A 109,386-nucleotide genomic window follows, 5' to 3' on the forward strand; every position below is an offset into this window, starting at 1 on the left:
TGCCCGGATGGCTCGAAGCGGATGATCCGATGGAACCCGAGCCTCGCAGCTCACATAGGAAAAAAGCCCTTCCGTCCCATCATCTCCACCGCGCATCTCATCCTCCAATCTCTCCGGCGGAATCGAATCACGGACTGGCCCCAGACGAAAGAGTTTTTCCGCAGCCTGCTAAAGCGCGTCGCGATCCTTCGGATTCCCTCCATGCCCACTTTCGGGAGACATGCTTTAGGACGCGCCCCTCAGGCGAGTCGCCTGATGCGGCCGCTTGCCAGGCGAAACACTCCGTCGGTTCCTCCCTGTCGCTCGAAGTCGGTCTGGATTTCGTCCCACGTGCCGAGATAGGCCCCGCACTCGGCGCAATGGATCGGCGTTGAGGATTGGACATTCCTGGGGATGTTCAACCGGATCGTCCCGCAGTGCGGGCATTCCAGACGGTGATCGAGATACTCACCTTTCGCGGCATAATGGCCGCCTCTTCCGTCGCTCATCGAAGCTCCACTTCCCTAGGTTGGGCGAAAGCGTGATGGGCTCTTCCGGCGCGCGCTTGCCTTTGCTCTGTGCGGCGACTGCTCGAACTTACACCTTCGGCGGAATTACGCGCTAACATATGATTGGGCGAGCGATCCCGCTTGGTCGCAGGCAGGCGTCAAATATTTGCGCGACCTGTCCTGACTGGGCGGGTGCCGACCAGGGATGCCTGTCAACCCCGCAGCTTCCTCGCCTCCCGCTCGAGCGTCTTGCGGTCGTTGCCGTGTTCGCTGATCAGCTCGCGAACCTGCTCAGGAGTGATCCGGTGCTGCTTCGCGAAGTAGCGGACCTCGTACTCCTCGTCGGCTGAAACGCGGTCGCGGTCTCGAAAGTCGCGTTTGGTCCTGTCGTCCGTCATGGCTGTTCCTCCTGGTCAGATTGAACAGCGACAAAGCCGGAATGTTCCAAGCAGCTTTTTAGCAATACCTAATGGAGCATCTGGCCAACCACCCGGTTCGGTGCCGCGGCGCGGCGTCGAGAGGAGCAGCGGCTCCGGCGCGGCGAGCTCGGGGTCCGAATCAACACAATGAAATGCCCTTTTATCGAAGACACGCTTGGCCAGAAGCTGGAGACGCGGACCGGCCTTTCCGTGCACTGTCTCACCTGCAAGCGAACCGCGATGCTCGACGTCGCGGAGCTGGTGCGCCGTCTCGGTCCGACCATTCCTGCATGCCCTATGCGCTCGTGAAAGTGTTCTACTGCCGCGAGTGCCGAGCTGCCGGCCGGGAAGATCGCGACCTGCAATTCACAAATCACGCAGTCTCGGAGGAGAAGCAGTACTGGGTTCGCGAGATAAGGATCGCCAGCACGAGGCGCTGACTATGAAGCAGCGTTAACCGGGGCCGCCTGCGGCCGCCGCCAGACCAAAGTGATTGCCCTGAAAGTTTCATTTGCTCGTCTGCGGCGGCACCTCGCCCGGCTTGATGATCGGCATTTCGCTGCCGGTCGGCGGCGGGGTCGTCGCGTTCTGGTCGCCAGTCGGCGGCGGCTTCAGCACGCCGCCGCAATCGCCGAGCTTTTTCGACAACTCGTCCGCGGCGGCCTCCTGCTTTTGCTTTTGCTGCTGGTCGTTAGCGTCGGGCTTGACCTGACAGTTCTGCGTCAGTTGATCCTTCGGTTGAGCGGCGGTCTGCGCCGCCGCCGGCACGGCCGGGATCAGAGCGATGGCCACTATGAGAAGCGCTTTCTTCATGGGATCCTCCTGATGGTCAGTAGCCCCCGATGATCGGCAGGATCTCGCCGGTGATGTAACTTGAGCATTGCGGCGAGGCCAGGAACACATAGGCCGGCGCGATCTCCTCCGGCTGGGCGGGCCGCTTCATCGGCGTCTTGGCGCCGAACTGCGAAACGTCCTCCGCCTGCTTTTCCGACGGATTGAGCGGCGTCCAGACCGGACCGGGAGCCACCGCATTGACGCGGATGCCCTTGGCGATGAGATTGCCGGAGAGCGCTCGGGTGAAGGCGTGGATGCCGCCCTTGGTCATCGAGTAGTCGACCAGTTCCTTCGAGCCTTCGATGCCGGTGACCGAACCGGTGTTGATTATCGCCGAGCCCGGTTTCATCTGCGGCACGGCTTCCTGCGCCATGTGGAAATAGCCGTAGAGATTGGTCTTCAGCGTGGTGTCGAAATGCTTTTCGGTGAGATCGGAGAAATCGGCCGAGTGAACCTGGAAGGCCGCGTTGTTGACGAGCACGTCGAGCCTTCCGAACGTCTTGACCGTCTCGGCCACCGCCTTGCGGCAGAAAGCGCGCTTGGCGACGTCGCCGCGCAGGGTGATGCAGCGCCTGCCCTCGGCCTCGACCGCCTGCGTCGTCGCCTTGGCGTCGCGGTCCTCGCTGAGATAGACGATGGCCACATCGGCGCCTTCGCGCGCGAACAGCACGGCGACCGCGCGGCCGATGCCAGAGTCGCCGCCGGTGATCAGCGCGACCTTGTCCTTGAGCTTGCCTGACCCTTGCCAGAACGGCGCGTCATAGAGCGGCGCCGGCTCGATCGCCCATTCCTCGCCGGGCTTGGGATGATGCTGCTTCGGGAAAGGCGGCACCGGGTAGCGGCGCGCGCCGGCCTGCATCGCGCCAGAGGCTTTCGGCTTCGGCTTGCCGCGATCGGTGGCATCGACCTGGCGCTGGATGCTGCGCTGCCTGCGCGCGGTCTTGGCGGTGTCAGGTTTCTCCCCGGTGACTGATTTCTCCCTGGCGACTGATTTCTGGGCTGCGTTTGATTTCGTTCGGCTGCTGGTCGGCATGATGGTCTCCTTTCAGGGGACAACGCATGTCGTCGCAAAAGGTTGGCCGCGGTTCGTCGCCCCTGCCGAGATGCCCGGCATACATCAAAGTTAAATGCGGCTGACCGATCCGGGGTGCTAACCCTTCGTCATTGGGGGGACTCTCGAGGAGGAGTCCCAATGGACGTTCGAACTTTCATCGGCAGCCTGTCGGCCGCTTTGTCGCGCCGGCGCCCCGCCGCGCCGCCAATCCCGGTGAGGGTGATCCGCGCTTCGCTCGCCGACGTGCCGCTCAGGCCGCGCCCGCGGCCGCCGCACCGGCCGGCGCCGCCCATCCGGCCCGCGAGCAACATGTAACCCGAGGCTTGTCGTGCTGACCGACCGGCCGGATGCAACCGACCGGCGACATCATCGTTTAGGCCCATCCCAATCTTGTGGTGCATCATGAAATCCTTGCCTATCAACAGCCCTCTTCTCATCCTCGCCGCCGCCATGATCGCCGCGGCGCCCTTTGTCGGCCTTGCCTGGCGCACGCGCGAATGGCTCGGGTGGTGAGGACCACTCGATGAGCCGTTTCCTCCCCCTCACCATCCGCTTCATCAGCGGCGGCACGATGGTGGTCACCACGGTTGCCGAGGCCAAGAAGGCGCTTGCCGGCACATGGAAGAACAAGGAAGCGCCGGCATATCTCGAAGCAGTCCGGCTGGTGGATGACGCGATCGCGGGCACCTGCCGGCCGGCCGTCGCCTTTGCCGCCTTCAAGAAGGCCGCCGCGCAGCAGGGTCTGCTGAGGTCGGCCGCGCCGAGCGCCGCGCTGACCATGCTGGACGAGCTGTGGTCGCGCTCCAAGGTTCCGCGGAGCTAGAAGGCCGGTCCGTCCCGCCCGGTCTATCTCGGCTCGTGCGCCATGCTGAGATAGGTCGGATCGAATTCGGCGATCGTGACCAGCCGCTCCCAGTCAAGGATCGTGATCATATGGCCGGTCCAGCTGATCACGTTCTGGCGGCGCAGCGTGCCGATCACCCTGTTCATATGGACGACGGACAAGCCCAGCACGTCGGCGAGCTGGGCCTGCGACAGCGGCAGGTGGAAGCTCATGTCGCGGGTCTTCTTCACCACCTGAAGCCTGACGAACAGCTCGCAGATCAGATGCGCGAGATGGGAAAGCTTGGAGCGGCGCCCCATGGCCACGATCCATTCGCGATGGATGGCGCCGTCGACCAGCGTGTCCAGCCAGAGCAATCGGGTGAGATGCGGCGCCTGCTCGGTGATCGTCTTCAGCTTGCCGTGCTCGGCGGCCACCACATGGCAGGGCGACAACGCGATGATGCCGTGATCCATCGTCTTCAGCAGGAACGCATGCAGGTCCACGAAATCGCCTGCGACCTGCAGCGAGGTGAACTGGCGACCCCCGTCCTCCAGCACCTTGTAACGGGCAGCGAGGCCGTCGATGATCAGCGTGCTGTAGGTCGGCCTGGTTCCTTCGGCAACGATATCCTCTCCCACGCCGAAATATTTCTCGATCGACAAGGTCGAGGTGAGCAACGCTTTCTCTTCGTCCGAGAGGGCATCGTGCTGGCCGAGATTGAGATAAAGCGATTCCAGCATCCGCCGTCCTCTGTTCGCCACTGCTAACGCTGCAGGCCGATGCTGGTTGCGAGCGATCCCGCACCACGAGGCCGGCGCATCGCAGATTCTGCCTCCGGATCAGGTGTTTGGAACCATGATCGCGTCCGCGAATTGAACGTCGGAACGGGGACTCAACGTGCCGATGCAACGCTTCTATTTCGACCTGTATAACGCCGAGCACAGCCAGGAAGACACTGAGGGACAGCTCTTCGCCAGCCGTGAGCGCGCCGGCATGGAGGCATTGCGCATCCTGCACGACGTCGCCCGCGACGAGATGCCGGCCGGCCGGCATCTGACCATCAAGGTCAAGGTGCTCGACGAAAAGCGTAACCAGATTTTCGAAGCGTCGCTGACGCTGGATTCGGCCTGGACCTGAGGCAGCCGGCGCCGGTCGAGATACCGGAGGCAAGCAATGTTCGACGATTTCGACAGCCGTGAGATCGACACCGGTGAGGCCAGGATCTTCGTTCGCCGCGCCGGCGCCGGTCCCGGCCTGCTCCTGCTGCACGGCTTTCCGCAGACGCATGCGATGTGGCGCGCGGTGGCGCCAAGCCTGGCGCGGGATTTCACTGTCGTCTGCGCCGATTTGCGCGGCTATGGGCAAAGCTCCTGCCCGCCATCGGCCGCCGATCATGCGCCCTATGCCAAGCGCGCCATGGCCGCCGACATGGTGGTGCTGATGGAGAAATTGGGTTTCAGGCGCTTCATGGTCGCCGGTCACGATCGCGGCGGGCGTGTCGCCTACCGGCTGGCGCTCGATCATCCGGACCGCGTCGAGAAGCTCGCCGTGCTCGACATCATCCCCACCGCCGATGCGTGGGACCGCGCCGATGCAAGGCTGGCGCTGGGCTACTGGCCATGGTCGTTGCTGGCGCAACCCGAGCCGCTGCCGGAGACGATGCTTGCGGCCGCCGCCGATGCCATCGTCGACAATGCGCTTTCCGGCTGGGGATCGTCGCCCGACGCGTTCCCGCCCGGGGTGCGGCAACTCTATGTCGAGGCGCTGCGCGACCCGGCGCACATCCATGCCATTTGCGAAGAATATCGCGCGGCGGCGTCCCTCGACCGCGACCATGACCATGCCGACAGGAAGGCCGGCCGGCGCATCGCCTGCCCGCTGCTGGCGCTATGGAGCGAGCATGGGGCGCTGGCCGAATGGTACGTCGAGGAAGGCGGCCCGGAGGCGCAGTGGCGGAACTGGGCGGACGACGTCAGCGGCGGCGCCTTGCCCGGCGGTCACTTCTTCCCGGAGGCGTCGCCGATCGAAACCGCAGCCACGCTCGACGCGTTCTTCTCCGGAAGATAGCAACGCGCCTTGCGGAGGTTGGCACGGGCGAGCCGGACGCCTGACCGGACGGCTCACGCAAGCATCAGGTAAAGCAACGGCGCGGCCGTCAGGCCGATCGCCATTATGATCAGCGTCACATGGCCGAGACGCTCGGCACGTCTTGCGATGTCAGCGATCTGATCGTCGTCGTTGATGGCATCGAGAAACGAAAGATCGGCAAGGGCGGCTTGGTTGTTGTCATTGGCAGGGAGGCTTTCGGCGTCCTGCCGGGCGGGCTTTGCAGAGATATAGGTCAAAACGTCGTCTCGCTCCGGGGCCGGCTTCGCGGCCTTCTTGTTGGTGGATATTGGTGCCCGCCTCATGGCGCGGGGGGCGATCGACGGGCACCAGGACGGCCGGCGATGAACGGGGATTCTCGTCGGCCGCTCACCAATTCGCAGAAAGCCCATTGGTTGCACAAGCCAGCCCAATGCGCCCACCGGGTCGGACTTCAGTCGGGCGCAGTCACGAAATATTTCGGCTGGAACATCGGTTGTCGGCGCTTGTTCACCTTATTCAAGGATGTCGAACGCGTCCTTGATTTCACCCCTGAAGAAAAATCCGAACCAACGGAGAATTGGATATGCCCAATCAAGGCGGAACCCACGAACAGCACGTCAAGGCTGGCCAGGAGAGCCACAAGAACCGCGAGGATCAGCATCGCGGCGGCGGACAGCAGCAGGCCGAGGACCGCAACATGGGTCAGCGGAGCGCGGGCCAGCACAGGGGCGGCAGCGGCAACTTCGCCGAGGACCGTCAGCGCGCCTCGGAAGCAGGCCGGAAGGGCGGCCAGCGCTGAGTTCAAAATGGCGTCCGCGACCGCGGACGCCATTTCATTTGCCCCGCGAGATCAATGCCTGGATGGAACATCTTCCCCGTCCTCCAGTTGACCTTGGGACCGGCCGCCGCAACAGGCAGCCGTCGCCGCAGGATGTTCAACGGAGGCACCAATGTCCTTCCACACACTTCATCCCGAACGCGTCGACGAGACCCGCATGCAGGCCTATTCGACCTTCGGTCCGCTGCTGATCAATGCGTTGGCGCAAAAGCTGGCGCGCTGCCAGGGCATGCGCGAATTGGACAGGGTCGAACAGTCGCTGGTGCGCCTGATCGAGGAGACCGACGTGACCGCTTCGGATGCCGAGGCCATGAAGGAGTTCGCGGTCGAACTCGTTGTGTCGACGCTGCGCAACGCGCGTGAGCATCCCGACGCCAAGCAGGATCTGGAAGAGATCGACGGCCGCCGCACGGAAGGCCGCTCGGAGGACCCAGACACGCTGGAAGAGCAGTTGCAGTCGGGCCTCGAGGACAGTTTTCCGGCAAGCGACCCGCCGGCCGTGGTTTCCACCGCGATCACCGGCGGTTCCAAGGACATTGTCGGGACCGACGAGGTGCTGCGCCGCAAGAAGGAAGCACGCCGCAAGCAGTCGGAGGCGGCAGACTGATCAGCGAATATCAAAGGAGACCTGCGTGACCCAGGCAAAAGACAACATCCCGCATCGTCCCGGCGCTGCACAAGCTCCCTCCTCCGGCACGCTGCCGGTCAAGGGCGGCGACGATCCCGACGTGCGGTTCCTGGCGGAGAACACCGACCTGTCGCCGAAGCAGGCGCGCGAACTGATCCGCGAGCACGGACATGACCGCGACAAGCTGCTCAACATCGCACGAACCATGAAAGCCGAGGGCTGAGCGCTCTCAGAATCGCAAGCGAGGAAGACATGAGCAACACACCACGTCCGGGACGTCCCGGCACCTCCGATCAATGGCCGCGATGGGAAGGTCCGAAGGCCAACAAGCCGCGCGGCTACCTGCCGCCGAAGGACGATCCGGACGAGAACCGCGATGCCGCCGGCGAGAACAACAAGGACCCGCAGCGGTCGGACCTTGGCGACGTCGCCAAGAAGAAGGGCGATTAAGGGGGCTTGGCTTTCACTCAGCGCAACAAGGAGAAGAAACATGCCACGTGGCGACAAATCGAAATACACCGACAAGCAGGAACGCAAGGCCGACCACATCGCCGAAGGCTACGAGAAACGCGGCGTTTCCGAAAAGGAAGCCGAGCGGCGGGCCTGGGCGACCGTCAACAAAGACGATGGCGGCGGCAAGAAGGAAGGCGGATCGGGACGAGGCAAGCACACCGGCAATCCGGCCGCGCACAAGGGCGGCAGGACGGGCGGCAAGGCCTCCGGCGAGCGCTCCGCGGCGGACAGATCGGCTTCGGCGAAGAAGGCTGCCGCGACGCGCAAGCGGAACGAGAGCCACGCGCATCATTGAGCGCGAGATCTCCTTCTCCCCTTGTGGGAGAAGGAAGAATCCTACAGCGGCATCGCCGAGGTCTGCTTAATTATCTGGCTGGGCACGTCAGTCTTGACGTTCTGGACACCCTTGATGCGGCTCAGATGCTCTGACTGGAAGCGGCGGTACTCGTCGATGCCGGCGGCCACGATGCGCACCAGGGCGTCGCAGTCGCCCATCATCAGATAGCACTCCATCACTTCGGGAAACTTCGCCACCTCGGCGGCGAAATGCTCGATTGTGTCCTCGTCCTGCTGCTGCAGCCAGATGCGGGTGAAGAAGGTCTGGCCGCGGCCGATCTTGGCCGGGTTGAGCACCGCGACATAGCGGTCGATGACACCCGCCTCCTCCAGCAGCTTCACGCGGCGCAGGCAGGGCGACGGCGAGAGACCGACTTCCTTGGCAAGTTCGTTGTTTGCCATGCGCCCGTCGCGCTGCAGGGCGCGCAGGATGCGTCTGTCGATCTCATCGAGCTTCATGGTTCCAGATTCCAATTCTTCACCTGAATGCGCTATCCAATTCCAAATCTTGGCAGAGAGGGCGCATTTTCGCAACCCGATTGCCGCGCGTTTCGGCTATGGTCCGACAACAACCCCACAACCGACCGGGAGAACGGGTGGCCGCAAGGCCAGCCGAATGCAAAGCCATGAGCGTTTCCGAGATCACCCTCGCCGAGGGCAAGGCCGCCAACAGGCGCGGCGCCGAGTTCCGGCGCGGGCTTGCCGCTTCGACGCCGATGCTGCTCGGCATCATTCCCTACGCGCTGGTGCTCGGCGCGCAAGCCGCGCAGAAGGGTCTTTCCACCGCCGAGGTGCCGCTGATGACCGGCCTCAATTTCGCCGGCGGATCGGAATTCGCCGCGATCCAGCTCTGGACCTCGCCGCCGCAAATCCTCCTGATCGCCGCCATCACGCTTTTGGTCAACAGCCGGCATTTCCTGATGGGCGCGGCACTTGCGCCGTTCATCGGGCACCTGCCGAAGCGCCAGGTCTTTCCCGCGCTGTTCTTGATGTGCGACGAGAGCTGGGCGGTGGGCCTGGCGGATGCGCAGCGACGCGCCGCCGCCGGCATGCGGCCGGCCTTCAGCCTGCCTTTCTATCTGGCCGCCGGCTTGTCCGTCTACCTCGCCTGGGTGGCGTTCACGACTTGCGGCGCGGCGCTCGGTCCGGTGCTCGGCGACGTCGAAAAATACGGCTTCGCGATGGCCTTCCCAGCCGTCTTCCTGGTGCTGCTTCGCGGCATGTGGAAGGGCTTCGCGGCCGCCCGGCCCTGGCTGGTCAGCCTGGCGGTGGCGGCGCTCACCTACCTCGTCGTTCCCGGTGCCTGGTATGTGGCGGCCGGCGCGCTGTCCGGCCTGGTGGCCGCGTGGTTCCTGGCAGGCGAGACATGATCGATCCGATGACCGTGCTCGCCATCCTGGCGATGGCCGGCGTGACGTATCTCACCCGCATCGGCGGCTATGTGATGCTCAAGAACCGCGCGCTCAGCCCGCGCGCCACGGCGGTGATGGAAGCCGCGCCCGGCTGCGTGCTGATCTCGGTGATCGCGCCGGATTTCGTCTCAAGGAATCCGGCCGACCTTGCGGCTTTAGCCATCACCCTGCTTGCCGCGACAAGGCTGTCGATGCTGCCGACAGTGGTGATCGGGGTGGCCTCGGCGGGTGTGTTGCGGTGGCTGATGGGATAATGCGTCAGAGGCCGTAGAGCCCGAGATCGTCTGGCCGGCCTGAAGCGGCCTCGCCCTGCCCGCCCGCATGCTGCCTCAACGCGGCATCCAGCCTGTCGTTGTCGCCGCTTTGCGGACGGACGATCGCGTTGACGAGCGTATCGAGGGAAACGCCAAGCTGGTCCAGGCCAAGCTGCCTCTCGATCTTGGAGACCGCCGACGGCGATTGCCGTTTCAACGCCTCGACGGCATTCTTGATCGCCGAGCCGTAGGAAGACACGGAATCGTAGTCTGTCTGATCAACGGCGAATTCCTTGCCCGCCCGCTGCATCAGCCGGACCTTCGTCGCCGTGATGTTGAGGCTGTCGAGGCTGAACCTGGATGCCGAGGTCGCGGGCTCCGCCTGCGTGACCGGCGATGGCGCCGGGCTGGGGATGTGCACGGGAAGACCGTCGGCGGCCGGTCTGGCCATCGGCGGCAGGCGCAGCGGCTGCAGGATCACAAGCGCGGTGTTGAGTGTCGAAGACATTGCCGGGTCTCGCACGCGCCCGTCCGTCATGGACCGGACGCCGGACAGTCGAGCCAAGACGTCATGTCCTGGCCGAAGCGTTTCACAGGCAATAACCCGGTTGTCCTAAGAGTTCGATAGAACGATGGTTCACCTTTTAACGATGAACCGCGCTATCTCGTTTTGGCTCAACGCCGAAGCTCAGTCGTCGCCGCCGCCATCGCCGCCACCGCCACCACCGTCGCCGCCTCCATCGTGGCTGCCGCTGTCGCCGCCTCCGTCATGGCTGCCGCTGTCGCCGCCGCCATCCTGGCTGCCACCGTCCCCGCCGTCGTGATCGTCGCCCTGATCATCGGCCTCCTGGTCGCCTTCGTGCGAGCCGGAGGCGGCGCTGTCCCCGCCATGCCCGGCCTCGTCATCCTCGGCGGCCTCTTGGTCGTCGCCAACGCTGGACGTGTTGACCTCATCGTCATCATCGTCGGCCGTCGACGCCGCCGCCACCCCGCCGCCATTATCGGAGCCCGCATGGGATGGCTGCGTGGCGAAGATGCCGAGCAGGCCGATTGCGGTTGCCGCAAGCAAGGGAAGGGTTTTCATCCAGGCGCTCCGATTCGCGTTGTGCTCGGATCATCATCGTAGCGGATTACAGCGCCCTTAAATGAGTGATTTCAATTTTAGCAACTGCTTATTTTACAGCACTCAACCTGGCATGCGGCCGTTCCGATAAGATCGCGCCGCTAACGGCTCTTGCCACGATCGCCTCCAGCGGCTCCGGCCGGTGCAGGAAATAGCCCTGGCCATAGGCGACGCCCATGCCCATAAGGATTTCCAACCCGTTCTTTTCCTCGATCTTCTCTGCCACCACGGCGGCGCCCATCGAGCGGGCGATGCCGGTGATCGCCGAGACGATCTCGCGGTCGAAGCGGCTGTCGGCGATGTGCTCGACGAAAGAGCCGTCGATCTTGATGGCGTCGATGGGGAAGCGCCTGAGATATTCGAAGGAGCTCATGCCGGCGCCGAAATCGTCGAGGCTGACCCGGCAATGGCGCTCACGCGCGCGGCGCACGAATGCCTCGGCCGCGTCGAAATTGGTGACGGCGGCGGTTTCGGTGATCTCGAAGCCGACGGCCGACGGCGGCGCGCCGCTCTCGGCGATGGCCTCGTCGACGAAATCCCAGAGCTGCGGGTCGGAAAGGGTCTGTGCCGACAGGTTGAAGTCGAGCGCGATGGCGCCCGCGCGCATCGCCTCGCCGTGGCGCGTCAGCGCGGTACGGATGATCCAGCGGTCGAGCCGGGCGGCAAGGCCGAAGCGTTCGGCGACCGGCACGAAATCGCCGGGCGGGATCATCGTGCCGGTGCGGGCCTCGAGCCTGGCCAGCACCTCGACATGGCGGCTGTCCTCCCATGGCAGGCCGAGCCGGTGGATCTCCTGGCCGAACAGCTTCAGCCGGCCATCCTCCATCGCGTCGACCAGGTCGGCGGCGAGCCGCGCGGCGTTGAGCCCGCCGGCACCCGACGTCGTGTCGGGCGAGAACACGGCGAAGCGGTCGCGGCCGCCGGCCTTGGCGGCGTAGCAGGCGTCGTCAGCGCAGGCGAGCGCATCGGCCACGCTCATGTTGCGGTCGCGCACGAAGGCGATGCCGATGCTGGCGGCAAGCCTGCGCGAGGTGACCGCCGAGCCGAGGTCGGCATCGCGCACCGCGGCGAGCACGGCGCGGGCGATCCGCTCGGCACAAGCGTCATTGCAGTCCGGCACCATAAGCGCGAACTCATCGCCGCCGAGGCGCGCCGCATGCGCCGACGCCGGCAGGCTGGCGAGAATGCCGGCCGCGACGCTCTTCAGCGCCAGGTCGCCGGCGGCATGACCGGCATAGTCGTTGAGCGCCTTGAAGTAGTCGAGGTCGACATAAAATACAGCTAGCGGCAGGCGCTCGACCATGGCGATGTTTTCCGCGAGCAGCCGGTCGAAGGCCGCGCGGTTGAGCAACCCGGTCAGGGCGTCGTGACGCGCGGCGAAGGCGAGTCCCTCGGCGCGCAACTTCTCCTCGGTGATGTCGCGCACGGTGCCCAGTACCTGGCCGGCCGAGCCGACATCGGCGACAAAGCGCACCAGCGACTCGAGATGGCGGACCTCGCCGTCACGCCGGATGATGCGGTATTGCGAGGCCACGACATCGCTGGAGCCGGGCGCGATCTGATGGGCGCGCTCCGTGGCTTCCTTGTCGTCGGGATGAAGATAGGTGTGCCACAGCTCGGCCGACACCTCGTCCTTGTCGGCAACGAGGCCGAATATCTCGCGGCTGCGCGCGTCCCAATAGCTCTTCCTGGTGCCGATGTCGTGATGCCAAATCCCGGTGCCGCTGGCGGCGAGCGCCAGGCGGAAGCGGATGTTGACCTGTTCGAGCGCCGCCTCGGCCTCTTTCTGCCGGGTGATATCGGTCTGCACGCCCATCAGCCTGAGCGGCTTGCCGTCGGCGTCGTGCTCGACGATACCGCCGCGGTCGAGCACCCAGACCCAGCGGCCATCCTTGTGGCGCAGGCGCAGCTCCGTCTCGATCGAATCGACAATGCCCGCAATATGCCGGTCGCCGCTTTCCTGCGCGCGCTGGCGGTCGTCGGGATGGGTAAGCTTCAGCCAGAGATCGGAGGTGTTGGCGAGCTCGCCCTCCTCATAGCCCAGCATCTTCGACCAGGTCGGCGAATAGTAGCAATCGCCGGTCGACAGATTCCAGTCCCAGAGGCCGAGATGAGCGCGCTCAAGCGCCAGCGCCCAGAAATTGCCGTTGCGTCTGTTGTCGTCCGCCATTCTTTGTTCTTGCCGTCCCGTCCCCGGCAATACTGCATGAAAGCAGAGAAGAAAGGGTTACCGGGTTACAGCTAATCTCCCCCCTCGTGGGGGTTGAGGAGCGGTCCGCGCAGCGGACGGGAAGCCAATTGCTTGGCCTTCCGAGTGACGAAAGCCGGCAGGCCAGAGGGGGCGCGAAGGATCGCGGCGCTGCAGGATCAAGGTTCCTCGCCCCACGAATGTGGGGAGAGGTGGCTCGGCGAAGCCGAGACGGAGAGGGGAGCGCCTTACGAAGGCCCCTCTCCGTCCGCTTCGCGGATACCTCTCCCCGCCTCTGGCTGGCCCACTGCCAGCCTGCGTCTCACCACCGCAGCGTGATACCGCGCGCCGTGCAGCAGGGCTTCGTCGTTGAAATCATAGGCGGGGTTGTGCAGCGGCGCGGTGTCGCCATTGCCCATGAAGACGAAGCAGCCGGGCACGTGGGTCAGGAAGCGGGCGAAGTCCTCCGAGGCGGTCATCGGCTCAGCCGCGACGCGAACGGCGTCGGCGGCAGCGATGCCAACGGCATCGTCGGCCAGCGCGGTCCTAGCAGCCGCAAGGGCCTCGTCGACCAGCGGCGCGTCGTTGATCAAAGGCACGAACTCGCGCGTGTAAGTCACTTCAGCAGCGACATTATAAGCCTGCGCCGTACCCTCGGCGATGCGGCGCATCTCCTTTTCGATCGCGGCGCTCACCTCAGGCCGAAAACTGCGGCAGTCGCCCAGGATGCGCGCCAGCCCGGGCAGCGCGTTGCGGGTGCCGTCGGTGATGAGCTCGGTCACCGAGACGACGCCGATATCGGCGGGGCTCAGGCGCCGCGAGACGATGGTTTGCAGGTTGACGACCAGCGCGCAGGCGGCGACCAGCGTCTCCTGGCCGGCATGCGGCCGCGCCGCGTGGCCGCCGAGACCTTTGAGCACGATTTCGAAATTGTCCTCGGCCGACATCACCGGGCCGCTGCGGGTCTCGAAATGGCCGACGGGCAGGCCCGGCATGTTGTGCAGCCCGAAAATCTCCTCGAACGGGAAGCGCTCGAGCAGGCCGTCGTCCAGCATGGCCAGCGCGCCCCTGCCCCATTCCTCGGCCGGCTGGAAGATGAAGCGCACCGTGCCGTCGAAGCCGCCTTCGCCGGCGAGCAGTTTTGCCGCGCCGAGCAGCATCGAGGTATGGCCGTCATGGCCGCAAGCATGCATGGTGCCGGGCGTTTGCGAGCGCCAGGCTTGCGTGCCCTGCTCGCCGATGCGCAGCGCGTCCATGTCGGCGCGCAGCGCGATGGCGCGGTTGCCGCTGCCCCTGGTCAGCGTGCCGACGACGCCGGTGCCGCCGATGCCCTCGGCGACGTCCAGTCCGAACTCCCGCAACTTCCCGGCGACGAAAGCGGCGGTGCGCTTTTCCTCGAAGCCGAATTCGGGATGGGCGTGGAGATCGCGCCGCCACGCCGTCATCTCGCGATGAAGAGCTTCGAGGTCGAGTCTAGCCATCGTTCGACCAAAGCCTTTTTTAACGGAGAACCGGAAACTGCTCTCAGGCAGTTTGCAGGAACACCTCTTCGGGCGCCATCCCGACCAGCTCGGCAAAGCGCCCATGGTCGGTCGCGCCCTCCGAGTTGATGACGAGCACGCGCGAATGCCTGTCGAGGCCGAGCGCCTTGCGCATATGCCTGTCGCCCGCGGCGCGGACCAGCCCGGCGAGCCCTGCCCCGCCGCTCTCGCCGGAGACGATCGCGGGATCGCTGCCCAAGGGCCGCGCCAGCCGCTTCATCACCGCCACCGCATCCTTTTCCTCCACCGTCATGAAGGCATCGCCGACGCGCGCCAGCACGCGCCAGGCGACGAGCGAAGGCTCGGCGCATTCGAGCATAGTCATGACGGTCGGCTGCTGATGGGCGATCGTCACCGGACGGCCCGCCTCGGCCGACGCGTAGACGCAGGCCGAGCGCCGCGGCTCGACCACCACGGCCTTCGGCCGCCGCTCACCCAGCATAACCGCCATATGACCGGCGATCGCCGCCGCGAAGCCGCCGACGCCGGCTTGCAGGAAGACATGCGTGGGTGGCTCGGCCATGCGCCGCAGCGTCTCGCGAACGATCACCGTATAGCCCTGCATGACCAGTCCGGGGACGCGCTCATAGCCGAGCCAGGAGGTGTTGGAGACGATCTTCCAGCCGCGCTCGGCGCCGACGCGCGCGACCTCGCGCACCGCATGGTCATAGCCGCCCTCGACCTCGACGATCTCGGCGCCGAAGCGGGCGATGGCCGCGACACGCTCGCGGCTTACGCCGGCATGGACGAAGATCACCGAACGCGCGCCGACGAGGCTGGCGCCCTGCGCGACCGAGCGGCCATGATTGCCGTCGGTGGCGCAGACGAAGATCATGCCGGACGCGATCTGGCGCACCCGGGCGTCGTTTATCTCGCCGATATCGACGTCGCGGCCCAGCCACTTGCCGGCCTCCTCCAGCACCAGCCGCATGACGGCATAGGCACCGCCCAGCGCCTTGAAGGAGCCAAGGCCAAGACGCTGGCCTTCATCCTTGACATGAAGCGAGGCGATACCGAGCTCACCGGCCAGCGCCCGCAAGGCGAGCAGTGGTGTTTCGGCATGGTCGTCGCGCGCCTCGAGGTAACGCTCGGCCCGCGCGCCGCCCGCCATGCCGAGCGACTCGGCATCGGCGGCAACCAACGGCTGGTTGTGTTCGGGACGTTGGTTGAGCAGCAGCATGCTAGTCTTCCTGCAAGGCACTGAAACTCTGGCGGGCGCGATTCGGGCGCGATTCCGGACACTTTCATTGGCTAAGTGATTGAAGTTTGTTTCGATTGGATGTCGCCGAATGTTCGTTTCGGAGGGATCCGATAGCTAACTTGACTATTTTTGGGGGTATTTCGCCCCCGCGGCACAGTCTGGGCCACAACCATCTGCGTTCTTTCCGCGATCAATCGCCGCCAGCGGCGACGCGCAGGAGCCCGTTTCACCACGGCAGCCGCTTGCCGTCGCGGAAAAAGCCGCCGGTCGGGCCATTGTCCGGCAAGGTCGCGGCCCAGACGATGCCGGCAGCACCCTGCGCCACGGGGCGTCCGCCCGGGCCGCCCATGTCGGTCGCGACCCAGCCGGGGCAGATCGAATTGACGAGCACGCCCGAGCCGCGCAGCTCGGCCGCCAGGACGCGGGTCAGCGCGTGAGCGTCGCCTTGCTGGTCGAATAGGCCGGCGCGCCGGCGCCCATCGAAGCGAGCGAGCCGCCTTCCGACGAGACATTGACCAGCCGGCCATGGCCGGAAGCGCTGAGCAGCGGCGCAAAGGCGGCGGCGACGCGCCAGGCGCCGAAGACATTGGTCTCGAACGCGTCGCGGATCACCGCCCAGTCGGGCTTCAGCGCCCGCGCCGACGGGTCGTAATGGATCGCGGCGTTGTTGACCAGAACGTCGAGCCGGCCGAAGCGGCGCTCGACCTCTGCCGCGGCCTGCGCCGCCGCATCGGGCGCGGCGACATCGAGCGCGATGGCCTCGACCTTGCCGCCGATCTTCCTGGCCGCCGCCTCGCCCTTGGCGAGATCACGCACGCCGATCAGCACGGTGAAGCCGAGTTCGGCCAACTGCCTTGCCGTTTCCAGGCCGATGCCGCGATTGCCGCCAGTGACCAGCGCCACCTTGCCTGAATGATTTGCCTCAGCGGCCATTGCTTCTGCTCCTTCAATTTCCTCTTATCGACAGCAAAGATGGCATCGATCACGCCGACCGATTAGAGCGCCGAATTGGCACTCATTGCGCAATGCAGCTCATGAATGGGCGGTCTTTGTTTCTGGGCAATTCCGGACGGAAAACCGCTACGCACTTTTCCTGGAATTGCTCAAGGGCCGAATGGTCCTAACTCGGGTGGAGGACTCTGCTGGCCGGAGCGACAGCAGATTGGCGGGCGTTTTGGGCGATCTGACGGTACGCTCAATCGAAGCTGATCCAGATGTAGCCATCCTCCTCGCGGCACGGAAAGAGATGCAGCGGAGCCCGGTTCTTTGAAATATCGCCGAGAATCTCCATGCCGGCCGAAGTGCCGTCCTCATTGAGCGCCTCGCACCACCTTACGATTTCGCCTGTATCCAGATCGAATCCGCTGTGATGCCAGCGACACACCAGCGTGCCGTCCTCGCCGAAAGTGCTCGTGCGGCCTGCGTGGCCGTTGGCCCGCGAGGCAGTCTCGAAGAATGGCAACTTCAAATGCGGGCAGGCATTGTTGAAGGCATAGACGCGCCCGCCCCTGCGCAAAATCACGGCATAGAGCGCCTGGAACTCGATGACCTTGTGGTCGCCATCCTTCAGTTCGCTCGTGGCGACCGTCCGGTGCCAGGTCTTGCCGCCCAGTTGCATAGTCTCCTGCGCGCCTTTTTCGTTCAGCCGGCGCTCGGCTTCAACCTTCAGCTTCTTTATCTCGTACAGCGTAATTCGGTCGGAGGTACCGCGCAGACGCACTCGAATGAAATCGGATATTTCAACCTCACCCTTGACCTGTTCATAGAGCGTCTCGGTAATCAGGAGGCGGGTTCCGGCCTCCTTGTTGGCTGCTTCCACCCGGCTCGCCACATTGACCGCATCGCCGATAGCGGTCAGGCGCTCGTTGCCGGGTGATCCGACCGAGCCGATCACCGCTTCGCCCAGATGCAAACCGACGCGAATATCGAAGTCGATGCCGTACATGGAGGCAAAAAAGGGCTTCAGCCGATCGACCGTGGCAAGGGTCTGCAGGGCCGCATTGACCGCGCGCACCGGTGCGTCGTCCTGGCCCTGCACGCCGAATATCGCCATAAGCCCGTCGCCGACGAACTTGTCGATGTAGCCGTCGTTGAGCTCGATGACTTCAGCGACCTGAGTGAAATACCGATTGAGCAGATACATGACATCGTAGGGCGTCAACGTTTCGGAGAAGTGGGTGAACCCGGCCACGTCGCTGAAGAAAATGACGACCGACTTCAGCTCGCCCGCACTGGTGGACCTGTGCGGCAGCAGCTGACTGGTCATTCGCAGGTCGGTCTCGTCGAGTACGAGCCTGCGGAAGGTGATGTCGGAGTCAGGCCTGAGCTGGCATGCCAGGCGTACGTTGTTGCCAAGCCCCAAGCGCTCCACGAGCGCGCGCTCCGGCGCGGTGCGCTCCGGGCAGTGGTCCGCGCCGTCGAGAATCCAAATCCGGCAGGTCGAGCACTTGGCCTTGCCGCCGCAAGCGCAGGCGATCGGGACATCTGCCCGGCGAGCTGCTTCAAGGACAGATTCCCCGAGCGCCAATTTGATTGATATGTCGTCGGGCAGTGACAGCAACGTAGGCATCGGAACCGATCTTCCAGTACGAAGTGGCGCCAGACGCTGGTGTTAACAACAGGTCTGTCCGCCGGACACCGTTTTGGCCTCGTTCCGGCGACATTAGCCCAGCAACGGCTCGGACGCCATCGTCGAGTCCGATAGTCCGCCTGGGTCGGTCGAAAGGCGCGTTTCGCATCGGCTTTTGACCACCAGGCAGCCCCCGATCCACCGGTGGGGAAATGCCGGAAACAATCCGGAAACAAAATTCAACAATCCGGAAAAACTCGCGAAAAAACCCGCTGTCATAAACGGCACCGGAGCAGCCGAGCGATTGCGGCGCGCGACAAACAGACATCGATCTTAAACCAAGGATTGCCGACTATGAAAAAGACCCTTCTTTCCGCACTCGGCCTGGCCGTCGCGCTCGCTTTCGCGGTGCCGGCGCTCGGCACCACCGAAGCCAACGCCGCCGCGACGACCACCGCGACCACGACGACCACGACCGCTGCTCCGGCCGCGAAGCCGGCCGCCAAGGTCGTGCATCATAAGAAGCACAAGAAGCATCACGCCAAGAAGCATCACGTGGCGAAGCACCACAAGCACCACGTCAGGAAGCACCATGTGAAGAAGCATCACGTGAAGAAGCATCACGTGAAGAAGCACCACGTGAAGAAGCACCACATGAAGAAGCCCGCTGCAAAGAAGGCCGCATAAGCGCTGCCTCTGCTTCCACGCAATTCCGGACCGATTCCCACTTTCCCTGGAATTGCGACCACCTTCATGACCGGATGATCCCGGACCGCTTCCAAAGGGTTCAGGATCATCGCTTCCCGAAAACGCCGCCCTCCCTCCCGGGCGGCGTTTTTGTGTCACCTTCCAAGGGGCATGATCCTCCCGGCAACCGGTAACCCCTTTTCGTCAACGCGGTCCTTCGGTTCGGGATCACTTCTTCTGCGGATGGATCGTCTCGCCCCGCTTCAGCATCGCCACCAGATCGGCGATCTTCTTCTTGCGCCCCGCCTCGGTCTTCATGTTGTGGGTGCGGAAGGCGAGCGCGAAGCGGTTCTGCGCCGAGAGCTTCTCCAGCATCGCTTTCGCCTCAGGCTCGGCATCGATCGCGGCCTGCAGGTCGGGCGGAATGGTCATCTCCTTCGACCCGGCATAGGCGCGGTCCCAGCGGCCGTCCGCCTTGGCGGCCTCGATCTCGCGCAGCCCATGCTCGGTCATGCGACCTTCCCCGACCAGGCGCGCGACATTGTCGATGTTGATCTTGCTCCAGAGGCTCTTCCTGCCGCGCGGCGTGTAGCGCTGCAGGAAGCTCTTGTCGTCGAGCGACTTGCGCACCGCGTCGATCCAGCCGAAGCAGAGCACGACGTCGACCGCCTCCTTCGGCGTGATCGAGGCGAGCCCCGAGCCGACCTTGTGGATCTTGATCCAGACCTCGCTTTCGCGGTCGTGGTTGTCAGCCAGCCAGGCATAGAAACTGTGGGCATCAGGGAATTCCCGGACCTTGTCCGGATCGACCTTGATGGGAGCCATCATCACCTCGTTTTTCGTCCGCAAGCAGTGTGGACGATTCCTCGGCGATTGTAGCGAGAGCTGGTGCCAGTTTCTGTCAGCAAAGCGAGAGATAGCCTGGTCCGATGGATTCCTGATTTACGAATTGTAGCGCCAAGAAAAACTTCTCTTTTTCAAGGACTTGAAGAACTCCACACTTCTGTTGACTTCCACAGATGTGTGGAATACGCTATCTTTTATGAACGCAAGCGAATTCCGGCGCTGGCTCGCCAAGCAGGGATGTACTTTTGAAACCCACCGCGGTGGGAGCGGTCACCTGACTGTCCGTCTCAAAGACAAGGTCTCGCAACTGCCGATGCATGGCGGTGGTAAGGAGCTTGGAACGCGTCTGGTCGAGAAGATCAAGAAGGATCTGGGCCTGAAATAGAGGAGACTGTGTATGTGGTATGAACTCGCTCTCACGCCCGACGACAACGACACCTGGCTGGTTACGGCACCTCAATTCGACGAGGTGGTTTCGTATGGCGGCACAAAAGAGGAAGCCTGCCGCAATGGGCGAAATGCCCTTGAGGAGGCCATCGCCGCCCGAATTGCGCACGGGGATGATATCCCTTTCCCGCTCAAGGAAACCAAGGGCAAGGGATGGTTTGTGGAGGTCCCGGCGCTCGTCTTCCTGAAATCGGCTCTCTACATGGCCCTGAGGGAAAAAGGCTGGAGTCGGGCTGATCTGATGCGCGAGCTGAAATGCCAACGAGAGCATGTCGATCGGCTGTTTCGGCTCGACCACAATTCACGGCTCGACTCGCTCGAGGAGGCGTTCAAGGCGCTCGGCCATCCGCTGCGCTTTGACATGGACTTCCACAAGGCCGCCTGACTTTCCCGGCGAAAGCTGGGCGGCCGCCCGGTATCATCGGACCTTCCGATACCACTATCGGTTTCTTCCGTTTCCGCTACGCGCGCAGGCCTGCCACATGACCGTCCATGCAAAGGAAGGGCATGGACATGGAAAAGATTCTGATTGTCGGCGGCAGTTCGGGCATGGGGCTGGCGCTCGCCAGGCGCTGCCTCGAGGAAGGCGCGCACGTCATTATCGCCGGGCGTGGCGAAGCGAAGTTGAGCGCGGCGCGGGATGGGCTCGGCCGGCCGGGAGCGCTCGAAACGGCGGTGGTCGACGTCAGCCGCGAGGATGAGGTCGCGGCCCTGTTCGCGCGCACCGGCAGGCTCGATCATATCGTCAGCACGGCCGCGGCGATCGACGGCGCCTACCGGCTGTTGCCCGAGATCGAGCTTTCGGCCGCGCAGCGTGTGGTAGAAAGCAAGTTCTATGGCCCGCTGCTGCTCGCCAAGCACGGCGCGCCGAAACTGCCGCCGAGCGGCTCGCTAACCTTCGTTTCCGGCATTGCGGCCTATCGGCCTGCAGCGCGCGGCTCGGTGGTTGCGGCGGTCAACGCGGCGCTCGAAGGGCTGGTGCGGGCCTTGGCGGTCGAGCTGGCGCCGATCCGCGTCAACGCCGTCTCGCCCGGCTGGGTCGACACGCCGATCTGGGAGTTCGTCGCGGGCGAGAAGAAGGATGAGACGCTGGCCGCGATGGCGAAGCGCCTGCCGGCCGGGCGGGTCGGACGGCCCGAGGACATCGCCGACGCGATCCGCTTCCTGATCGGCAACGGTTTCACGACGGGAGAGACGCTGCATGTCGAGGGCGGGCACCGGCTGGTGTAACTTGCGCAAAACCCTCGCCTAGAGCGGTGAGCAGCGCCTTCAGCGCCGGGGGCTGGACGCGCCGTCGGCGCCAGGCCATCACAATGTCGGCCGAGCGGACCGGGCCGGGCCAGGCGAGCTCGGCCACCTCTGCGCGCTCGATCGCGGCGGCGACCGCCAGCCGCGGCACGAGGCCAAAGCCGGCGCCGGCCGCCACCAGCCCGGCAATCGCGTCGATACTGCCGGCTTCGGCGGCCAGCCTTGGCTTGCCAAGCCCCGCTTCGCCGAACGCTTTGTCGACCATGGCGCGGTAGACGCAGCCGGCCTCGGTGGCGACGAAATGCTTCTCGGCCAGCGTCGCCAGATCGACATCCACATGGTTGTCGCCGGGCGGGGCGATCAGCGCCAATGGCTCGTGCGCCACGACACGCCTGGCAAGGCGCGGATCGGATGCGCCGGTATCGAGCTCAGGCGGCCGCTCGAAGCAGAAGGCGACGTCGATCTCGCCGTCGCCCAGCCTGCGCAGCAACTCCCCGCTCCCGGCGATCCTGAGCTTGATGTCGATACCGGCGTGATCCGCGCGGAAAGCGGCGAGCCATGGAGCCAGCCTTGCCGAGGCAATCGTCTCCAGAGCGCCGATCGACAGGCTGCCGGCCGTCCCTGCCCTGGTGGCATCGACGGCGGCGCGCGCGTCATCGGCGAGAGCCAGCAGGTTCTCGGCATAGGGTTTCAGCGCCTCGCCCGCAGGCGTCAGGGTGAGCCCCTGCCGCGAGCGAGTGAACAGGCTGGCGCCAAGCTCGGCTTCCAGCCCCTGGATCTGGTCGCTGACGCTCGACTGGGCGAGATTGACCTCCTGCGCGGCGCGCGTGACGTTGCCCGTCCGCGCGACCGCCAGAAAGGTCTTCAGCAGCCTTGGATGCATCCGGCGCTACTGCAGCTGCGGCTTCTTCAGGAAGGAATTGCGGTCTGCGGATTTGACGCGCAGCCAGGTCTCGCGGCCGTCGCGCACGACGCGCAGCGGGATTTCCGCGCCGGCCGGGTTCTGCCAGAGTTTTCGGTAGAAATCGGCCAGACCGTCGACCTCGCCGTCGCGCACGTCGGAGATGATGTCGCCCTGGCGCAGGCCCGCCTTGGCGGCGGGACCGCCTTCGGCCACGCTCATCACCACCACCATGCCGTTCGACTCGGCCGAGAAGGCGCCGAGCCACGGGCGCGGCGCCTTTGCCGCCTGGCCGCGCTTGATGAGATCGTCGAGGATCGGCGTCAAAAGATCGATGGGCACGACCATGTTGATGTCGGCCACCTCGCCGGCGCGGCTCATCTGCAGGCGCAGCGAGCCGATGCCGAGCAGCTTGCCGTCGCGGTCGAACAGCGCCGCCCCGCCCCAGGACGGGTGCGCGGGCGTGATGAAGATCGCTTCGTCGATCAGATATTCCCAGTAGCCGGCGAACTCCTGCTTGGTGACGATGTGGGCGTCGACCTGCTGGCCGATGCCGTCGGCGAGCGTGACGGCGTCGCCGATATTGGCCTTCCTGGCGTTGCCGAACTGGACAGCCGGCAGATTGAGCGGCGACAGCGCCTGCACGAGGCCGAAACCGGTCTCCTGGTCATAGGCCAGCGCGTGCGCGGCCACCACGCGGCCGTCCTGGTCGGTCAGCCACACTTCCTCGGCCTCGGTGATGAGGTAGCCTATCGTGAGCACCAGGCCATTGTCGCGGATCACCACGCCGCTGCCCTCGCGGCGCGTGCCCAGCGCATTGGCGGTGAAAGCGTCGTCCGGAACCGTGGCGCGCACGGCAACGACGGAGCGCGAAATTTTCTCGATGGTCATCGATCCATCCTGCATTGCGGGTTTTTCTATTTCTATAAGTATGGCCAAGGGGCCGCGGCGCAAGGGTCTTCGTCCTTCTCCCCTTCTTGTGGGAGAAGGGAAGCCCCTGCGCACTGGCACAAGCGCTAGTTCAACGAAGGTTGAACTTTTTTCTTTGACGCCGGCAAACCCGCACCTAAATTTATCGCCATCAGCTGACGCGCTGCCCTCCCGAACCCGCAAGGCCCTTGCCCATGAACCAATATATCCCGCCGAAAGTCTGGACCTGGAACAAGCCGAATGGCGGCGAGTTCGCCTCGATCAACCGGCCGATCGCCGGCCCGACGCATGAGAAGGAGCTGCCGGTCGGCAAGCACCCGCTGCAGCTCTATTCGCTGGCCACGCCCAATGGCCAGAAAGTGACGATCATGCTGGAAGAGCTTCTGGCGCTCGGCCACAAGGGGGCGGAATACGATGCCTGGCTGATCAAGATCGGCAATGGAGATCAGTTCGGCTCGGGTTTCGTCAAGGTCAACCCGAATTCGAAGATCCCGGCGCTGATGGACCACAGCGAGCCGAAGCCGGTGCGGGTGTTCGAGTCCGGCTCGATCCTCACCTATCTCGCCGAAAAATTCGGCGAATTCCTGCCGACCGAGCGCGCGGCGCGCGCGGAGACGTTCTCCTGGCTGTTCTGGCAGATGGGCTCGGCACCCTATCTCGGCGGCGGCTTCGGCCATTTCTACGCCTACGCGCCGGAGAAGATCGAATACGCCATCGACCGTTTCGCCATGGAGACCAAGCGGCAGATGGATGTGCTCGACCGCCGTCTGGCGGAGAGCGAATATCTCGCCGGCCCCGACTACACGATCGCCGACATGGCGGTATGGCCCTGGTATGGCGGGCTCGCCAAGGGCCGCAGCTATAACGACGCCGCGCAGTTCCTCTCGGTGCATGAATACAAGAACGTGCAGCGCTGGGCCGACGCGATCGACGCGCGGCCGGCGGTGACGCGCGGCCGCATGGTCAACCGCATGTCCGGCGATCCGGCCTTCCAGCTGCGCGAGCGCCACGACGCCAGCGACTTCGAGACGAAGACGCAGGACAAGCTCGAAGCGGCGGAGTAACCGCGCCGACGCTCGTCATCCTCGGGCTTGACCCGAGGATCCATGCCGTGACGCGCGCCGAAGAGCGCAACGGAGCAGAATTCTTAACCGTTTCAACGCCTTAGCGTCACGGCATGGATCCTAGGGTCTGCGCGCGTCGCTTCGCTCCTTGCATCCGCCCTAGGATGACGAAGGCGAAGTGCCGCATTCCTTCACAACCGCCTCTGCTCTGCCGGGCATAAGAGGGAGAGGTTGGCTCTCCCCTGCTACCTCCCGTAAGTATACGTCACCGTCGCCTCGCCCAGCGCCGAGCTTTTCGCCGCCACCGAGACCATATCCGGCAACGGGTTCTCCGGTATGCGGAGCGTCTTTTCGCCCAACGCATAGAGCGTGAAGACATAGTGATGCTGGCCGCTGCCGGGCGGCGGGCATGGGCCGAAATAGCCGGCGCGGCCGACGCCGCCCTTGCCCAACACCGAGCCCTTCGGCATGCGCTTGCCGCCCTCGGCGCCGGCGCCTTCACCCAGGCCCTTGGCGCTGGCCGGAATATTCCAGGCCAGCCAGTGCCAGAAACCCTTGCCGCCATTGGCGTCGGTGTCGAACATGGTCAGCGCGTAGCTCTTGGTGCCGGCCGGCGGGTCCTTCCAGGCAAGCGCGATCGAAACGCTCTTTCCGCCGCAGCCGGCCTTGTCGCCGAGATATTTCGCATTCCATTTGCCGTCGGAGACCGACGGGCTGGAGATTTCAAACGCCTGCGCCTGCGCGGCGAAGGCGACGAAGGCAAGCATGGTCAAGCCAAAACGCAAGGTCATCTGATCCTCCCTGAACGCTACAGCCTAGCGGAAAAGCGGCCCGAAAAAGGGCAGACCGGCGCGCTGACCGCCGGGCAACGAAAAAAGCCCCGCCGGTGGAGGCCGTCGGGGCTCTTTCGTTCGGACCATGGAGGTGGGGCCCCAAGGTCGGGTCGATCCAGGGGGTGTTGGATCGGCCGCGACCCTAGCCGAGGAAGCGGCCGCGCGGACAATCACGCCTGCGCACTACCAATCACGCCTGCGCGAGGCGGCGGTGATGCCAAGCATGCGCCGGGCCCTACCCCCGCAGCAGCTTCGCCAGCCGCGGCACGCCTTCGTTCACCGCGCGGTCGTCGGCAAGCGTGAACGACATGCGGAGCGTGTTGCGGCCGGTGCCGTCGGCATAGAAGGCGTTGCCGGGCACGAAGGCGACGCGAGCCTCCTTGACCGACCTCGCCAGCAATTCGGTGGCGTCGGCGCTTTCCGGCAGCGTCAGCCAGACGAACATGCCGCCTTCCGGGCGGCTCCAGGAAATGCCGTCGGGCATGTTGGCCTCGAGCGCGCCGAGCAGCGCGTCGCGCCGCTTGCGGTAGGCGCCGATCAGCTTTTCCACCTGGGCGTCGAAGATGGTGTCGGCGACGCGGTGCATGACCATCTGGTTGATCGAGGGGCTGTGCAGGTCGGACGCCTGCTTCATCAGCACCAGCTTCTCCACGACATGGCGCGGCGCGCAAACCCAGCCGACGCGCATGCCGGGCGACAGGATCTTCGAGAACGACCCGCAATAGAGCGTGCGGGCCTTGTCGATGCCGCCGGAGCGGGCGCAGTCGAGCGCCAGGATGGGCGGCACGCCCTCCCCGTCATAGCGCAGCGCCCGATAAGCGGCGTCCTCGATGACGGCGATGTCGAGATCGGCGGCGAGGTCGAGCACCGCCTCGCGCTGCTTGACGTCCAGCGTGTTGCCGGTCGGATTGGCGAAGTCGGGCACCAGATAGGCAAACTTGACCTTGCCGCCATTCGCCGCCGCGGCGGCGCGATAGGCCTCCGGCGTCATGTTGCCGCCGGTGGTGTTCAGCCGGTCGTAGCGCGGCTCATAGGCGTTGAAGGCCTGCAGCGCGCCGAGATAGGTCGGCCAGGTGACCAGAGCGGTGTCGCCCGGCGATAGGAACAGCTTGCCGAGATAGTCGAGCGCCTGCTGCGAGCCTGAGGTGATGAAGATGTTGCCCTCGTCGCATTGAACGCCGAGCTTGCCCATTTGGGCCGCCAGCCATTTGCGCAGCGGCAGATAGCCCTCGCTGACCTGGTATTGCAGCGCGACCCCCGCCTCTTTGCCTCCCAGCACCGCCTGGTAGGCGTCGCCGATAGCCTGCGCGGGAAACAGCGACGGGTCCGGAATGCCACCAGCGAAGGAGATGATGTCAGGCTGGTCGAGCAGCTTCAGCAGCTCGCGGATTTCCGAGGCTTTCATCCGCGACGAGCGCGAGGCCAGAAGGTTCAACAAGGTCAAGGCGCACCTCCCGAAGTGCTTCTATTTAGGTCAGCTTGGTTGACCTATTATCAGGCCGCGCCTTTCGCGTGAATACACAAAACGGTCATGGCGCATCGTCGAGGCGACATTTGGCCTACAGATTTTCGCGGATGCCAATGGAAAGTTCGGCCATCGGCTCCCCGGCAGATGGCGGATTGTCGTTATATTAGAAAAAGTGCATATTATTGCAAGCCGGGGCGTGGCTCCGGTTGAACCGCCCGTTGGCTAGGCCGCCGGAGCGGTCCAAAGATCAGTCAAATGCCAGGAGAAAACAGGCACGTCCGTGCCGCCCTCATCATCGGGTGGCCGAGGCAGTGATATTTGGAGGAGAGTCCCATGAAGGTTACCATACTGGCGAGTTACGAACCCCATGCCGCCAAGGGACTGATGCAAGGATCGAACCGGGAAGTTGCAATCGCGGCGCTGTTTGAAAGTGTGGGCGGCAAGATGAACAGCCTGATGTTCACGCGCGGCCTCTATGACGTCATCGTCAATGGCGAGGTGCCGGACCAGATTGCCGGGATGGGGATGACGCTTGCCGTGCGGGCGAGCGGCTCGGTGAGCGATCTCGTCGTTCTGGAAGAGCTCGACATGAAGGCGGTGATCGCGGCCGCCAACAAGGCCGCCGGCGCCTACAAGCCGGCCGGCTGATGTCTCATCGAACGGAGAACGCCATGACCGCCTACAACGTAGTCCGCTTTCGCACCAAGCCAGGCAAGGAAAAGGCCTTCGTCGAGGCACACGAAAAGGTCTCGCTGAACGCCAAGGGCTTTCGCAAGGGCGCCCTTATCAAGACCGGCGAGCGCAGCTTCTGCATGGTCGGCGAATGGGATGACATGGACAGCCTCGCCGCGGCGCGGCCGATGATGATCGGCATTCTCGACACGTTCCGCGATATGCTCGAGGACCTGGGTGGCGATCTCGGCGTGACGGATCCGGTGTCCGGCACGGTCGTTGCGCAAATATAGGCTGAGGCGCCGCCTTCTGGCGCCGGCCGGGCCGCCTTGCGCGCCTGGCCGGTGTCATCGGCGCGAAGCTCGCGAGAAGCCGGCCGCGGCGGTGTGGCGCCGTTGCGTCGCCTCAGAACGGCAACCGAATCTCGTCATCCTGCGCGGCCTGCGGCCAGCCGATATCCTTCTTGATCTCGGTCGGCAGCTCGTTCAGCTCGCGCATCGTGCGGCGGCGCTTGCTGGCCTTGGCGAAGGCGGCGCGGATCCGGTTAAGGTTCTTGAACATGGAAAGCTCCCATAAGTCGGCGGCGCAAAGCCGGTGCCGCCTCTTCACCCGGCGCCGCTTTTGCGATGCGTCTGTAACCGGTGGATTGCGCGGAAACGGTGAAATGCTTCACGAAGCCGGAGCGACCTGAAACATATGCATGCAAACTGATTTGGGGAGGTCGAGCATACGGCCTGAGGGACAGGCGCGCGCCTGGTTGCGCTACGCGGCCAGCTTCCGGCCTCGAGCCACCTCCCTGCCACCCCGATAGACCGTGCGCTCCTTCGGCACTGCCACCACCGCTTCCGGGATATGCTCGGCCCGAACAGCGACAAAGTCGGCCTTGGCGCCGACCGCGATGCCATAGCCCTCCAGACCCAGCGCCTTGGCGCCGGCATGGCTCACCACGTCACAGGCGGCTTCCAGCTCCCAATCCTCGTAGAAGCCGGAGCGGTAGCCGATCATGTTGGCGCGGTTCAGCATGTCGCCGTCGCCATAGGGCCACCAGGAATCGCGGATGTTGTCGGACCCGGCGAAGACGGTGACGCCGGCCTTGCGCAGCGCCGCCACCGGCGGGAAGGCATGGTCGCCGGGCGCGTTGGTCATGACGGCGACGCCGGCGGCGGCGATCCTCTCGCCGGCCCTGGCCAGCGCTTCGGCGGAGATGTCGCCCAGCGCATAGGCGTGGCTGACGGCGACTTTTCCTTGCATGCCCGATGCCGAGGTGTGGGCGACGATCTCCTCGATCTCGAAGAGGCCGAGCGCGCCGCGGTCATGCAGGTGGATATCGATGCCGGCGGCGCGCTTTTCGGCAAGGCCGAAGACCACGTCGAGATGGGCCTTCACATCGCGGTCGAAGCTCGCCGGATCGAGCCCGCCGATCAGGTCGCAGCCGAGCTTCAGCGCTTCGTCGAGCAGCTCGGCCGTGCCGGGCGAGGACAGGATGCCGCTCTGCGGAAAGGCGACGAGCTGGATGTCGATCAGGTCGCGGTATCTCTCGCGCACGCCAAGGATCGTCTCGACATGCTTCAGCCCGACCGCGGCATCGACCATGACATGGCTGCGCATGGCGAGGCTGCCATGGCCGACGCAAAGCTCGAGCTGGTGTTTCGCGCGCTTCTCCATGGGTGCCGCCTGCTCGAGGTTGCGCATCTGGAAAGCAACCCGCTCGCGCACATCAAAACCGTTTGTGCAGGGAATATGCGGCCGCCAGCTATCGCCATAGAAGGAGGTATCGAGATGGACATGGCCCTCGACGAAGGCCGGCAGCACGAGCTGTCCGGCGAGGTCGACGGCGCCTGGCGGCGGCGATGCGGCATTGGCGGCCGGCGTGATGGCGCTGAAGCGCCCATTAACGACGGCGAGGTCGGCGACGGTGCCGTCGGCAAGCCTCGCATTGAGAAAACGAGTCTGATTCACGACGCATCCCATTGAAAGTGAACGCATCAGTGGTCGTCGCTTGGCTGGCCAAGGTCAATGCGGGATGAGATAGAAAGTGTTTCGCCATTGCCTTCTCCCGTTGTGGAGGAAGGCAAGTACAACGCCCGTTATATACCGCTTTCGCGGAAGTTTCAGCGGGCGGCAAATATGCGATGGTGAAGTTAGCGGTATGAGGCCGCCGTGGTCGACGCGGACGCCCAAGCACATCCCCAACAATGCGCCCCCAACGGACGCGTCGACCATGAAAAGAAGTGCTGACGGCGACCTTGCCCAGGGTCGCCGTTTTGCCTTTGGCCTTCCGGTCAGCCTTGGGTGCCGGTGTATTCGGCGATCAGCCCCTCATAGTCCTCGAAGGCAGGCAGCGCTTCGTAGCTGTGCACCGCCGATGTCGCCGCCCAGGGCAGTTTCTCGGCCGTCCAGGTCTCGATGAAGGGCGCGTACCAGGCATGGTCGTCGAGCATGGTCGGGCGCAGATTGACGAACCAGTCGATCCCTTCGGGCCGCGTGAACATCCAAGTCATGCAGTAGCCGCAGAAATAATGCTTCGAGGCGCCGTGCAGGCCGCCGATCACCGGCTCGCCTTTCGTAGGCGCTGGATGACATAAGCTGGCAGCCGGCGCAGTGGCAGGCCATGGTGAGCAGCGGTTTTGCCGAGATTTTCAGGCGCACGCGGCCGCAGCGGCAGCCTCCTTCGGCAGGAAGAGTGAGGGTGGGCAAGATGGACTCCTTGGGGTTCTCCCTTCTCCCCCTGTGGGAGAAGGAGAAGGGGCGCTCAGCCTTCCGTCAACTCCGCCGTCGTCGTCATCCGCGCGCCTTGCCCAGCGAAGGCTTCGTTGTGGCGGGCGATGATGGCGGGCGCTTTCTCCTCGAGCGAATCCAGCGTCGAATGCGCGTCGGAGACCACGGTGACGCCCAAGCCCTCGGCCAAGGCGCCCTTGACGGTTGCGGCGACGCAGAAATCGGTCTGGGCGCCGATCAGCACGACGTCCTTTGCGCCCTGCCCCGCCACCCATTCGGCGAGCTCGGGATTGGAGAAAGCGTTGCCCACGCTCTTGCCGAAGGTCGGCTCGTCGGCCGCCTGGCCGAGCAGCGGCCAGACCGGCCAGCCGGACGCGCCCGGCGCCAGCGGATCGCCTTCCGGTCCGTCATGGCGGATGAACGCCACCTTACGGCCGGAACGCCGCGCCCAGTCGATCAGCGCGCGCGAGCGCTCGGCGATGGCGTCGGCGTCATGGATCGGCGGATCGAAACGACCGTCGAACATGCCGGTCTGCAGGTCGATGACGATGAGCGGCGCGGCGGCGGAGGGAGCGGTATCTGGCATGGCGGCGAAGATAGCGTGGGTGGGGGATGGGTCAAGGACGAGGCAGGAGCCAGCAAGCAGCAACTCGCGCCAATCCATATGCAATTTTCGGTTGCATTTATAAACCATTGCAACTAACGTGACCAAAGGATCGGGGGATGACAATGGATGAACAATACACCGTGTTCCTAATCGGAGGGGGCACGGGAGGTGACGAGCAGGCGGTGTTCACGCCGCAGAATGTGGGGACTCGGTGCAGGCTCGCTTGCAGCTATCGCCACAAAGTCATCGTTGCCGAGGAAGGCGATTATTTCGAAGCCCTATGTCAAATCCGCAAGCAGCTGGAATTGGAAGGGATAGTGCCCTTTTGTTATGGCGCGAGCGCGAATGTTTTCCCTGAAGGCACCGTGACAGGAATGAGTCGTGGATTGGTGGTCTGCAAAGTGAAAACGGGGGAGCGTCCCAAGGAGAGCGACTTAGTCAATATATTTGACGAAGGTTATGATGTGATGCCGGTGTTCGTCTCCATGCAGCAGCAGTTTTGGGATTCGTGGCTCGCCTCCCTGCCCCGGTCGCAAGACCCGGAGATCGCGAACTCGACGGACGGTGCAGCCCGCTCCCTCTTGCAGTCTCTAACAGTTCGTTTTGCGAAGATGTTGAAATCGCTTTTCTAGGGTCAGGGGGAAGAGGGCCGCCTGGCTTTTACGACATCAGCGGCATCGGGCCCTTCAGCGCCTCGGCCAGCGCGTCGCGGAAGACCGCGATCGGGCGTGCCAGCCTGCCGGCCGGCGGGCGGTGCAGCAGCCAGCAGCGCACCTGCGGCTTGAAGCCGGGGCAGTCGACCACCTCGACCGCATCGCGCCATTGGCTGCTCGACAGCGCGCCGAGCGTGACGACGCCGATGCCGTGGCCGCGCGCCACCAGCGACATCCGTAGATCCGCGCCCTGCGCCTCGACGCCGACATGGAAAGGCAGCCGCGCCACCTCGAAGCGGTGGCGGATGAAGGCGCGAAAGCCGCAGCCGGTTTCGTTGAGCACCCAGGGGTAGCGCGCGAGATCGTTGAGCTCAGCCGGCTTGGGCACCCCGAGGCTTGGCGAGGCCACCAGAAGCACCGCCTGCACGCCGAGATCGTCGCCGACGAGTTCGGGCGGCGGCGCGACGCCCTCGGCAAGGCAGACGGCCACCGCGTCGATTTCGCTGTGCAGCACCTGCTCCACCAGGCGCGGCGAGAGGCTTGAGGTAATCCTCAGGGTCAGTTGCGGGAAGGCCGCGCGAAGACTGTCGAGCGGCTCGGACAGCGCGCTGGTCGACAGATAAGGCATGATGCCGAGGCGGAACTCGCCCCTCACCTCGCCCGCCGGCGAGACGCCCGCCTTGAGATCCTCCAGCGAACGCAGCACGCGGCGGCCGTGCTCATAGGCCTCGCGGCCGGATGCGGTGGGTTTGAGCGGCTTCGACTGGCGGTCGAGCAGGGGCGTCGCCAGCCGCTCCTCGAGATTCTGAACCCGACGCGTCACACCGGGCTGCGTGAGGTTGAGCCTGGCCGAAGCACCGACGATGGAGCCAGTTTCGACGACGGCGACGAAGGCTTCGAGGTCGTGAATGTTCATGCGTATCTCGCATAATCATTATTAGATCATTTGAATTGTAGCACTATGCTATCATGGAATAAAGTCCCCTCATGATATGCGCACAATGAAGGACTCGCAATGAGCGGATCAGACTGCACGCAAGCCACCACGGCGTTCGCCGCGCCGTCCACCGGCGCTCAAACCATCACCAGGGCGCAGACGCTGCTGTTCGCCGGCTCGGTCGGCATCATCATCACCAACATCTTCGCGCCGCAGACGCTGGTCGGGCTGATCGGACCGTCGATGGGGGCAGCGGCATCGGAAGGCGGCCTCGTCTCCATGGCCGCCCTGCTTGGCTATGCCGCCGGGCTGTTCTTCCTGGTGCCGCTCGCCGACCTCGTCGAGAATCGCGTGCTGGTGCTGCGCATGCTGGGCACTGCCGTGCTCGCCGCGGCGGTCGCCTCCGTCGCGCCATCCGCGGCTTCGCTGCTGCTGGTACTGTTTGCACTCGGCGCGGCGTCGTCCTGCATCCAGGTGCTGGTGCCGGTCGCGGCCTCGATGGCGCCGCCGGGAGAGGACGGCCGTGTCATCGGCGATGTCATGAGCGGGCTGATGATCGGCATTCTGTTGTCGCGCCCGCTGGCCAGCCTCGTCGCCGACGCCTTCGGCTGGCGCGCTTTTTATGGCATCGTCGCCGCGACGCTGGCGCTGCTCGCCATCTTGCTCGGCTTCGCCATGCCGAAGCGCCGGCCGTTGGCGCATGCGAGCTATACGGGGCTCATCGCCTCGCTGCTCGCGCTTCTGCGCGAAGAGCCGGTGCTGCGGCGGCGCGCCTTCACCGCCAGCCTGGCGATGGCCGGCTTCAGCGTGTTCTGGACGGCGGTGGCGCTGAGGCTTGCAGCACCGCCCTTCGATCTCGGCCAGAAGGGCATCGCGCTGTTCGCGCTGGTCGGCGCCGGGGGTGCGGCGGTGACGCCGCTGTTCGGCCGCGCCGGCGACCGCGGCTGGACGCGGCCGGCGACAGTCGCCTGCCATTTCGTGCTCATCGCCGCGCTCGCGCTCGCCGCCTTCGCCGGCGCCGCCAGAGCCGGCGGCGCATGGCTGCCGCTCATCCTGATGGGCGCAAGCGCGGTGCTGCTCGATATCGGCGTCATCGGCGACCAGACGCTCGGCCGCCGCGCGGTGAATCTCCTACAGCCCAAAGCGCGCGGCCGCATCAACGGGCTGTTCGTCGGCATCTTCTTCATCGGCGGCGCGATCGGCTCGCTGCTGGCCGGCCTTGCCTGGGCCTGGGGCGGCTGGAACGCGGTGTGCGGGGTTGGAGCGCTGTTCGGGGTGGCGGCGCTGGTTGTGGATTGGCTGGAGGAGCGGGTTGCTTCGTGAAGAAAGCGCCGGCGCCCGAGCGCTCAATCTCCCCCCTTGTGGGGGAGATGCCCGGCAGGGCGTGAAGGAACGAGGCGTTCCGCATATACCTCTTGCGAAGTTTCATCGGTACCGGCTTTGACTGAGACGCTGGCGGGACAGCGCCCCCCTCTGGCCTGCCGGCCATCTCCCCCACAAGGGGAGAGATCGGCAGCTTCGGCGCCTCAGCCAATCCCGCCCGTCACGACATGGGCCCCGCCAACACCCCCGTCCGGCGATCTCGCAACGGCCGTGACGATCGAGCCATAGGAACCGCGCCAGACACTGTGAAAGCCTTGATGAGTCGCGGCCGGGAGGATCACGCGACCAACAAGGCGGTTGGGGCCGCCTTCCATGGAAACCGGCTCCCCGTTGACGTGGACTTTCACCGCCGCTTCCGGCTCCGTCCTGCCTGCCTCGACCTCCAGCACGATAGCGATCTCGTCGGTGTCGCCGGAGCGCATCGTCGTGGCGCTGAGCGACAGCGCGAGCGGCGCACCGCCGGCATCACTCCTCACACCGCTGTCCGCCTCGAAAACATCATCGGCCAGCGCGGGCGTGCGCGGCGGGACGGTGCGGCGCTTGGTGGCGCGCTCATAGTCGCCGGCCATCATCAGCAGCGGCGTGTCGTCATAGGCCTTGCCGGCGAAGGTCAGGCCCACCGGCATGCCTATATCGGCCATGGTGCCCATCGGCACGGTCACCGTCGGGATGCCGAGATGGCGCCAGACGAGATTGCCGTTGGCGACCCAGGTGCCGTTGCGCCAGGCAAGCCTGGCGGAGGCCTCGTTGACGTCGGCATCGGCCGGCCCGACATCGGCGACCGCCGGCAGCACGACGGCGTCGAGGCGGTTGGCATCGAGCCAGTCCTCGAAGTCGATGCGACGCGTGGCCTCCAGGCCCTTCAGTCCGGCCTCCATGGTTGGGATATCTTCCAGTCGCGCCACGCCCCGCTTCGCCCGCTCGACATACCGCGCCAGATCGAAATCGGCCTCGCCGTAACGGTCGCGCAACGTGCCCGGGGGCTGCGGGAAGATCTTTGCGCCGTCGACCGAAGCAAGATCGGGGATGGCCGGATCGGCATTGGCGCGCAGGAAATCATCCCACGACCAGACGGACAGGTCCCAGATCTCGCGCTCGGCGAATTCCTCCGGCACCAGCCCGCGATCGACCATGGAGCGGGCGCCGGGACGATCGCGCTCGTAATTGGACACAACCGGGAAATCGACCTCGACCACTTCCGCGCCGAGCGTTTGCAGGTCGCGCGCCGCCTGCCGCCAGAGCTCCAGCACCGAGGCGCGCGTTTCGATCGGCCGGTCGGCGCCCTCGTCCTTGCCGATATACATTTTTGGCACGCCGAGCCGCTTGCCCTTGAGCGCGCCTTGCAGCGGAAGGGCGGTGTAGCTCGCCGGCCGCAGCGCCGAGGCTTTCGGGATATCCACCCAGGGCTGCACACGCCAGAAATCGCCGCGCGGATCGGCGTCATCGGCGACGATCACGTCGAGCAATTCCAGCATGTCGGCGATGCTGCGCGTATGCGGCACCACCACATCCATGGTCGGCACCAGCGGCCAGTTGCCGCGCACCGAAATCACGCCGCGCGAGGGCGTGTAGGCGCTGAGCGCATTGTTGGAGGCGGGAGCGCGTCCGGACGACCAGGTTTCCTCGCCAAGCCCGAAAGCGGCGAAGGATGCGGCGGTCGCCGTGCCCGAGCCGTTGGACGAACCGGAGGCGAAGGCGGCGGTGAGGAAATCCTTGTTGTAGGGGCTCTCGGCGCGGCCATAGACGCCGCGCTGCATGCCGCCATTGGCCATCGGCGGCATGTTGGTGAGGCCGATGAGCACCGCGCCGGCGGCGCGCAGCCGCGCGATGGTGAAGGCGTCCTCCGTGGCGACGAGATGCTCGAAGGCCGGCGAGCCTGCCGCGACCGTCAGGCCCTTCACCTTGTAGCTGTCCTTGGCGGTGTAGGGGATGCCGTCGAGCGGCCCGAGCGCCCTGCCCGAGCGCCGGCGCCGGTTGGACGCTTCCGCCTCCTCGAACATCTTTGGATTGAGGACGGGGACCGCGTTCAGCGCGATGCCGTGACGGTCGTAATGGGCGATGCGCCTGAGATAGGCGGCGACCAGCTCGACACTGGTGACGGTGCCGTCTTCAAGCGCGCCGCGCAGGTCGGCGATCGAGGCTTCTACGAGGTGGAGGGTGGGCATGATGGGCTCGGCTTACGTGGCGTCTCGGTACCATTGCCCTGCCGGATGTCTCCACCGCAAGAGGCTTGGAAAGAGGCTTGGACTTCATGGACACGTAGGAGGAATGGCGCCGCGGTCGAAGCTGCTGATCTCCCCCCTCGTGGGGGAGATGGCCGGCAGGCCAGAGGGGGGCGCGAAAGAACGCGGCATTGCGCATTGCCCCAATGAAACAGCGGTGGGTGTGACAGATGGCTGAATTGGGACGCCGGCGGGACAGCGCCCCCCTCTGCCCTGCCGGGCATCTCCCCCACAAGGGGGGAGATCGGCCATCATGCCGGCTTTTTTGCCAACCTGTAACGTCGCCCTCACTCCGGCGCCCCGGCAAACAGCACCTTGCCATCTCCTCCGCCGCCGGCCAATCGCGGATGATGCGACGGCGGTTACTTCAGTATAACGCTGTCCCCAGAAAACAGAACGGCCGGCCGGGGGCGCTTACTTGACAGAAATCGTTCATATGAGATTATCCGCCGTGATTTTCGAGGAGAGCAATCGCATGAAGAAGACTTACGAGAAGCCGGTTTTCGTCCGCAAGGGCAAGCTTTCAGCGATTGTGGCCGGTTCGCCTGTGCCAGGTTGACGGTGAAATCATCGCAGCTTTGAGCATGTGTCGGGATATCCTGATATGAAGAAGACTTACGAGAAGCCGGTTTTCGTCCGCAAGGGCAGGCTTTCGGCGATTGTGGCCGGTTCGCAGCCCGTCTGATCGGGATAGCCAAAGCCTGGCCTCAACGATCCCCGCCACGGCGGGGATTTTTGTTTTCTCACCCAAACTCCACCCAGACCGGCGCGTGGTCGCTGGGGTTTTCCCCTCCCCGCACCTCGCGGTCGATGCCCGCCGCCTTCAGCTTTCGCGCCAGCTTCTTCGACAGCAAGATGTGGTCAAGCCGCAATCCGGCATCGCGCGGCCAGCGGTTCCGGCGGTAGTCCCAGAAAGTGTAGAGCCTCTCTTCCCTTGGAAAAACCTTGCGCAGCGCGTCGGTCCAGCCCTGATCGATCAGCGCGGCGAAGGCGGCGCGGCTTTCGGGCTGCACCAGCGCGTTGTCGTCATAGGAGCGGGTCTCATAGATGTCGCGCGGCTCGGGCACGATGTTGAAGTCGCCGGCGAGCGCCACCGGCAGGCCGGTGTCGAGAAGCTCAGCGGCGTGCGCGGCGAAGCGTTCGTGCCAGGCGAGCTTGTAGTCGAATTTCGGGCCGGGCCGCGGGTTGCCGTTCGGTGCGTAGAGGCAGGCGATGACGACGCCGTCGACCGCCGCCTCGATGTAGCGGGCCTGGCGGTCGGCATCGTCGCCGGGCAGCGCGTCGCGCGTCAGCACCGGCTCGGCGCCCTTTGCTAGGATGGCCACGCCGTTCCAGGTCGGCTCGCCCTTCCACACAGCGCCATAGCCGGCCTTCGCGAGCCTCGTCTGCGGGAATTGGGTGTCGCGGGACTTCAGCTCCTGCAGGCAGACGACGTCGGGCTTCGCGCGCGCGAGCCAGGCGAGCAGGTTTTCGAGACGATTGTTGATGTTGTTGATGTTGAAGGTGGTGAGTTTCATTTGCGGATGCCGCCGCTTCGCGCTTCGTCATCCTCGGGCTTGACCCGAGGATCCATGCCGTGACCGTCGCCATGGAACGTGGCGGGGCAGAATTCTGAACCGGAGCAGAGCCTTAGCGTCATGGTATGGATCCTAGGGTCTGCGCGCGTCGCTTCGCTCTTTGCTTCGCCCTAGGATGACGAAGCCGAGGGCTGCGCGAATTTAGCCACTATCGTCTCCGCCACCATCTTCAAATGGTCCGCCGTCGAAAAACCCGAGATGGCCTTGCGCGGCTTGAGGTCGTGGTCGCCGTCCTCCAGCCAAACCACCTCTATCGCCGGCGACAGGCCGTAGGTGGCGACCTCGTCCTTTGTGCCGAACTCGTCGCGCGTGCCTTGGAAGATCAATGTCGGGGTCTTCAAGTCGAGGAGATGCTTCGTCCGCAACTGCTCCGGTTTGCCCGGCGGATGGAACGGGTAGCCGAGGCAGATCAGCCCCGCGATCTCACCCTTGGCGAACATCTCGTCGGCGACCATCGAGGCGACGCGGCCGCCCATCGACTTGCCGCCGATGATCAGCTTGCCGGTCACGCCCCTGGCGCGCAGATCGGCGATCGCCTTGATGTATTCCGGGTTGACGGTCTCCGCGCGTGGCGGCGGCTTGCGGTGGCCATAGCGGCGCGCCGCCATATAGTGGAATTCGAAACGCGCGACCTGGAAGCCGGCCGTGCTGAGCGCCTTGGCGGTGGCGGTCATCGAGGGCGAGTCCATCGACGCTCCGGCGCCGTGAGCCAGCAGGATGGTGACGGGAGCGGTGTCGAAGCCGTCGAAGAGGAAGTGGGTCGTCATGGGTCTGTTCTCGGCGCGGCGGCGAAGCTGCTGATCTCCCCCCTTGTGGGGGAGAGGGCCGGCAGGCCAGAGGGGGGCGCGAAGGAACGCGGACTTCGCTCCTTACAAAACGAAAATTCTAGAGGTCGCGGCAGCGAAAAGCTGTCAGGCCGGCGGGACAGCGCCCCCCTCCGTCCTGCCGGACATCTCCCCCACAAGGGGGGAGATTGGCTGTCGCGTCGGCCTTCGCCAATCATCGTCACCCTGCCGTGCGCGCCATATGCAAATCCACGAACTGGATGCCCTTCTGCGCAGTCCGCGCCCATTCGGACTCCGCGTCCAGTTCCAGATAGCGGACCCACAACCGGCGGGCCTCCATCAGATTACCCGCATCGAATTCCAGCCGGGCGAGGTTGAACACCGGATCGGCATAGGCCTTGTCGAGCGCGATCGCCTTTTGCAGATGGCGCCTTGCCGAAGCCACCTTGCCCTCATCGCTCATCAGCCCGGCGAGGTTGAACCAGGCTTCGACGAAGCCCGGGTCGAGTTTTATGGCGCGGGCATAGTCGTGCGCCGCTTCGGCGATCCGGCCGGCGCCGCGCAGGCAGTTGGCGCGGTTGAAGGCGGCAATCGCATCCTTCGGGTCGATCGCCAGGCAGCGCTGGTAGAGCGCTGCCGCGTCGTCGTGGCGCCCCTCCTCTTCCGCCATTTCCGCTTCGGCGAAGAGTTCTTCCAGCGTGTCGTCTTCCGGTGAGCCGAGGTCGAACAGCAGCTGGCCGTCGAGCTCGCTCGTTCCATCATCGAGATAGATCGCGTCCGGGCGGCCATGCTGCGATCCGAGATTGAGCGATTTTGCCGTGAGCGAGGCGACCGGGCCGGAGCGGTGCACCGAGCGCGCGATCGCGCCCCAGCTGGCGCCGCTGGCAATCAGCCCGGCATATTTCCTCGCCAGGATCAGGTCGCGAAAGGAATAGGGCTCGCCGTCATGCTCGAAGGCGTCGAACAGCGACAGCATGTCGAGGGCATCGCCCGCGAGCCGCGACTGGTCGATGAGCGATTGCCGGGAGAGCGACGAGGCGTCGGGCGCCTTCATCAGCCCGAGCAGGCGCAGGAAACCGTTCTCGCTGACCAGGGCGCGGCCGGCTTCGCGTTCGGCCTTGGCGCGGCGCCCGATCTCGGCATCGCCGGATTTCGCCTTGGCGAGAAGCGCGCGGCCGAACACCACATGGCTGGTGCGGCGGGTGACGCCGCGCCTCAGCTCCGCATGGCGGCGCTCGACCTCGCGCACGGCGAGCCGCAGCGGAAAGGCGGCCAGCGCGCCGACGACGCCGAAGACGGCGCCGGGAACGATCACCGGCCCTCCCGTCACTTCTTGCTCTTGCCGACGGCCTTCAACAGGTTCGCCTTCAGCGGGTTCTCAGGCGCGCCGCCGGCAGCCGCCTTCTTGGCAGGCTTGGCGGGCGCTTCCTCGGCCTTGCTCTTCGACTTGGCCGGGGGCTTGGCCTGCTGCGACAGGCTCGCCTTCAGCGCATCCATGAGGTTGATGACGTTGCCGCGCTCGGGCGCGGCCGCGATGATCGGCTTGTGGCCCTTGAGCTTCTCGCGGATCATCGCCATCAGCGCCACTTCGTAGCGATCCTCGTAGTTCTTCGGATCGAAGTGGGTTTCCTTCTGCTTGATCAGCGCCTGGGCCAGCTCGAGCATTTCCGGATCCGGCTTGCCGGCCGGGATGTTGCCGAAATATTCAGCCGTGCCGCGCACTTCGTTCGGATTCCTCAAGGTGCAGACGAACATGCCGTTCTCGCGCGCGCCGATCGTCACCACGCGCTCGCGGCTGGAAAGCACCAGCCGCGCAATCGCCAGCTTGCCGGATTTGCGCATGGCTTCGCGCAGCACCGCGAAGGTTTCCTCCGCCATGGCGCCGTCGGGCGCGAGATAATAGGGCGAGTCCTGGTAGATGACATCGACCTCGCCCTCGTCGACGAAGGCTTCGATGTTCATCGTGTGATTGGATTCGATCCTCACCGCGTCGAGATCGGCGTCGTCGATGATGATGTACTGCTTGTCCTCATACTCATAACCGCGCACCAGGTCCGAGCGCTCGACCAAGCCGAGCTCGGGATCGACCGGCTTCATGTTGATGCGGTTGTGCGTCTTCTTGTGCAGCTGATTGAACGAGATGCGCTCGCTCGCGCTGGTGGCCGGGTAAAGCCGGACCGGACAGCTGACGAGGCTGAGCTTGAGATAACCTTTCCAACTTGCCCTGGGCGCCATGATGAACTCCTACGCGGCCATGCACTGACACTATGTTGGAGCATGGTCTTGTCCAAAAACCGGTTCCCACTTTTTGGGACCATGCTCTTTTGCAGCGCTTCGTCCGTAGGACGATTGGCGCCTTGGAAATCCTACACCGACCCCTCATCCTACAACCGAATTCCTAGCGAAGTGTTCTTGAGGGTGGGTTGGAACGGAGGATAATTCAAATTGTAGGAAGCGTCGATGGAGGTGGATTCAGACGCTGGCGATTGGCTGAAGCCCCGAAGCTTCGTCATCCTAGGGTCTGCGCGCGTCGCTTCGCTCCTTGCTCCGCCCTAGAATGACGACGCCGAGAGGCTACCGCTCCTTCCCCAACATCGGCAGATCCCTCGCCGCCTCGTCGATCTCCGCCCAGGGATCGCCCGACGTCTCCAGCAGTCCCGGCAGCGAGGCGTAGTTCAGGTCTTCCGGCGCGTCGATCGTCTCGAGGTCCGTCCAGCTGACCGGCGTCGAGGCCGGGAGGTTGGTGCGGGCGCGCAGCGAATAGGGGGCGGCGGAGGTGTGACCTCTCGCGTTGCGGTGGAAGTCGATGAAGATGCGCTTCTTGCGGTTTTCCTTGCCCATCGTGGTCGTGAAAGTGTCGGGTGCGGTGTCAGCCAGCAAAGTCGAAATGGCGCTCGAAGCCTGGTGCAGTTTCTTCCAGTTCTGCTTGCGCGTCACAGGCACGGTGATGTGGATGCCCTTGCCGCCGGAGGTCTTCACGAAGGGCACCAGGCCGAGGCTCTCCAGCCCGCCCTTGATGTGGACCGCCGCCTCCACCACCTCGCGCCAGGAAATCCCGTCGCCCGGGTCGAGGTCGAAGACGATCTGGTCCGGCCTGTCGAGTTTTGTGCGGTGCGTGCCCCAGGTGTGGAACTCCACGACGCCGAATTGCGCCAGCGCCAGATAGCCCTTGGCGTCCTCGACCGAGAGATAGGTTTTCGTCTCGCCTTCAGAATTGATGCTCTCGAACACCGCCACCGAAGGCGGCATGCCGGTGAAGGCGTGGCGCTGGAAGAAGCAGTCCTGCGGTTTGCCGGTCGGGCAGCGCACCAGCGACACCGGGCGTCCGATGATATGCGGCAGCATGAAATCGCCGACCAATGCGTAATAGACGGCGATGTCGAGTTTTGTCGGCCCGGTCTTACCGAACAGCCGCCGCTCCGGATTGGTCACCCAGATGGTGGCGAGGTCGGATTCGGCGATCAGCCGCTTGCGCTTGACGGGTGCCGGCGTGGTCAGCCCGCCGACATCGCGCAACCCGCGAAAGACGCCGTGACGGATCGCATTGTCGGCGGTGCGGTTCGAATAGCGCACGCGCGCCGACAGCAGCGGCTTCACCCAGCGCATCTCGCGCAGGATCTCGCGCGGCACGCCTTCAGGCGGGCTGGCGCCGGCCGTCAGCCGCTCCAGCCTGGCAAGCAGCTCGGTCGCCATGTCGCGGTCGAAGCCGGTACCGACCTTGCCGCGATAATGAAGCTCGCCATTTTCGAACTCGGCCATGCCGAGCGCGGCCAGCCCTTCCGCCCGGTCGGAGACGGTGTAACCGGCGATGACGAAATCATCCGTCTTTTGCGCCTTCACCTTGGTCCAGCTCTTGGTGCGGCCGCTGATATACATGGCGTCGGCGCGCTTGGAGACGACGCCTTCGAGTCCCAGCTCCGAGGCCTGATCGTAAAGACCCTGCCCGTCGCCCTCGACATGGTCGCTGTACTGGATGGCGGCATTGGCGGCCTGGCCGGCGAGCAGCTCGGCAAGCAGCGCCTTACGCTTGATGAGCGGCGCCTTGCGCAGGTCCCAGCCGTCGAGATGCAAAAGGTCGAAGGCGTAGAAATGCAGTTTCGAACCGGCGCCTTCGGCCAGCGCGTCCTGCAGCAGCGCGAAGCGCGAGATGCCCTTGTCGTCGAGCACCATGATCTCGCCGTCGATGATCGCCTGGGCGACCGGCAGGCGCGAAAAGGCCTGCGGAAGATCGCCATAGCGCTTGGTCCAGTCGATGCCGCCACGGGTGATCAGCCGCACCTCGCCATCCACCACATGCCCCATGGTGCGGTAGCCGTCGAATTTTATTTCGTGCAGCCAAAGCTCGCCGGTGCGCTCCGCTGGATTATCGCCGCCCGGCGGTTTCGGCACCTGGGTGGCGAGCTGCGGCACGATGCGGCTGGGCGGGGCGGCCTTCACGGCGCCGGGCAGCGCGCCCGGTTTCAGCGAACCCGGCTTCGGCGGCAGGCGTTCCCGCTTCCTCGGCGGCGCCGCCAGTTCCTCGATGCGACGGCCGGACTTCACGCTCTCGGGGCGGGCTTCGAGAATGTCGAGCTTGGTGTCCGAAGCGAGATCACGCTCCTTGAACAGCAGCCAGTTCTTCTTGTTCTCGTCCTCGCCGGGCTTGGGCTTCAGCCTTGTCAGCATCCAGCCGCCATTGAGTTTTTGCCCGGCCAGCCGGAACTTGAAGGCGCCGCTGCGCAGGCTTTTGTCGACGTCCTCCATCGGCGCCCAGGTGCCGGCGTCCCAGACGATCATCGGCCCACCGCCATATTCCCCTTCGGGGATGACGCCCTCGAAGTCGATATATTCGATGGGATGATCCTCGGTCTCGACGGCGAGACGCTTGTCGGCGGGGTTGAGAGACGGCCCGCGCGGCACGGCCCAGCTCTTCAGCACGCCGCCGACTTCGAGGCGCAGGTCGTAATGGTCGGCGGTGGCGTGGTGCTTGTGCACGACGAAGCGGTTGGAGCCCTCGCTGGCGGTGCCGCCCGCGGGCTCGGGGGTGCGGGAGAATTCGCGCTTGGCGCGGTAGGGTTTGAGGTTGGCGGGCGGCATCGACTAGGTGCCGAAGGGTGGAATGGAAATCGGCGAAGGCCGAGTTCCTTCGCGCCCCCCTCTGTCCTGCCGGACATCTCCCCCACTTGGGGGGAGATTGGATGTCGCGCCGGTTTTCGCCAATCGCCCACGCTGGAGGAAAAGCGCCGGCGACAAAGCTGCTGATCTCCCCCCTTGTGGGGGAGATGGCCGGCAGGCCAGAGGGGGGCGCTGTCCCGCCAGCCTCTCAGTCATCATCCCCGAATGCTCAATCGTCAATCGCCGGCGTCAGTTCCAGCTCGGCCGGCGTCAGCCCCTGCCGGAGCTGGCTCAGCCGGAACTCGTCGACCCAATAGGCCTCGCCGTCGACCAGCACGCGGGCGCTGTAGGTGCCGCCGGAAAAGCGCTGCGCGGTGACATAGACCTTGTGGCGCTCGAGCGCGGACTTCACCGCTGCGCGGCGGGACTTTTCTCTGGCGACGGGACTGGCCATGGCCTCACTCGAACACGCTGCCGCCGAAGAATGCGGCTGCCATAAGCATGGCGGAGAGCGGAATGTGAGTCAATTTGCCGGGCGCAGGCCGCTACTCACCGCCCCGCCCGCAGCCGCCGCCAGCGCTGCATGACTTCCTGCGCGAGCTTGAACAGGCGCGGGTTGTCGCGCACGAAGGCGACGCCCCGGCCGCGGTACTTGATGGCTTCGCTCGCGGCCACGCCCTTCAGCGTGATGCCGTAGCAAAGCTCGGACAGGATCGACTTCACCGCGCCCATATGCTCCTTGTAGCTCTGGTTGCCGACCGACAGGTCGAAATAGTCGAAGCCCTGCCCGCGGCCCCAGCGGATCAGCTCGCCCATGATGCACAGGCCGGGCGAAACGTTGGGCACCGCGCCCTGGTCAATCGCGACCAGCAGCGCATGCAGGGTCCCCTGATGGACCGCCAGGTACTGGACCGCGACCATGACGTCGCCGGCGCGCAGGCCGAAGATGCGCACCGAACCGTCGGCCAGGCCGCGCTGAGCCGCCTTGCGGTAGAAATCGACGACCTGGGGCTGCGCCAGGAGATCGAACCGGCCCAGCTCGCGAAAACGGCTGAGCCGCATTTCGACCAGCTTGCCGAAGATGGAGTCCACCAAAGCCGGCGTATCGGCTTCCACCAGCGCCAGGCCGCCATTGCGGTCCAGCCGGCGCAGGTCCTTGTTGAGGGCCTTGACGAAGGATGGACGGCAGATGCGCTTGACGACTGTCTCGGCGTCGCCATCCATGGCGATGCCGTAGTGGGAATGGATGGAATCGCGTGCCGGCGAAAGCAGCGCCAGGGGATTGGCGACGCCGCCGATCTCTTTCGGGATGCCGGTGATGTGGATGCGGTCCGCCGGCGGCAGCACGGAAAGCACCGCCGCCCACGCGGCCTCCGCCGACTGCCTCGTCCAGGGCGCCGCATCGGCGAGCAAGGGTGCCGCATAGTCGCAGACCCCGCAGCTCAGCCACTCGATCACCCAATGGCCGAACGCGCGGCGCCGCATCAGCGGCACAAGCATGACCGGTTCGCCCGACGCGGCGTCCCGCAATTCGACGATGGCAAGTCCGGCTTTCGGGGGCATGAGCCGTTCGACGATCCCCTCGGCCCAGGCGAAATGCTGGTGGCCGGTGCACAGGCCGGTCGTCTCGAGGCGCAGCCAGAGCGGTTTGACGGCTTCGAGGCTGGTGTGCAGCCGCGCCGCGTAGGCGCCCCTGGCGGCGCCGGCGGGATGCAGCGCCGTCTCGTCGTCGGCCAAGCCGGTCGTCATCGCGGCCATCGGCATTGCCTGGCTTGCCACATCATTCTCCTATCGTCTCTGCACGGCGAGCGTCGCCGCGCGGCGCCACGCGCCGACCATGGTGGGGCGCTGCTCGTTGGGGTGCTTGAGGTTCCACATGCGGTTGGCCGCGAAATACCATGAGGCCACCAGCACGAAGGTCTCGGAAACCGCAGCACCCGCCAGCGACCATGTCGGCGGCGCTGCCGCCAGCAGGATCCCGATCGTCGCCAGCCCGACAATCGCGCCGGCCAGGGTGATGAAGGCGACGATGCGGAAGTCGCCGACGATCTCGAGGATCACGCGGGGCATCACATAGGCCATGATCGGCACATAGTTGGCGATGGCGAAGACCCCGATCAGTCCGACCGAGGCATGCTGCAGGGCCTGGGATTTGATCATCGGCAGGATGAACAGGATGCCGCCGCCATAGACGAGGCTGCCGACCCCCATGATGACGGCCCAGACCTTGGCCTGCGTCCACACGCGCTCGAACTCGCCGTTGCGCACCAGCTTCGCGAGTTCCGGCTGCGTCATGTTGGAGAAGGCAAGGCTGACGATGCGCAGCGGCGCGAACAGCACCAGCACGGCCGCCAGCGGCGCGTAGGCGGCCGGTCCGGCGATGCCCGCGACCAGCAGCGCCAGGCATTGCCCTTGGATGTTCGTGGTGGTGGCGCTGAACCCCGACCAGGAGAGCTGCCGCCACAGCTTTGCGTAGCGCCGCCAGGTCGGCGCGCGGAAGGAGACGCGCAGCCTGCGGCGCGCCAGCTTCACCAGCACGGCGATGCCGACCACATTGGCCGCGGCAAGCGCGAAGAAGGTGGCCTGCAGCGCATTCGCGAAGAACCAGATCGCCGCTCCCGCCAGCACTATGCCCGCGATCGTGAACATGGCGTCGCTGATGGAGACGATGAGCTGCATGCGACGCGCGAAAAATGCCGTACGCATGTGGCTGCGCAGCGACCAGGCGCCGACGAAGCAGGCGGCGCCGATGCCGCTCGGGTCGCCAAGCAGGCGCATCAGCAGCCCCGTGCCCAGCCCCATCAGCAGCGCCACCACAAGCGCAGCCGATCCGAAGGTCACGTCATGCGCGTCGACGCCGGCGCGGTTGGCGCTCTTGCTCATCCATATGCTGGCCGGCACGGCGGTGAGCGAACGGATATAGGACAGGCCGACGCCGCCCATCACCATGCCCAGCGCGAAGAGGCCGTAGCCTTCCGCCGACAAAAGATGCAACAGCGCGATGTTGAGGGCGAAATGGAAGCCGCTCTGCATCGCCTCGCCGCCGATCATCAGCATGAGGCGCCGCACCAGATGGGCCGGGAAGGTGAACTTCACGGGCTCGTCTCCGCCTCGCGGGCGACACGCGCCCGCCCCCGCCGCGGCGTCGTGGCCTTCAGCTTGTCGGCCACGATCGCCACGATCGCGGCGGCGGCGATATGCTCGCTGAAGAGCGTCTCGTAGCGCGCCCGACCGGCGGCGGCGAAGCCGCGCCAGAGCTCCGGCCGCTGGATGATCTCGCTGAGCTTGCCGGCAAGAGCCTTGGCATCGCCCGGCGGCACATGCCAGCCGGTCTCGCCGTCGGCCACCACTTCCACCAGCCCGCCGATCGCCGACACCAGCGGCGGCCTGCCCCAGCCCATCGCCTCGATGGCGACGCGGCCGAGCGATTCCGGGCGGCGCGACGGGACCGCCACGATGTCGGCCCAGCGATAGTGGTCTGTGGGGTCGGAGACGAAGGGCAGCACCTCGACATGCCTGGTCAGCCCCATGCGCCCGACCAGCTCGGCCAGCGCCTGCTCGCGCTCGACGCTTTCGAAGGCGCCGCCGACGAGGCGGACCTCGACGCGATCGCGCAACCCGGCGGGAAGCGAGGTGACCGCTTCGAGCAGCACCTCCTGCCCCTTGATGCGGTTGACGCGGCCAAGCAGCAGGATTTTCAGCGGGCGGCCGCCGTCATAGGTCACCGGCAGGGCGGCCAGCGGCCCGGCGACGCCGTTATAGACGACATGCGTGCGGCGCCCCCCGGCATCGACGGCCTGCGGATCGCCGAAAGTGGCGCGCGTGGCGCGCGAGTTGAAGATCAGGTCCGCACCGCTCCAGCGCATCAGGGCGACAAGCACCTTGCGCAATATGCCCTCGGGGATCTCGTGGATATGCAGCAGCGCCTTGCGCGGCAAAAGCCGCGCGGCAAGCGCATAATCGGCGATGATCGAGGTGTTGATATAGGTCAGGTCGCTGCCCCGCATGCGGCGCCAGGCGCGCCAGAGCGCCGCCGGCAGCCGCGCCATCTCGACGGTGGCGAGCCTGAGCATCGCCTGGCGCCTGAGCACCCAGAGCGGCTCGAACACGATGCGGCTGGCATGCGGCGCGAGGATATCGACGATCGGCCCCTCGCGCGGCAGCACGACCTCGATCTCGGCGGCCGGAAACGCGGCGCGCAGCGCAGCCACGCTCTCCGCGAAGCTGCGGTCCGAACCATAGAGCTCGTAGCCCTGATGAACACAGGCTATGCGCATTTCTATCTTTCCACCTTGCACCCCAGGGTCGCCTCAGCACCGGACCCTTCAAGCGCGGAAGGAACTTCATGCCAAATCCGCACGCCGCTCTACCCAGCGGTGGCCACTGCAGGCCTCGGGAGCAAGGATCGTGCCGGGTCGTGAATGCCCGGCTGCGACCCCAACAACCCAGCCGTGCCCCGTATCGACACAGATACGTCGCGAAAGTTGACCGATAATGAAGCAAGCCCCGCGTTCTGAAGAGAAATTTTACATCTTCATGCGAGTGTTCGTCCCGGGGGTACCCCTGGCACGGAAGTTGCTGGGCGGTCATTGACATAACGACAACCATGACCGGACCCGGGGATCCTTTTATTTTGAAACCGGAACGACCTTCCACCCCGATCGAAAAGCCTTCGATCCTGATCCTGGGCACGCGCGGCATTCCGGCTTCCCATGGCGGTTTCGAGACTTTCGCCGAGCGGCTGGCGCTTTTCCTGGCCGGACGCGGCTGGAAGGTCGGCGTCTATTGCCAGAAGGAAGTCGAGCGCGTCGGCCAAAGGGTGACGAGCGGCACCTGGCGCGGCATCGAGCTCATCACCATCGAGGTCGCCTCCAGGGGTCCGCGCGCGACGTTGGAATTCGACTGGCAATGCGTGCTCGACGCCGCGCGGCGGCCGGGCGTGTGCCTGGTGCTCGGCTATAACGGCGCGGTGTTCCTGACCTGGCTCAGGCTCATGCGGCGCAAGATCATCACCAATATGGACGGCATCGAGTGGCGGCGGCCGAAATGGGGGCCAGCGGCGCGCGCCTGGTTCTGGCTCAACGAATGGATCGGCGCCTGGCTCTCGCACCGTCTCGTCGCAGACCACCCGGCGATCGCCGATCACCTGGCGACAAGGCGGCCGCGCAGCGCCATCGCCACCATTGCCTATGGCGCCGACCCGGTGACCTCGGCGCCGGAGGAACCCGTTCGCGCGCTCGGGCTGGAGCCCGGCAAATATCTGGTCTCGATCGCGCGCATCGAGCCGGACAACAACATCCTGCCGATCATCGAAGCCTTCCGCCGCCGCGATCGCGGCGACATGAAGCTGGTGGTGCTGGGCACGCTCAACGACGGCATCCCGTATCACCGCGCGGTGCGCGAGGCGGCAGGCACCACGGTGATAATGCCGGGCGCGATCTATGACCAGGCGGTGGTGAAGGCGCTGCGCTACCATGCGCGCGCCTATATGCACGGCCACACGGTGGGCGGCACCAACCCCTCGCTGGTCGAGGCGCTGGCTGCCGGCAATATGGTGATCGCGCATGACAACCGTTACAACCGCTGGGTCGCCGGCGATGCGGCGATCTATTTCAACGACACCGACGACCTGAGCGCACGGATCGACGAGGCGCTGGCCGATGACGCGCTGGTGGCGCGCTGCAGCAAGGCGGCGCGGGCACGCGCCCGCGAGGCCTTCCGCTGGGAAGACGTGCTCGCCGCCTATGAGAAGGAAGCGCTGCGGCAGCTCGGCGCCGCCACGGCCGCGCCGGCGCAAGCCGACCGCGCCAAGCACGCATGACCGGGCACGCATGACCGGCTGGTCTCGCCGCCGGATCCTTGGGGCGGCGCTGGCCGCGGCGACGACGCCGCTGGCGGCAATGGCTCCGCCATCGATCGCACCGGCGAAAGCCGCGACCGGCGAATGGCCTTTCAGGCGCGGCGTCAACGCCTGGCCGTGGTTTGCGCTGACGCGCGAATTTCCAGCACCGCGCACCGACTATGACTGGCCGCCTTTCCAGTCGCAGCGGCCCGTGCCGACGCCGGCCGACCTTGCCCGGCTGCGCGCCAGCGGCCTCGACTTCATCCGCCTGCCTGTCGATCCGGGACCGTTCCTGGCCGCCGATGCGGGCCGGCGCGCCGACCTCATGGCGATGCTCAGTTCGGCGGTCGAAGCGGCTCTGGCCGCCGATCTCGGCGTCATCGTCAACGTCCAGGCCAATGGCGCAACCCATTACTGGAATCCCGACCGTATGGTTTCCAGCACCGACGCTCCGGAATTCGCCCGCTACCGCGCCTTCGTCGCCGATGTGGCCGGCATGCTCAAAGACATGGCGCCCGGCAGGGTCGCGCTGGAACCGGTGAACGAGCCGCCGCAGGACTGTTCCTCCGAGGCGTGGCCCAGGGTGCAGGCGGCGCTGCTCAACGCCGCGCGGGGCTCGGCGAAAGACCTGCCGATCGTCGTCACCGGCGGCTGCGGCTCGATGGTGCGGGGCCTCACCGCGCTCGACCCGGCGCCGCTGGCGGATTTCGAGCCGATCCTGTTCACCTTCCACTTCTACGAGCCCTATCTGTTCAGCCATCAGGGCGCGCCATGGATGCGCGAGCCGATCTACCGCGCGCTGAACAACGTGCCCTGGCCAGCCTCGGCCGGCACGTTGGAACAGACGCTGGCCTCGGTCAGGGCAAGGATGGCCGGGGATCCGGAGAGGTCCGACGAAGCCAAGAAGGCCGCCTATGCCGAGACCGAGAAGATGCTCAAAGTCTATTTCGACGCGCAGCCCGACCGCGGTTTCATCGACGGCTATCTCGCGCAGGTGAGCGACTGGGCGGACAGAAACGGCATCGCGCCCGGGCGCATCGTCATGGGCGAGTTCGGCGCGCTGCGCACCGACGCCCACTACACCGCCGCGCCCAATCCCGACCGCGCCCGCTACATCGCCGATGTGCGGCAGAGCGCCGAAGCCTCCGGCTTTCCCTGGGCGTTCTGGGACCTGTTCGACGGCATGGGCATGATGGACGACACGACCCGCGCGCTCAATCCCGCCATGGTCGAGGCGCTCGGACTGACGATGCCGCCAAACTGATTTGTTGAATCATCAAACCACGCTAAGGCTTTGGTTTGATGCGAGCGCCGGCGGGCGGGAAGCCGGTGCATTCTTGCGAAGTCAAGCCGGCGGCTCACAAATAAGGCGTGCCGGCCATCGCGGCTTTCAGGCCAGTCGCCCCCTTGTCGACGAGCGCCAAAAAAGCATCGTCCGCTTCCTTCCTGCTGCGCGTCTTACAAAAAGTGCGATGCGCTTCGAGGAAGGCGACCGTCCATGCCGCCAGCAGCAGGCTTGCCGCTAGACGGGCGTCGGGATCGGCGGCATCGCGCCCAACCGCTTCGGCCAGCGCCGCGGCGACCAGGTCGGCCAGGTCGTCGCGGATCGCCCGCGCCCGCGCCTTCAGGGTTTCGCTGCCGGCGACCGTCGGAACCAGGCGCTCGCTTCTGGCTGAAAACTCGACGACGGGACTTTTCTCCGCCACCAAACGGTGCGCGAGCCGGCAGAGCGCCTCCAGCGGCGCGACGCCGGCTGGGCGCTGCCGCACCGCTTCACGCAGCATCTCGCGCCCCTCCTCATCGCGGTCGAAGAACATGTCTTCCTTGCGCGGGAAGTGGTTGAACACCGTCATGCGCCCGACATCGGCGGCCTCGGCGATCTCGTCCACCGTCACGTGATCGAAGCCGCGCTCCATGAACAGGCGCGTGGCGGTGTCGGAGATGGCCTTGCGGGTGGCGAGGCGCTTGCGGGAGCGGCGGTCTGATGGTTCGGCCATGGCTTCTCCTAGCATGATTTCTGTACTCGGTACATATTCGTATTGAATCCGTGTCGCCAATGCGCGATATATGTACTCAGTACATATTAACACTCAGTACGCAGATGATTTGACGCCCGGCGCGATGCGATCCGCTCCGGCGAACAGACCTTTGCTCCCGGAGTTCACCCCATGAACAAACCTCTCATCGTCATCTTTGCCGCCATCTGCCTCGACGCCATCGGCATCGGCCTGGTCTTCCCCATCCTGCCGCGCCTCCTCGAGGAGGTAACGCACAGCCCCGACATCGTCGCCTATATCGGCGTCATGACGGCGCTCTACGCGGCCATGCAATTCCTCTTCGCGCCGGTGCTCGGCGCCCTGAGCGACAATCTGGGCCGCCGTCCGGTGCTGCTGATTTCGCTGGCGGGCGCCGCGATCAACTACCTCATCATGGCCTTCGCGCCGCAGCTCTGGATGCTGTTGATCGGCCGCGCCATCGCAGGGCTCACCAGCGCCAACATTTCCGTGGCGACGGCCTACATCACCGACATCACGCCGCAGGATAAGCGCGCCGGCCGCTTCGGCCTGTTCAGCGCCATGTTCGGCATCGGCTTCATCATCGGTCCGGTGCTGGGCGGCGTGCTTGGCGACCACTGGATCCGGCTGCCCTTCATCGCCGCCGCCCTGCTCAACGCCGCGAACCTGCTCCTGGCCGTCTTCGTCCTGCCGGAGTCGCGCCCGCCGGCCCGCGGGAAGATCGACCTCGCCGCGCTCAATCCGCTGCAGCCGCTCGGCTGGGTGTTTTCGATGAAAGGGCTGCTTCCCATCGTCCTCGTCTATTTCATCCTCTCCGGCGCCGGCGAGGCCTACGGCACCTGCTGGGCGCTCTGGGGCTTCGACACATTCGGGTGGAACGGCCTCTGGATCGGGCTTTCGCTCGGTGCGTTCGGACTTTGCCAGACGCTGGCACAGGCCTTCCTGCCCGGCCCGGCTGCCCGGCTGCTCGGCGAGCGCAAGGCCTTCGTCGCCGGCATCGCCTGCGCATGTGTCGCGCTCGCCGTCATGGCTTTCGCCAGCCAGGGCTGGATGGTGTTCGCCATCATGCCGGTCTTCGCGCTCTCCGGCATCGGCACGCCGGCCTTCCAGGCGCTGGCGACAAGGCAGGTCGACGCGGCGCGCCAGGGCCAGCTGCAGGGCGTGCTGGCCTCGGCGGTGAGCCTCGCCACCATCGTCGCGCCGCTTGCGTTCTCGACCCTGTACTTCGCCACGCGAAGAGAATGGCCCGGCGCCACTTGGCTGTCGGTGATCGCGATCAACCTGGTCGCGGTGCCGCTGGTGTTGCTTGGGACGCGGAGGCGTGAGGCGAGCGGGGTGGCTGTGGGTGCAAACCTCTCGCGGTCGTCATTCTAGGGCGGAGCCAGGAGCGAAGCGACGCGCGCAGACCCCATGCCGTAACATTGGCCGTAGAATGCAACGGTCCAGAACAGCGCCTGGCGATGGCGCTGGATAAGATCGCGACATGACAGGCTACGTCTACCTGACCGCAAGCCAGAAAGGCGGCACGATCTATATCGGTGTCACCAATGACCTTGCGCGGCGGATGCCCGAGCACAAGACAGGCCAAGGCTCCAGCTTCACCAGGCGTTATGGTGTGCAGCGTTTGGTCTGGTACGAGGAATACTTCGACATCGCCGATGCTATTCAGCGCGAGACATCGCTGAAGCGCTGGCCACGCCGATGGAAGGTCGAGCTGATCGAGAAGACCAATCCGGAATGGTCCGAGCTATTTCGCGGGATTGGCTGGTGAATATTCTGCGCCGCTGCGGTGCTCGTGCGTCACGGCATGGATTCTAGGGTCTGCGCGCGTCGCTTCGCTCCTTGCTCCGCCCTAGAATGACGAATGGAAAGGCTAACGGCTCCCGCCCTCGCCGGCCTGTACAGCGCCAAGGCGATCACCACGAATTTGGTCATCAGCGTTGTCTTTGACGCAAGGCTTTCCGAGGTGTTGATGATGAGAAGCCAACCCAGCATCGGCAGCCAGATGCCGGGATGGCAGCGGCGAGCCACCTCGTGCATGAACAGCGCGAAGCCGAAGAACATCAAAAGCGTGAAGAAGGCGCCCTGGTAGAGCGTCATGCGGATGATCGGATTCTCGATGCCCTGTTCGAGGCCGCTGATACGGCGGGTGCTCTCCAAAAGGTCGATGTCAGGGCCGACGATGATGTCGCGCAGTTCCAGCCGGCTGAACAGGTCGAACATCTGGACGCGCGCGTTGGCGCTGCCATTGTCGGAGACGAAGCGCTCGAGCAGCGCGTCGAAGAAGCCGTAATAGCCGGCGAGCATGATCGCCAGCGGCAGCAACGCCGCAAGCATGGTCACGAGCGCCGCGGCCAGGAGGTTGACACGCCCGGTCCTGAGCTGGGCGACGCCGCGGGTCAGCATATAGACGCTGCCGAGCAGGACCGTCAGCACCATCGCCGAGCGGCCGCCGAAGGCAACCAGCGCGCAGAACTGCAGGCCGACCAGCGCCAGCCTGAGCGGCGTCGACAGGGAACGCGCGCCGGACAGCAGCGACAGCACATAGATCAAGGTGACCGTGGCATTGGACAGCGGGTGTCCCTGCAGCGCCGTCGAGCGCGGGTCGTTGACGAACACCGCGCCGTCGAACCTGTAGGGGAATACCAGATGCTTGGCGCCGAACTCGAACAGCGCCAGCAGCGCGTTCACCGTCATCACGGCATGGATGACGAGTTGCAGCCGGGCAAAGGTCTTTTCGTCATCCTCGCTCAGCACCAGGACGAACAGCGCCGGCGCCACGAAGGTGTCGATCATGCCGGCCATGCCGGGGCGTTGCCTGACGATGACGACGAGGAGAAGCACCGTGGCGATCACCGCCAAAAGCGCGGTCGCCGGACGCCGGTTGGTGACGTTGACGACATAGCCGACGGGATTGCCGAAGGTGCAGGACCGCCAGGCAAACACCAGGACCACGAGATAGGTGGACGGATGGATCTTGGTCAGCGCGCTGCCTTGCAGGCCCTCGTAATTGTAGCCGAGCAGCCAAAGCATGCCGCCGGATACGGCAAACAGGAGAAGCACCGCCACGGTGATGCCAAGCCGGGTCAGCGTGTCGACGGGGACAGCGCGCCGGCCCGCAATGCCGTAACCCGAAGCCGGGACAGGCCGGGCGGAATCAGCCAGGACCGAGGCCATGTCAGGCGGCCTCGTCGACCAGCATGGCGCCGGTCGGCAGCCGCCCCATGACGGAGACCGCTTCCGAGGTCGAGGCGACGTCGCGCATCGGCGTCGCGTTCAGCCTGGCGACGAGCAGGATCTCGTCGGCCATGGCGACCAGCGGCAGGACGTTGAGGTCATCGGCCAGGGCGCCGCCGTCGACGACGACGAGCTCGAAGCTGCGATTGGCCTCGGCCAGCATGCGGTGGGCGAAATAGAGCGCCTGCGCTTCCTGGAACACCGCCGCTGGCCGGCCCCGGCCGATGAGCGCGACGGAACTGCCGGGCGCATAGCGGCTGACCGCGTCGAGCGGATATTCGCCGCGCAGCACGTCGAGCACGCCGGGCTGCGGGTCCTTCTGGCCCTTGCCGGCATTGATGTCGATGAACAGCACGCGTCGTCCCCGGGCCGCCGCCGCGTTGGCGAGCTGCCACGCGACCCTCGAGCGCTGCGCCTTGTCCTCGGGCGGCGACGCCACGAGTATCGAGGGCACCAGCGGCCAGTCGGGCGGACGCCTTGTGGTGGCGGCGATGCGCTGCAGCGCCAGTCCGGCCACGGCGTCGGTCTTTTGCGCCACGCCGCCCGCGCGGCCGAAGCGGCGGCGTCCCCTGCCCGGCAGCACGCCCAGCACCGGCGCCTCGATGGCCGACTGCATCTGGTTGGCGGAAAGCACGGTCGGGGAAAGGTATTCGGCGATCAGCGCCATGCCGATGCCCAGCGCCAGCCCTCCGAAGACGGCGCCGAACACGAGCAGCCCCTTCGGCGGCCAGCTCTTCTTCAGCGCCGGCATGGCCTGCGAGATGATGCGGGCATTGGTGCTGTCGACATTGGTCTGCTCGCGCGTTTCCTGGGCGCGCTGCAGGTAGTTGGCATAGACGGTGCGCACGGCGTCGAGGTCGCGCTGCAATTCGCGCAGGCGCACCGAGGCCTGGTCGGTATCGAGCGATTTCGACTTGAGCGCCTGCACCTTGGCCTGCAGCGCCTGCTGGTTGGCCAGGGACCGCTCATAGTCGGTCTCCGCGGCGGTGACGATGCGGCCGAGCTCGCGCTGGATCAGCACGCGCAGGTCGCGCAGCTGCTGCTGGGCGGCGATCATCGAGGGATGGCGCGGTCCGAGCCCGGTGCCGAGCTGGGCGATCTGGTCGACCAGCGCCGCTTCCTGTGCCCTGAGGCTCGAAATCGTCGAGGAGCGCGTGGCTTCCGAGGTCGCGTCCGGCGCTCCGCCCTGCCTGCGCAACTGATCGACCTGCGCCTTGAGCTGCTGGGTGCGCGCCTGCGCGGCGGTCAGCTCGGCATTGAGCCCGGTCAGTTCCTGGTCGCTCACCAGATTGCCCTGGGCCATCACCATGTTGTGCTGCGAGCGGTAGGCCTCGACAGCGTTCTCGGCCTGCTCGACGCGCTTGCGCTGTTCGTCGAGCCGCGCCGTGATCGCCTCGGAGGCCTTGGCCGCCTTGTCCCTGCGCGCGTCGGCCTGGTCGGCAAGGTAGGCGGTGGCGATGGCGTTGGCGAGGTCCGACGCCTTCTGCGCGGTCTTGGCGGTGATGATGATGTTGAGCACCAGCACCTTGTCGTCGCGCTTTACCGCGAGGACACGGCGCAGCGAATCCAGCGTGGTCGCCGTCCTGTCGCTGTCATTGTCGCCGAAGAGCATGCCCATCCAGCGGCCGAGAACACCCTGCCCGTTGAAATCCGGATCCTCGGTGAGGTTCTCCGCCTTGATCGCGCGCAGCAGGACGCCGTTCGACTGCGCGACGCTGACCTGGCTCTCGACCTGGGTGATGCCGCCGTCGGGCGAGATGCGGCTCGGATTGACGTCGTTGGTGACGACCTGGAGGTCCTCGGGATCGACGATGATCTGCGCCGTCGAGGAGTAGAGCGCCGGCGTCAGCAAGGTGTAGACGAGCGTCGCGGCGGTAAGCAGCGCGGTGACGGCAAGGATCAGGAAGCGGCGCCGCAGCAGGATGCGGCCGAGATCACCAAGCTCGACCGTGGCAGCCGCTGGCGCCGGTGCGGGCGCGTAATAGGCCGGCGCCGGCGCAACCGCCTCCGAAGCGTTCTGCTGAGGCACCATGAGCAGGGGTGGTTGCAAAGGTCGCTCCGACAACGCTCCATCGGCCGGCAAGACGAGAAATGCGGCGTTGGCCTAGCTATTCCCGGCAACGATTAAAACACTGTTAATTATGTTCATAAATTGAGGCTGTCCTGGCACGAAGTTTGCACCAACACAGTAGAAATCTGGTGCAGCTGAAATTGGAGACATCGTGCGCATGCGGCGGGAACTAGACCCGGCGGGCCTGCCTGAAGGTTCCGGAGGCGAGTCGCCCGGGGACTGGCCATGCGCCTGAGCCTGCGCCTCAACGGCGATCGCGTGCGCGCTTTCCATGTCGCGCTGGCCGAACGGCTGTCGCTGCTGCCCGGCGTCGAGCTTTGCGTCGACGCGCGTCCGGCGGCGGGCGGCGTGCCGCGCGCGGCCGAGGCGCTGTTCCAGCTTGAAACGCTTATCCACCGGCTGCCCGCCAATGGGACGGCCAGGCGTGTGCCAATTTCGACGCTCGCCGGCCATGCGAGGGCGTCCGCGCCGGCCGATCTCACCATCGACCTCGTCGGCGATGCCGAGCCGCAAGGCGGGCAGGTCTGGCGGCTCGCCTATGACGGCGTATGCGGCGAGGAAGCCCTGCTGGCGCTCATCCTTGCCGGCCGCACGCCGCTCGCCCGGCTCGAGCAAAACGGCGCGACCATCGCCGAAGCGCGGCTCGGCACCGAATATCACGGCGTCGCGCTGGCGTCCTTCCAGGACATGCTGGCGCGCGCAGCCAGCCTGATCGTGGCGGCGGTGGCCGGCGCCGCGCGCTCGCACCTGCCTGTGCTGCCGGAACCGCCATCCGGCGCGTCGCCTCCGCCCATGCCATCGGCCACGAAGCTCGGCGTGCGGGCCGCCAAGGCGACAGTGCGGCGCATCGTCCAGCAGATCTATCATCTGTGCTACAACGCCCCGCACTGGCGGGTCGGCTGGCGCGAGACCCAAGGCAGGGACCTTTACGATCTGCGCGCCCATCCGCAATCGGGCTGGCGCGACCTGGCCGATGACGGCAGCCGCTTCTACGCCGACCCCTTCCCTGTGCTTTACCGCGGCCAGGTGACGCTGTTCGTCGAGGATTATATCCATAGCGCCGGCAAGGCGATCCTGTCGGCGGTGGCTTTCGGGCCGAACGGACCGGCCGGCACCCCGAAGCCGGTGCTGGAACTGCCCTACCACCTCTCCTACCCCTTCGTGTTCGAGCGCGACGGCCAGATGTGGATGGTGCCGGAAAGCGGCGCCAACCGCAGCGTCGACCTCTACCGCGCCACCGCCTTCCCGGGCGGCTGGGTGAAGGAGGCGACGTTGGTCTCCGATATCGTCGCCAGCGACGCCACGCTTGTCGAGCATGGCGGACGTTGGTGGATGTTCGCCACGGTGCGTGACGGCGGCGGCGCCTTCTCGGACCAGCTGCATCTGTGGTCGGCGCCGGATTTCCGCGGGCCGTGGACGTCGCATCCGAAGAACCCGCTGCTGATCGACATCGCCTCGGCGCGGCCGGCGGGCCGCATGGTGAGCCGCGGCGACCAGCTTCTGCGTCCGGTGCAGGACTGCCGCAGGAGCTATGGCGCCGCGCTTGGCATCGCACGCGTCACACAGCTCGACGATAACGGCTTCGAACAGGTCGTCGAGACGATCCTCAACCCGGGCGCCGGCTGGGCCGGCCGCAAGCTGCATACGCTCAACGAAGCGGGCGGACTGGAATTCATAGATGGTTCGGCAATGGCACCGCGCTGGAAGACCCAGCGGCGGAAGAGCATGCCCACGGGCCGTGGAGACAAGCAATGAGCACCACCGAGAATCGCGAAACGCCCGCAGCCCCGCCCGGCCGGACCGAGGTGGAAGTGGCGATCGTCGGCGCCGGGCTGGCCGGAACCGTTCTGGCGACAACGCTCGCCAAAGCAGGCCGCAAGGTGGCGCTGATCGATCCGCATCGTGTCCACCATGACGAATTCCGGGCCGAGAAAACCCGCGCCGAACAGATGGGGCTGTTCGAGAAACTCGGGCTCGGGCCGGTTTTCAGGTCGATCTCCACGCCGATGACCGATCTCCATGTCTTCCGCTTCGGCCGATTGTTCGAGCGCAAGCAGACCTTTGAATACGCCTTTTCCTACACGCCGCTGGTCAACGGCCTGCGCGCGGCGCTGCCTCCAGAAGTGCCGCTGACGGTGGGCAAGGTCGCCGACGTGTCGACCGGGCCGGACCGGCAGCGCCTGGTGCTCACCGACGGCTCCGTCATCGATGCGCGACTGCTGGTGGTGGCCACCGGCTACAGCGAGGCAGTGCGGCGCGCCATCGGCGTCGAGCGCATCGAGGAATCCAAGGCGCATTCGCTGTCGATGGGATTCGATTTCGCGATCTCGCCGCAGGAATTCGGTCTGCAGTCCCTCACCTTCTACGCAAGGCGGATCGCCGATCGCATTGCCTTTCTTACCATCTTCCGGATCGGCGAGCGGCTGCGGGCGAACATGTTCGTCTATCGGACCGTCGCCGATCCGTGGGTGCGGGCGTTCCGCGAGAACCCGCAACAGATGCTGCTGGACCTGATGCCGGAGATTGCCCAGCGATGCGGCAATTTCGCCGTCGCCAGCGAGGTCGAGGTGCGGCAGGTCAGCCTGACGACGACACGGGGCCATCGTCGCGACGGCGTGGTCTTCATCGGCGATGCGTTCGCCACGACCTGCCCTGCGCAAGGCGACGGCATCCACCGGGTGCTCACCGATGTCGACTGCCTCGCCACGACGCATATCCCTGCCTGGCTCGAAACGCCCGGCATGGCGGCTGATAAGATCACCGCTTTCTACGACGATCCGGTCAAGGTCGCCGCCGATGAAAGAGCCATGCGCGCCAGCATCTATGCCAGGCGCATCACCACCGAGACGGGACTGGAATGGCGCCTGCGCCGCCTGCGCAACAACACCGCGCGGCGCCTGATGATCTTCGCCCGCCGGTTCCGGGAGGTGGGAAATCCGAGCGGCGCCGCACTTGGCGTAACAGGAGCTGCTTTCGACCACACCGACAAGGCGGCGCAGGAATTACACGCCGGGCCGCGCCTGGGAGCATAACCGTAAGCTTACGAATCCGTAAGTCGCGCGTCGCGGCGAAGCCCGTTTAGCTTCACGATTGAGCAGTGTCTCCTGCTCGGCGGGACAGCGTCGCATCAATGGCCCGCTGCCGCCCCTATCGGTTCGGCAGCGGGCTATCGGGTACACAGGATCGTTTCAGCCGCCCATGATATCCGCTTGAACGCCCCGAAAGAGCACCGACAGGATCCGCGCCTTCCGCGCACGGGGATTGGCCTCGCACCGCGCCTCGCCCTATCTTCGGATCGAGACAAGGACAACGACCATGACCAGCATCCGGGCGATGACGAGGAGCGATCTTGCCGACGTGTCGCGGCTTCTCGGCCAATCCTGGCGGCGGACCTACGCGCCGATCATGGGCGACGAGACCGTGGCCCGGCTTTCCGACGAGAAACATGCGCCGGAGAAGCTTGCGGAAGAACTGGAGGACGAGGACAAGATGTCCTTCGTCGCCGAACGCGCCGACGGCTCGATCGCCGGCTATGCGATGGCGGCGATGGACGCCAAAGGCGACGTCACGCTGGAGCGGCTGCATATCGAGCCACAGGCGTTCGGCAGCGGGCTTGCGGTCGACCTTTTGCATGCCGTGCTTGCCGCGCATGCCGGCATCCCCTCGATCGCGCTGGAGGTGATCGAGGGCAACGACCGCGCGATCGCCTTCTACCGCAAGCACGGCTTCGAGGTGGTCGAGCGCCGCGAAGCAGCGCACGGCGTCGGTGGGCATGCGTCGCTGATCATGCGGCGCATGCTGCCGATGGCTTAGAGGCTTTGTTTTTTGCCAGAATTCCAGGGCGGAAAACCCCTCACACTTTTCCTGGAATTGCTCTTGATCAGGCAGCGGCGTGCATGCGCAGCGCTTGCATAACGCTTGCCTCGAACGCGCCTGGCGCCCTGCCTGCCTCGGCCAGTTGCGCCGCATCCCAGCTCCGGCTCAGGCTGCCATCGGCCATTAGCACCGCGCGATTGCAAAGCGCCGGCACCGCCTCCACCACATGGGTCGAGACGATCACTGCGTGACGGCCGCTCGCGCAGAGCGCGGTGATCGCGCGTTTCACCTCCCAGGCGGCGACCGGATCGAGGCCGTTCAGCGTCTCGTCGAAAATCAGCAGCGGCGGCCGGCCGAGAAACGCAGCAACGATCGCGACCTTGGCTCGCGTGCCGAGCGAATATTCGGCGATCGGACGGTCCATCCAGCGGCCGAGTTCGAGCCGCTCCAGGAGGTCGCCGCCCGGCAGATCGGCACTTGGCAGGTCGTTTGGCGCGCAGCCGCGGATCGAGGCAACGAGCTCGATATATTGGCGTCCCGAAAGTGGCGCCGGCAACTCATGCGGCTCGATGGCGAGGCCGAAGCGGGCCTTGGCACGCTCCGGCGCGGCGGCGAGGTCAACGCCGTCGACCGTCACGCTGCCGCTGAGCAACGGGATCTGGCCGGTGATCGCCCTGATGAGCGTCGACTTGCCCGAACCGTTGGCGCCGAGCAGGCCGAGTATGTCGCCCCGGCGGAGCGAAAGATCAATGCCGCGTATCACAGCGCGCCCGCGATAGCCGGCGCTGAGCCCGCTGACGGCCAGGACTTCATCCATTGCGATACCTCTGTCGGGTTCGGTGCCACAGGAAGAACACCAGCGCAGCCAGGCCGATCAGCACGGTGCGGCCATATTCGAGCGTTTCATAGCCGGCATAGGCGAGCGCGCTGGCGAAGCTCAGCATGGCGACGAAGGGCGCGTTCAGGAAATAGGCGCCGAACACCGCATAGGCGCCGTTCAGCACCAGCAGCCAGAGCCCACCTGCCACCGGCACGGCCCATGCCGACGGCTCGGCCGCGAGCGCCGCGCCGGCTGGCAGCAGGAAGAAGGCGAGCGACAATTGCAGCGGCAGTTGCACCAGCCGCAGCCAAACGCGGGTGAAGCCGATGGGCGCCGTGCGCAGCACCGGCGAGCCGACCGGCTGGCAGCGCAGGCTGAGCATGAAGACGAGAATGCCGCCCGCCAGGCCCGCGACCGCCGCCGGCCCGGCCGTGCCGCTGGCAAGGCTTGCCCATGCGCCAAGGATGGCCGCGACCGCAAGCATGAGGCTGGCGGCGGCCAGCTTCCATGACGGCCGCAAATGGCCACCCGGCAGTTTCCAGGCCCAGCTCGAAAGCCAGCGCGGACGCGCTCGGTCGAGACGGCCGAGCCACGGCCTCCCGACCGGCGCCGCCTCGCCTGCCGCCTCATCCAGGAGAAGGCGTGGCCGCCGCAAGCGCCAGAGGGCGGCCGTGCCGAAGCCCAAGGCAAACAGGATCGCCGCGCCCAGGCCCCAGGCCACCGGCAACGGCTTGCCGATGACGGCGCAGGCGACGCCTGCCGAAACGACAACCAAGACGCCCAGCGGCGCGAAGATCGCCAGCGTCGCCCTGCCTGCCATGCGGCGGCGCTCTCCGGGTGTTAGCGGCAGCGCCTTGAGGAAGGATGCGAAAGCCCGTTGAAGACAAAGCGCGGACACCGCATTGCCCGCGAACACGCCGAGCGCCGCCAGCGCAAGCGGCAGGTCGAGGGACCACGGAAGCTGGTCGTGGCGCAGCCTCGCCGCTGCGGCATGCAGGGCAAGCACGATATCGGCGATCGCATAGGCCAGCAGCGCGCCGCCGCCGAGCCCGATCCAGGCGAGATCGCGGCGCCGCATCGCCCGCAGGCCGGCAACCAGCTCGCGCCGGAGCAGTATCAGGACAAGCCCGTCGTGCCGCATTGGTTGGTCATCTTCGTTCCGACACGGGAATAGGTCACGGCAATTGTGCCGCGAGTGGGGCGATGGCTCACCCGGCCGGCTTCGCGTTGACGTTCTTCATGGCTGCAAGCAGATAGTCCTGCACCGTTGCCTGAAGGTTGGTCGTGGCGGTGCGCACCGCGGCCATCGCCTGCCTGACCGCCGCCTCGTCGAAAGGCTGCGCCTGCTCGGCCGCCGCCAGGTCGGCGCGCGCCGCGCGCAGCTGCCGCAGGGCTTCGAATGTGCGGGCGCGGTTGTCGCGCATGACCGCGCGGAACTCCTTGCGCACCTCAGGCGAATAGGCGCCCGCGACCTCGGCCAGCAGCCCGCGCGCGGCGACCGCTTGGCGCAGGCCATGCGCGGCATAGCCGATGAAGAAGAAGTTTAGCGCCAGCGAAAGGGCAAGCACAACCAGTACCGCAGCCCAGATCCATGAACGACCGGTCATAGCGCGTCCCCCTCGCCCGCATCGCCCGCGATCGCCGGTCCGCCGTCATCGGGAAGCCTGGCGCCCGCGGCGAGCGCCAGAAGCTCGGAATCCTGGGACTGGTCCTGAAGGCGCGCAACCTGGTAACCGGCGATTGTCGCGGTGATAAGCAGGGCCGCGGCGCTAGCGGCGAGGCCAGTCGGCGCGACGAGAAAGCGCGGCAGCAGCGAAGGACGCGGCGCGCGGCGATCGATACGCGCCATCACCTTGCGCGCCAGCGCGCCGTCGTCGCCCTCGACCAGCGCGGCCTGCCGCACGAGCCTGTCGAGCGCGTCGTCGCTTTCACGTGCCATGAACGCGCGGGCCGGCTCTCTCAAGGGCGCCGGCCAGGCATCGATGTCGTCGCCGAAACGGCGCCGGTTCTTGTCGAATTCCTCGCGTGTCATGAGGACTTCCTTTCGCGGCTCCCGGCCGCATCTGCCAAATGATCCCTGAGCGCACGGCGACCGCGCACGAGCAACTGTTCGACCGAGCCCGCGCTGGCGCCCATCACCTCGGCGATCGCACCGATGTCAAGCTCGCCCACCGCCCGCAAAAGCAGCGCCATCCGCTGGCGCTCCGGCAGGCGCGACAGGCCATCGCGCACGATCGCCAGCTCCTGCCGCGCCGCCGTCGCGGTCTCGGCATTCGCTTCCGGCGCGGCCGGCTCCTCCGCGATGTCGTCCAGGCCGAAGAAATTGCGCAGCCCGCGGCGCCGGCGCTGGTCGATGCAGCGGTTGGCCGTGATTCGGTAGAGCCATGTCGAGGCGCGCGCCCTGCCGGGATCGAAGCGCGCGGCCTGTTTCCAGACGGTCACGAACACCTCCTGCACCACGTCCTCGGCATCGGCGGCATGGCCGAGATAGCGCGCGGCGAATGTGCGCAGCCCACGGCCGTGGCGGGCCATGAGCGTGGACAAAGCCGCCTGGCTGCCTCCGGCGATGCGGGCCAGAAGCTCCTCGTCGCCATCGGCGCCTTCATCCCGCACGGCGGCGGGCACCGATCGGCGAGCCTCCGGCGACGAGGGAGAAATCCGCGACGATCCGGCTCGGGAGAAAAGCGAATTCCGACGTCAAGTCCACCACCAGATGTCAGCGGCGCCAACGGCGAAAGCCGTGAACCGTGTTGCCGTTCGGGCCCGTGAAGCTGCCGACGGAACGGCCGCGAAACGGTCCGGCCGCGCTGTAACGCTGACCTGAAACGGTCTTGCCGTTCGGCCCGGTGGCAGAATAGCTCCTGGAGCAGCGGTCAACAACGCCGGCCTTGCAGGTTGAATTCGACGTGTAGGTGCCGCCGTTCGGCCCGGTCCGCGTGGTCGAGCCTGTGTAGATATTGCCGTCGCGGTCGATGCTGCGGCTCAGTTCGCCGCCATGCACCGTCTTGCGCGTCCACTCCTCGGCCGATGCCGGGGAAGCGGCCGACCAGACGACCATAGCGCCGAAGCAAAGCAGCGGAAGTTTGAGTCTTGAAAGCATAGTCATTTTCCTTTCTGGCAGGCAGGTTGGTCAATTGGCGTGAGCAGCCACGATCTTGCGGATGGCCGCGATCTCGTCGGCGGAGAGCCTGCCGTCGCCATTGCGGTCGGCGAGATCGAAGAGCGGCGTGCTTGCCTGGAACTCGTTCTCGGTGACCTTGCCGTCGCCGTTCCTGTCCATGCGCCGCCAGCGAGTGCCGAGGCGGGCCTCGGTTGCCTGGGCGCGGTCCTCGATGGCCTGGCGGGCGGTTTCGATCTCCTTCTCGTCAATGGCGCCGTCGCCATTGCGGTCGAGCCTCTTGAAGAGGCGTTCGCGGGCGGCGAGCATCTCGTCCTTCGAGATCGCGCCGTCGCCATTGGTGTCGAGGCGCTGCAGGATGCGCTGGCCGGGCATGTCCTGCGCCACGGCGGCGCAGACCGGAGCGAGCCCGAGAAGCAGGCCCGCAAGGATTGCTGAGCGTTTCATGGTTGGTCCTTTCGACTGTCACGTCGCGGGGGGCGACTGTCGGCCAATACGCAGCCCGGCCCGTGCTCCTACGCCCGGCGGCAAGAATTTTTCGCGGGCCGCCACGGCGTCGGGCGTCGCGAGCATCTCTGTCCCGAAAATTCGCGGGCGGCGCGTAGGAGCGGCCGAACTCCCGCGTAGGAGACGCTGCAAGGACGGTCCGCGGCGGGTCGTCGATTTCAGCGGAGACCCAGATGACCAAGATCGTGATCGCCCTCGCCGGGCTGCTTTTGTGCGGCTGCAGCGCGTTCGCCGCCGACACCGGCGCCCGGGAAGCGTTCCGGCGCATCGACACCAATGGCGACCGAAAGCTCGAATTCAGCGAGATCCAGGCAGCGCGGGCGCGGATGTTCGACCGGCTGGACGCCAACCACAACGGCGTGCTCGACCCCGAGGAGGTGCAGGCGGCCGTGGCGCAGGTTAAGGCGAAGCGCGACATCCAGGCCGCGCGTTTCGCAGGGCTGCAGGCCGAGGCGAGCCGCATGGACCGCAACGGCGACGGCAGGATCTCGCGCGACGAATTCACGGCCGCCATTCCCGACCGGCTGCTGCAGGCGGACACCGATGGCGACGGCGCGCTTTCGATTTCCGAATTGCGGGCGCTGAAGCGCCCGTGATCCCCAGGACACGAGACAAAGGAGAGAGAGATGAAATGGATATCGACGGCCTTATGCGGCCTGGTGCTCGGCGTATCGATGCTGGCCTCGCCGGCCGAAGCCGTCCCGATCATGCCCGCCCCGGGCCAGGCATTCGTGACCAGCCAGGCGACGCCCATCTGGTACCGGCGCGGCTTCTACGTCGTCGGCGGCGCCCACTACTACAACGGCTTCAGGGGCTATTGGCGCATGCGGCCCGGCTACCGCTACTACAATGGCTACTGGTTCCCGGCCGCCGCCTTCGCGGCCGGCGTGGCGGCCGCCACGGTCGCGCCACCCCCGCCCCCCGCGGCGCGCCTGGCGGCCGCCCATGTGCGCTGGTGCTATGACCGCTACCGCTCCTACCGCGCCTGGGACAACAGCTACCAGCCTTATGACGGTCCTCGCCAGCAGTGCTGGTCGCCGTATGGTTGAGCCGGGCGCGGCGTGGGCTGTGGATGCATGAAAAAGCGCGTCGCGCCGAAACAAGTTCGGGCGACGCGTTGAAGGCCTTTGTCCAAACGTCGGTGTGGGTGGTTCCGCCGGGTCCCCGTGGAGTCGGCGGAACCACCCGCCCGCCTTGTGTCCTTCCCAAGACGTGCCGACTATACGGCGCCGTCTCGCGGTTTCCTTGACCTGGATCAAGCGCCGCCGGCCCAGCGCTGGACGTGTCCTGTCCCCGCCCTATAATTTCGCGAGCGCTGATCTTTCCCGGGAGACAAGGACTTATGAGCCTCGGCAGACACAAACTCGGCAGCCAGGGGCTCGAAGTCTCGGCCATCGGCCTTGGCTGCATGGGCATGAGCCAGTCCTACGGCCCGGCCGACGAACAGGAATCGATCGCGACGATCCACCGGGCGATCGAGGTCGGCTGCACCTTTCTCGACACGGCCGAGGTCTATGGGCCTTTCGTCAACGAGGAATTGCTTGGACGCGCGCTGCAAGGCCGGCGCGACAAGGTGACGATCGCGACCAAGTTCGGCTTCCGCATCGTCGACGGCAAGCAGTCCGGCACCGACAGCCGGCCCGAACACATCCGCGAGGTGGTCGACGCTTCGCTGAAACGGCTCGCCACCGACCGCATCGACCTGCTTTACCAGCACCGCGTCGATCCCGCCGTGCCGATGGAGGATGTCGCCGGCACGGTCGGCGAGCTGGTGGCCGAGGGCAAGGTGCGCTTCTTCGGCCTGTCGGAAGCGGGCATTGCCAACATCCGCCGCGCCCATGCCGTGCATCCGGTTACGGCGCTGCAGAGCGAATATTCGCTGTGGGAGCGCAACCTCGAGCCCGAGATCATCCCTGCGCTGAAGGAGCTGGGCATCGGCCTGGTGCCGTTCGCGCCGCTCGGCCGCGGCTTCCTTGCCGGCGACGTCAAGCGCGCCGAAGACTATCCCGAAGGCGATTTCCGCCGCGGCGACCCGCGCTACCAGGGCGAGAATTTCGACTTGAATGTCGCCGCGGCAAGCACGGTGCGCGACATCGCCGACGCCAAGGGCGTGAAGCCTGGCCAGATCGCGATCGCCTGGCTGCTCGCCAAGGGGCCGGACTTCGGCATCGACATCGTGCCGATCCCCGGCACCAAGCGGCGGAGCTATCTGGAGGAAAATGTCGCGGCGGCGGACATCACGCTCGATGCGACCGAGATGCTGGGGCTCGACATGGCGCTGACGCCCGACAAGGTGTCCGGGCCAAGGTACAACGAGCGCACGATGTCGCTGGTGGACCGGTAGGGGCGGTTCTGAACGCCCCTACTTATTCTTGCAATCCGCCCTCGCCTCCATCGCTTTCCTCGCCTCGCCCTCGCTGGCGTATGTCTTCTTGTCGAGATCGACGACGAGCGTGCCATCCGGCTTCTTCGGCACGATCTCGCACTGCTTCGAGACCGCATCCCTGGCGACCCAATATTTCTCGGCTGCCATGGCGGGCAGGCTGACGATACCAGTGGCGAGGATTGCGATGGCGAGGGTGCGGACCATAGCGGACCTCCATGGCTCTGGTTGGAGCGCTGCGGCGGGCGCCGGATTGAGGCGACGCCGACATGCCGCTATTGGGAAACGCCCTGCCCGCCGCCGTGTTCCGGCGGCTCAGCCGCCCGAATGCGGATCGATGCTGTAGGGATGCACCGGATAGCCGGGCCCGATCGCCTCGCCTACCCTCTCCACCCAGGCTTCGACCGCCGGATAATCGGCGAACGAGAAGCCGCAATCCTCGGCGCGGTGGCCGTAGGCATAGACGGCGATGTCGGCGATGGTGAGCGTATCGCCGACCAGGAAAGGCGTGTTCCGAAGACTGCGCTCCAGTGCGCCAAGCGCCCGCGCGGCCGCCTCGCGCTTGCCGGCAACCAGCGCCTGGTTGCGCTCCAGCCGGCCGGTCAGCGTCCAGAAGCGCAACGAGCCGATGACCGGCTCGACGTAGTACTGCTCGAAGAACAGCCACTGCATCACCTTGGCGCGGGCAAGCCGGTCCGCCGGAAGATAGGGCGTACCCTCGGCGACAAGAGTGAGGATCGCGTTGGACTCGGCAATCGCCTGGCCATTCTCCACGGCAAGCACCGGAACGGCGCCCGCCGGGTTCAGCTTCAGGAAGGCCTCGGTGCGGCTCTCGCCCTCGAAGATCGAGACGATGCGGGTTTCGTAAGTGATGCCGAGTAGGCCGAGCAGGACGCGGACTTTCCAGGCGTTTTGCGACGGGAGATAATCGTAGAGCGTGAGCATGGCGCGGATCCCCTGGTGTAATGGGCATGGCTTCGCATGGGGTGGTGGGATGCGCCACCCGATTCAAGCATTCACGGCGCCAAAGGGGCGAAGGTCTGCGCGACGCACCGCCCAAAGTCAGCGCGAGGCACCCCCCTCTGGCCTGCCGGCCATCTCCCCCGCAAGGGGGGAGATCAGATGTCGCGCCGGCCTTCGCCGATCGCCAACGTAGGGAAGACGAGAGCCGGCGTGCGAGCGGCCAGCGCGGTCCCTGCGATTGTCAGCCCTTCGCCGCAATATCCCTCGCCACCGCCTGCGCCTCGATGCCGATCTCGCGCAGCAGGCCGGTGACGGGGTTGTGGAAGCCGACGAGATAGACGCCCAACTCGCTTGCCCGCGCGTTCACGCCGCTCTTGTCCGGCCTGAGCTCCGCCGGCAGGAAGGCGTCATAAGCAGGACGATAGCCTGTGGCGAAAATCGCAGCGTCGAATTTCTTCTCCACGCCATCGACAAATTTCACGCCGGCTCCGGCGAAGCTTGCGATGTCCGGCGCAATCCCGATCCTTCCCGCCTTGATCGCCGCCACCGTGCCGACATCGATCACCGGGATGCGGCCGGCATCGATGCCTTGCAGGATGCCTTGCTTTGGCCGCACGATGCCATATTTTTCGAGCCGGCCCAGTGCCAGGTCGAGAATCTTCGGGAACATCCAGTCATTGACCGACCGCGGCATTGTCCGGCTCGCGATGCCCACCATCTGGATGGGCACACCGAAGAGCTGGCGCGGCACGATGTGGACGCCCTTGCGCACCGAGATGGTCGGGCGGGCGCCGCTTTCGGCGAGATCGAGCGCGATCTCCGCGCCGGTATTGCCCATGCCGACGATCAGCACGTCCTTGCCAACATAGGGGGCCGCTTCGGTGTAGGCGGCGCTGTGCAGCACCTTGCCCTTGAAATCCTCGATACCCGGGAAATCCGGCATGATCGGCTGGGCGTTGTTGCCGGTGGCGACAACGATCCTGAGGGCGCTGAACAGCCCGGCATCGGTCTGCACCAGCAGGCGATCGCCCTCGCGGCGGATGGATTTGACCGTGACGCCGAAGCGCGGCTCAAGGCGGAAGCGCTCGGCATAGGCATCGAGATAGGCCACCACTTTTTCGCGCGGAACGTAGCGCGGATGGCTCTTCGGGAACGGCACGAAAGGCAGGGAGGAGAAGGATTTCACCGTGTGCAGATGCAGCCGCCGGTAATGCCGGCGCCAGGAGGGCGCAACCTCGCCGGCCTTTTCGAGGATCACGAAATCGACGCCCGCCTGTTTGAGGCAGGCCGCGACGGCGAGCCCGGCAGGGCCGGCGCCGACAATGACGACACTGGTCTCCAAACGCCTTTTTCCTCCCGCCAAAGCGGCAAAAGCTATGACGGGAGGGGTTGGAGGGGCAAGTAGGGAGAAGCACCTATGCTTGACAGCGTGGGGCGGAACGGAGCGCCGGCGCCTTATATTCCCCCCAGGCGGTTCGACCGAACGCGGAACTCTCGGGCCTCTTAGGGAACTGTTTCCAGTCCTCACGAGTTTTGTCGCCGGCGGATCGCGGGTGACTCATAGATTGAGGATGGTCATGCAACAGGTCGGCGAGTCCAACAGCCCAGTTCAGTCCCTCGATGAGATGGAGCAGCAAACCATCACGCGCATTGAGGAAGCTGAGGAACTCATAGAGGAGAACCGCCGACTCATAGAGCGGTCCCGAGAGATCCTTGCGAGCGCGGCAGAGCTGCCTGCAGCGGCGGGCAAGGCAAAGCAACCGGACTTGAAAGCTGCCCGTGCCAAGACTTTTACGGACAAGCCGTCTTCCGCTGCTCCGGCGTCAAAGCCAGGTTCGTGAATTGCAAATTCCGATCGTCGCGGCCGGCAGAGCGGCTTTCGTGGCAATAGATGATCTTCAGCAAATCCCAGTGAAGGCAGGGCTGATCCGGCCCGAAGGGGCCGGTCTGCGATTTTGCCGTGACACTCGATCGCAGACCGGTGTCCACTCCTGGGTAGAAATGGAACGGGCCCGATACTGACGCATCGCCACCAAGACCGCGATGTCAAATGTTAAAACCTGTAGCCGTGTTGCCCACCTGACTTGGTTGTAAAATCGGCCTGGAACATTTTAGCGAGATTGAATGTTCCAGACGTATGGACAGCCGACATGAACTCTCCGCAGAGCAGGTCAGACTCGCCCGGGCCCTTTTGAACTGGTCGCGGGTGCGACTTGCTGCCAAGGCCAACCTCAGCGAAGCAACGATCAGCGGAATCGAAAACGGCCTAAAGAACACCCGGCCCAGCAGTGTGCTTGCTGTGCGGCTGGCTTTAGAGGCTGGGGGAATTGTCTTTGCGCCGGACGGGCGCGCTTCAATAGTGGATCCGAAAGGCCAGATCACTGCCGACAACAGAACGTGGCGCCGACGGCTGGCGGACCGCTCCTTGACTCGCGACCGATCCGAGGGGCGATCCCAAATGAGAGCCGTGGCTCGAAAGAAAGACCCGCCGACCTAAGCCGACGGGTCATCTTCCCTCAAACTGCTGTGCGCCCCTTTCCCCGGATGGTCCGCCCGAAACCCAGGAAGCCCCGCACAAGCCTTTCCTAATGGAATTTCAGGTAAAGGACTGTAGCTTGGCGGCAACAGCTAGCGCGGCTCATGAGGCAACGACCGCGATGCCGCTTACGACATGTGTGAGCGGCCCAGAGGCAGCCGTGACAGCGAAACAAGCTCTTCCTCATCCTCGATGCCGGCCATGAAGTTCGCGAGGATCCGGGACGCCAGAGCCTCACGTTCTTCGGCAGTCTGCTCCTCATATTTCAGGCGGTCGAACACCCTTGCCAGGAACTCCAATTCTTGAGGCTCGAAAATTCCGGCGTCCTGTGCCTTCTGGCGGATTGGCATCGCAGTAACTCCACCTACTTTTCCCGAAAATCCTTCAGCGAGGCATGACGCAACGTCTCCTCGCCCTTGAGGAACTTCACCCGTCCGACCAGGCCCGGCTTCAGCCATTCCGCCTTCTGCTTTGCCAATCCCTTTGGAGGCGGAGCACCAGCTTTGCCCTGCACGCGATCCCAGAGAGCCTTTCGTTTGTCGGCTTTGAACGTCACGAAGGCGCCGCCCATATAGCGGCCCTCATGGGCCATCAGCACCATGGCAGGCTTCCCAGCCTCTCGCTGCACGCCGATGATGTCCATTTCGGCTTCGACGTAGCACTTGATTTTCCGCCAGTTCATGGTCGCGCCAGAGCGATAGACACTGTCGAGGCGCTTCGAAACGATGCCTTCCAGGTTTGTCTCGCACGCCAGGTGGTAAACGGCGTCGCCAGCACCAGGCAAGGCCTCTGAGAACTGGATGTGCCCGCCCGCCGGGATAAGCGCCTGCAGTACCTCCCTGCGGTCCTGGAGCGGCATATCAAGCAAATCATGGCCATTGAGGTTCAAGAGGTCGAAGGCAACGAGATAGAGATCCTGAGGCCGCCGCGTAATGGCCGAGCGAAGCGCATCGAAGTTGGACAGGCCCTTTTCGTTGAGCACAATCATCTCGCCTTCGATGATGAAGCTTTCGGCCCTCAGTCCTTCGGCTTCGTTGGCGATCGGCTTGTACTTCGCGGTCCAATCAATGCCTGACTTTGTGAAGATGCGAACGCCTTCATCATCCTTGATAAGCTGCGTTCTGTACCCGTCGAATTTGATCTCGTGCGACCAGCCCTCGCCTGCCGGCGGCTGGTCGACAAGCTCCGGCTCCATCGGCCTGATGAAAGAGAGACGCAACGCACAACCCCAACACAACGCAATTCAAGGCGCCAGCCGCTGCCTTGGTTCCGGAACATTTTAGCAAAATTGAATGTTTATTTGGCTATGAAGAACGATCCTGAATGCCGCGCCGCGCTGCGCATGATCCGAGCGACGATCGAGGAGCACTGCCCGCCGGGCGTGCTGATGAGCGAGGAGCAGGTGAACGGGCATTATGGCCCGTCGGTGCTCGACGAGGCCGAGGCATTGTCGGTTGCGATTGTTGCCACGGTCGAGCGGCTGAGCTTTGAGCCCCGAGAGATACCACCAGCACCAAGCATCAAAACTTAGCCAAAATACGCGGCTGGCTCAGTCAACCCTTGCTGGGGCCGGGGTAGCGCGCGTTCCTCAGAAGGTCGTCCGTTCGGATGAGCAGGCTTTTGTGGGCTATGTGGGTCTCTTGGACGGCTTCAAACACTTTTAGCAATTCTTCTGCTGTTTTGGTTTTAGAGCCATAGGCGCGGAGCCTCGCGACAACTTTGCGCTGGTGCTCGATGTGGCGCATACCGTTAACGATGTGCCGATCAACAGCCGCCAGTTCGGTTTCATCATCTGCCATGTTGCTAAACTAACGTGGGTTAATGCCAGCGCCAACCTCATATGATGGAGGATGAAGGCGGGGGCAAAGTTCGATTAAACGCCTTGGAGTTGGATGAAAACCTACCGGGTCGAAGAGATGGCTGGCGAGACGCCAGTATCCCATTACACCGTGATCGCAACCACGCCATGGGAGGCCGCGACGATAGGCACCAAGAGAGAGGTCAAGGCTCGCAGCGACGAACGTCTATGGGTTCGCGTCACCGAAGAGGGCAAGCAAGCGGTTTTCAGGTATACGTTCAAATAGCCCTCGCCGGACAAGCGGAACCAGCAATATTAAGGCGCGTTCTGCCCGATGACACTTGCGGATGACATCGCCATGTCGGCCCGGCACGTCCGGCTGGGAGAGCGTCATTTGACCCGCCAACACCAACTTATCGCTCAGCTTGATCATGACGGCCACTCGACCGTCGATGCCATCGAGTTCCTGCATCTGCTCGAAGAGGTGCAAATGCTGCACCGCGTGCATCTATCGCGGCTACAGCGTAAGGCCTGTGGAGAGAAATTTCAGGCTCCGGCGCCCAGCCGCGAATAACATTCTTGCCAGCGCCCAGGATGGCCCTCAAAGGCGCCGAATCTATTCGTGGGTTAAGTCGCAACCGCTGCGAAACAAAGCGATGGAGCGAACGTTGTTCTGCTGTTCAACAAGGCTAGCGGCATGCCCATTTTTCATTTCCACGTCGACAACGGCGAATTCACCCCCGATGACGAAGGCGTCGATCTCCCCGATCTCGATGCCGCGCGCCAGGAAGCAGTGCGCGCGGCCAGCGAGATGATAAACGACAGCAAGAGGTCTTTCTGGGAGCATATGACCCCTTGGATCATGAATGTCACGGATGATCGAAATCGGCTTCTGTTCACTCTCCAGTTCGCTGCAAAGGTGCCATCAGGAGAGGCCCTTTACATTCCGCGAGAGCGCGAAACAAAAAACCCGCCGGCCGAAGCCAGCGGGTGAGAGGTGGTTGGGCTCGGACCCGCCAGGACCGAGCGACCAATCATGTGCACAGGACGGGTCGAGGCCGCGCCCACAAATGTTAAAGGGGTCAGGGCAAGCCTGCCTGATATGGACGCTTAGTCCGGAACGCGGCGATACGGGAAATGATTTCGAATGTGGTCGTTGAAAAAGCGACCCTTGACGAATGCCGACCGGAAAGCTGCATAGGTCTCAGGCGGCACCCCCTCAAAATCGTAGCGCTTGCCGCTGGCCACGAACCACACAGAGAGGATCCTGCTGGTCGGATCGTACTCTGTTTTCTTGATCGAGGTGGATGGCAATGGCGCACCTTGCGAGTTTGCATTCGCAAACGCCGGGGCGCGGCCTTTGTTTCAGGGATGTGAACGCATACGCTTCCCGTGCGCGCTAGCTGCTATCGCCGCTTGATAAAGCTCCCTGCCCACAAGTTGCGTTTGGCAATGCGGGCTTCTTGCTCCTCGGCAAGGTATCGAGTGTCGGCTACCGCCAATCCGTGTTTCACCAGGTCCCGTCCGAGATCGATGCCTCCTACGAAGCAGACGCCGACGTCGTCGTTGTAACCGTCCTTGCCCTCGATGAGGCAGGATACATCGCCTGAGGCAATAAGATGTTGGATGTGGTCACGCGCATACTTGCCGCAGGGCCAGATCTTGTCAGCGGCATCAAAACACACCTGCGAAAGTTCGGGGGCATCAAAACCGAGCAATTGAATTCGTTTTTTGTCGTGCCACAGCGTGTCGCCGTCCTCAGCAGACCAATGCTCTGCCGCGGACACAGGGCCACAGGTGAGCAGGAAGGCAAGGGTGAGGATCAACCTACACATGGCCGTGCTAAACGCACCCCCCCTACGGGCAGTGGCACCGGTGCGTCGGCGAGTGTTCTAAGATAGGCGATCACGTTCAACCGATCGGCCTCATCAGGCACGCCGCGCCGATAAGGCGAAAGATACACCCGATAGGCGCTCGCTTCCAGCATATATTAGCGATGACTAATGAGTATGATGGCCTCGACGACACCCGCGCCCTAGTCTGCCGCGCGCGGCGCCTCGGGCTCGTCCTCCGGCGGTTCGAGGATCTCGATCAGTTTCGCCACGCGGGCGCCGGGCAGGGCGTGACCTTCATTCACCAGCGCCTCGTCGGCGCCGATCCAGGCGAAGGCCTCACGCAGCTCCTCGAGGCTTGCGCCAGTGAGCGCGATGTCGGCAATGACGGCCTCGTCGACCGGTCCAAGCACGGAAATGATCTCGTTGCGGGTCATCTTGTCCTCCCCCATCGGTTGGGATGATTGCCCGAGGAAACGGATGACGGGCGGAGCGGGTTCCGCCGCGGCGTCTATCCAGAGGAATCGATCGCCGACTGGCACAAACGGACTGGGATGTGGGTTGATTAGCCTAGGCTTCAGGGCGATGCGTAAGCGCAACCCAGCGCTCGATCTGCGTCACATCCACTCCTTCGCGCTGCGCGACCACCAGGGGATGGTCTGCATCATGCAGAAACACCCTGGGACGCTGATTGCTAGGTTGGAACACAACATTGGCATGGAGGTGCATCGAGCTTGGATACTCGGGAATGTCGTGCATCAGATAACCGAAGCAGAGGTCATCCCCATACTCGCCCGTGTCATATCCGTCCCGATAGACATTCCAGCTTCTTTCCGAGACCGACATCCAAACGCCGAAACAGAACTCTTCGGACAACTGAGGCACGGGCAAAGGAAGCAGGCAACGAATGAACCGGTCTGTTTGCCCCGTGGCGTAGGTCACAACACAAAAATCGTCGTTCTTGCGGAAGGTCGATCGAGCCACTTCGTCAAGCGCCTCCGGATTCACCGGCGCGCCGAAGGCCATGTCTGTGGGAAGCCCGGTATATTCCTGATCACAGCAGGCACATCGCCAACGATATGCCTCAGCGCTCACCTAAGCAGCGCTTGAGGCCCGCGCCTCGGCCAACGCCTTGAGGTCGGCCGGCTTCAGCTCGACGGATTCGCCGCAGCCGCAGGCCGAACTCTGGTTCGGATTCTTGAAGGTGAAGCCTGTGCGCAGCGTTGTCTGCTCGAAATCCATCTCGGTGCCGAACAGGAACAGTGCTGCCTCCGGCGCCACATAGACATGCGCGCCGTCACGCTCGATATGGTCGTCCTTGGGGTTCGGCTCGGTCACCAGATCCACGGTGTATTCCATGCCGGCGCAGCCGCCCTTCTTGATGCCGAGGCGGATGCCATGCGCGTTGTCGCGCGCAGCCACGATCTCGCGCACGCGGTCGGCGGCCTTGTCGGTCATCGTGATGACGGCGAAGCGTCCCATGTTTTTCCTTCTCCATTCCATGCAGGTTCAAGGCCTGCCGAATGATTCTCACCTAAAATGGTGAAGTTTTACCGCAGGCGCAAGTGCGCCAGCCTGTGCTTGCCTAGTACCACCCGACCGCGACCTGCGCCTCTTCCGACATCCGGTCGGGCGTCCATGGCGGATCGAACACCATGTTGACCTCGACGCCGGACACGCCTTCGACGGCGCCGACCGCGTTCTCGACCCATCCGGGCATTTCGCCCGCCACCGGGCAGCCCGGCGCGGTCAGCGTCATGTCGATCTTGACCGAACGGTCGTCCTCGATGTCGATCTTGTAGACGAGGCCGAGCTCATAGATGTCGGCGGGGATTTCCGGGTCGTAGACCGTCTTCAGCGCCGAGACGATGTCGTCGGTCAGCCGCGCCAGTTCGTCGGCGGGGATAGCCGAGGCCGAGACGATGCCGTTGCTGGCCGTTTCCGGAACAGTCTCTGCGGTCGCGCTCACATCGTCCATCATCATCACCCGAAGAACTTTCGCGCCTTTTCCAGCGCCTCGGCCAAAGCGTCGACTTCGGCCCTGGTATTATACATGCCGAACGACGCCCTGCATGTGGAGGTGACGCCGAAGCGTTTCAACAGCGGCTGGGCACAATGGGTGCCGGCACGGACCGCGACGCCCTGACGGTCGATCACCATCGACACGTCGTGCGCATGGATACCCTGCAATTCGAACGAGATGATGGCGCCCTTGCCGGGCGCGTCGCCGAAGATGCGCAGCGAGTTGATGGCCCTGAGCCGCTCATGCGCGTAGGTCTTGAGGTCGGCTTCATGCGCCGCGATGCGCTCGCGGCCGATCTTTTCCATATAGTCCAGCGCCGCGCCAAGCCCGATCGCCTGCACGATCGGCGGCGTGCCGGCCTCGAAACGGTGCGGCGGATCGTTGTAGGTGACGATTTCTTCCGTCACCTCCTCGATCATCTCGCCGCCGCCCATGAAGGGCCGCATCTCCTCCAGCCTGTCCTTCTTGCCGTAGAGCACGCCGATGCCCGACGGGCCGTAGACTTTGTGTCCGGTGAAGACGAAGAAATCGCAGTCGAGGTCCTGCACGTCGATCGGCATGTGCACGGCGCTCTGGCTGCCGTCGACGAGTACGGGAATTCCACGCGAATGCGCGATGCGCACGATCTCCTTGATCGGCGTCACCGTGCCCAAAGCATTCGACATCTGCGTGATGGCGACGAGCTTGGTACGCGCGGTCAGCCGCTTCTCGAATTCCTCGATATGGAAGGCGCCGAGATCGTCGACCGGCACCCAGACCAGCTTGGCGCCCTGCCGCTCGCGGATGAAATGCCACGGCACGATGTTGGAATGGTGCTCCATGATCGAAAGCACGATCTCGTCGCCCTCGCCGATACGCGGCATGCCCCAGCCATAGGCGACCGTATTGATCGCCGAGGTGGTGTTGGAGGTGAAGACGATATTGTCGGTGCTCGGCGCATTCAAAAACCGCTGCACCGACTTGCGCGCATTCTCATAGGCGTCGGTCGCGGCATTCGACAGGAAATGCAGGCCGCGATGGACGTTGGCGTATTCCTGGGAATAGGCGTGCTGGATCGTGTCGAGCACCACCCGCGGCTTTTGCGCCGAAGCGCCATTGTCGAGATAGACCAGCGGCTTGCCATAGACCTGGCGCGACAGGATCGGGAAGTCGCGGCGGATCGCCTCGACGTCATAGGGGGTGGTTTCGATCTTCTGGTCCATCACAAGCTCTTCCGAGGCAACGCCTCACTCCGTCCAGCACCCCTCATCCGTCTTGGCGCTCCGCGCCAATCCACCTTCTCCCGCAAGGGGAGAAGGTTAAGCGCTACCCGTGCGTCGAAAACCAGCCGTCGAGCCGCTCTTCGAGCGCTTCGACCAGCGCTTCGTCGTCCAGTTCCTCGATCACTTCGGCGACGAACGCCTTCACCAGAAGGCCCCGCGCGCTCTTCTCGTCGATGCCGCGCGCCATCAGGTAGAACAGATGGTCGTGGTCGATCTCGGTGACCGTCGCGCCATGGCCGCAGACCACGTCGTCGGCGAAGATTTCCAGCTCCGGCTTGGTCGAGAACTCGCCGTCATCCGACAGGAGCAGCGTGTTGCAGGCCATCTTGGCGTTGGTCTTCTGCGCGTATTGATGCACATTGATGCGGCCCTGGAAGACGCCGCGCGCCTTACCGGTCACCACGTTGCGGATCACTTCCGTCGACGTCGTATGCGGCACGGCGTGGTCGAGCACCATGGTGGTGTCGGTATGGGTGTCGCCGGCGAGAAGGTTGATGCCGCGCAATTTGAAGTCAGCGCCCTCGCCTGTCGTCCTGACGACGACCTCCTGGCGAACCAACTTGCCGCCGGCATTCATCACGAACAGCGTCAGCTTGGCGTCCTTGCCGATATGCGCCTTGAACTGGGCGAGATGCGTGGCCGTGTCCGGCTGCTCCTGCACGATCAGCCAGGTCACCTCGGCGCCGTCACCAACCACGAGCTGGCTGACCGAAGAGACGAGCGCCTCGTCGCCCACGCCCGTCTGGCGCTCGACGACAATCGCCTTTGCGCCGGCCCCGACACGCGCCAAGAGGCGCACATGCGACTGGCCGCCGGCCTGCAGGTTCTGCAATTCGATCGGCTTTTCCAGCTCTGCGCCGTCGGCGATATCGACGAAATAGCCGTCGGCAACAAAGGCCGTGTTCAGCGCGCCGATCGCGTCGTCATCGCCATAGGGATCGAGCCCCGGCGCGACGCTGCCGTCGGTCAGCTTCTCCGACAGGCGCTGGACGGTGACGCCTTCGATCTCCGGTAGTTTCGTCTGCGAAACTCCGTTCAGCACCGGAAGCACGGCCGACCCTTCAAGAACCGGCACAAGCGCCTTGACGACCGCGCCGGCCTCGAAAGCCGGCACCGAGGTCAGCAGCCGGCGCAGGTCCGTATAGTGCCAGGATTCGACGCGGCGCGTCGGCAGGCCGTGCTTGATCGCCTCGATCGCGTCGTCGCGCTTGACCATCACCGCGCCGTCGCCGGGCAGCAGCGACAGCCGCTCGCCGAAGGCGTCGATCAGCGCCGTCTCGGCCAATGTCCGCTGGGGCTGTGCGTGCATGTTCATGACTTTCGCCTCGACCGCTCCCATTTCACGCGGCTTCGCCGATCACGCCGGCATAGCCGTTGGCCTCGAGATCGAGCGCCAGCGACTTGTCGCCCGACTTGATGACCTGGCCCTTGTAGAGCACGTGCACCGAGTCCGGCACGATGTGCTCGAGCAGGCGCTGATAGTGGGTGATGACGACGATGGCGCGTTCCGGCGAACGCAGCGCGTTGACACCGTCGGACACGATCTTCAGCGCATCGATGTCGAGGCCGGAATCGGTCTCGTCGAGCACGCAGAGCTTCGGTTCCAAAAGCTTCATCTGCAGGATCTCGGCGCGCTTCTTCTCGCCGCCCGAGAAGCCGACATTGAGCGGCCGTTTCAACATGTTCATGTCCATGTTGAGCGAGGCCGCCGCTTCCTTCACGCGCTTGAGGAATTCCGGCACCTTGAGCGGCTCCTCGCCGCGCGCCTTGCGCTGCTCGTTCATCGCCACTTTCAGGAATTCCATCGTCGCCACGCCCGGTATCTCCATCGGATACTGGAAGGCGAGGAAGATGCCGGCGGTGGCGCGCTCGGCTGGATCCATTTCGAGGATCGACTGGCCGTTATAGAGGATGTCGCCCTCGGTCACCTCATAGTCCTCGCGGCCGGCGAGGATGTAGGACAGCGTCGACTTGCCCGAACCGTTCGGGCCCATGATGGCGGCGACCTCGCCGGCTTTCACCGTCAGGTTCAGGCCGCGGATGATCTCGGTGCCGTCATCAACGATGCGGGCATGAAGGTTCTTGATCTCAAGCATTTCTATTTCGTCCTATGCGTAGCCGTCTGCTCGGCTAAACTTGATTTAACAACTGCTTCAGGGTTTCCAGAAACCCGTGCCAAAAGCCAGCTGGCGAGTAGGCCGCGGCGAGCAAGGCAACGCCCACCGCGCCCAAATACAGCGCCAGTTCCAAACCCGCAGACCAACTGTCCATCCGATCTTGCAGATAGACATGCTTTTCCGCGGGTTCGCGCTTGGGCGACTTTGTCACCCCACACTCCCCTCGAGGCTGATGCCGATCAGCTTCTGCGCCTCGACCGCGAACTCCATCGGCAGCTGCTGGATGACATCCTTGACGAAGCCGTTGACGATCAGCGCGATCGCTTCCTCTTCCGGAATGCCGCGCTGCATGACGTAGAACTTCTGGTCCTCGGAGATTTTCGAGGTCGTCGCCTCGTGCTCGAACTTCGCCGTCGCGTTCTTGGCTTCCATGTAAGGCACGGTGTGCGCGCCGCACTGGTCGCCGATCAGAAGCGAGTCGCAATTGGTGAAGTTGCGCGCGTTGGCCGCCTTGCGATGCGCCGAGACCTGGCCGCGATAGGTGTTCTGCGAGAAGCCGGCGGCGATGCCCTTGGAGATGATGCGGCTCGACGTGTTCTTGCCGAGATGGATCATCTTGGTGCCGCTATCGACCTGCTGATAGCCGTTCGACACCGCGATCGAATAGAACTCGCCGCTGGAATCGTCGCCGCGCAGGATGCAGCTCGGATATTTCCAGGTGATCGCCGAGCCGGTCTCGACCTGCGTCCACGAGATCTTCGAGCGGTCACCGCGGCAATCGCCGCGCTTGGTGACGAAATTGTAGATGCCGCCCTTGCCCTCGGCGTCGCCCGGGTACCAGTTCTGCACCGTCGAATATTTGATCTCGGCATCGTCGAGCGCGATCAGCTCGACCACCGCGGCATGCAGCTGGTTCTCGTCGCGCTGCGGCGCGGTGCAGCCTTCGAGATAGGAGACGTAGGCCCCCTCCTCGGCGATGATCAGCGTGCGCTCGAACTGGCCGGTGTTCTTCTCGTTGATGCGGAAATAGGTGGACAGCTCCATCGGGCAGCGAACGCCCTTGGGCACGAAGACGAACGAGCCGTCGGTGAACACGGCCGAGTTCAGCGTCGCGTAGAAATTGTCCGAGGTCGGCACGACCGAGCCCAGATATTTCTGCACAAGTTCCGGATGCTCGCGGATCGCCTCCGAGATCGAGCAGAAGATGACGCCCGCCTTGGCGAGCTCTTCCTTGAAGGTGGTGACCACCGAGACGGAATCGAACACAGCGTCGACCGCGACGCGGCCGGACTTGTAGACGTTGTCGCCTATCTCCGCTTCCTCGTCCGCCACCGCGGGCTTCTGCACGCCGGCCAGGATTTCCTGCTCCTTGAGCGGAATGCCGAGCTTCTCGTAGACCTTGAGCAGTTCAGGGTCGACCTCGCTCAGCGACTTCGGGCCCGGCGTGCTCTTCGGCGCGGCGTAGTAGTGGATGTCCTGGAAGTCGATCTTCGGATAGTGGACGCGCGCCCAGGTCGGCTCTTCCAGCGTCAGCCAGCGGCGATAGGCCCCCAGACGCCATTCCAGCATCCAGTCCGGCTCATCCTTCTTGGCCGAGATGAAGCGAATGATGTCTTCGCTCAGGCCCTTGGGGGCCTTGTCCATCTCGATCTCTGTCTGGAATCCGTATTTATACTGGTCGACGTCGATCTTTCGGACTCGATCGATCGTCTCCTGCACAGCAGGCATAAGCGTTCTCCATCCACGCCGGGGTCAAGGCCCGGCAGTTTTCAAACTATGGCACCGCTGTAATCGCATCCCGGCAGGGGTGCGCAGCGGAGTAAGCTCCATATAGTGCGTGTCCGCCGGAAATTCACCCGGCCAGGACAAAACGCACCACTCTACCAGGCCGCAGGGCCTGAATTCATTTTTGCCGCCGTCAGGCGGCTTCTTCCTTGCCCGCCCGGCGCGCGACGATGCCCGCCAGCGCCGCCCGGAAGGCCTCTATCTCCTCGGCGCCGGTCGCGCGGCCGATCGAGACGCGCAAGGCGCCCAGGCTGTCGCCATGGCCCATGGCCTTCAGCACATGGCTTGGCCCGACCTTTCCCGACGAGCAGGCCGAGCCCGCCGACAGCGCGACGCCGGCAAGGTCGAATGCGATCTGCGCCGTTTCGGCCTTGACGCCGGGAATAGCGAAGAATGTCGTGTTGGCAAGCCTCTGAGCGCCATTTCCGAAGATTTCCGCGTCAGGCGCCAGTTCGGTCACGATGGCTTCGACCTCGTCACGTCGGCGCGCGATGGCGTGCATGTCGTCCAAGCCCGCAAGTGCTACCCGCGCGGCGGCGCCGAAACCGGCGATCCCGGCGACGTTCTCGGTACCGGCGCGGTGGCCCTTCTCCTGGCCGCCGCCATTGACCAGCGGCCGCGGCATCATCAGGTCGGACGCGGCGACGATCGCGCCGACGCCCTTGGGGCCGCCGATCTTGTGCGAGGACAGGATCAGATAATCGGCATAAGGAGCTGACATATCGAGCGGAATCCGCCCGGCGGCCTGCACGGCATCGACGACCAGCACCCCGCCGGCGGCCTTGACGATTTCGGCGATGCGCCCGACCGGCTGGACGATGCCTGTCTCGTTGTTGGCGGCGTGGATCGCCACCAGCGGCAGGCCTGCCGCCTTGTCATGCTGGGCGAGCGCGGCGGCAAGCGCCTCGAGATTGGCGATGCCGTTGCTGTCGACGCCGATCCTCGTCACCTGCGCCGGCGCGAAGCGCCCGCCATTCAGGATGCAGGGATGGTCGGCTGCCGAGACGTAGAGGTGGCTCATGCGGATGGCGCCGCGCCCCATCTGCCAGTCGGGCGTAAGCAGCGTCGAGGCGGCTTCGGTGGCGCCGGAGGTGAAGACGACATGCTCCGGCCTGGCATTGACCAGCCGCGCCACGTCGCGGCGCGCGTCCTCGACCAGCCGGCGCGCGGCGCGGCCCTCGGTGTGGACCGATGACGGGTTGGCGGCATCGAGCGCGGCGACCACCGCCGCGCGTGCTTCCGCAATGAGCGGCGCGCTGGCGTTGTAGTCGAGATAGGCGCGGGTTGCGGCCATTTTCGCTCAGTTCGTCCTTCCGCCGACTATCCCGCGAGGATAGCGCGTTATTTCCTTGAAATTGCAAGGCAAGCCGTCCTATTTACCCGGCTTGCGGCGCGGGCGGCCGAACCATCGGGTTTCGGCCTCCCAGTTTTGAACAATTCTAAACTAGCTTCTAGGAAGACGCTCGCCCTGCGTCAAGGCCACAGAGGGCATGGCCGCAGGAGAGCTGGGCCAGAAGAGTTCCAGGCAAGCGCCTTCGTATGCCACGTGGAGTATTTTATGCCTGAGGTCATTTTCGCCGGTCCGGCTGGTCGCCTGGAGGGACGCTATCAGCCCTCGAAGGAAAAGAGCGCCCCGATCGCCATCGTGCTGCACCCGCACCCGCAATTCGGCGGCACGATGAACAACAAGATCGTCTACGACCTCTTCTACATGTTCCAGAAGCGCGATTTCACCGTGCTGCGCTTCAATTTCCGCGGCATCGGCCGCAGCCAGGGCGAGTTCGACCACGGCACCGGCGAGTTGTCGGACGCTGCCGCCGCGCTTGACTGGGTGCAGTCGCTGCATCCGGATTCGAAAAGCTGCTGGGTCGCCGGCTATTCCTTCGGCTCCTGGATCGGCATGCAGCTTCTGATGCGCCGGCCCGAGATCGAGGGCTTCATCTCGGTCGCGCCGCAGCCCAACACCTATGATTTCTCGTTCCTGGCGCCCTGCCCGTCATCCGGCCTGATCATCCATGGCGATGCCGACAAGGTGGCGCCGCCCAAGGACGTGCAGGGCCTGGTCGACAAGCTGCACACGCAAAAGGGCATCACCATCACCCAGAAGACGCTGCCCGGCGCCAACCATTTCTTCGCGAATGACGCCGAGTTGCTGATCCATGAATGCGCCGATTATCTCGACAGGCGCCTCGCCGGCGAGCTCGCTGATCCGAGGCCGAAGCGCCTGCGCTAAGCACCGGAGAGTGCCGGCCGGGGCGCCTTAAGGAGTCTGGGCTCGGTCGGCACGGATCTCACCGCTCTCGACCCGGCCGACCCTCGACATCTTGCTTCTCGGCGCGCGGAACGGTGCCAGCCGGAATGTCCGCTTGCGCGCCGGCAATTTCGAGCTTGTCTGGCCAAAGATGAAACCGAGCCGGGCGAACACCAGCCCGGAGACCACCGAGAACGCCAGCCCGAGCCCGAAGCCCGCGACCGTGTCGCTGGGATAGTGCGCGCCGACGAAGACGCGTGTCGAGGCGATGCAGGCGGTGACCGCCAGCGCGACATACCAGCGCCGCGGGAACAAAAGCAGCAGGATGCCGAACACCGCGCCCATCGTCGTGGCATGGCCGGACGGAAAGCCGGCGAAGCGCGCATCCATGGCGAATGGATGCAGCGACAGCACACCGAAATCGTTGAAATAGAACGGCCGGGCCCGGCCGATGCCGTATTTCAACAGGTTGACCGCGATGCCGGACAGGCCGACGGCGCAAAGCACCAGGAAGGCGAAGCAGGTCCAGTTGTAGACCAGCATCCGGCCTTGCCGGGAAAGGCCGCGCCAATCCGTCAGGTTGGCGGCGATGAGGCAGAGCGCCGCCGGAATGAGGCACCAGCCGCCAAGGCCGAACTGCGTGAAGAAATCGGTGAAGCGCACGAAGCCGGGCGACCATTCGCCGCGCATTCCGCCCGCGGCGGCGTCGAGGCACAGGAATACCGCCACGGTGAGCAGCACCCAGGCCATGAGCCAGACGGCCCATGGAATTCTCGGATAGCGCGCGGGCCGCACGGCAAAGCGCCGCCTCACGATCGACATCGTGTCGCGGAAATTGCCGAGCGAGCGGCGGTAGAGGGCAAGGGGCGCTACGGACATGGCTTTGGCGCAAAGTCTATAGGGGCATTCGATGCCTGAGGCTATTCATCACGGCGCCATCCGGTAAAGCCCGAGCGCGAGCTTGTCTCCTGACGAATAGTTGATGCCGTCGATCTCGGTCAGGCGCTTGGCCGACTTGCCCTGGGCGGTCAGCACATCGGCAAGCCTCTGCTCGTCCTTGATCGGCGCCAGCCCAAGCGCGCAGCCCGGATCAGCCAACAGATGCCGCGCCACGCCCTCGACGTCGGTGAGCACGGTCTTGGTGCCGACCAGGAAGACCAGGCTGGGCTCCTGGAACTTTGCCGAGGCAAGCACGGTTGTGTCGCAAAGCCGGTTGGCGTCGACCGCCGCCTTGACCGCAGGACTCAGCCAGATCGGCTTCAGCGACGGCGCGATGACGCCGAACAGCAGGCTGAAGGTGATGCCCGCGCCGACCGCGATCGCGGCGATGCGCGCAAGCGACACCTGCAACTGCCTGGGGAAAGCGAGATAGCCGGTGACCAGGGCGGCGATCGCTGCCGGTATGCTCCACCAGGAGAAGGTCTTCGCCACATAAAGCGGCGCGCCGACGCAGACCACGGCGAGGCCGATCGCCACAACGGCAAGGCCGAAGGCGGTCGCCCACCACAGCCATGTCTGCCAGCGCTTCAGTGGCGCGTTGGCCTGGTCCGCCGGCAGAGTGAGCAGCCAGCCGATCAAAAGCGCCATGCCCGGATAGGCCGGCATGACGTAATGCGGCAGCTTGGTCGGGATCGCCTCGAAGACCAGCCAGAACGGAATGTACCAGGCCAGGCAGAAGCGCAGGCGCGGGTCGTCCCAGAACCGGTTGATCGCCTGCAGCCCGGCGCCGACTGCGATCAGCCCGAACGGCCACATGAACAGCGAATAGGTCAGCATGTAGAAGCCGGGCGGCAGGCCGTGCGACTCCTCGCCCTGCGCCACCTTGTTCAGCATGTCCTTGCCGACCGCTTCCTGGAAGAAGGCGCCGCCGCTCTTCCAGGTGATGAGGATGAGCCAAGGCAGCACGATGACAAGCACTATCGCCATGCCGCGCACCAGCTTCATCTTGGTGAGCCAGCGCCAGTCGCGGTCGAAGGCAAAGAGCGCCGCGGCCGTCAGCAGCGACAAGAGCGGGGAAACCGGTCCCTTGATCAGGATGCCCAGACCCTGCGCGATCCAGAATATCCAGGGCAGATGCCCGGGAACCGGTTCGTTGCGCTTGGCTGCCATATAAACCTGTGCCAGCGCGCCTTGTGCGATCACGCAGCAGGCGAGAAGCATGGCGTCGGTCTTGGCGTCGCGCCCCTCGAAGGCGGTGGCGAAGATCGCCGCCATCATCAGGCCGGCGGCGAGCCCGGCATTGGCGCCGAAAAGCTTTGTCCCGGTCCAGCCGATGCCGACGACCGCGATCGCGATGCCCAGCATCGAAACCAGGCGATAGACCCAGATCGGCGCCGCCGCCCCCTCGCCGCTCAGCGCCACCGCCGCCGATTGCAGCCAGTAGATGCCGATCGGCTTCTTGTAGCGTGTGACGTCCTGCAGGCGAATGTCGACATAGTCGCCGGTCTCGACCATCTGCTTGGTCGCCTGGACGAAGCGGGATTCGTCGCGGTCGACCGGCGGCACGCTGGCCAGGCCGCTGATGGTCATGACGATGCTGAACAGAAAGAGGAAGAGGTAGTTCCTGTTCATCGCGGGAGCTCGTCCGATCTGAAACTGCGGGATGGCCCCGTCGCGGCGCGTGCGCGCCTGTCTAGAGCATGATGCCGAAAAGTGCGAAGCGGCTTTCGGACGACATCATGCTCCATGTCTTTAGATTTGCGCGGCGCCTCATTACGCCAGCAAGATGGGTGAAGCAAGGATGCGTGGATGGCACGCGCCCGGTCGCAAAACGGGAAGCGACTCTTGCTGATCGCTGGTTTGCCAGTTGAAGCGCGATCGGACGCAAAACGGAAACCACTTTTGCTGATCGCTGGTTTGCCAATTGAAGCGCGATCGGACGCAAAACCGGAAACCACTTTTGCTGATCGCGCTTGGATGCTAAACGCGCGCCTTCATATCCAGCATGGCCAAGTGCCCGGCGACCTCCAGGAAGAAAACATGTCCGCGTTCAAATCCGATTTCCTGCGCATCATGAGCGAGCGCGGCTTCATCCACCAGATTTCGGACGAATCCGCCCTCGACCAGCTTTTCGCCAAGGAAACGGTGAGCGCCTATATCGGCTTCGACGCCACGGCGAAGAGCCTGCACGCCGGATCGCTGATCCAGATCATGATGCTGCACTGGCTGCAGGAGACCGGCCACCGGCCGATCGCACTGATGGGCGGCGGCACCTCGATGATCGGCGACCCGTCCTTCAAGGACGAAGCGCGCAAGCTGCTCACCCCGCAGGACATCGAGGACAATCTCGTCGGCATTCGCCGCAATTTCGCGCCTTACCTGAAGTTCGGCAGCGGCCCCGGTGACGCGGTCATGGTCAACAACGCCGACTGGTTGATGCAGATCAACTACGTCAACTTCCTGCGCGATGTCGGCCGGCATTTCTCCGTCAACCGCATGCTCGCCTTCGATTCCGTGAAGCTGAGGCTCGACCGCGAGCAGTCGCTGTCCTTCCTCGAATTCAACTACATGATCCTGCAGGCCTACGACTTCGTCGAGCTCTACAAGCGGGTCGGCTGCCGGCTGCAGATGGGCGGCTCGGACCAGTGGGGCAACATCGTCAACGGCATCGACCTCGGCCACCGCATGGAAGGTGTGCAGCTCTTCGCCATGACCACGCCGCTGCTCACCACCTCATCGGGCGCCAAGATGGGCAAGTCGGCCTCGGGCGCCGTCTGGCTCGACGGCGACATGCTCTCGCCTTACGAGTTCTGGCAGTACTGGCGCAATACCGAGGACGCCGATGTCGGCCGCTTCCTGAAGCTTTACACCACGCTGCCGCTGGACGAAGTGGCGCGGCTCGAAAAGCTCGGCGGCTCGGAGATCAACGAGGCAAAGAAGATCCTCGCCACCGAGATCACCGCCATGCTGCACGGCCGCGAGGCGGCCGAGACGGCAAGCGAAACGGCGCGCAAGACTTTCGAGGAAGGCGCGCTCGCCGACACGCTGCCCAGCGTCGAAGTCGCCAAATCGGATCTCGAAGCCGGGGTCGGCATCCTGGCGCTGTTCGTCACAGCCGGGCTGGCCGGCTCGAACGGCGAAGCGCGCCGCCATATCCAGGGTGGCGCGGTGCGCATCAACGACCAGCCCTTGACCGACGACCGGCGCATCGTCACGTCCCTGGACCTCGGCCCGGAAGGCGTCGTGAAGCTCTCGCTCGGCAAGAAGAAGCACGTGCTGGTGCGGCCGAGCTGATCATAGCGCCCTTCCTGGCCGCGATGATCGACGGAAACCGGTTCTGGTTTCCGGGGTGGCTGTTAGCGGTACTCGAAGATCGAGCGGAATATACCGGGCGCCACCACGGACAGCGGATTGACGTTGAGCGTCGGCTTGTTGGCGTTGCCGCGCAGCCGGTAGGTGACGCCGATCAGGCCACGGTCGCGACCGTTGCCGAGCAGCGGCCCGAACAGCGGCAATTCGCCGAAGATGCGGTTGAGACCATAGACCGGCATGAAGGTCCCGGTCATGTCCATGTTGTTGTTCTGATCGTAGAGCGTTCCCTGGAAGGTCGTGCCGATGCGCGGACCACGCAGCAGGCCGTTCGCCAGCCTCAGATAGCCGGAACCCTTGTCGATCTCGGCGAAGCCGCGCTCGAACTGCACCCTGGACGTGTCGATCTTGCCTTTGACGGCCTCGTTCAGACTGCGTGTATCGCCGGCCGGCGTGGTCGATACGATCGAGGCTAGCTTGGGCTCGTTGACGACATAGAAATTGCGGGCATCCACCTGCCCCCTCATCGGCCCGTCGGCGGTGCCGGAAAGCGACAGCGTGATCGCGCCGCCTTCCATATGCTCATAGACGTTGAGGAAACGCAGGATCGCGCCGGCATCGGCCGACTTCACCCTGAGCACCCGACCGCCCTCGCTGGTGGTGTTGCTGATCGAAATCGGTGCGCCCGAGCTTGCCGCGGCGGTGACGTTGAGCCCGTTCACGCGCGATCCGGCCGCGCTGTATTCGAGCTTCAGATCGGAAAGCACCTCGTCGTGGAAACCGGTCAGCGATGCCACATCGGCGCTCACCGAGATCCCGTCGCTGCCGGCGCCCTTGGTGGCGGTGTCGACATCGGAGGTAAACTGCTTGATCAGCGAGCGGGCGTCGAGCGATGCGCCGCTGACGTCGACAGCGTAGCTCTTGCCGGCGCGCTTGACCGAAACGGCAATGTCGTCGCCTCGATTCAACGCAACCTTGCTGAAGCGGGCCGCGGACAACGCGCCGTTGACCAGCGTCACATTGCCGTCGATCGAAAAGCTTTTTCCGTCGAGAGCGAAATCCGACAACGTGGTGGTGCTGCCGGACTTCGCCATGTTGAAAGCGACCTTGGCCGGAATGCCGGCACCCTTGCTCCAGCCCGCCCAGGGAATGTCGAGCCTGGCATTGGTCAGGTCCGCCGAGACCTGCTGGGCGCCCTCGCCGCTCTTGTCGATCGCCACCTTGATGGTTCCAGACAGCAGGTCCGACAGTCCAGGCATGCTGGCGTCACGCGTCTTGTCGTCGAGGATCAACGTGACCTTGCGGCTTCGCGCCGGCCCGTCGTCGGCGAGCGGTTCGACCAGATCGAGCTCGGCCGGAATGCCGTTGAGCTTGACCTCCGCCGAAATCACCGCCTGCTTTGGCCCCACTGTTATCGAGCCGTCCGCCTCGGTCACGGTTTGGTCTTCGAATGGCTTGGCTAACGACAGGTCCTGATAGTCGAGGGAAACCAGCCAATCCAGTTTCGAGGTGTCCATGCCCTTCGTCAGCGGAATGTCCGCCCTGACATGCCCGGTGACGGTGCCGGACAGGTCCTCGGGCGCCAGCCCGACATGGCGCATGGCATTGATCGGCTCATAGGAGGCAAGCTCGGCGATCGCGGGCGCCTCACCGGCGACGTCGATGTCGAGCCCGCCGACCACGATCGGTCGGTTCGCGTTCTTGATCGTCAGCGTGCCGCCGCTTGCCGCCACGGTGCGGCCGCTCGGCATATAGACGCTGCCCGATGAGAGGCTGATGTCGACATCGTTGCCGTGGAACGCGACGACGCCGACGGCATCGCGGACCGGCGGAATGCGTCCGGCGGTATCGAAACGCGAGCCGTCGATCTGGAAACGACCGAACACTTCGTCGCCGGTAAGCGGCACGCCGTTGCCCAGGCGCCCCGGCGCGACCTGGAACTGCAGGTTGGCGTCGGTCACCGTGCCGCCGAACAGGTTGCCCAACACCCAAAGCCGCGCGTTGCGGGCCGAAAACCATGGCCACAATTGCTTTACGTGCGAAACCGGCATGTCGTGAACGTTGAGCGACAGCGATATGCCCGGAGGGCCGTTGTCGATGAAGGCGACCGTGGCCGCGCCTAGCACTTCGCCCGGTCCGCCGGAACGCACACCGATCTGCTCGGCGATGAGCTTGCGGCTCTTCGGCTGATAGACGCCGGCGATGCGGGCGAGGAAACGAAGCGCCGGTTCAGGCGATTCCGAGGGTGCCAGTGTCGAGCCGTCGCTGGTGAGGTCGTAGCGGTATGCGGGCTCCTCTCCCGCGGCTGCCGGCTTCGGCCCGATCGACCCGGCAAAGTCGAAGCTGGAGCGGCCGTTCTTGATCAGCAGCCGGTCGACTGAGATCTTGTTCGAGCCGGTCACCAAAGTGGCGTCGGTATCGACATCGACAGGCAGCAGGCCGCGTTCGCCAAGATCGAGCACGGAACCGGTGAGCGAGAGCGAGGCCGCCAGCCGCGACGGACTGTCGCCCGACGCTTCCGAGCCCGAAAGCTTCAGCGCGATCGAACCCAGCCGGGCGCCATCGGTCGCGGGAGTAGCCTCGGTCGAGCCGCCCTCGCCGGAGTTGCCCGCGCCTTCTATCGCGATGTTGGCGTCCAGCGAGGCGATCCGCCTTGCCGTTGCATCGCGGGTCGCCGAGGCGGTTAAAGTCGCGTGCCGGCCGTCGACATTGGCATCGTAGGAGAACTGCATGCGCCCCGTACCGGTCTGCTCGACGGTTGCCGATGCGACGGTCACGCGCTTGACCAGTCCTGTGTCCGGCAGCTCGAACTCGACGTTGCGCAAATCGATCTGGCGCATCGAGTCCTCGCGCACGGCATCCAGCGCGTCATTGACGCTGGCGAACACCGCTGCCGACACTTTCTCCGGGTCGACAAGGCCGTCCTCGTTGCGCAGCGCCGCCGTCCAGTCGCCGCCGCCGGAAGGCATGGCGGCCACGACGATGTGGGCGTTGGAAAATCTGGCGCTGGTCAGCCGGACATCGCCCGAAAGCAGCGGCAAGAGGCGCATGCCGAAACGCACGCGCCCAATATCGGCCATCGGCTTGCCGTCGGCCGTCTTCAGGCTGACATCGTTCACCTGCAGGGCGACGAAGCTCGATCCGTCCAGCGTCAGCCGCGCCGCGCCGACGGTGACATTGACATCGACGCCTGCCAGCTTCTCGATGGCGATCTCCGCCTCGGCCCGGAGCCGTTCCGTGCCGATGCCCGAGGCTCCGAGCACATAGACGCCCGCCGCCACCAGAAGCACGAGCGCGCAAAGCCCGGCAAACACGCGGCCGAGGACACGGAAGCGCCGCCGCACCACCGCGCGGCCAAGCGGCGGCACGCTGCAAGCGGACGGGAGCTTCGCCAGGTCGGTGATCTCGTCACGCCTGAACCTGATCTTCTCGTGCTGCGGGTCTTCCTGATCCAAGCAATCTTCCGTTGTGACGAACTCGTCATGGACGAATCCCCGCCTCACGTTATAACGATGCTTTCCCGCGCGTAACCGCAAACAAGGGCATCGATATGGCTGATCTCGCGGTGGGCGACGCAGCGCCCCAATTCGATCTTCCGCGTGACGGCGGCGGCTCCCTCAGCCTCGCCGCGTTCCGGGGCAAGCCCGTTGTACTCTACTTCTACCCGCAGGACGACACCACAAGCTGCACCAACGAGGCGATCGGCTTTTCGCAGTTGAAGCCGGAATTCGAGAAGGCTGGCGCCGTGGTGATCGGGCTGTCCCCCGATAGCGTGAAGAAACACGACAAATTCAAGGCGAAGCACGACCTCACCGTCGATCTCGTCGCTGACGAGGAGCGCAAGGTGATCGAGGCCTACCATCTGTGGGTCGAAAAGACGATGTATGGGCGCAATTATATGGGTGTCGAGCGCGCCACCTTCCTGATCGGCAAGGACGGACGCATTGCCCGCGTCTGGCGTAAGGTTCGCGTCAAGGACCATGCCGAAGAGGTGCTCGAGGCCGTGCGCGCGCTCTGAGGCGCCGACGTCGCCACGCTGCAATCCGGTACCCGCGTTACGGGCAAAGGCAGCGCCCGGATCGGGCCGGCAAAACTTTGTTAACCCTAATAATGTGTAATCAGGCTTGTCGTTGGTCCCGTAACGAAAGCCTGGTCCCCGTGAAACCAACCGGTCAGTCAGCTGTCTTCGGCAGGCGCAAGGAACCGCACACGGTCATCATCGCCCGGGGCAACGAGATAAGGCACTTCACCATCCGGCCCTGGCTCGCCGCCTTCATCGGCTCGGCGCTGGCGGCGATTGCCATCGGTTATCTGCTCGCCACCTCCTACCTTGTGCTGCGCGATGATTTGATCGGCGCCACCACGGCGAGGCAGGCGCGCATGCAGCAGGCCTATGAAGACCGCATCTCGGCGTTGCGCGCCCAGGTCGACCGCATCACCAGCCGCCAGCTTCTCGACCAGCAGCTGATGGAAACCAAGGTCAGCGAGCTCTTGGCCAGGCAGACCCAGCTCAGCGAGCGCCACGGACGGCTCGGCCCGATCCTCGAGCGCGCCGAGAACGAGGTCGGCGACGCGCCCGCCAAACCCGATGAACACGCAGAGGTCACCGGCAGCCTCTCCCAGGCGCCGACCTATTCCGTCGCATCCTTGAGCGCCGGCGACACCAGGCCCTTCTCGCTCTGGTCGACACGGTCCGATCCGCTCGATGGCGAAACGGCCGCCGACCGCGCCGACAAGCTGTTCGTCTCGATCAACGCATCGCTGAAGGCCATCGAGAACCAGCAGCTCTCGCGCATCACCATGCTTGCCGACAATGCCTACAAGAACGCCGACGCGATCGCGCAGGCGCTGGAAGCGGCGGGGTTGCCGGTCGACAGCGAACTTAACAAGAGCGATGTCGGCGGCCCGCTGGTGCCGCTCGATCCATCGATGGCCTTCGACAGCAAGGTCAAGGAACTGGACGAGGCGCTCGACGCGCTTGACGGGGTCAAGAAAGAGGCGCGCAAGCTGCCGCTCGCCAACCCCGCCCCTGGCCATCCGGTGACCAGCCCGTTCGGCGTGCGCACCGACCCGATCCTGGGTAGCGCCGCCCTGCATACGGGCATGGATTTCAGGGCGCCGATCGGCATGCCGGCCAAGGTCACGGCCGCCGGCATCGTCACCAGGGCCGGCTGGGCTGGCGGTTACGGCCGCATGGTCGAGGTCGACCATGGCAACGGTTTTGCCACACGCTACGGACATCTGAGCGAGATCGACGTCACGGTTGGCCAGAAGCTTGCCGCCGGCGACGTCATCGGCAAGACCGGCAGCAGCGGCCGCTCGACCGGTCCGCACCTTCATTACGAGGTGCGCCACGACGGCGAGGCGGTCGACCCGCTGCGCTTCCTGACCGTCGGCAAGAAGGTGGCGCAATATCTTTGACCGGTCGATCCAAAGCCGGCGCCCGCGAGCTCGCTAAGCGCTTGGATTCTCCTGCCCGGCCAGGTACATCGTTGCCGCCGACACCAGGGTAAGGACGCCGTTCTTCAACGCGGCCTCGTCGACGCGGAACCTGGAATGGTGAAGCGGATAGACCGACCCCACCGCTTCATTGCGGATGCCGAGCCGGAAATACACCGACGGGCGTTTCTCGCTGTAGTAAGCGAAGTCGTCGGCAATGCTCCATCCAGGCATGTTGAGAGCATTGTCCGCGCCGATGCTGGCCTTGACGCCGGCCATGATGAGCGCCGCCATATCGGCATCGTTGACGACGCCCGGTTCGCCACGGTGGATGTCGATCCTTACGCTTGCGCCGTGGCTTGCCGCCATTCCTTCAAGCATCTCGCGAAGCCGGCGCCAAGCGCGCTCGCGAGTGGCGTCGTTGCCGCTGCGGATAGTGCCTTTGAACGCGACCTTGCCGGCGGTGACGTTGTAGGCATTGCCGCCACAAATGGCGGTCACCGAAATGACCAGCGGATCGTAAGGATCGGTCTCGCGCGAGACGATCTTCTGCAGCTCGCTCACCATGGAGCAGGCGACAGTCAGCGCGTCGATACCTTCGTAGGGTTTTGCGGCGTGCGCCGCCGAGCCGGTGACCAGCACATCGAACGTGTCGCACGCCAAGGTGTAGGGACCGGAACCGACGGCGACCTTGCCGGACGGCGTATAGGGATCGACGTGGACGCAGATCGCGGCATCGACGTCGTCGAGCAGCCCCTCCTCCACCACCCGTTTGCCGCCTGACGGCTCGTCCTCCTCGGCCGGCTGGAAGATGAGGCGAACGGTTCCGCCGAAACTGTCGCGCGAGCCATGCAGATGCGCGGCCACCGCAAAACCCATCGCAGCATGGGCATCGTGGCCGCAGGCATGCATCACGCCCGGATTTTCCGACGCAAAGTCGACGCCCGACTCTTCCTCGATCGGCAGGGCGTCGATATCGGCGCGGATAGCCACCTTACGGTTCGAAGGCCGGCCGGTGCCGACGATGTCGACGGCAAGCCCGTAGCCGGCGACGTCGCGAATCTCGGTGATTCCTTCCTTTGCAAGCATCTCGCGCAAATAACGCTGCGTGCCCGCCTCCCGGTTCGACAGCTCCGGGTGGCGGTGCAGATGGCGGCGGATCTCGATCATCCGATCGAGAATTCCGGCATCGATGCCGGGCGCGGTATCGCTCGCTGAAGGCGGCTGGTCAGGCTTTGACATGGATGTCCCGCAGGAACTTCGTCAGCGTCTCGTTGCCGGTCTCGGTCACCAGAATGGTCTCGCTGATCTCGATGCCCCAGCCATCCATCCACATGCCCAGAATCGAATGAAGAACATTGCCGGGTTGGAGCACCGTCTTGTCGCCGGGTCGCAGGCTGATCGTATGCTCGCCCCAATCCGGCGGATAGGCAACGCCGATGGAATAGCCGATGCGCGATTCCTTCTTCAGCCCGTGGCGCTCTATGACCTTGCGCCAGGCCGCTTCGACCGCCTCGGCGGTCGTGCCTGGCCGTACGGTGTCGAGCACCGCGTCCATGCCTTCGATCACTGCCTTTGCCGTGTCCGCGACGCGGATCGGTGTCTTGCCGAGCTGCATCGTCCTGGCGAGCCCGGCGGCATAGCGGCGGCAGACGCCGGCCAGTTCGAGCGCGATCGTTTCGTCCTTTCCGAACCGCCTGTCGCTCCACATGATGTGCGGTGCCGAAGCATTTTCGCCGCCGAGGATTGTCGGTGGCAGCGCCGTGATATCTCCGGCGAAATCCGGACTGCCGGCGATCTGCGCCGCCTGGATGGAAGCAATCGCGTCGCATTCGCGCACACCCGGCGCAATGACTTCGTAGGCCCGCGCGACCGCCGCCTCGGCCAGCCCCGACGCCTTGCGCAGATAGGCGATTTCCGGCGCCGACTTGACCGCGCGGATCCAGTTCACGAGCAGGTCGGCGTCGTGCCATTTCGCATTGGGCAGCCCGGCAACGAGCCGCGCATGGGCCTTCGGCGAGAAGTAATAGGCTTCGAGCTCGATGCCGATGGGACGGCTGCCCCAGCCCTTGGCGACGATCCAGGCCGCGATCCAGTCCATGGGATGACGGTCGGCGCGCTGGACATGGTCCTCCGGGAAGCCGACCACGTTTTCCGGCTTCATCCAGGCCGTCAGCAAGCCGCCGGCGGCATCCATGGCGCGGCCGATCCAGACCGGCTCGGCATCCTCGATCGGAACAAGAACGACCTGCGGCGTGTAGAATGACCAGCCGTCATAACCGGTGATGTAATGCTGGTTGGCGACGTCGTTGACGATCAGGAGTTCGATACCGCGCCTGGCCATCTCGGCGCGGATTTTTCCGAGCCGCTGCTGGTACTCGGCGCGGGCAAAGGGCAGTTCAATCATCTCTTCTCCTTGCGGGATCGATCTGGTCGGGGACGAAGCCCTGTTGTCCACCATTGCGGTGGTTTTGACGGACGACAATCGGCCAGGACGATGCATAAGCAGGGCCTAGCCGAACAGGCTCTGCTTGCCCGCGACATGGGCAGCTCCACTGCCTTGAACGAGCCGGGGATCTGTTCGCCGGACAGAGAGCGATTGACTCGAATTAAGTTGTAGGATGATATGTATCACCCGATATCCAGACATCAATCTTCATGACCGTTCATCGCTTCTCGCCGGAGATCCTCAGCGCCATGGAAGGCGCCGTCGGCCGAAACGGCATTGCCGCCGAGCCGGCTGGAATGGCGAAATATCTCGGCGACTGGGCGGGCGATTATCGCGGAGAAGCGCTTGCCGTGCTGCGGCCCGGCTCGGTCGGCGAAGTCCAGGCCCTGATGCGCTTGTGCAGCGAGCTTGGGGTCGGCGTCATTCCGCAGGGCGGCAACACCGGGCTGGTATCAGGCGCGATCGACAGCAAGGGGGGCGGCTTGGTTGTCTTGAGCCTGGAGCGGCTGAACGCCATCCGGCATATCGATGCGGGCAACTTCACGCTGCAAGCCGATGCCGGCTGCGTGCTGCAGACGATCAAGGACGCCTGCGAGGCGCAGGATTGCCTCTTCCCACTCGCGCTCGGCGCGCAAGGCAGCTGCCAGATCGGCGGCAATGCGGCGACCAATGCCGGCGGCGTCAACGTGCTGCGTTACGGCATGGCGCGCGATCTGATCCTGGGCCTCGAAGTGGTGCTGGCGGATGGCGAGCTGTGGAACGGCTTCTCTGGCCTGCGCAAGAACAACAGCGGCTATGATTTGAAGCAGCTTTTCATCGGCTCGGAAGGCACGCTCGGCATCATCACGGGTGTCGAGGTCAAGCTGTTTCCGAAGCCGGTGCAGACCGAGACCGCCTATCTCGGCCTGGCCTCGTTCGAGGCGGCCGTTGCGCTCTTCAACCAGGCGCGCCGCGACTGCTCGGACCTCATCTCCGCTTTCGAGATCATCGGCGCCGAATGCATCGAGCTTGCCAGGCTGATCGACCCGGCAATGAGAGCGCCGGTCGCCGAGCCCGTCCACGTGCTGGTCGAATTGTCGTCCAGCGCTGCTATCGACCTCAACAGCTTGCTTGCCGGCCTCCTCGGCGATGCCATGGAAAATGGCCTGGTGACCGACGCGGTTCTCGCCGCGAGCACCGCGCAGGCCAGGAGTTTCTGGGCGATCCGCGAAGGTCTGGTCGAAGGCCAGGCCAAGCGTGGCTATCATGTGCGCACCGATCTGTCGGTGAGGATTTCCGACATCCCCGGCCTGATCGAACGGGCCCGCTGCTTCGTCGCGACTGACCATCCAGGCTGGGTCCCCCTCGCCTATGGCCATGCCGGTGACGGCAATATCCACTTCAACGTGCTGCCGCCGCTCGACCTTGCCGAGCACGAGGCCCGCGCACGTGGTGCCGAGGTCATCGCCGGGCTCTATGAAATCGCGATCGGTCTCGGCGGCTCGATCAGCGCGGAGCACGGCATCGGCCGCAGCCGCCGCAAGGAATTCTGGGCCGGGCTCTCGCCGGCGCATCGCCGCATGGTCACGGCGCTGAAGAGCGCCCTCGATCCCAAGGGCCTGATGAATCCCGGCTGCCTGTTGCCCGCGACGGAGACTTTTCCATGAAGCAGAGACTGGCCGCCATCGGCACTGTCGAGACATTGCCGCACCGGGTCGCCGCCTTCCTCAGCCGCGAGATCGAATCCGGCGAGCTGAACCCCGGCGCGCGCCTCCCGACTGAGCAGGAGCTGTCGGAAAAATTCGGCGTCAGCCGCAATGTCGTGCGCGAGGCGATCGCCCAGCTTCGCGCCGACGGCATGATCGAGGCGCGCCAAGGCATCGGCGCCTTCGTGCTGGCGCCCGAGCAGCGGGCGGCGATCCGCATCGACCGCGAGGCGCTCAAGGACACGCACAACATGGAGCGGCTGTTCGAGCTGCGCTGCATCCTCGAGGCCGAATCGGCGGCGCTCGCAGCGGCGCGCCGCAATCAGGGGCATCTCGATTCGATCAAGGCTGCGCTCGACCGCATGGGCGGCGAGGAGCGCTGGGAAGAAGGCAGTATCGACGCCGACCTGCTCTTCCACCGCGAGATCGCCCGCGCCACCGGCAACAGCTACATCCACACCTTCATCTCGTTCGTCTGTGAGCAGATTCGCCACTCGATCCACTACGCGCGCATGACCAATCCGCTGCACGATCTCGTCGAGATCAATGTCGGCGAGCATGTGCGCATCTATCAGGCGCTGGTGGCGGGCGATGCGGAAGCGGCGGAAGCGGCAATGCGGGCGCACATCGTCGGCGCCGCCAACCGCGTCGGCGTCAAGCTGCCGCTCTCGAAAGCCGGCGGAGCGAAATAGCCATGTCTGCGAGCATCACGCGCATCTCAGACGTCTGCCTTCTGGTGGAAAACATCGAAAGGACAGTCGATTTCTATGTCGAGAAACTCGGCTTCCGCCTGCGCCGCCGCGCCGAAGGCTTTGCCGATTTCCATGGCGAGGGCGTGACACTCGCCGCCTGGGAGCTCGACCACATCAACCGGCATACCGGCGTGTCGAAGCTGAGATCGCCGCGCCACGCGCACAAGGTCTGCGTCGCCGTGCAGCTCGACACGCCGGCCGACATCGACCGGCTGCATGGCGAGCTGAGCGCCAAAGGCGTGCCTTTCTACGGCCCGCCGGAAAACTACGTCTGGAACGCGCGCTGCGCCTATTTCACCGACCCGGACGACACGCTCTGGGAGCTTTACGCCTGGCTCGACGGCGGCCCTGGCGACTATCACGACGAACAGCCGTAGACGACGCCGCACTGAAGGGAGCGGCGCCTGAAGAAGAGACGAGAAAAGTCTGCAACAGGAGCGAAAAATGAATGGGAACAGGGACTTCGAATTGAATCGCCGTGCGTTTGTAAAAGGCGGCATCGCAGCCGTTGCGGCCGCATCTGCCGGCATGCAGCTGGTGCTGACGCCCGGCGCCAGGGCCGCGGGCAAGGTCGTCATCCAGTATGATTGGCTGATGTCCAACGGACAGATCGGCGACATCGCGGCCGTCGCCAACGGTTACTTCAAGGATGCCGGCCTCGAGGTCGAGTTCAGCCCCGGCGGCCCCAACGCGTCGACCGTGCCGCCGGTCATTTCGGGGGCCGCCCAGCTTGGGCAGTTCTCGGAAACACCGCAGCTCTATTCTGCCCGCGCCAGCGGCGTACCGATCAAGATCATCGCCTGCGGCTTCCGCACCGGTCCTTATGCGCTGACCTCGAAACCTGCCAAGCCGATCCGCGGCGTCGCCGACCTCAGGGGCAAGAAGATCGGTATCCAGCCGACGGCACGCTTCGTCATCGACGAGATCCTGGCCAAGAACGGCATCGACCCCTCGGAGGTGACCATCGTCAATGTCGGCTTCGACAAGGCGCCGCTGGTGCGCGGCGATGTCGACGCGATCGGCGGCTGGATCACCAACACGCAGGCGCTGAGCGTGGTCGGCGACGATCGCATCGACCTCCTGGTGCGCGATCTCGGCCTGAGTTCCTATGCGGACGTCTATTTCGCCACCGACGCGGCGATCGAGAAGGACGCTGAGACGCTGGCGAAGTTCATCGGCGCCGTCGGCAAGGGCTGGGGCTGGGTGCATGCCAACCCGCAGGAAGCGGTGAAGAAGATGGTCGCCGCCTATCCGGAAATGGACCTCGGCTGGGAAGAAAAGACCATCAACCTGGTGCTGAAGCTCTCCTTCGACGGCGCCACCGCCAAGGACGGCTGGGGCACGTTCGATCCCGCCTCGATCGAGGAGCAATTGGCGCTGCTCGACAAGGTTGGCCAATATCCGAACGGACGCCCGGCGGCCGCCGATGTCTACACCACCAAGATACTCGAACTCTCGGCCGCCGACCGGCCCAAACTCGACGCGCCCGCGGCCTAAAGCATGATCCTGAAAAGTGGGAACCGGTTTTCAGAAAAGATCATGCTGATCTAATGGCTAACGCGATCGAAGCGCGACAGCTGGATGTCGGCTATGGCGGCCGGCAGACGGCCGTCAAGGTGCTCGCCGGCCTCGACTTGACCGTCGCGGCCGGTTCCTTCCTGTCGATCCTGGGGCCGTCCGGCTGCGGCAAGTCGACCTTGCTCCGCGTGGTGGCCGACCTGCTCGATCCCCTCGGCGGCACGATCAGCGTGCTTGGCGAGACGCCGCATACGGTGCGCTCGCGCCGCGATGTCGGCTTCGTCTTCCAGGATCCCACCCTGCTGCCCTGGCGCACGGTGCGCGACAATGTGCGCCTGCCGCTTGGCGTCGGCCAGCGCAGCCTGACCCGCAAGATCGAGGACCGCAGCACGGAATTGCTGGAATTGATGGGGCTCGGCGGCCTCAGCGAGCGCCTGCCGCACCAGCTCTCCGGCGGCCAGCGCCAGCGCGTGGCGATCGCGCGTGCCCTGCTCGGCGAACCGAAACTGCTTCTGATGGACGAACCCTTCGGCGCGCTGGACGAGATCACGCGCGACCGGTTGAACGACGAGCTGTTGGCGCTCTGGCGGCGCAGCGGCACGACCATCCTCTTTGTCACGCATTCGATTGCGGAAGCCGCCTATCTCGGCGAGCGCGTCATCGTGCTGGCCGCCAATCCCGGGCGCGTCGTCAAGGACCTCGACATGCGGCCCTTCAAGCAGGAAAGCAACCGCTGCAAGCGCGAGGCTCCGGCAATTGTCGCGGCCATGGCCGATCTGCGCGTGGCGCTGGAGCGCGCATCGTGAGACAGGCGCCGCTCTCCCCGCAAATGACCGTCGCGCTTCCCGTCCTTGGCGCGGCGTCGATCCTGCTTGCCTGGCAATATCTCCTCCCGCTGCTTGGCGTGCCGGCCTATATCGTGCCGACGCCGACGGCCATCTTCGGCGTCTTCCAGAAGAATTTTACCCTCCTCATGGACAATCTACGGCCAACGCTGATCGAGGCGCTGGCCGGTTTCGTCATCGGCAATCTCGCTGCCGTGCTGCTCGCCGTGCTCTTCGTCCACAGCCGCGTCCTGCAGGCCGCCTATTTCCCGATCGTGCTCTTCTTCAACACCATTCCGATCCTGGCGCTGTCGCCGATCATCATCCTGATCTTCGGTCTCGGCATGACGCCGAAGATCGTGATTGCCGCGGTGATCTGCTTCTTCCCGACGCTGGTGAACATGATCCGCGGCCTTGATTCGGCAAGCGACAACGAACACGAGCTGTTCCGGGTGCTGTCGGCGACACGCTCGGAGATTTTCTGGAGCCTGCGCCTGCCCCGCGCCCTGCCTATGCTGTTCTCCTCGCTCGGGATCGCCTCGGCCACAGCCGTCATCGGCGCCATCGTCGGCGAATGGATCGGCTCGGACAAAGGGCTCGGCGCGCTGATCATCCAGGCCACCTTCAACTACCAGTCCGACCGGCTCTATGCTGCGATCGCGCTGTCGTCGTCGCTGTCGATCGCGCTGTTCTGCCTGGTGGTTCTTGTTGAACGGCGGATCATCAAATACTGAACCGTGCCATCGGTGAGACCGGCCGGCGTTCTGCACTCGCACGTCGAGTTAGCGATAGCTTTCCGACGCAATCGGCCATTCATCGCGCATTCAACCCGTCTGCGGTAGGATGCGGACGCACAACCAAACCGGGAGACAATTCGTGCTAAAAACTTTTCACGTCTCGATCCGAACGATGCTGGCCTTCATATGTCTGGCCGGCCTGGTCGCCGCGGCGTCCACCCTTTTCCCCGCCACCGCGTCGGCCCAGCAGCTGCGGCGATGCGCCAATGAAGGCGGCGTTTGCCGCCTGCCCTACCCCACGGAAGTGGTCTATGGCGCGCGCGGTCGAATGACCTCCCGGTTTTTCGATCGTCCCGTCGTCCGTTGCTCGAATCGCGTTTTTGGCGACCCGGCCCCCGGTCGCGAGAAAGCCTGTTATTTTGTCGCGCGCGGTCGCGGTGACTATGGCGGTGACAACAACTACGGCGACGACGACAACTACGGCGGCGACGATTACGGTTCGCGCCCGGGCCGCGGCGGGTGGGTCCCCTGCGCGAAGGAAGGCGATTTCTGCGATTTCCGCGGCCGCGCTGTGGTCCGATACGGAGCACGTGGCCAGTACACGCAGGACGTCTTCAGGAACGGTGTGGAGTGCAGCAACGACGCCTTCGGCGAAGACCCGGCGCCGGATGTCCAGAAGCGCTGCTACGTGAGGCAGTAGTCGACTACGATGGTGGGGCGGTCATTTGATCGCCCCACCGCAATCGGCATCTTGGATCATGGTGGGCGATGACGGGCTCGAACCGCCGACATCTTCGGTGTAAACGAAGCGCTCTACCAACTGAGCTAATCGCCCGCCTGAGCGCGGACCTTTAAGCAGTTAGGATCGCATTCGCAAGGCCAAATGAACCGGCGGTGCGCCCGTCGCGGCGCGGATTTCCCCAGGTTCGACGCCACTGTCAAAAAACCTTCTCCTGATTGCTGTAATGCTTCAATGCCGCGCTTGACACCCGCAGGCGAACCCCTTATCCAGCGCCCCAACGACGAACACGCCTGACACGTGCTCGTCAGTGCGCGGGTGTAGCTCAGTCGGTTAGAGTGCCGGCCTGTCACGCCGGAGGTCGCGGGTTCGAGCCCCGTCACTCGCGCCATTTCCTTCACGGGATCAATCGGAAAAATCGGTGTGTAGAGCGCGTCTTAGCGCGGTTCTCTCTCATGTCCTGAGAACACTCGTCATAACACAAGGGGTGCCGGCACCCTCTCGGAACCATTCCAATCTTGTCCCGTTCAGCCCACGGGCGAAAAAGACGGAGATCAAGATGGCTGTGAGATGTCGCATTTCGATTGATGACGCCAGGGATGTGGACGAGCTTGCCTTCCAGGAATTGCCGCGGGTTGGCGAAAGCGTGTCGATGCCGGTCGAAGGATCGAACCAGGACCTTCGCGTGCTTCGCGTCGTGCATATGCCTGGCAGCGAGCAAGACGCGACGACAATGCTGGAGCTGACAAGCAGGATTCTTTAGCGCTGTCCGAGCCCGATTCAGCGAATCATTCGCCCACGACCACGCCGGAAGCGATGATTTGGGCCGTACGCTCGGTGAGCCTCTGGCGCTTCACAAGCGTGGGTTTTTCGTAAGGTTTCTTCATCCTGCCGTTCCGGCGTTGCCGACCAGGAGGATGAACGCGCTCGCTTCAGGAGCGTTCCGGCTCAAGAGGCCGCTAATAAACCAGGCGAACTACAAGTTCATGCCTTCGCGAGCAGCGCTTCGACCTCCTTGAGGGTCGGCATGGACGGTGCGGTGCCTGGGCGGGTCACGGAAATGCCGGCGACCGCGCAGGCAAAGCGCACGGCCTCCAGCGGCTCGACGCCCTTTGCCAGAGCCGCGGCGAGACCGCCGTTGAAAGCATCGCCCGCGCCCGTCGTCTCGACCACCGGACCGGCACTGACGGCGCCGACATGTTCGGAGCGGTCCCTGGTGTGCAGCAGCGCGCCTTTTTCTCCGAGCGTCACGATGACGGTGCCGACACCCTTGGCCAGCAAAGCGTCGGCGGCGCGGCGGGCGTCGTCGACCGACGACACCTTGATGCCGGTCAGCCCTTCGGCCTCGGTCTCGTTGGGCGTGACATAGTCGCAGATCGTGTAGATGCGATCCGGCAGGCTGGCGGCCGGCGCGGGATTGAGAATGGTCGTCACCCCTGCCCCGCGCGCGATTTCCAGCGCTCTCAAGGCTGCGTCGATCGGCTGTTCGAGCTGGGTGACGAAGACGCCGGCGGACCGGATGAGCTCGGCATGCGCCTCGATGTCTGCAGGCGAGATGAGCATCGCCGCGCCCGGGCTGACGATGATGGCGTTGTTGCCAGTCCCTTCCTCGACGAAGATATAGGCAGCACCCGTATAGCTGTCCGGCGTGTCGATGACGGCGCTCTTCACGCCGGCAGCCTTCCAGGTCTGCTTGGCCATGTCGGCGAAGGCATCGACGCCGAGCCTCGTGAGGAAGGTGATGTCGGCGCCGAGCTTGCCGGCTGCGACCGCCTGGTTCGAGCCCTTGCCGCCCGGGCCGAGCTTGAAGGAATTGCCGAGGATCGACTCGCCCATGCGCGGCTGGCGGTCGGCACGATAGGCGGTGTCGGCGACGAACACACCCAGGATCACGACAGGCTTGGCGGCGGCCATGGTCTCACTCCGCATCCGGCGGCACGACGCCCTTGCGGAAGGCGAAACAGCCATAGAAGCGGCGCTCGCCGGTCTGGATCACGCAATAGGCCTTCTTGGATCGCTCGTAGAAGGCGTAGCGCTCGATCGAGATCATCGGCCAGGGTTTGCCCTCGGCCGCGTCGATCTCCTTCTGGACCTCCTTCTGCACCGGCGGGATCTCATTCGGCTTGCCGACGATCTCCATGCGCGCCGCCGCATCGTTGACGAAAGTATCCAGCGGATAGACCGACAGCACCGCCTTCACCACATCGGCCGCCGGCGCATCGATGCGCAAGAGCTTGCCGAGCACGGTTTGCCGCGCCACCGAATCGGACGGGAAATTGGTGTCGGCGATGATCAGGTCGTCGCCATGGCCCATCGCCCGCAGCGCCTGGAGCACATCGGCATTGAGCAGCGGATTGATCCCTTTGAGCATGGTTCCCTCCTGGAAGTCTGTGTGCGGCCTGGAGCAATTCCAGGAAAAGTGTGAGCGGTTTTCCGTCCGGAATTGCGTAAAGCTCTAAAGTCGCTTGCCGGTTTCGGCGTCGAAGAGGTGGACCTGGTCGAGACGCGGCCTGAGCTTCAGCGCATCGCCCGGCTTGAAGTCGTGGCGCTCGCGAAACAGCGCCACCATCTCGCCCTCGCCGAAGCGCACGAACACCAGGGTTTCCGAGCCGGTCGGCTCGACGACCGAGATGTTGGCGGCGACGCCGTCAGGATGGATCTCCAGGTGCTCCGGGCGCACGCCGTAGACGACGGCCTGACCGTCCTCGCCGGAACTGTTGGCGGGCATCGGAAAGGCTGTGCCGGCAATGTCGACGACCGGTCTCTCGCCCTTCCTCACCGTACCCTTGAGCAGGTTCATCGCCGGCGAGCCGATAAAGCCGGCGACAAACAGATTGGCGGGCCGGTCGAACAGTTCGAGCGGCGCGCCGATCTGCTCGATGCGGCCGTCGCGCATCACCACGATCTTGTCGGCCATAGTCATGGCCTCGATCTGGTCGTGGGTGACGTAGATCGTCGTGGTCTTCAGCCGCTGGTGCAGTTCCTTGATCTCGGTGCGCATCTGCACGCGCAGCTTGGCGTCGAGGTTGGAAAGCGGCTCGTCGAACAGAAACACTTGCGGATTGCGCACGATGGCGCGGCCCATGGCCACGCGCTGGCGCTGACCGCCCGAAAGCTGGCGGGGATAGCGCTTGAGATAGGGCGCGAGGTCGAGGATCTCGGCGGCGCGCTTGACACGTTCGGCGACGATGGCCGGATCGGTGCCGCGCAGCTTCAGCGCGAAGGCCATGTTCTGCTCCACCGTCTTGTGCGGGTAGAGCGCGTAATTCTGGAACACCATGGCGATGTCGCGCTTGGCCGGCGGCAGGTTGTTGACGACGCGATCGCCGATCGAGATCGTGCCGCCGGAAACCGTTTCCAGCCCGGCCACCATCCTGAGCAGCGTGGACTTGCCGCACCCTGAAGGGCCGACCAGCACGACGAACTGCCCGTCGGCGATATCGACGCTGACCTCATGCAGGACCTTGACGGTTCCGAACGCCTTGGCCACACTGCTGATCGCGACTTGAGCCATCGTCTCCCCTTTATCTTTTGATCTTTTGCGGTGAAGCTAGCCATTGCCAAGGGCAACGGCAAGTCGGTATCTTATAGATAAAAACCCAATCTTGTTGACAAGGTAATCGATTACGCCAAATAGTGGCGAGTGCCAATCCGACGCAGGCCTGTTACCCTGAGATCGGAGCTTCGGCGACGCAGGGTGGGGTCCCACGTCCCCGTATGATCGAGGAGAACCGAGAGACGTTTCCACGTCCGAGAGATTGGCACTTCAATTCAATCGCTGTTGTTCTGGGAGGAACCTGTAGATGAGAGTCGATCTGTATGAAAAACTGATGCGCGCCGGCGCGAGCCGCCGCGATGTGCTGAAGGGTGCTGCCTCGATGGCGGCAATCGCCGCCGCCTCCAGCGCCGGGCTCGGCGCACTGACGAGGCCCGCCGCGGCCGATGACAGCCTGCGGGCCAAGATCCTGCAGATTCCAGGCGTCGGCAAAGGCCAGCCGACCGATGCCGACTTCCAGAAGGTCGGCGAGCTCTGCCTCGAAGCGACAAAGGCCAATGTCAAGGAAGGCGAGTTCGCCGGCGTCGAGCTGACCTTCATGGGTCTTAACAACCAGAACCTGCACAACGTGCTGTTCCGCGGCTTCCTGAAGCCGTGGGAGGCCTATACCGGCGCCAAGATCAACTGGATTGACCTTGCGCAGGCCGACTACAACCCACGCCTGCAACAGGCGATCGCCACCAATACGATCGACTTTGATATCGTCGAGATGGGCGCGCCCTTCGAGGGCGATGTCTGCGGTAAGGGGCTGACTTCCGAGATGCCGGACTGGGTCAGGAAGCAGATCGATATGGATGACCTGGTGGCCTATCTGAAGCCTCCGGTCGGCACATGGAACGGCAAGCAGTATCGGGTGACCATCGACGGCGACACGCACAACTTCAACTACCGCACCGACGTGTTCGCCGACTCTGAGCTGGCGGCAGCCTGGAAGGCCGACAGCGGCGACAAGGCGGGCTTGACGGAATGGGGCGTGCCGAAGACATGGCAGCAGGTGCAGGCCGTAACCAAGTTCCTGAAGGGCAAGAAATTCAAGGGCCAGGACGTCTATGGCTATCTCGACGCGCCCAAGCCCTGGGGCGGTTTCGGCTTCTACTTCCTCGGCAGCCGCGCCTCCGCCTATGCCAAGCATCCCGATGACAAGGCCTGGCTGTTCGATGCCGACACGATGAAACCGCGCATCAACAATCCGGCCTGGGTGCGCGCCATCCAGGACGTGATCGATGCGCTGCCTTCCGAGCCAAATGATCAAATCAACGCCGATCCGAACACGACTGCCTTCCAGCAGTTCCTGGCCGGCACCGGCTCGATGATCCCGTGGTGGGGTGACGTCGGCTCGAACGTCAAGACCAATGACTCCTCGGTCATCGGCGACGTCACCGGCTTTTCGATCCTGCCGGGCTCCGACGATGTCTACAACTCCAAGACCGGCAAGTGGGACAAGCTTGCCAGCGGCCCGAACTATGCGCCGAACTGCGCCTATCTGGGCTGGGGCGTCTATGTCATGGCTCGTGTCGACAAGGACGAGAAAAAGAAGAAGGCCGCATGGTCGGCCGCCGCGCATCTCGGCGGCAAGGATTTGTCGCTGTGGTGCGCGGCCTATCCTTCGGGCTTCCAGCCCTACCGCAACTCCCATTTCAACATTCCCGAATGGGTGGCGGCAGGCTATGACGAGGCCTTCATCAGCTCGTATCTGAAGTCGGAGGGCGACTCTTACAACCATCCGAACGCCGCGATCGAGCCGCGCATCCCTGGCATCTTCCAGTACTACAGCGCCGCCGAGGACATCCTGGCCAATACCTTCGCCGGCAAGATGAAGGCGCAAGAAGGTGCGGATGCCATCGCTGCCGCCTGGGAGAAACTGACCGACCAGATCGGCCGCGAGAACCAGGTCAAGCTCTACAAAGCCTCGCTCGGCATGTAGGCTGTCTCGACCAAGTCGCGGCCCGGCGACACCTCGTCGCCGGGCCGCATATTTAGGCTGACTCGAAGAGGCGAGAAGCGTGGCTGAGCAGACTTCGACCGCGAATGCGTGGCCGGCAAATTCCACAGCGGCCGATCTGATCCCGCCCGGCCGCAAGCGCCTCGGCTGGGCACTGTTGACTGCCGCGACGCTCGTGCTGCTGGCGGCGATCGTGATGCAGATCCTCTACAAGACCGAAGTCGACACGGTCGGTTTCGACACCTGGCGCCCGGTCGTCTATGCCTATGTCCTGTGGGGCGCGGCACTCGGCGCCTGGCAGGTGCTGACGCGCGGCGAGGATGGGCAGCGCGCGCTGTTCCTTTTGCCGGCGCTGCTTTTCACCATCGCCATGGTGATCTTCCCGACGCTGTTCGGCTTCTACATCGCGTTGACCGACTGGAACCTCAGTTCGTTTACCGGACGCAGGTTCAACGGCCTCGACAATTTCTGGCAGATGCTCGCCGACCCCTATTACCGCAACGCGCTGCTTAACATGGTGCTCTATGTGCTTGCGGTGCTGGTCGAATATGTCATCGCCTTCGGCCTGGCGCTGCTGCTTAACGCGCAGATCAAGGCGCGAAAGTTCTTCCGCGTCGTCTTCCTTTTGCCGCTGATGCTGTCACCGGTCGCGGTGTCCTGGATGGTCGGCAAATCGCTGATGGAGTACCGGTTCGGGCCGGCGGCAACGCTGGCGCGTCACCTCGGCTGGGACAATCCCGCCTTCTTCTCCGACCCGATCACCGCCCGCATCTCGATCATGATGCTCGACGCCTGGACCTTCATCCCGTTCATGATGATCATGCTGCTTGCCGGCCTGCAGGCAATGTCGCGCGAGGTGCTGGAAGCCGCCCGCGTCGACGGCGCGACCGCGTGGCAGACCTTCTGGCAGGTGACCTTTCCGCTGATGCTGCCGGTGTCCGTGACGGCCGTGATCCTGCGTATCATCTTCAAGCTGAAGCTCGCCGACATCATCATCACGCTGACCTCCGGCGGCCCCGGCGGCGCTACCGATTCCGTGTCGAGCTTCATCTATCGCGAATATCGCGACCGCTCGAATGTCGGCTACGGCACGATGCTGGCCATGGCCTATCTGATCATCATCGTCGTGTTCGTGACCTGGCTGCTGAAAGTCGCCAGTCGCTTCGTGCGCAACGTCAACTGAGCGACACCATGAGCGTCCAGACCACCGACTACACCGTCTCCGAAATCCGCTCGCCGGCGGCTTTCCTCGCCAACCGCGTCTTCATCTATGGCGCGCTGGTGTTCTGGTCCTTCGTCTGCTTGTTCCCGATCTACTGGACGATCACCACCTCGTTCAAATCGGCGGTCGACGTCACGCAAGGCCATCTCATTCCCTTCGTCGACTTCACGCCCGACTGGAAGGGCTGGCGCTCGCTCGGCCTGTCGCCGGATTCGATCTTCCAGACGTCGACCGTGCGCGACGAGTTTTTCAAGCGTTTCATGAATTCGGTCATCACCTCGGTCGGCGCGTCGTCTCTCGCCATCATCATCGGCAGCCTCGCCGCCTATGGCCTTGTCCGCTACCGTTACAAATTCGCCTGGTTCAGGAACGAGGACATCTCCTTCTTCTTCCTGTCGCAGCTCATCCTGCCGCCGGTCGTGCTGGCGCTCCCCTTCCTGGTGCTCTACCGCGAAGTCGCCCTCCTCGATACGCGCATCGGGCTCGTGCTGCTCTACACGCTGATGGTGCTGCCG

Annotated in this window: 123 protein-coding genes, 2 tRNA genes and 1 pseudogene (1 of these 126 only partly in view); 53 read left to right on the top strand and 73 right to left on the bottom strand. The window is 64.8% G+C overall.

What is annotated here, in order from left to right; translation table 11 throughout:
- Positions 1-239 precede the first annotated feature (239 nt).
- From EN852_RS08900 to EN852_RS08915, 4 genes are all read right to left on the bottom strand, one after another.
- The gene (locus EN852_RS08900; RefSeq protein WP_127875318.1) at positions 240-488 is read right to left on the bottom strand and encodes a hypothetical protein; all 249 of its coding nucleotides are present in this window, start codon (positions 486-488) and stop codon (positions 240-242) included.
- A 212-nt stretch (positions 489-700) separates the two neighbouring features.
- Positions 701-886, bottom strand: coding sequence for a DUF3606 domain-containing protein (locus EN852_RS08905; protein WP_127865329.1), 186 nt, complete (start codon positions 884-886; stop codon positions 701-703).
- A 528-nt stretch (positions 887-1,414) separates the two neighbouring features.
- Positions 1,415-1,720 (bottom strand): hypothetical protein, encoded by a 306-nt coding sequence (locus tag EN852_RS08910; RefSeq protein ID WP_127875317.1) that lies wholly within the window; start codon positions 1,718-1,720, stop codon positions 1,415-1,417.
- Between the two features lie 16 nt (positions 1,721-1,736).
- Positions 1,737-2,774 carry an SDR family oxidoreductase gene (locus tag EN852_RS08915; protein ID WP_127875316.1) on the bottom strand — a complete coding sequence of 346 codons (1,038 nt, stop codon included), beginning with the start codon at positions 2,772-2,774 and terminating at the stop codon, positions 1,737-1,739.
- A 159-nt stretch (positions 2,775-2,933) separates the two neighbouring features.
- Between EN852_RS08915 and EN852_RS40775 the strand changes: the two genes are divergently transcribed.
- Both EN852_RS40775 and EN852_RS08920 read left to right on the top strand, forming a co-directional pair.
- Positions 2,934-3,110 (top strand): hypothetical protein, encoded by a 177-nt coding sequence (locus tag EN852_RS40775; protein ID WP_189465192.1) that lies wholly within the window; start codon positions 2,934-2,936, stop codon positions 3,108-3,110.
- Positions 3,111-3,318: 208 nt separating this feature from the next.
- Positions 3,319-3,618: a DUF982 domain-containing protein gene (locus EN852_RS08920; protein ID WP_127865325.1), complete on the top strand. Its 300-nt coding sequence runs from the start codon at positions 3,319-3,321 to the stop codon at positions 3,616-3,618.
- Between the two features lie 23 nt (positions 3,619-3,641).
- Here the strand turns inward: EN852_RS08920 and EN852_RS08925 are convergent, their stop codons facing one another.
- Positions 3,642-4,361, bottom strand: a complete 720-nt coding sequence (locus EN852_RS08925; RefSeq protein ID WP_127865324.1) for a Crp/Fnr family transcriptional regulator — start codon at positions 4,359-4,361, stop codon at positions 3,642-3,644.
- 163 nt (positions 4,362-4,524) lie between these two features.
- Between EN852_RS08925 and EN852_RS08930 the strand changes: the two genes are divergently transcribed.
- Together EN852_RS08930 and EN852_RS08935 are read left to right on the top strand one after the other, a co-directional pair.
- Positions 4,525-4,758: a hypothetical protein gene (locus tag EN852_RS08930; protein ID WP_127875348.1), complete on the top strand. Its 234-nt coding sequence runs from the start codon at positions 4,525-4,527 to the stop codon at positions 4,756-4,758.
- 36 nt (positions 4,759-4,794) lie between these two features.
- The gene (locus EN852_RS08935) at positions 4,795-5,688 is read left to right on the top strand and encodes an alpha/beta hydrolase (RefSeq protein WP_127875315.1); all 894 of its coding nucleotides are present in this window, start codon (positions 4,795-4,797) and stop codon (positions 5,686-5,688) included.
- Positions 5,689-5,741: 53 nt separating this feature from the next.
- Here the strand turns inward: EN852_RS08935 and EN852_RS08940 are convergent, their stop codons facing one another.
- On the bottom strand, positions 5,742-5,966 hold the full coding sequence (locus EN852_RS08940) for a hypothetical protein (RefSeq protein ID WP_127875314.1): 225 nt from the start codon (positions 5,964-5,966) through the stop codon (positions 5,742-5,744).
- A 440-nt stretch (positions 5,967-6,406) separates the two neighbouring features.
- Between EN852_RS08940 and EN852_RS08945 the strand changes: the two genes are divergently transcribed.
- The 5 genes from EN852_RS08945 to EN852_RS08965 all read left to right on the top strand — a co-directional run bounded on the left by EN852_RS08945 (position 6,407) and on the right by EN852_RS08965 (position 7,983).
- Complete coding sequence (locus EN852_RS08945) at positions 6,407-6,508, top strand: KGG domain-containing protein (protein ID WP_082056318.1); 102 nt, start codon at positions 6,407-6,409, stop codon at positions 6,506-6,508.
- Positions 6,509-6,659: 151 nt separating this feature from the next.
- Positions 6,660-7,154, top strand: a complete 495-nt coding sequence (locus tag EN852_RS08950) for a hypothetical protein (protein ID WP_127875313.1) — start codon at positions 6,660-6,662, stop codon at positions 7,152-7,154.
- Positions 7,155-7,179: 25 nt separating this feature from the next.
- Positions 7,180-7,398: a hypothetical protein gene (locus tag EN852_RS08955; RefSeq protein WP_127875312.1), complete on the top strand. Its 219-nt coding sequence runs from the start codon at positions 7,180-7,182 to the stop codon at positions 7,396-7,398.
- Positions 7,399-7,427: 29 nt separating this feature from the next.
- On the top strand, positions 7,428-7,625 hold the full coding sequence (locus EN852_RS08960; RefSeq protein WP_127875311.1) for a hypothetical protein: 198 nt from the start codon (positions 7,428-7,430) through the stop codon (positions 7,623-7,625).
- Between the two features lie 40 nt (positions 7,626-7,665).
- A complete protein-coding gene (locus EN852_RS08965) occupies positions 7,666-7,983 on the top strand; it encodes a plasmid stabilization protein (protein ID WP_127875310.1) in 318 nt (105 codons plus the stop codon).
- Positions 7,984-8,024: 41 nt separating this feature from the next.
- Here EN852_RS08965 and EN852_RS08970 read toward each other — a convergent pair whose 3' ends face one another.
- A complete protein-coding gene (locus tag EN852_RS08970; protein ID WP_127875309.1) occupies positions 8,025-8,483 on the bottom strand; it encodes an Lrp/AsnC family transcriptional regulator in 459 nt (152 codons plus the stop codon).
- 167 nt (positions 8,484-8,650) lie between these two features.
- Between EN852_RS08970 and EN852_RS08975 the strand changes: the two genes are divergently transcribed.
- Together EN852_RS08975 and EN852_RS08980 are read left to right on the top strand one after the other, a co-directional pair.
- Positions 8,651-9,394 (top strand): AzlC family ABC transporter permease, encoded by a 744-nt coding sequence (locus EN852_RS08975; protein ID WP_127875308.1) that lies wholly within the window; start codon positions 8,651-8,653, stop codon positions 9,392-9,394.
- Complete coding sequence (locus tag EN852_RS08980; RefSeq protein WP_127875307.1) at positions 9,391-9,690, top strand: AzlD family protein; 300 nt, start codon at positions 9,391-9,393, stop codon at positions 9,688-9,690. The genes EN852_RS08975 and EN852_RS08980 overlap by 4 nt, the downstream gene beginning before the upstream one ends.
- Positions 9,691-9,694: 4 nt before the next feature.
- Here the strand turns inward: EN852_RS08980 and EN852_RS08985 are convergent, their stop codons facing one another.
- The 8 genes from EN852_RS08985 to EN852_RS09010 all read right to left on the bottom strand — a co-directional run bounded on the left by EN852_RS08985 (position 9,695) and on the right by EN852_RS09010 (position 18,312).
- Positions 9,695-10,198 (bottom strand): hypothetical protein, encoded by a 504-nt coding sequence (locus tag EN852_RS08985; RefSeq protein ID WP_127875306.1) that lies wholly within the window; start codon positions 10,196-10,198, stop codon positions 9,695-9,697.
- Positions 10,199-10,378: 180 nt separating this feature from the next.
- Entirely contained in the window at positions 10,379-10,774 is a 396-nt protein-coding gene (locus EN852_RS40780) for a hypothetical protein (protein ID WP_189545789.1), read from the bottom strand.
- Between the two features lie 88 nt (positions 10,775-10,862).
- A complete protein-coding gene (locus tag EN852_RS08990; RefSeq protein ID WP_127875305.1) occupies positions 10,863-12,983 on the bottom strand; it encodes an EAL domain-containing protein in 2,121 nt (706 codons plus the stop codon).
- A 266-nt stretch (positions 12,984-13,249) separates the two neighbouring features.
- The gene (locus EN852_RS08995) at positions 13,250-14,482 is read right to left on the bottom strand and encodes a M20 aminoacylase family protein (RefSeq protein ID WP_127875304.1); all 1,233 of its coding nucleotides are present in this window, start codon (positions 14,480-14,482) and stop codon (positions 13,250-13,252) included.
- 43 nt (positions 14,483-14,525) lie between these two features.
- Positions 14,526-15,722, bottom strand: coding sequence for a diaminopropionate ammonia-lyase (locus EN852_RS09000; protein ID WP_127875303.1), 1,197 nt, complete (start codon positions 15,720-15,722; stop codon positions 14,526-14,528).
- A gap of 247 nt (positions 15,723-15,969) precedes the next feature.
- Positions 15,970-16,134 (bottom strand): hypothetical protein, encoded by a 165-nt coding sequence (locus EN852_RS42225; RefSeq protein ID WP_246694219.1) that lies wholly within the window; start codon positions 16,132-16,134, stop codon positions 15,970-15,972.
- A 35-nt stretch (positions 16,135-16,169) separates the two neighbouring features.
- Positions 16,170-16,676, bottom strand: coding sequence for an SDR family NAD(P)-dependent oxidoreductase (locus EN852_RS09005; RefSeq protein ID WP_246694220.1), 507 nt, complete (start codon positions 16,674-16,676; stop codon positions 16,170-16,172).
- A gap of 262 nt (positions 16,677-16,938) precedes the next feature.
- Entirely contained in the window at positions 16,939-18,312 is a 1,374-nt protein-coding gene (locus tag EN852_RS09010; protein ID WP_127875302.1) for an adenylate/guanylate cyclase domain-containing protein, read from the bottom strand.
- Positions 18,313-18,666: 354 nt separating this feature from the next.
- On the opposite strand from EN852_RS09010, the gene EN852_RS09015 reads away from it, so the two are divergent.
- Entirely contained in the window at positions 18,667-18,999 is a 333-nt protein-coding gene (locus EN852_RS09015) for a hypothetical protein (RefSeq protein ID WP_127875301.1), read from the top strand.
- Positions 19,000-19,227: 228 nt separating this feature from the next.
- Here EN852_RS09015 and EN852_RS09020 read toward each other — a convergent pair whose 3' ends face one another.
- Positions 19,228-19,824 carry a YdeI/OmpD-associated family protein gene (locus EN852_RS09020; protein ID WP_127875300.1) on the bottom strand — a complete coding sequence of 199 codons (597 nt, stop codon included), beginning with the start codon at positions 19,822-19,824 and terminating at the stop codon, positions 19,228-19,230.
- Between the two features lie 217 nt (positions 19,825-20,041).
- Here EN852_RS09020 and EN852_RS09025 point away from each other — a divergent pair, with 217 nt between their 5' ends.
- From EN852_RS09025 to EN852_RS09035, 3 genes are all read left to right on the top strand, one after another.
- A complete protein-coding gene (locus tag EN852_RS09025; RefSeq protein ID WP_042642833.1) occupies positions 20,042-20,230 on the top strand; it encodes a type II toxin-antitoxin system HicA family toxin in 189 nt (62 codons plus the stop codon).
- A gap of 12 nt (positions 20,231-20,242) precedes the next feature.
- Entirely contained in the window at positions 20,243-20,677 is a 435-nt protein-coding gene (locus tag EN852_RS09030) for a type II toxin-antitoxin system HicB family antitoxin (protein ID WP_127875299.1), read from the top strand.
- A gap of 107 nt (positions 20,678-20,784) precedes the next feature.
- Positions 20,785-21,522 carry an SDR family oxidoreductase gene (locus EN852_RS09035; protein ID WP_127875298.1) on the top strand — a complete coding sequence of 246 codons (738 nt, stop codon included), beginning with the start codon at positions 20,785-20,787 and terminating at the stop codon, positions 21,520-21,522.
- Here EN852_RS09035 and EN852_RS09040 read toward each other — a convergent pair.
- Both EN852_RS09040 and EN852_RS09045 read right to left on the bottom strand, forming a co-directional pair.
- A complete protein-coding gene (locus EN852_RS09040) occupies positions 21,473-22,423 on the bottom strand; it encodes a LysR family transcriptional regulator (protein ID WP_127875297.1) in 951 nt (316 codons plus the stop codon). The genes EN852_RS09035 and EN852_RS09040 overlap by 50 nt on opposite strands.
- Positions 22,424-22,429: 6 nt before the next feature.
- Positions 22,430-23,332, bottom strand: coding sequence for a S1C family serine protease (locus EN852_RS09045; protein ID WP_127865301.1), 903 nt, complete (start codon positions 23,330-23,332; stop codon positions 22,430-22,432).
- Between the two features lie 233 nt (positions 23,333-23,565).
- Here EN852_RS09045 and yghU point away from each other — a divergent pair, with 233 nt between their 5' ends.
- Positions 23,566-24,435 (top strand): glutathione-dependent disulfide-bond oxidoreductase, encoded by an 870-nt coding sequence (gene yghU, locus EN852_RS09050; protein ID WP_127865300.1) that lies wholly within the window; start codon positions 23,566-23,568, stop codon positions 24,433-24,435.
- A 245-nt stretch (positions 24,436-24,680) separates the two neighbouring features.
- On the opposite strand, the gene EN852_RS09055 is transcribed toward yghU, so the two are convergent.
- Positions 24,681-25,226: a YbhB/YbcL family Raf kinase inhibitor-like protein gene (locus EN852_RS09055; RefSeq protein WP_127865299.1), complete on the bottom strand. Its 546-nt coding sequence runs from the start codon at positions 25,224-25,226 to the stop codon at positions 24,681-24,683.
- 277 nt (positions 25,227-25,503) lie between these two features.
- Positions 25,504-26,673, bottom strand: a complete 1,170-nt coding sequence (locus EN852_RS09060) for a PLP-dependent aminotransferase family protein (RefSeq protein ID WP_189545840.1) — start codon at positions 26,671-26,673, stop codon at positions 25,504-25,506.
- A gap of 396 nt (positions 26,674-27,069) precedes the next feature.
- On the opposite strand from EN852_RS09060, the gene EN852_RS09065 reads away from it, so the two are divergent.
- Complete coding sequence (locus EN852_RS09065) at positions 27,070-27,384, top strand: GYD domain-containing protein (protein WP_126083289.1); 315 nt, start codon at positions 27,070-27,072, stop codon at positions 27,382-27,384.
- A gap of 23 nt (positions 27,385-27,407) precedes the next feature.
- Positions 27,408-27,701, top strand: coding sequence for an antibiotic biosynthesis monooxygenase (locus tag EN852_RS09070; RefSeq protein WP_127875295.1), 294 nt, complete (start codon positions 27,408-27,410; stop codon positions 27,699-27,701).
- A gap of 112 nt (positions 27,702-27,813) precedes the next feature.
- Here the strand turns inward: EN852_RS09070 and EN852_RS09075 are convergent, their stop codons facing one another.
- From EN852_RS09075 to EN852_RS09090, 4 genes and pseudogenes are all read right to left on the bottom strand, one after another.
- Complete coding sequence (locus tag EN852_RS09075; protein ID WP_127875294.1) at positions 27,814-27,969, bottom strand: DUF1127 domain-containing protein; 156 nt, start codon at positions 27,967-27,969, stop codon at positions 27,814-27,816.
- 201 nt (positions 27,970-28,170) lie between these two features.
- Positions 28,171-29,379 (bottom strand): amidohydrolase family protein, encoded by a 1,209-nt coding sequence (locus EN852_RS09080; RefSeq protein ID WP_127875347.1) that lies wholly within the window; start codon positions 29,377-29,379, stop codon positions 28,171-28,173.
- Between the two features lie 311 nt (positions 29,380-29,690).
- Positions 29,691-30,105, bottom strand: a pseudogene (locus EN852_RS09085) (GFA family protein).
- 55 nt (positions 30,106-30,160) lie between these two features.
- A complete protein-coding gene (locus EN852_RS09090) occupies positions 30,161-30,712 on the bottom strand; it encodes an isochorismatase family protein (protein WP_127875346.1) in 552 nt (183 codons plus the stop codon).
- A gap of 137 nt (positions 30,713-30,849) precedes the next feature.
- On the opposite strand from EN852_RS09090, the gene EN852_RS09095 reads away from it, so the two are divergent.
- Complete coding sequence (locus EN852_RS09095; RefSeq protein ID WP_189545791.1) at positions 30,850-31,365, top strand: hypothetical protein; 516 nt, start codon at positions 30,850-30,852, stop codon at positions 31,363-31,365.
- Between the two features lie 28 nt (positions 31,366-31,393).
- Here the strand turns inward: EN852_RS09095 and EN852_RS09100 are convergent, their stop codons facing one another.
- Complete coding sequence (locus EN852_RS09100; RefSeq protein ID WP_127865292.1) at positions 31,394-32,302, bottom strand: LysR family transcriptional regulator; 909 nt, start codon at positions 32,300-32,302, stop codon at positions 31,394-31,396.
- 99 nt (positions 32,303-32,401) lie between these two features.
- Between EN852_RS09100 and EN852_RS09105 the strand changes: the two genes are divergently transcribed.
- Entirely contained in the window at positions 32,402-33,646 is a 1,245-nt protein-coding gene (locus EN852_RS09105; protein WP_127875293.1) for an MFS transporter, read from the top strand.
- Between the two features lie 203 nt (positions 33,647-33,849).
- On the opposite strand, the gene EN852_RS09110 is transcribed toward EN852_RS09105, so the two are convergent.
- Complete coding sequence (locus EN852_RS09110; RefSeq protein WP_127875292.1) at positions 33,850-35,871, bottom strand: amidase; 2,022 nt, start codon at positions 35,869-35,871, stop codon at positions 33,850-33,852.
- A 475-nt stretch (positions 35,872-36,346) separates the two neighbouring features.
- Here EN852_RS09110 and EN852_RS42230 point away from each other — a divergent pair, with 475 nt between their 5' ends.
- Positions 36,347-36,487 (top strand): hypothetical protein, encoded by a 141-nt coding sequence (locus EN852_RS42230; RefSeq protein WP_246694221.1) that lies wholly within the window; start codon positions 36,347-36,349, stop codon positions 36,485-36,487.
- A gap of 184 nt (positions 36,488-36,671) precedes the next feature.
- Here EN852_RS42230 and xth read toward each other — a convergent pair whose 3' ends face one another.
- The 9 genes from xth to EN852_RS09170 form a co-directional block, all read right to left on the bottom strand.
- Positions 36,672-37,445: an exodeoxyribonuclease III gene (xth, locus tag EN852_RS09125; protein WP_127875291.1), complete on the bottom strand. Its 774-nt coding sequence runs from the start codon at positions 37,443-37,445 to the stop codon at positions 36,672-36,674.
- Positions 37,446-37,615: 170 nt separating this feature from the next.
- The gene (locus EN852_RS09130; protein WP_127875290.1) at positions 37,616-38,272 is read right to left on the bottom strand and encodes an alpha/beta family hydrolase; all 657 of its coding nucleotides are present in this window, start codon (positions 38,270-38,272) and stop codon (positions 37,616-37,618) included.
- A 238-nt stretch (positions 38,273-38,510) separates the two neighbouring features.
- Positions 38,511-39,605 (bottom strand): tetratricopeptide repeat protein, encoded by a 1,095-nt coding sequence (locus tag EN852_RS09135; protein WP_127875289.1) that lies wholly within the window; start codon positions 39,603-39,605, stop codon positions 38,511-38,513.
- 11 nt (positions 39,606-39,616) lie between these two features.
- On the bottom strand, positions 39,617-40,525 hold the full coding sequence (locus EN852_RS09140; protein WP_127875288.1) for a Ku protein: 909 nt from the start codon (positions 40,523-40,525) through the stop codon (positions 39,617-39,619).
- Positions 40,526-40,864: 339 nt separating this feature from the next.
- A complete protein-coding gene (gene ligD / locus EN852_RS09145; RefSeq protein WP_127875287.1) occupies positions 40,865-43,366 on the bottom strand; it encodes a DNA ligase D in 2,502 nt (833 codons plus the stop codon).
- 247 nt (positions 43,367-43,613) lie between these two features.
- Entirely contained in the window at positions 43,614-43,838 is a 225-nt protein-coding gene (locus EN852_RS09155) for a hypothetical protein (RefSeq protein WP_042642888.1), read from the bottom strand.
- A gap of 95 nt (positions 43,839-43,933) precedes the next feature.
- Positions 43,934-45,163 (bottom strand): GNAT family N-acetyltransferase, encoded by a 1,230-nt coding sequence (locus tag EN852_RS09160; RefSeq protein ID WP_246694222.1) that lies wholly within the window; start codon positions 45,161-45,163, stop codon positions 43,934-43,936.
- Between the two features lie 9 nt (positions 45,164-45,172).
- Complete coding sequence (locus tag EN852_RS09165; RefSeq protein ID WP_127875286.1) at positions 45,173-46,480, bottom strand: hypothetical protein; 1,308 nt, start codon at positions 46,478-46,480, stop codon at positions 45,173-45,175.
- Complete coding sequence (locus tag EN852_RS09170) at positions 46,477-47,661, bottom strand: glycosyltransferase family 4 protein (RefSeq protein WP_127875285.1); 1,185 nt, start codon at positions 47,659-47,661, stop codon at positions 46,477-46,479. Before EN852_RS09170 ends, EN852_RS09165 begins: the two co-directional genes overlap by 4 nt.
- Positions 47,662-48,017: 356 nt before the next feature.
- Between EN852_RS09170 and EN852_RS09175 the strand changes: the two genes are divergently transcribed.
- Entirely contained in the window at positions 48,018-49,205 is a 1,188-nt protein-coding gene (locus tag EN852_RS09175) for a DUF1972 domain-containing protein (protein WP_246694223.1), read from the top strand.
- Positions 49,206-49,215: 10 nt separating this feature from the next.
- The gene (locus EN852_RS09180) at positions 49,216-50,490 is read left to right on the top strand and encodes a cellulase family glycosylhydrolase (protein WP_127875283.1); all 1,275 of its coding nucleotides are present in this window, start codon (positions 49,216-49,218) and stop codon (positions 50,488-50,490) included.
- Positions 50,491-50,584: 94 nt separating this feature from the next.
- On the opposite strand, the gene EN852_RS09185 is transcribed toward EN852_RS09180, so the two are convergent.
- The gene (locus tag EN852_RS09185; RefSeq protein WP_127875282.1) at positions 50,585-51,223 is read right to left on the bottom strand and encodes a TetR/AcrR family transcriptional regulator; all 639 of its coding nucleotides are present in this window, start codon (positions 51,221-51,223) and stop codon (positions 50,585-50,587) included.
- Between the two features lie 171 nt (positions 51,224-51,394).
- Here EN852_RS09185 and EN852_RS09190 point away from each other — a divergent pair, with 171 nt between their 5' ends.
- Both EN852_RS09190 and EN852_RS09195 read left to right on the top strand, forming a co-directional pair.
- Entirely contained in the window at positions 51,395-52,615 is a 1,221-nt protein-coding gene (locus EN852_RS09190) for a TCR/Tet family MFS transporter (protein ID WP_127875281.1), read from the top strand.
- A 109-nt stretch (positions 52,616-52,724) separates the two neighbouring features.
- A complete protein-coding gene (locus EN852_RS09195) occupies positions 52,725-53,012 on the top strand; it encodes a GIY-YIG nuclease family protein (protein WP_127875280.1) in 288 nt (95 codons plus the stop codon).
- A gap of 29 nt (positions 53,013-53,041) precedes the next feature.
- Here EN852_RS09195 and EN852_RS09200 read toward each other — a convergent pair whose 3' ends face one another.
- Both EN852_RS09200 and EN852_RS09205 read right to left on the bottom strand, forming a co-directional pair.
- The gene (locus tag EN852_RS09200; protein ID WP_210238229.1) at positions 53,042-54,418 is read right to left on the bottom strand and encodes a VpsF family polysaccharide biosynthesis protein; all 1,377 of its coding nucleotides are present in this window, start codon (positions 54,416-54,418) and stop codon (positions 53,042-53,044) included.
- Between the two features lies 1 nt (position 54,419).
- The gene (locus EN852_RS09205) at positions 54,420-56,528 is read right to left on the bottom strand and encodes a Wzz/FepE/Etk N-terminal domain-containing protein (RefSeq protein WP_127875279.1); all 2,109 of its coding nucleotides are present in this window, start codon (positions 56,526-56,528) and stop codon (positions 54,420-54,422) included.
- Positions 56,529-56,774: 246 nt separating this feature from the next.
- Between EN852_RS09205 and EN852_RS09210 the strand changes: the two genes are divergently transcribed.
- The 3 genes from EN852_RS09210 to EN852_RS09220 all read left to right on the top strand — a co-directional run bounded on the left by EN852_RS09210 (position 56,775) and on the right by EN852_RS09220 (position 60,362).
- A complete protein-coding gene (locus tag EN852_RS09210) occupies positions 56,775-58,304 on the top strand; it encodes a formyl transferase (protein ID WP_127875278.1) in 1,530 nt (509 codons plus the stop codon).
- A complete protein-coding gene (locus tag EN852_RS09215) occupies positions 58,301-59,581 on the top strand; it encodes an NAD(P)/FAD-dependent oxidoreductase (RefSeq protein ID WP_127875277.1) in 1,281 nt (426 codons plus the stop codon). Before EN852_RS09210 ends, EN852_RS09215 begins: the two co-directional genes overlap by 4 nt.
- A gap of 283 nt (positions 59,582-59,864) precedes the next feature.
- On the top strand, positions 59,865-60,362 hold the full coding sequence (locus tag EN852_RS09220) for an N-acetyltransferase (RefSeq protein ID WP_127875276.1): 498 nt from the start codon (positions 59,865-59,867) through the stop codon (positions 60,360-60,362).
- Positions 60,363-60,429: 67 nt separating this feature from the next.
- Here EN852_RS09220 and EN852_RS09225 read toward each other — a convergent pair whose 3' ends face one another.
- From EN852_RS09225 to EN852_RS09255, 7 genes are all read right to left on the bottom strand, one after another.
- Positions 60,430-61,182, bottom strand: a complete 753-nt coding sequence (locus tag EN852_RS09225; RefSeq protein WP_127875275.1) for an ABC transporter ATP-binding protein — start codon at positions 61,180-61,182, stop codon at positions 60,430-60,432.
- Positions 61,175-62,326 (bottom strand): hypothetical protein, encoded by a 1,152-nt coding sequence (locus EN852_RS09230; protein ID WP_127875274.1) that lies wholly within the window; start codon positions 62,324-62,326, stop codon positions 61,175-61,177. Before EN852_RS09230 ends, EN852_RS09225 begins: the two co-directional genes overlap by 8 nt.
- A gap of 67 nt (positions 62,327-62,393) precedes the next feature.
- Positions 62,394-62,792, bottom strand: coding sequence for a periplasmic heavy metal sensor (locus EN852_RS09235; protein ID WP_127875273.1), 399 nt, complete (start codon positions 62,790-62,792; stop codon positions 62,394-62,396).
- On the bottom strand, positions 62,789-63,217 hold the full coding sequence (locus EN852_RS09240; RefSeq protein WP_127875272.1) for a hypothetical protein: 429 nt from the start codon (positions 63,215-63,217) through the stop codon (positions 62,789-62,791). The genes EN852_RS09235 and EN852_RS09240 overlap by 4 nt, the downstream gene beginning before the upstream one ends.
- The gene (locus tag EN852_RS09245) at positions 63,214-63,810 is read right to left on the bottom strand and encodes a sigma-70 family RNA polymerase sigma factor (protein WP_127875271.1); all 597 of its coding nucleotides are present in this window, start codon (positions 63,808-63,810) and stop codon (positions 63,214-63,216) included. The genes EN852_RS09240 and EN852_RS09245 overlap by 4 nt, the downstream gene beginning before the upstream one ends.
- Positions 63,811-63,901: 91 nt before the next feature.
- Positions 63,902-64,285 (bottom strand): hypothetical protein, encoded by a 384-nt coding sequence (locus tag EN852_RS09250; protein WP_127875270.1) that lies wholly within the window; start codon positions 64,283-64,285, stop codon positions 63,902-63,904.
- 30 nt (positions 64,286-64,315) lie between these two features.
- On the bottom strand, positions 64,316-64,750 hold the full coding sequence (locus tag EN852_RS09255) for an EF-hand domain-containing protein (protein WP_127875269.1): 435 nt from the start codon (positions 64,748-64,750) through the stop codon (positions 64,316-64,318).
- 233 nt (positions 64,751-64,983) lie between these two features.
- Here EN852_RS09255 and EN852_RS09260 point away from each other — a divergent pair, with 233 nt between their 5' ends.
- The 3 genes from EN852_RS09260 to EN852_RS09270 all read left to right on the top strand — a co-directional run bounded on the left by EN852_RS09260 (position 64,984) and on the right by EN852_RS09270 (position 67,154).
- The gene (locus EN852_RS09260) at positions 64,984-65,406 is read left to right on the top strand and encodes an EF-hand domain-containing protein (RefSeq protein WP_127875268.1); all 423 of its coding nucleotides are present in this window, start codon (positions 64,984-64,986) and stop codon (positions 65,404-65,406) included.
- Between the two features lie 30 nt (positions 65,407-65,436).
- Positions 65,437-65,859 carry a BA14K family protein gene (locus tag EN852_RS09265; protein ID WP_127875267.1) on the top strand — a complete coding sequence of 141 codons (423 nt, stop codon included), beginning with the start codon at positions 65,437-65,439 and terminating at the stop codon, positions 65,857-65,859.
- A gap of 293 nt (positions 65,860-66,152) precedes the next feature.
- Entirely contained in the window at positions 66,153-67,154 is a 1,002-nt protein-coding gene (locus tag EN852_RS09270) for an aldo/keto reductase (protein ID WP_127875266.1), read from the top strand.
- An 18-nt stretch (positions 67,155-67,172) separates the two neighbouring features.
- Here the strand turns inward: EN852_RS09270 and EN852_RS09275 are convergent, their stop codons facing one another.
- From EN852_RS09275 to EN852_RS09290, 3 genes are all read right to left on the bottom strand, one after another.
- Positions 67,173-67,400 (bottom strand): hypothetical protein, encoded by a 228-nt coding sequence (locus EN852_RS09275; RefSeq protein WP_127865261.1) that lies wholly within the window; start codon positions 67,398-67,400, stop codon positions 67,173-67,175.
- Between the two features lie 108 nt (positions 67,401-67,508).
- A complete protein-coding gene (locus EN852_RS09280; protein WP_127875265.1) occupies positions 67,509-68,138 on the bottom strand; it encodes a glutathione S-transferase family protein in 630 nt (209 codons plus the stop codon).
- Between the two features lie 259 nt (positions 68,139-68,397).
- The gene (locus EN852_RS09290) at positions 68,398-69,498 is read right to left on the bottom strand and encodes an NAD(P)/FAD-dependent oxidoreductase (RefSeq protein WP_127875263.1); all 1,101 of its coding nucleotides are present in this window, start codon (positions 69,496-69,498) and stop codon (positions 68,398-68,400) included.
- A 235-nt stretch (positions 69,499-69,733) separates the two neighbouring features.
- Between EN852_RS09290 and EN852_RS09295 the strand changes: the two genes are divergently transcribed.
- A complete protein-coding gene (locus tag EN852_RS09295) occupies positions 69,734-69,997 on the top strand; it encodes a hypothetical protein (protein ID WP_127865258.1) in 264 nt (87 codons plus the stop codon).
- Positions 69,998-70,293: 296 nt separating this feature from the next.
- Positions 70,294-70,653: a helix-turn-helix transcriptional regulator gene (locus tag EN852_RS09300; protein WP_127865257.1), complete on the top strand. Its 360-nt coding sequence runs from the start codon at positions 70,294-70,296 to the stop codon at positions 70,651-70,653.
- Positions 70,654-70,820: 167 nt separating this feature from the next.
- Here the strand turns inward: EN852_RS09300 and EN852_RS09305 are convergent, their stop codons facing one another.
- Positions 70,821-71,042, bottom strand: coding sequence for a hypothetical protein (locus EN852_RS09305; protein ID WP_127875262.1), 222 nt, complete (start codon positions 71,040-71,042; stop codon positions 70,821-70,823).
- 14 nt (positions 71,043-71,056) lie between these two features.
- The gene (locus tag EN852_RS09310) at positions 71,057-71,911 is read right to left on the bottom strand and encodes an ATP-dependent DNA ligase (RefSeq protein WP_127875261.1); all 855 of its coding nucleotides are present in this window, start codon (positions 71,909-71,911) and stop codon (positions 71,057-71,059) included.
- A gap of 87 nt (positions 71,912-71,998) precedes the next feature.
- Between EN852_RS09310 and EN852_RS09315 the strand changes: the two genes are divergently transcribed.
- Complete coding sequence (locus tag EN852_RS09315; RefSeq protein WP_127865485.1) at positions 71,999-72,223, top strand: hypothetical protein; 225 nt, start codon at positions 71,999-72,001, stop codon at positions 72,221-72,223.
- A 22-nt stretch (positions 72,224-72,245) separates the two neighbouring features.
- Here the strand turns inward: EN852_RS09315 and EN852_RS09320 are convergent, their stop codons facing one another.
- A complete protein-coding gene (locus tag EN852_RS09320) occupies positions 72,246-72,491 on the bottom strand; it encodes a hypothetical protein (protein WP_127875260.1) in 246 nt (81 codons plus the stop codon).
- A 93-nt stretch (positions 72,492-72,584) separates the two neighbouring features.
- Here EN852_RS09320 and EN852_RS09325 point away from each other — a divergent pair, with 93 nt between their 5' ends.
- The 3 genes from EN852_RS09325 to EN852_RS09335 all read left to right on the top strand — a co-directional run bounded on the left by EN852_RS09325 (position 72,585) and on the right by EN852_RS09335 (position 73,484).
- Positions 72,585-72,776 (top strand): hypothetical protein, encoded by a 192-nt coding sequence (locus EN852_RS09325; RefSeq protein WP_127875259.1) that lies wholly within the window; start codon positions 72,585-72,587, stop codon positions 72,774-72,776.
- Between the two features lie 48 nt (positions 72,777-72,824).
- Positions 72,825-73,064, top strand: a complete 240-nt coding sequence (locus tag EN852_RS09330) for a hypothetical protein (RefSeq protein ID WP_127875258.1) — start codon at positions 72,825-72,827, stop codon at positions 73,062-73,064.
- 123 nt (positions 73,065-73,187) lie between these two features.
- Positions 73,188-73,484 (top strand): hypothetical protein, encoded by a 297-nt coding sequence (locus tag EN852_RS09335; protein ID WP_127875257.1) that lies wholly within the window; start codon positions 73,188-73,190, stop codon positions 73,482-73,484.
- A gap of 116 nt (positions 73,485-73,600) precedes the next feature.
- Here the strand turns inward: EN852_RS09335 and EN852_RS09340 are convergent, their stop codons facing one another.
- From EN852_RS09340 to EN852_RS09400, 12 genes are all read right to left on the bottom strand, one after another.
- A complete protein-coding gene (locus EN852_RS09340; protein WP_127875256.1) occupies positions 73,601-73,804 on the bottom strand; it encodes a KTSC domain-containing protein in 204 nt (67 codons plus the stop codon).
- A 92-nt stretch (positions 73,805-73,896) separates the two neighbouring features.
- Positions 73,897-74,316, bottom strand: a complete 420-nt coding sequence (locus tag EN852_RS09345) for a thermonuclease family protein (RefSeq protein WP_189545793.1) — start codon at positions 74,314-74,316, stop codon at positions 73,897-73,899.
- 209 nt (positions 74,317-74,525) lie between these two features.
- On the bottom strand, positions 74,526-74,759 hold the full coding sequence (locus EN852_RS09355) for a hypothetical protein (protein WP_127875254.1): 234 nt from the start codon (positions 74,757-74,759) through the stop codon (positions 74,526-74,528).
- Positions 74,760-74,892: 133 nt separating this feature from the next.
- Complete coding sequence (locus tag EN852_RS09360; RefSeq protein ID WP_189545795.1) at positions 74,893-75,417, bottom strand: DUF2199 domain-containing protein; 525 nt, start codon at positions 75,415-75,417, stop codon at positions 74,893-74,895.
- Positions 75,418-75,804, bottom strand: a complete 387-nt coding sequence (gene sufA, locus EN852_RS09365) for a Fe-S cluster assembly scaffold SufA (RefSeq protein ID WP_127875252.1) — start codon at positions 75,802-75,804, stop codon at positions 75,418-75,420.
- Between the two features lie 103 nt (positions 75,805-75,907).
- Positions 75,908-76,300 carry an SUF system Fe-S cluster assembly protein gene (locus EN852_RS09370; RefSeq protein WP_127875251.1) on the bottom strand — a complete coding sequence of 131 codons (393 nt, stop codon included), beginning with the start codon at positions 76,298-76,300 and terminating at the stop codon, positions 75,908-75,910.
- 5 nt (positions 76,301-76,305) lie between these two features.
- Positions 76,306-77,547 carry a cysteine desulfurase gene (locus EN852_RS09375; RefSeq protein ID WP_127875250.1) on the bottom strand — a complete coding sequence of 414 codons (1,242 nt, stop codon included), beginning with the start codon at positions 77,545-77,547 and terminating at the stop codon, positions 76,306-76,308.
- 103 nt (positions 77,548-77,650) lie between these two features.
- Entirely contained in the window at positions 77,651-78,922 is a 1,272-nt protein-coding gene (sufD, locus tag EN852_RS09380) for a Fe-S cluster assembly protein SufD (RefSeq protein ID WP_127875249.1), read from the bottom strand.
- A gap of 25 nt (positions 78,923-78,947) precedes the next feature.
- A complete protein-coding gene (sufC, locus tag EN852_RS09385) occupies positions 78,948-79,703 on the bottom strand; it encodes a Fe-S cluster assembly ATPase SufC (RefSeq protein ID WP_127875248.1) in 756 nt (251 codons plus the stop codon).
- A 34-nt stretch (positions 79,704-79,737) separates the two neighbouring features.
- The gene (locus tag EN852_RS09390) at positions 79,738-79,935 is read right to left on the bottom strand and encodes a hypothetical protein (RefSeq protein WP_127875247.1); all 198 of its coding nucleotides are present in this window, start codon (positions 79,933-79,935) and stop codon (positions 79,738-79,740) included.
- A complete protein-coding gene (gene sufB, locus EN852_RS09395) occupies positions 79,932-81,452 on the bottom strand; it encodes a Fe-S cluster assembly protein SufB (protein WP_127875246.1) in 1,521 nt (506 codons plus the stop codon). The genes EN852_RS09390 and sufB overlap by 4 nt, the downstream gene beginning before the upstream one ends.
- A gap of 190 nt (positions 81,453-81,642) precedes the next feature.
- Positions 81,643-82,803 carry a cysteine desulfurase family protein gene (locus EN852_RS09400; protein WP_127875245.1) on the bottom strand — a complete coding sequence of 387 codons (1,161 nt, stop codon included), beginning with the start codon at positions 82,801-82,803 and terminating at the stop codon, positions 81,643-81,645.
- A 264-nt stretch (positions 82,804-83,067) separates the two neighbouring features.
- On the opposite strand from EN852_RS09400, the gene EN852_RS09405 reads away from it, so the two are divergent.
- Positions 83,068-83,742, top strand: a complete 675-nt coding sequence (locus tag EN852_RS09405) for an alpha/beta hydrolase (RefSeq protein WP_095818525.1) — start codon at positions 83,068-83,070, stop codon at positions 83,740-83,742.
- Positions 83,743-83,769: 27 nt separating this feature from the next.
- Here the strand turns inward: EN852_RS09405 and EN852_RS09410 are convergent, their stop codons facing one another.
- Together EN852_RS09410 and EN852_RS09415 are read right to left on the bottom strand one after the other, a co-directional pair.
- Positions 83,770-84,639 (bottom strand): phosphatase PAP2 family protein, encoded by an 870-nt coding sequence (locus EN852_RS09410; protein ID WP_127875244.1) that lies wholly within the window; start codon positions 84,637-84,639, stop codon positions 83,770-83,772.
- Between the two features lie 48 nt (positions 84,640-84,687).
- Positions 84,688-86,331 (bottom strand): glycosyltransferase family 39 protein, encoded by a 1,644-nt coding sequence (locus EN852_RS09415; RefSeq protein WP_127875243.1) that lies wholly within the window; start codon positions 86,329-86,331, stop codon positions 84,688-84,690.
- 408 nt (positions 86,332-86,739) lie between these two features.
- On the opposite strand from EN852_RS09415, the gene tyrS reads away from it, so the two are divergent.
- Positions 86,740-87,993, top strand: coding sequence for a tyrosine--tRNA ligase (gene tyrS, locus EN852_RS09420; RefSeq protein WP_127875242.1), 1,254 nt, complete (start codon positions 86,740-86,742; stop codon positions 87,991-87,993).
- 62 nt (positions 87,994-88,055) lie between these two features.
- Here the strand turns inward: tyrS and EN852_RS09425 are convergent, their stop codons facing one another.
- Positions 88,056-91,463, bottom strand: coding sequence for a DUF3971 domain-containing protein (locus EN852_RS09425; protein WP_127875241.1), 3,408 nt, complete (start codon positions 91,461-91,463; stop codon positions 88,056-88,058).
- A gap of 95 nt (positions 91,464-91,558) precedes the next feature.
- Here EN852_RS09425 and EN852_RS09430 point away from each other — a divergent pair, with 95 nt between their 5' ends.
- Positions 91,559-92,026 (top strand): peroxiredoxin, encoded by a 468-nt coding sequence (locus EN852_RS09430; RefSeq protein ID WP_127875240.1) that lies wholly within the window; start codon positions 91,559-91,561, stop codon positions 92,024-92,026.
- A 140-nt stretch (positions 92,027-92,166) separates the two neighbouring features.
- Complete coding sequence (locus EN852_RS09435) at positions 92,167-93,429, top strand: M23 family metallopeptidase (protein ID WP_127875239.1); 1,263 nt, start codon at positions 92,167-92,169, stop codon at positions 93,427-93,429.
- Between the two features lie 33 nt (positions 93,430-93,462).
- Here the strand turns inward: EN852_RS09435 and EN852_RS09440 are convergent, their stop codons facing one another.
- Both EN852_RS09440 and EN852_RS09445 read right to left on the bottom strand, forming a co-directional pair.
- The gene (locus EN852_RS09440; protein WP_127875238.1) at positions 93,463-94,689 is read right to left on the bottom strand and encodes an amidohydrolase; all 1,227 of its coding nucleotides are present in this window, start codon (positions 94,687-94,689) and stop codon (positions 93,463-93,465) included.
- A complete protein-coding gene (locus EN852_RS09445) occupies positions 94,676-95,854 on the bottom strand; it encodes a M24 family metallopeptidase (RefSeq protein ID WP_127875237.1) in 1,179 nt (392 codons plus the stop codon). The genes EN852_RS09440 and EN852_RS09445 overlap by 14 nt, the downstream gene beginning before the upstream one ends.
- Before the next feature lie 251 nt (positions 95,855-96,105).
- On the opposite strand from EN852_RS09445, the gene EN852_RS09450 reads away from it, so the two are divergent.
- The 7 genes from EN852_RS09450 (at position 96,106) to EN852_RS09480 (ending at position 102,112) form a co-directional block, all read left to right on the top strand.
- On the top strand, positions 96,106-97,542 hold the full coding sequence (locus EN852_RS09450; protein ID WP_189545797.1) for an FAD-binding oxidoreductase: 1,437 nt from the start codon (positions 96,106-96,108) through the stop codon (positions 97,540-97,542).
- The gene (locus EN852_RS09455; RefSeq protein ID WP_127863724.1) at positions 97,539-98,273 is read left to right on the top strand and encodes a FadR/GntR family transcriptional regulator; all 735 of its coding nucleotides are present in this window, start codon (positions 97,539-97,541) and stop codon (positions 98,271-98,273) included. Before EN852_RS09450 ends, EN852_RS09455 begins: the two co-directional genes overlap by 4 nt.
- 2 nt (positions 98,274-98,275) lie before the next feature.
- Positions 98,276-98,710 (top strand): VOC family protein, encoded by a 435-nt coding sequence (locus tag EN852_RS09460; protein WP_189400839.1) that lies wholly within the window; start codon positions 98,276-98,278, stop codon positions 98,708-98,710.
- A 67-nt stretch (positions 98,711-98,777) separates the two neighbouring features.
- Positions 98,778-99,830 (top strand): ABC transporter substrate-binding protein, encoded by a 1,053-nt coding sequence (locus EN852_RS09465; RefSeq protein WP_189545799.1) that lies wholly within the window; start codon positions 98,778-98,780, stop codon positions 99,828-99,830.
- A 53-nt stretch (positions 99,831-99,883) separates the two neighbouring features.
- Entirely contained in the window at positions 99,884-100,657 is a 774-nt protein-coding gene (locus EN852_RS09470) for an ABC transporter ATP-binding protein (RefSeq protein WP_127875236.1), read from the top strand.
- The gene (locus tag EN852_RS09475) at positions 100,654-101,409 is read left to right on the top strand and encodes an ABC transporter permease (RefSeq protein ID WP_127875235.1); all 756 of its coding nucleotides are present in this window, start codon (positions 100,654-100,656) and stop codon (positions 101,407-101,409) included. The genes EN852_RS09470 and EN852_RS09475 overlap by 4 nt, the downstream gene beginning before the upstream one ends.
- Positions 101,410-101,551: 142 nt before the next feature.
- On the top strand, positions 101,552-102,112 hold the full coding sequence (locus EN852_RS09480) for a hypothetical protein (protein WP_348632068.1): 561 nt from the start codon (positions 101,552-101,554) through the stop codon (positions 102,110-102,112).
- 59 nt (positions 102,113-102,171) lie between these two features.
- Here EN852_RS09480 and EN852_RS09485 read toward each other — a convergent pair.
- Positions 102,172-102,247 (bottom strand) — tRNA-Val (locus tag EN852_RS09485).
- A gap of 218 nt (positions 102,248-102,465) precedes the next feature.
- Here EN852_RS09485 and EN852_RS09490 point away from each other — a divergent pair.
- Both EN852_RS09490 and EN852_RS09495 read left to right on the top strand, forming a co-directional pair.
- Positions 102,466-102,542 (top strand) — tRNA-Asp (locus EN852_RS09490).
- Positions 102,543-102,710: 168 nt separating this feature from the next.
- Positions 102,711-102,914 (top strand): hypothetical protein, encoded by a 204-nt coding sequence (locus tag EN852_RS09495; RefSeq protein ID WP_127875234.1) that lies wholly within the window; start codon positions 102,711-102,713, stop codon positions 102,912-102,914.
- A 25-nt stretch (positions 102,915-102,939) separates the two neighbouring features.
- Here the strand turns inward: EN852_RS09495 and EN852_RS40785 are convergent, their stop codons facing one another.
- From EN852_RS40785 to ugpC, 4 genes are all read right to left on the bottom strand, one after another.
- The gene (locus EN852_RS40785) at positions 102,940-103,038 is read right to left on the bottom strand and encodes a putative RiPP precursor (protein WP_189400845.1); all 99 of its coding nucleotides are present in this window, start codon (positions 103,036-103,038) and stop codon (positions 102,940-102,942) included.
- A 97-nt stretch (positions 103,039-103,135) separates the two neighbouring features.
- Positions 103,136-104,065, bottom strand: coding sequence for a ribokinase (gene rbsK / locus EN852_RS09500; RefSeq protein WP_127875233.1), 930 nt, complete (start codon positions 104,063-104,065; stop codon positions 103,136-103,138).
- Between the two features lie 4 nt (positions 104,066-104,069).
- A complete protein-coding gene (locus EN852_RS09505; RefSeq protein ID WP_127875232.1) occupies positions 104,070-104,522 on the bottom strand; it encodes an RbsD/FucU family protein in 453 nt (150 codons plus the stop codon).
- An 84-nt stretch (positions 104,523-104,606) separates the two neighbouring features.
- On the bottom strand, positions 104,607-105,665 hold the full coding sequence (gene ugpC, locus EN852_RS09510) for a sn-glycerol-3-phosphate ABC transporter ATP-binding protein UgpC (protein ID WP_127875231.1): 1,059 nt from the start codon (positions 105,663-105,665) through the stop codon (positions 104,607-104,609).
- A 289-nt stretch (positions 105,666-105,954) separates the two neighbouring features.
- On the opposite strand from ugpC, the gene EN852_RS09515 reads away from it, so the two are divergent.
- The 3 genes from EN852_RS09515 to EN852_RS09525 form a co-directional block, all read left to right on the top strand.
- Positions 105,955-107,631 carry a sugar ABC transporter substrate-binding protein gene (locus tag EN852_RS09515; RefSeq protein WP_127875230.1) on the top strand — a complete coding sequence of 559 codons (1,677 nt, stop codon included), beginning with the start codon at positions 105,955-105,957 and terminating at the stop codon, positions 107,629-107,631.
- Positions 107,632-107,710: 79 nt separating this feature from the next.
- A complete protein-coding gene (locus EN852_RS09520; RefSeq protein ID WP_127875229.1) occupies positions 107,711-108,832 on the top strand; it encodes a sugar ABC transporter permease in 1,122 nt (373 codons plus the stop codon).
- Between the two features lie 8 nt (positions 108,833-108,840).
- On the top strand, positions 108,841-109,386 hold the 5' portion of the coding sequence (locus tag EN852_RS09525; protein WP_127875228.1) for a carbohydrate ABC transporter permease. Its footprint extends 372 nt past the window's final position; 546 of the gene's 918 nt are visible here — the first part of the coding sequence; the start codon lies at positions 108,841-108,843; its stop codon lies off the right edge, out of view.

The organism is Mesorhizobium sp. M2E.F.Ca.ET.209.01.1.1, from assembly GCF_004010375.2.
Lineage (GTDB): Bacteria > Pseudomonadota > Alphaproteobacteria > Rhizobiales > Rhizobiaceae > Mesorhizobium.

Bases quoted from the DNA above. Each gene is read 5' to 3' on its own strand.
- EN852_RS08900 (WP_127875318.1), bottom strand. From the start codon at position 488: ATGAGCGACGGAAGAGGCGGCCATTATGCCGCGAAAGGTGAGTATCTC.
- EN852_RS08905 (WP_127865329.1), bottom strand. From the start codon at position 886: ATGACGGACGACAGGACCAAACGCGACTTTCGAGACCGCGACCGCGTT.
- EN852_RS08910 (WP_127875317.1), bottom strand. From the start codon at position 1,720: ATGAAGAAAGCGCTTCTCATAGTGGCCATCGCTCTGATCCCGGCCGTG.
- EN852_RS08915 (WP_127875316.1), bottom strand. From the start codon at position 2,774: ATGCCGACCAGCAGCCGAACGAAATCAAACGCAGCCCAGAAATCAGTC.
- EN852_RS40775 (WP_189465192.1), top strand. From the start codon at position 2,934: ATGGACGTTCGAACTTTCATCGGCAGCCTGTCGGCCGCTTTGTCGCGC.
- EN852_RS08920 (WP_127865325.1), top strand. From the start codon at position 3,319: ATGAGCCGTTTCCTCCCCCTCACCATCCGCTTCATCAGCGGCGGCACG.
- EN852_RS08925 (WP_127865324.1), bottom strand. From the start codon at position 4,361: ATGCTGGAATCGCTTTATCTCAATCTCGGCCAGCACGATGCCCTCTCG.
- EN852_RS08930 (WP_127875348.1), top strand. From the start codon at position 4,525: ATGCAACGCTTCTATTTCGACCTGTATAACGCCGAGCACAGCCAGGAA.
- EN852_RS08935 (WP_127875315.1), top strand. From the start codon at position 4,795: ATGTTCGACGATTTCGACAGCCGTGAGATCGACACCGGTGAGGCCAGG.
- EN852_RS08945 (WP_082056318.1), top strand. From the start codon at position 6,407: ATGGGTCAGCGGAGCGCGGGCCAGCACAGGGGCGGCAGCGGCAACTTC.
- EN852_RS08950 (WP_127875313.1), top strand. From the start codon at position 6,660: ATGTCCTTCCACACACTTCATCCCGAACGCGTCGACGAGACCCGCATG.
- EN852_RS08960 (WP_127875311.1), top strand. From the start codon at position 7,428: ATGAGCAACACACCACGTCCGGGACGTCCCGGCACCTCCGATCAATGG.
- EN852_RS08965 (WP_127875310.1), top strand. From the start codon at position 7,666: ATGCCACGTGGCGACAAATCGAAATACACCGACAAGCAGGAACGCAAG.
- EN852_RS08970 (WP_127875309.1), bottom strand. From the start codon at position 8,483: ATGAAGCTCGATGAGATCGACAGACGCATCCTGCGCGCCCTGCAGCGC.
- EN852_RS08975 (WP_127875308.1), top strand. From the start codon at position 8,651: ATGAGCGTTTCCGAGATCACCCTCGCCGAGGGCAAGGCCGCCAACAGG.
- EN852_RS08980 (WP_127875307.1), top strand. From the start codon at position 9,391: ATGATCGATCCGATGACCGTGCTCGCCATCCTGGCGATGGCCGGCGTG.
- EN852_RS08985 (WP_127875306.1), bottom strand. From the start codon at position 10,198: ATGTCTTCGACACTCAACACCGCGCTTGTGATCCTGCAGCCGCTGCGC.
- EN852_RS40780 (WP_189545789.1), bottom strand. From the start codon at position 10,774: ATGAAAACCCTTCCCTTGCTTGCGGCAACCGCAATCGGCCTGCTCGGC.
- EN852_RS08990 (WP_127875305.1), bottom strand. From the start codon at position 12,983: ATGGCGGACGACAACAGACGCAACGGCAATTTCTGGGCGCTGGCGCTT.
- EN852_RS08995 (WP_127875304.1), bottom strand. From the start codon at position 14,482: ATGGCTAGACTCGACCTCGAAGCTCTTCATCGCGAGATGACGGCGTGG.
- EN852_RS09000 (WP_127875303.1), bottom strand. From the start codon at position 15,722: ATGCTGCTGCTCAACCAACGTCCCGAACACAACCAGCCGTTGGTTGCC.
- EN852_RS09005 (WP_246694220.1), bottom strand. From the start codon at position 16,676: ATGGCCGCTGAGGCAAATCATTCAGGCAAGGTGGCGCTGGTCACTGGC.
- EN852_RS09010 (WP_127875302.1), bottom strand. From the start codon at position 18,312: ATGCCTACGTTGCTGTCACTGCCCGACGACATATCAATCAAATTGGCG.
- EN852_RS09015 (WP_127875301.1), top strand. From the start codon at position 18,667: ATGAAAAAGACCCTTCTTTCCGCACTCGGCCTGGCCGTCGCGCTCGCT.
- EN852_RS09020 (WP_127875300.1), bottom strand. From the start codon at position 19,824: ATGGCTCCCATCAAGGTCGATCCGGACAAGGTCCGGGAATTCCCTGAT.
- EN852_RS09025 (WP_042642833.1), top strand. From the start codon at position 20,042: ATGAACGCAAGCGAATTCCGGCGCTGGCTCGCCAAGCAGGGATGTACT.
- EN852_RS09030 (WP_127875299.1), top strand. From the start codon at position 20,243: ATGTGGTATGAACTCGCTCTCACGCCCGACGACAACGACACCTGGCTG.
- EN852_RS09035 (WP_127875298.1), top strand. From the start codon at position 20,785: ATGCAAAGGAAGGGCATGGACATGGAAAAGATTCTGATTGTCGGCGGC.
- EN852_RS09040 (WP_127875297.1), bottom strand. From the start codon at position 22,423: ATGCATCCAAGGCTGCTGAAGACCTTTCTGGCGGTCGCGCGGACGGGC.
- EN852_RS09045 (WP_127865301.1), bottom strand. From the start codon at position 23,332: ATGACCATCGAGAAAATTTCGCGCTCCGTCGTTGCCGTGCGCGCCACG.
- yghU (WP_127865300.1), top strand. From the start codon at position 23,566: ATGAACCAATATATCCCGCCGAAAGTCTGGACCTGGAACAAGCCGAAT.
- EN852_RS09055 (WP_127865299.1), bottom strand. From the start codon at position 25,226: ATGACCTTGCGTTTTGGCTTGACCATGCTTGCCTTCGTCGCCTTCGCC.
- EN852_RS09060 (WP_189545840.1), bottom strand. From the start codon at position 26,673: ATGAAAGCCTCGGAAATCCGCGAGCTGCTGAAGCTGCTCGACCAGCCT.
- EN852_RS09065 (WP_126083289.1), top strand. From the start codon at position 27,070: ATGAAGGTTACCATACTGGCGAGTTACGAACCCCATGCCGCCAAGGGA.
- EN852_RS09070 (WP_127875295.1), top strand. From the start codon at position 27,408: ATGACCGCCTACAACGTAGTCCGCTTTCGCACCAAGCCAGGCAAGGAA.
- EN852_RS09075 (WP_127875294.1), bottom strand. From the start codon at position 27,969: ATGTTCAAGAACCTTAACCGGATCCGCGCCGCCTTCGCCAAGGCCAGC.
- EN852_RS09080 (WP_127875347.1), bottom strand. From the start codon at position 29,379: ATGGGATGCGTCGTGAATCAGACTCGTTTTCTCAATGCGAGGCTTGCC.
- EN852_RS09090 (WP_127875346.1), bottom strand. From the start codon at position 30,712: ATGCCAGATACCGCTCCCTCCGCCGCCGCGCCGCTCATCGTCATCGAC.
- EN852_RS09095 (WP_189545791.1), top strand. From the start codon at position 30,850: ATGACAATGGATGAACAATACACCGTGTTCCTAATCGGAGGGGGCACG.
- EN852_RS09100 (WP_127865292.1), bottom strand. From the start codon at position 32,302: ATGAACATTCACGACCTCGAAGCCTTCGTCGCCGTCGTCGAAACTGGC.
- EN852_RS09105 (WP_127875293.1), top strand. From the start codon at position 32,402: ATGAGCGGATCAGACTGCACGCAAGCCACCACGGCGTTCGCCGCGCCG.
- EN852_RS09110 (WP_127875292.1), bottom strand. From the start codon at position 35,871: ATGCCCACCCTCCACCTCGTAGAAGCCTCGATCGCCGACCTGCGCGGC.
- xth (WP_127875291.1), bottom strand. From the start codon at position 37,445: ATGAAACTCACCACCTTCAACATCAACAACATCAACAATCGTCTCGAA.
- EN852_RS09130 (WP_127875290.1), bottom strand. From the start codon at position 38,272: ATGACGACCCACTTCCTCTTCGACGGCTTCGACACCGCTCCCGTCACC.
- EN852_RS09140 (WP_127875288.1), bottom strand. From the start codon at position 40,525: ATGGCGCCCAGGGCAAGTTGGAAAGGTTATCTCAAGCTCAGCCTCGTC.
- ligD (WP_127875287.1), bottom strand. From the start codon at position 43,366: ATGCCGCCCGCCAACCTCAAACCCTACCGCGCCAAGCGCGAATTCTCC.
- EN852_RS09155 (WP_042642888.1), bottom strand. From the start codon at position 43,838: ATGGCCAGTCCCGTCGCCAGAGAAAAGTCCCGCCGCGCAGCGGTGAAG.
- EN852_RS09170 (WP_127875285.1), bottom strand. From the start codon at position 47,661: ATGCGCATAGCCTGTGTTCATCAGGGCTACGAGCTCTATGGTTCGGAC.
- EN852_RS09180 (WP_127875283.1), top strand. From the start codon at position 49,216: ATGACCGGCTGGTCTCGCCGCCGGATCCTTGGGGCGGCGCTGGCCGCG.
- EN852_RS09185 (WP_127875282.1), bottom strand. From the start codon at position 51,223: ATGGCCGAACCATCAGACCGCCGCTCCCGCAAGCGCCTCGCCACCCGC.
- EN852_RS09190 (WP_127875281.1), top strand. From the start codon at position 51,395: ATGAACAAACCTCTCATCGTCATCTTTGCCGCCATCTGCCTCGACGCC.
- EN852_RS09195 (WP_127875280.1), top strand. From the start codon at position 52,725: ATGACAGGCTACGTCTACCTGACCGCAAGCCAGAAAGGCGGCACGATC.
- EN852_RS09200 (WP_210238229.1), bottom strand. From the start codon at position 54,418: ATGGCCTCGGTCCTGGCTGATTCCGCCCGGCCTGTCCCGGCTTCGGGT.
- EN852_RS09210 (WP_127875278.1), top strand. From the start codon at position 56,775: ATGCGCCTGAGCCTGCGCCTCAACGGCGATCGCGTGCGCGCTTTCCAT.
- EN852_RS09215 (WP_127875277.1), top strand. From the start codon at position 58,301: ATGAGCACCACCGAGAATCGCGAAACGCCCGCAGCCCCGCCCGGCCGG.
- EN852_RS09220 (WP_127875276.1), top strand. From the start codon at position 59,865: ATGACCAGCATCCGGGCGATGACGAGGAGCGATCTTGCCGACGTGTCG.
- EN852_RS09225 (WP_127875275.1), bottom strand. From the start codon at position 61,182: ATGGATGAAGTCCTGGCCGTCAGCGGGCTCAGCGCCGGCTATCGCGGG.
- EN852_RS09230 (WP_127875274.1), bottom strand. From the start codon at position 62,326: ATGCGGCACGACGGGCTTGTCCTGATACTGCTCCGGCGCGAGCTGGTT.
- EN852_RS09235 (WP_127875273.1), bottom strand. From the start codon at position 62,792: ATGACCGGTCGTTCATGGATCTGGGCTGCGGTACTGGTTGTGCTTGCC.
- EN852_RS09240 (WP_127875272.1), bottom strand. From the start codon at position 63,217: ATGACACGCGAGGAATTCGACAAGAACCGGCGCCGTTTCGGCGACGAC.
- EN852_RS09250 (WP_127875270.1), bottom strand. From the start codon at position 64,285: ATGCTTTCAAGACTCAAACTTCCGCTGCTTTGCTTCGGCGCTATGGTC.
- EN852_RS09255 (WP_127875269.1), bottom strand. From the start codon at position 64,750: ATGAAACGCTCAGCAATCCTTGCGGGCCTGCTTCTCGGGCTCGCTCCG.
- EN852_RS09260 (WP_127875268.1), top strand. From the start codon at position 64,984: ATGACCAAGATCGTGATCGCCCTCGCCGGGCTGCTTTTGTGCGGCTGC.
- EN852_RS09265 (WP_127875267.1), top strand. From the start codon at position 65,437: ATGAAATGGATATCGACGGCCTTATGCGGCCTGGTGCTCGGCGTATCG.
- EN852_RS09270 (WP_127875266.1), top strand. From the start codon at position 66,153: ATGAGCCTCGGCAGACACAAACTCGGCAGCCAGGGGCTCGAAGTCTCG.
- EN852_RS09275 (WP_127865261.1), bottom strand. From the start codon at position 67,400: ATGGTCCGCACCCTCGCCATCGCAATCCTCGCCACTGGTATCGTCAGC.
- EN852_RS09280 (WP_127875265.1), bottom strand. From the start codon at position 68,138: ATGCTCACGCTCTACGATTATCTCCCGTCGCAAAACGCCTGGAAAGTC.
- EN852_RS09295 (WP_127865258.1), top strand. From the start codon at position 69,734: ATGCAACAGGTCGGCGAGTCCAACAGCCCAGTTCAGTCCCTCGATGAG.
- EN852_RS09300 (WP_127865257.1), top strand. From the start codon at position 70,294: ATGGACAGCCGACATGAACTCTCCGCAGAGCAGGTCAGACTCGCCCGG.
- EN852_RS09305 (WP_127875262.1), bottom strand. From the start codon at position 71,042: ATGCCAATCCGCCAGAAGGCACAGGACGCCGGAATTTTCGAGCCTCAA.
- EN852_RS09315 (WP_127865485.1), top strand. From the start codon at position 71,999: ATGAAGAACGATCCTGAATGCCGCGCCGCGCTGCGCATGATCCGAGCG.
- EN852_RS09320 (WP_127875260.1), bottom strand. From the start codon at position 72,491: ATGGCAGATGATGAAACCGAACTGGCGGCTGTTGATCGGCACATCGTT.
- EN852_RS09325 (WP_127875259.1), top strand. From the start codon at position 72,585: ATGAAAACCTACCGGGTCGAAGAGATGGCTGGCGAGACGCCAGTATCC.
- EN852_RS09330 (WP_127875258.1), top strand. From the start codon at position 72,825: ATGACACTTGCGGATGACATCGCCATGTCGGCCCGGCACGTCCGGCTG.
- EN852_RS09335 (WP_127875257.1), top strand. From the start codon at position 73,188: ATGCCCATTTTTCATTTCCACGTCGACAACGGCGAATTCACCCCCGAT.
- EN852_RS09355 (WP_127875254.1), bottom strand. From the start codon at position 74,759: ATGACCCGCAACGAGATCATTTCCGTGCTTGGACCGGTCGACGAGGCC.
- sufA (WP_127875252.1), bottom strand. From the start codon at position 75,804: ATGGGACGCTTCGCCGTCATCACGATGACCGACAAGGCCGCCGACCGC.
- EN852_RS09370 (WP_127875251.1), bottom strand. From the start codon at position 76,300: ATGGACGATGTGAGCGCGACCGCAGAGACTGTTCCGGAAACGGCCAGC.
- EN852_RS09375 (WP_127875250.1), bottom strand. From the start codon at position 77,547: ATGGACCAGAAGATCGAAACCACCCCCTATGACGTCGAGGCGATCCGC.
- sufD (WP_127875249.1), bottom strand. From the start codon at position 78,922: ATGAACATGCACGCACAGCCCCAGCGGACATTGGCCGAGACGGCGCTG.
- sufC (WP_127875248.1), bottom strand. From the start codon at position 79,703: ATGCTTGAGATCAAGAACCTTCATGCCCGCATCGTTGATGACGGCACC.
- sufB (WP_127875246.1), bottom strand. From the start codon at position 81,452: ATGCCTGCTGTGCAGGAGACGATCGATCGAGTCCGAAAGATCGACGTC.
- EN852_RS09400 (WP_127875245.1), bottom strand. From the start codon at position 82,803: ATGGCCGCAACCCGCGCCTATCTCGACTACAACGCCAGCGCGCCGCTC.
- EN852_RS09405 (WP_095818525.1), top strand. From the start codon at position 83,068: ATGCCTGAGGTCATTTTCGCCGGTCCGGCTGGTCGCCTGGAGGGACGC.
- EN852_RS09410 (WP_127875244.1), bottom strand. From the start codon at position 84,639: ATGTCCGTAGCGCCCCTTGCCCTCTACCGCCGCTCGCTCGGCAATTTC.
- EN852_RS09415 (WP_127875243.1), bottom strand. From the start codon at position 86,331: ATGAACAGGAACTACCTCTTCCTCTTTCTGTTCAGCATCGTCATGACC.
- tyrS (WP_127875242.1), top strand. From the start codon at position 86,740: ATGTCCGCGTTCAAATCCGATTTCCTGCGCATCATGAGCGAGCGCGGC.
- EN852_RS09430 (WP_127875240.1), top strand. From the start codon at position 91,559: ATGGCTGATCTCGCGGTGGGCGACGCAGCGCCCCAATTCGATCTTCCG.
- EN852_RS09440 (WP_127875238.1), bottom strand. From the start codon at position 94,689: ATGTCAAAGCCTGACCAGCCGCCTTCAGCGAGCGATACCGCGCCCGGC.
- EN852_RS09445 (WP_127875237.1), bottom strand. From the start codon at position 95,854: ATGATTGAACTGCCCTTTGCCCGCGCCGAGTACCAGCAGCGGCTCGGA.
- EN852_RS09450 (WP_189545797.1), top strand. From the start codon at position 96,106: ATGACCGTTCATCGCTTCTCGCCGGAGATCCTCAGCGCCATGGAAGGC.
- EN852_RS09455 (WP_127863724.1), top strand. From the start codon at position 97,539: ATGAAGCAGAGACTGGCCGCCATCGGCACTGTCGAGACATTGCCGCAC.
- EN852_RS09460 (WP_189400839.1), top strand. From the start codon at position 98,276: ATGTCTGCGAGCATCACGCGCATCTCAGACGTCTGCCTTCTGGTGGAA.
- EN852_RS09465 (WP_189545799.1), top strand. From the start codon at position 98,778: ATGAATGGGAACAGGGACTTCGAATTGAATCGCCGTGCGTTTGTAAAA.
- EN852_RS09470 (WP_127875236.1), top strand. From the start codon at position 99,884: ATGGCTAACGCGATCGAAGCGCGACAGCTGGATGTCGGCTATGGCGGC.
- EN852_RS09495 (WP_127875234.1), top strand. From the start codon at position 102,711: ATGGCTGTGAGATGTCGCATTTCGATTGATGACGCCAGGGATGTGGAC.
- EN852_RS40785 (WP_189400845.1), bottom strand. From the start codon at position 103,038: ATGAAGAAACCTTACGAAAAACCCACGCTTGTGAAGCGCCAGAGGCTC.
- rbsK (WP_127875233.1), bottom strand. From the start codon at position 104,065: ATGGCCGCCGCCAAGCCTGTCGTGATCCTGGGTGTGTTCGTCGCCGAC.
- EN852_RS09505 (WP_127875232.1), bottom strand. From the start codon at position 104,522: ATGCTCAAAGGGATCAATCCGCTGCTCAATGCCGATGTGCTCCAGGCG.
- ugpC (WP_127875231.1), bottom strand. From the start codon at position 105,665: ATGGCTCAAGTCGCGATCAGCAGTGTGGCCAAGGCGTTCGGAACCGTC.
- EN852_RS09515 (WP_127875230.1), top strand. From the start codon at position 105,955: ATGAGAGTCGATCTGTATGAAAAACTGATGCGCGCCGGCGCGAGCCGC.